Here is a 115,343-nt window from a genome sequence, read left to right as displayed (position 1 = left end):
TGGTGCACGACACCCGCGCTTATCTGCAAAGGGTGCCTGATTTAACCCAACAGACCAATGACGAACTCACCGAGATCATGATGGCGCAGGATTTTCAGGATCTCACCGGCCAGGTGCTGAACAGCCTGATGCAGGTGATCGATACCGTGGAGCGCGAGCTGATAAGCGTGTTAGTCGAGAACATGGGCGATCGTGATGCGCCTGAGGATCCGAGCGAAGTGCAGTTGAAGAACGGGCCGCAAGTCGATCCCCACGCTCAGGGGATCGCCGCTTCACAAGAGCAGGTGGATGATCTGCTGGACTCGCTGGGTTTCTGATGCGTCATGGCTGAAGAGAGCGACAACGAGAAGACCGAGGATCCCACACCCGAACGCATTAAAAAGTCACGGGAAGAGGGACAGGTTCCGCGATCGCGCGAACTGACCACGCTGGCCATGCTGCTGGTGGGTTGGGGATTGATGGCGATCGGTGGCAGTCAGCTGGCGCGAAAGCTGCAGCAGTTGATGCACAACGGACTGGCGTTTGATCGCCTGCTGGTGCGCGATCCGCAGCATATGCTGGATCAGGCCGCATCCTTACTGGGGATCGCTATGCTGGCGCTGTTGCCGCTGGTCGGCGGGTTGTATCTCACCGCGCTGACGGCGCCGGCAATCATCGGTGGCCTCAACCTCAGCGGCAAGGCGATCAAGTTCAATCCCAAAAAGCTCAACCCGCTGTCGGGCCTCAAACGTCTGTTCTCTTCACAGATGCTGTCCGAGATGGTGAAAGCGATCCTTAAAGTCTTACTGGCGGCGACCGGCGGCGGTCTGTTCCTGATGCTGAATAAAAGCCAGTTGGTCGCGTTGATGTTTGAACCCCTCAACATGGCGCTTAACGATATCAGTCAGTTACTGATGCTGTGCATGCTGATCATCATCCTGTCGCTGATCCCGATGGTGATTTTCGATGTGGTGTATCAGCTGTGGAGCAACTGGAAAAAGCTGCGTATGAGCCGTCAGGACGTGAAAGATGAGTTCAAAAAACAGGAAGGCGATCCGCTGCTGAAAGGCCGTATTCGCCAGTTGCAGCGCCAGATGGCGCAGCAACGACAAATGGCTGCCGTGCCTGACGCCGATGTGGTGGTGAATAACCCAACGCACTACTCGGTGGCGCTCAAATATCAGGAAGGCAGCATGGGCGCGCCGGTGGTGGTGGCGAAAGGCAGCGGCCTGATTGCCCTGCGCATCCGCGAACTCGCCGCTGAGAACCGCATCCCGATGCTGGATGCTCCACCACTGGCACGCGCCTTGTATCGCCATTGCGAGACCGGCGCCCCCGTGCCAACCGAACTGTATAACGCCGTGGCGGAAGTGCTGGCGTGGGTTTACGGCCTGCGCCGCTGGCGCAAAGGCTACGGCAACCCACCGTCACGCCCGATGAATTTGCCGGTCCCGGAAAAACTGGATTTTGCCCAAGAGAGTGAGAGTGATGGCTAATATCGCCACAAAATTACGTTTGCCGACGCTGAAAGAGACACAGTGGCAGGTGCTGGCCGGGCCGGTGTTGATCATGACCATCCTCGCGATGATGATCCTGCCGCTGCCGACCTTCGTGCTGGATCTGCTGTTTACCTTCAATATCGTACTGTCGATCATGATCCTGCTGGTGGCGATGTTTACGCAGAAGACGCTGGAGTTCTCGGCGTTTCCCACCGTGCTGCTGTTCTCCACCCTGCTGCGCCTGGCGCTGAATGTCGCCTCGACGCGCGTGATTCTGATGCAAGGCCACACCGGCTCAGATGCGGCGGGCCAGGTGGTGGAAGCCTTTGGTCATTTCCTGGTGGGCGGCAATTTCGCCATTGGCATTATCGTTTTTATCATATTGATTATTATTAACTTTATGGTGATTACCAAAGGCGCCGGACGTATCGCTGAAGTCGGCGCGCGTTTCACACTGGATGGCATGCCCGGCAAACAGATGGCGATCGACGCCGATCTCAACGCCGGTTTGATCGGCGAAGACGAAGCCAAGCGCCGTCGCAAAGAGGTGACGCAGGAAGCGGACTTTTACGGCTCAATGGACGGTGCCAGTAAATTTGTGCGCGGCGATGCGATTGCCGGACTGATGATCATGGCGATCAACATCATCGGTGGCCTGATCATCGGCATAATGCAGCATGACATGACCATGGGCGTGGCGGGTGAGACTTATACGCTGTTGACCATTGGCGATGGCCTGGTGGCACAGATTCCAGGGCTGGTGATCTCCACCGCAGCGGGCGTGGTCGTCACGCGCGTGGTCAACGATCAGGATGTGGGCGAGCAGATGGTGGGCCAGCTATTTACCTCTCCGCGCGTGCTGACGCTGGCCGCCGTGGTGATTGGCTTGCTCGGGTTGATTCCCGGCATGCCGAACATCGTTTTCCTGCTGTTTACCGCCCTGTTGCTCGGATTAGCCTGGTGGCTGCGCGGCCGCGCCCTGCAGCAACCGGCAGCCGGTGCTTCGCCCGTGACGCGGGCAGAGAGCGAGGCTGCGCAGGTCAACGAAGCGAGCTGGGCTGATGTTCAGCTGGAAGATGAGCTTGGACTGGAAGTCGGTTATCGCCTGATCCCGATGGTCGATCATGAGCAGCAAGGCCAGTTGCTGACGCGCGTGCGCGGTATCCGCAAAAAATTCGCCCAGCAGATGGGCTTCTTACCCCCTGCAGTGCATATCCGTGACAACCTTGATTTGCCGCCAACTCGCTATCGCATTTTGCTCAAAGGCGTTGAGATCGGCCACGGCGAGATCCAGCCCGACCGCTGGATGGCGATCGATCCCGGCTGCGCCGAAGGTGAGATTCCCGGCACGCCGTGCATCGAGCCCACCTTTGGCCTGCCCGCGTTGTGGATCGACGAGGTGCAGCGCGAACTGGCGCAAACGCTGGGCTATACCGTGGTCGACCCGAGTTCCGTGGTCGCCACCCATCTTAATCATCTGATCTCGACCCATACCGAAGAGCTATTTGGCCGTCAGGAAGCGCAGCAGTTGCTGGACCAGCTCAGCAAACATGCTCCGAAACTGGTGGAGGATCTGATCCCCGCCGTCATCAGCCTGACCTTGCTGCACAAGGTGTTGCAGAACCTGTTGGCAGAGCGCGTGCCGATCCGCGATATGCGCACTATTATCGACACGCTGGCGGAGTTTGCTACGGCCAGCAGCGATGCCGATGAACTTACTGCCCGCGTGCGAGCACGTCTGGCGCGCGCCATTACACAGCAGTGGTTCCCCGGCGAGGAGGACATTCAGGTCATTGGGCTGGATGTGTCACTGGAGCAGCTGCTGGTACAGGCCACGCAAAGCGGCAGCGCCATTGAGCCGGGCATTGCCGAGAGCCTGATGAAACAGACCGAACAAGCGCTGATGCATCAGGAAGGATTAGGTGCGCCGCCGGTGCTGCTGGTGAATCCGGCGCTGCGCCTGATGCTGTCGCGCTATCTGCGCCGCATGTTCCCGCAGATGGCGGTGCTCTCAAGCCAGGAGATCAGCAGCCAGCGCAACGTGCGGATGACGTGGCTGATTGGGGGGAAAAGCTGATGCGGAGTTGGATGTGGGTTGGGCTGCTATTATTCTCGCCGCTGGCGCTGGCTGCGGAAGGATCATGGAGCAGCCAGAGCTTTGGCGGCGTGATCACTCATGGTAAGCAAGTGTTTAAAAGCCGTCCGGTACAACCCGCCGTACTGCTTCCTGCGGGCGCGATGGCCAGGCATCTGGCATGGCGTATAACTGTCGATGGGCCCGTACCAATGGGGTTCCAGGTGCAGCTCTGCGGTGGCGGTCGCTGCGTGAGGCTGCCGGGATTGCGTGGAGAGATGGCCCTGCCGCTTGGCTTCCCGGCTGGCGGACCGTTGTGGTTTGAGTATTTTTCAGCGGTGCGCGGCACGATAGCGCCAGCGGTAACGGTGTTGAGTAATCAGGTGACGGTGGGGTATTGGGTGCGGTGAAATCGATGCTAACTATCTGAGTAAAATAATTTAAATCATCTGAGATATTACTGTTTAAGGCTCATACCTTCCATATGAATCAACAATATAAGAAACATTGAGTTATATGTTTTCGTTACAGGATTATTGAAGATTTTTTCGTTTAGAGGGAGTGTGTATTAGTGAATTTCAGACACAAAAAAAGCCGCTCGTAAGCGACTTAATTTTGCATCAATCGATGGTGCCGAAGGTCGGACTCGAACCGACATGTATCTCTACGGTTGATTTTGAATCAACTGCGTCTACCGATTTCGCCACTTCGGCACTGAAGAGGATGCGGAAAACGTTGGCGATTATACCGTTACGCGCGGAGTGCGCAACACTAATCGACAGCGCTTTGCGCTAAGCGTTGAAAAAACCAGCACTTCGCCGCTTATCAGGCGCAAACCCGGCAGCACGAGTGCCCTTTCGGCGCTTTCCTGTTCAGATTCCAGAACATTCCCAAACTCCCGCCACTTCGGAACTTTCCGTGCTTACACCTCTCTTAACCAAAACTGACAGCGTCAGATGTATAAAACTAAGAGGTTGAGATGAACAAAGCACCACAACGCATCATTTTGGGATTGGGTATCGCGGCAGCACTGACAGCAGGAAGTGCATCGGCAGCGAGTTGGCAGGATCAGTTGAGCAGCGCGGCATCGCAGCTGTCTCAGCAAAACAGCGGCTCTACCACCTCCAGCAGCACGCAGAACGGCAGTCTGTCGCTCTCTTCGCTGAGCGGTTTACTGAATGGCGGTGACAAAGCCGTTAGCTCTAACAGCATGACTAATGCCGCAGGCGTGATGTCCTACTGCGTGCAGCACAACGTAGTGGATAACAATGTGTCCTCGGTGAAGGATCAAGTGCTGAGCAAGCTCGGCCTGAGCAGCCCTGCCGCCCAAGAGCAGAAAACCGATTATCAGCAGGGCCTGCAAGGTTTGCTGAATACCGGCAACGGTCAGCAGCTGAATTTGCAGAGTCTGAGCAACTCGCCAATGGGTGAGAAAGTGAAGACCAAAGCCTGTGACGTGGTGCTGAAACAAGGCAAAAAATACATCGGCATGTAATTCCCGCCCTACTTCGGGTTGCAGGTGCGTTGGCGGCTTTCGTTCCCCCGCATCGCTTACTGAGTAAGTGCATCGGGCGTCTCTCGATAGCCGCCGTTCTGCATCCGGAATGATAGTGGGTGAAGTAACCATGAATAAGACGCGAGCTGTCCCTCGCGTCTTATTTACTATTGATGGGGAGCGCAATAAATTGCGCCGCTAGGGCCATTAATCCATCAGCTCATCAACCCGTTAGTTTCTTCTACCACCCTGCCCAGCACATCCACCGCCTGCTCAAACGATCGAATATTGGTGTAACCGATCACCAGCCCGTAGCGTTTTTGGGTTTGTGTATACCAGCCAGAAAGCGGTAACACCCGCAGCTGATGACGCTGCCAAATCTCCGCCAGTGCCACATCCTGAATACCTCGCCGCAGGAAGGCCACGATATGCATGCCACCATCAGTGAGTTCAAAGTCAAACAGCTGCGGGAAACAGTGCTGTAGCGCATCCAGCATCATGCGGCGGCGCTGCTGGTAGAGAATCCGCATCTTCTTGATATGGCGATAGAAGTGTCCATCACTGAGGAATTGCGCGAGGATTTTCTGCGGTAGCAACGGCAAACCGGTTTCGAGGATTTCACCCAGCTCGCGGAAGCGTTCAATGGTCTGCTGCGGCATCACCAGATAACCCACGCGCATCGCGGGCATCATGGTTTTGCTGAAAGTGCCGGTATAGATCACCCGATCGTGCACATCCAGGCTTTTTAGCGCCGGGATCACTTTGCGCGTGTAGTGAAACTCGCCATCGTAATCATCCTCAATGATCCAGCTGCTATTCTGCTGCGCCCACTCCAGCAATTGATGCTTGCGGGGTAATGATAACGTCACCGCAAGCGGGCTCTGATGGGTTGGCGTGACGACCGCGAAGCGTGCGTCTGAGTGATAACGCAGGAGGAAATCCACGTCGAGACCTTCACGATCCACCGGTACATAGTGCAGATTCGGTGCGATGCGCTTTAACAGTTTCTGCCCAAAGAAATAGCCCGGATCTTCAAACAGCACTTTGTCGTGAGGATGGGCCAGCACGGCCAGGATGAGGCGCAGGTTGGCGCGATAACCGGTGGTGATAAAAATCTGCTCCGGCTGGCAGTTGAGCCCGCGCGAAATATTGAGATAGCTGGCAATCGCCTCACGCAATGGCTGGTAGCCCATGATGGCGGGCATGATCATTTCATCGGGCCGCAACGTTCGCGCCGCCTTTCCGGAGATCAGCAGCCACTTCTTGTGCGGGAACTCATCCAGTGCCGGAATACCCAGCCGCAGCTCGCCTTTACTTTCAATCACCGGATGTTCCAGCTGCGTGGAAGGTGGCGCAGTGGAGATAACAGCAGCTCCACCAAGATTGAGCGCAGGGTTCACGCGTGTTCCCTTCGCGCCCTGGCTGACAAAGTATCCCTCTCCAATGAGGATCTCATAGGCGGCCTCCACGGTTTTACGCGCAACCTGTAGCTCACTGGCTAACACGCGGATCGCGGGCACCCGGTCGCCCGGCTTTAAGCGCCCTTCCAGGATCTGCTGGCGATAGCGAGCATAAATTTCTTTGTAACCCATCTGTCTTCCTTCATCACGATGAGGTGCACATGAATGCGTCCCTGAAGAATGAGCGCACGACACAGCAGCATAAACATGTCCTACCTATTTTCTCCTATATTGACCCTTCTTCCTTCGACATAGAAGTTTAAGATGTCCCCATCAACCCGACAACCGCTTGCAGGCTGCTATGAAGATTGTTCACTACCAAACGCCCACCGAGTTGGCCTGCTGCTATGCATTGATGCGCGAACTGCGTTTCAAACTGAAGGATGAAGCTGCGTTTGTGGCGCAGGCACAGCGTCAGCAATTACAGGGCTATCAGCTAGCGGGTATCGAACAGGGTGGTAAACCGGTGGCGCTGGCAGGCTATCGACTGCTGGAAAACTTTATTCATGGCCGTTTTTGCTACATCGATGATTTGGTGACCTGCACCAGCACTCGCAGCCAGGGTTTGGGAGCCGCGCTACTGCACGGTCTGGCGCAGCAAGCACGGGAACAAGGCTGTGGCCGCATCGTGCTCGACACCGCGCTGAGCAATCAACGGGCACAACAATTTTATCAACGCGTCGGTTACCACGCGTTGGGACTGCATTTTTATCGCGATCTCGCTGAGGGAGAAAATTCATGAAACTGCTGCATATTCAGGTCAGCCCGGATCTGGCCGGTTCGGCCTCACGTAACGCCTCGGCGCGTTTGGTGGAGAAGCTTCGCGCCCAGCATAGCGATCTCGAAGAGACAGTACTGGATCTGGCGCAGCACCCGTTGCCACACCTGGATGCCTCCACCATTGGCGCGTTCTTTACCCGCCCGGAGGATCGTAACGATGCACAGCGTGCTGCCATTCAGACTTCCGAAAAAATGGTGGATCAGCTGTTCGCCTGCGACACCCTGGTTATCTCGTCGCCGATGTGGAACCTCGGTTTGCCGTCGGTGCTGAAAGCCTGGTTCGACCATATCACCCGCGCCGGACGCACCTTCGCCTTTACCCCGGAAGGCACCAAAGTCGGTCTGGTGAGCGGCAAGAAGGTGTACAGCGTGGTCGCCAGCGGCAGCGTGTTTGCCCACGGCCCGTTTGTGCAGGATGACCAGTTCACGCCTTACATCCGCGTGGCACTGGAATACATCGGCATCACCGATGTGGAATTTATCCGCGTGGACGGTACGCACGATCCCGTCAGCCGCGACACCGCATTACCCCAGGCTCTGCAAGCTATTGACCGCTTATTTTGAATGAGGAAAATATCATGACTTCACGCGTTAACCATTTTAAAACCGCGCCAGCACTGGCCAAATCCATGTCTGATTTCTCTAACACCGTGGCGAATACCGCGCTGGAGAAGTCACTGAAACACTTGATCGATATCCGTGCTTCGCAGCTCAATCACTGTGCCTTCTGCTTCGATATGCATGTGAAGCAGGCGAAAATTGATGGCGAGCGTGAACTGCGTCTGCATCACGTTTCTATCTGGCGTGAATCTCCACTGTTCAGCGCTCGCGAGAAAGTCGCTTTTGCCCTGACCGAAGCGCTGACCCGCATTGGTGAACACGGCGTGGATGAAGCGCTGTACGGTGAAGTGCGTGAACATTTCTCTGAAGGCGAAATCAGTGAGCTGACTTTTAAGATTGCCGCCATCAACACCTGGAATCGCCTGATGATTTTGTCACAGATGGCACCGGGTGCGCTCGACAGCGCTTACGGGCTGGATCGTGCTGATTTGCGTTAATTTTTATCGCCAGTAGCCTGTGCTGCTGGCGTTGTCATGTTCATCTGCGCTGCCTGACGCTATAGTGAGATTTTGCACCACACAGGACAGCGCGCATGAAAGGCATCAATATTGCGATTTACTTCGATCCCGACCTGATTCACATCAGCGTTCACCAGCAGGATGACAGCTATCTCAGCCACCACTTCAGCTACGATGACAGCGTCATTGAAGAGATCTATCAGTGGCTGGAGCAGTTTACGCCTAATCGCACCCACATTTGCCTGATTGAGCACGATACTGCCGACATCCTCGCCGATGAGCTGGTCGATAACGGCTATCACGTCCATCAGGTGACGCAGCACGATCTCCTGAACTGGTTTGCCAGCGAGCCTCCTGCAGAACCCGATGGTTCGCCAGTGCGTGCCCTGCTGCGCTATCTTGAAAACGAAAACCCGTCTGAATATCAGTCTCGCACCCCACAGATCGAAGCCTTAATGGATATGCTGGATGAGTTGGACGATCTGGAAGGCGTGGATGAAGTCGAAGATGAAGACAACCTGCCGGATGACGTACTGCGTATGATGAAGCAGAAGAAAATCACCGCCAACCAAGCCGCAGAGCGTTTGCTGCCCGACGTCAATGAACGCATTCGCGAACACCTGATAAGCTACCCTGAGCTGATGACGCCCGAGCTGCTGGAAGATTTCTTCCCGGAGTTGCTGGAAGCGTTAGAAACGCCAAAACATTGATGCATTTTGCAAACGCGCGCTAAATCGTGCCGCGACGCGCCTCTACGGTGTGTCGCGATGCCATTGGAACTCGGGGAAAACCATGCTGGAACTGTTTAAAGCCATCGGGCTGGGATTGGTGGTGCTGTTGCCGCTGGCTAACCCGCTGACCACGGTGGCGCTGTTTCTCGGTCTTGCGGGAGACATGAATTTCCAGGAACGCAATCGCCAGGCCATGCAGGCTTCGATCTACGTGTTCCTGATTATGATGGTGGCGTGGTACGCCGGGAATGCGGTGCTGCACACCTTCGGCATCTCGATCCCTGGCCTGCGTATGGCAGGGGGATTGATCGTCGCCTTTATCGGTTTTCGCATGCTGTTTCCGGCGAAACCCGTCGGTCACTCCGTTGAAGCCCGGCATAAACAGGATGAAATCGACGCCACCGATGCGAATCGTGAATCGGTAAATATCGCCTTCGTGCCGCTGGCGATGCCCAGTACGGCAGGCCCGGGCACTATTGCGATGATCATCAGTTCGGCTTCCACCGTAAAAGCGGGTGTCGATTTTCCTAACTGGGTGGTGAACGTGGCGCCGGTGCTGACCTTCTTGTCGGTCGCTGTGATTTTGTGGATTTCGCTGCGCAGTTCGGGCGCCATCATGAAGCTGGTCGGTAAAGGCGGGATTGAGGCAATTTCGCGGTTGATGGGCTTTTTGCTGGTGTGTATGGGCGTACAGTTTTTGATTAACGGCGTGTTAGAAGTGGTACGGACTTTCCATTGAAGAGGGTGCGGCCCGAAGGCCGCACCCGATTTACTCTGCTTTCAACGTCTTGCGCACATCCGCAACCTGATCTTTGGTCACGGCTGGGGCATTGTTACTCCAGCCCTGACGGATAAAGGTCGCCAGCTGCGCCACTTCATCATCCGTCAAACGCTTGCCAAAGCCCGGCATCGCGAGGGTTGACGGCGCCTTCTCGGTCGATGGCTGCTGCGCACCGGCGAGAATGGTGTGGATCAAGCCGGTAGGATCGTTGGCATTCACAATCGTGGCCTGATCCAGCTCCGGGAAGATACCTGGCGCGCCTTTACCGGTCACGAAGTGACAGGCACCGCAGTTATCGATGTACAGACGCTCACCTTCCGTCAGGTTTTTCGCTGCGGTCAGTTTGGCTTCCGTCGCCTGCTGCTTCTGCACGTTGTACGCCTGCAGCGGTGGATTGCCGCCGATAAATTTCAGGTACGAGGCAATGGCTTTCAGATCGGCATCCGTCATGTGCGAGCTGGAGTGCTCAATCACTGACTTCATCTCACCGCCTACCGCCGCTTTATCGTTACGACCGGTTTGCAGGTAATCGACGATCTCCTGCTCACTCCAGCGCGGTAAGCCACGCAGCGACGGCACATCCCAGTTGTTCAGGCTACCACCGGCGAGGAACTTGTCGTCACCGCTGTCGAGCGCTTTCTCGTTCATGCCGAGACCGCGTGGCGTATGGCACGAGCCACAGTGACCGAGGCTTTCCACGATGTAAGCACCGCGATTCACTTCTTCAGATGCGCCGCCAATCGGCTGGAACGGCTTATCAGAAGTGAATGCCCAGTTCCAGAAGCGCATGCCCCAGCGCTGGCTGAACGGGAAGCTGAGTTTGGTCTCTTCCGGCTGCTCACTGCTTGGCTTCACGCCCTTCATGAAGTAGACATACAGCGCATGCATGTCTTCATCACTGATTTTGGCGTAATCCGGATATGGCATGGCCGGGTAAAGGCGTGAACCATCCGGCAGCACACCTTTGCGCACCGCATCAGAGAACTGCTGCTCGCTGTAGTTGCCGATGCCGTGCTCTTTGTCCGGCGTGATGTTGGTGGAGAAGATGGTGCCGAGATTCGACTCAATCGCCAGACCACCCGCATAATCCGCTTTGCCCGACACGGTATGGCACGCCATACAGTCGCCAAGACGAGACAGATATTCCCCCTGCTTGATCAGCGCGGCTTCATCTTCCGCATGAGCCTGTACCGCAAAGCTTCCCAGCAGCACGGCGTTAGCGATTAACAATGATTTTAATTTCATGTGCTTATGCCTGTACCAATGGACCTGGGTTTTTCAGATAGTGTTCTTTGATCGCCTGCGCCGCCATCAGGGTAATCGCACCGATGGTATCGGTCGGGTTCGCCTGGAAGTTTTGCGGGAAGGCGTTACCGCCCGGTACAAACACGTTATGCACATCCCAGCTCTGCAGGTACTTGTTCAGCGCAGAAGTTCTTGGGTTATCGCCCATCACCGCGCCGCCCACGTTGTGCGTGGAGACGTATTTAGTGAGGTCGAAATCCGCACCCATCGGCAGGAAGCTCATGCTCATGCTGTCTGGGTTCAGCTCTTTGGCGATATCGCCAACGATGCCTTTCAGATGCTGTTGCAGCTTAAGTTCGTTCTCTTTCCAGTTGAACGTCATACGCAGCAGCGGCTGACCGCGATGGTCGGTGTAGTGCGGATCCAGATCCAGATAGATATCGCGATACGACTGGCAAGTTGTCGTGATGCTGATCTTCATGGAATGGTTGTACCACTCTTCCAGACCCTCTTTGTAACCCATGCCCCAGGCTGGCGTGCCTTTTGGCAGTGCAGCAGCCATTGGCGTACCGGTGGCTTGCGAGCTGTGGATCTTCGCGCCGCCGAGGAAGCCGAGGCCTGGGCCATCGAAGTTGCCTGGTGAGATGTCGTTGAACATCTGGCCGGTGGCGCCTGCGGTGGCGTAGGAGTTGAAGTTCTTATCTTTGAAGAACAGGGTTGCGCCGCCGTTGGACAGGAACGCATAGTTACGACCTACCACACCTTCTTCAGTGATCGGGTTGTACGGTTTGCCGATACCGGACAGCAGCATCAGACGCACGTTGTACAGCTGGAAGCTGGACAGCACGACGATTTTGGCTGGCTGGAACACTTCATTGCCATCTGCATCGAAGTAGAGAACGCCCTTCGCGGTTTTACCATCGTCGTGCAGCACCACTTTGTACACTTCCGCATGCACTTCGTAGGAGAAGTTCGGCAGACGCTTCAGTGCATCCATCACGGCAGTTTGCGGTGAGGCTTTGGAGTAGTTCAGGCACGGGTATTTCGAGCAGTAACCGCAATAGTTACACGGCGCGATCTGGTTGCCGTACGGGTTTTTCCACGCGCGAGATACGCACGCAGATGGGTTCGGGAACGGGTGATAACCCAGCTTGGTGGCAGCTTCTTTGAACATCACGTTGTTCAGCGTGTCTTCCAGCGCTGGTAGCGGATAGGGTTCAGAACGTGGGCCTTCGAACGGATCGCCGCCTTCCAGAATCTGACCGCGCAGGTTGCCGGTGTTACCCGACTGACCGCAAATCAGCTCAAACTTGTAGTAATACGGCTCGATCTCTTCCCACGTGAAGGGGAAATCCATCACGCGCATATCATCCTGCAGCACGCCCGGCTTGTAGGCCTGATCGACGTAAGTTTTCAGTTTGATATCAGTTGGGGTTGGACGAATCAGTACCGCCGTCCAGTGCATACCTGCGCCGCCGACACCGGTACCCGGTGCGAAAGCGCCCCATTTACGGGTTGGCAGTGCGGTCTGGCTCATGTTGTAACGCACGGTCACCGCCACTTCTTTCGGCGTAGCGAACACTTTGTTGCGCACGTTATAGGCGTATTCATCAGCCGGTTTCGGGTAAGCAAAATCCGGGTAGTCACGCTCGCCGCCGCGCTCTAACGCGCGCACTTCCAGCCCGGCCAATGCCAGTTCGATACTCATCAACGAGCCGGCCCAGCCGAGGCCGCAAACGACGACGTCGACTTCTTTCTTTGTAATCTGTGCCATGTTAATCCTGTCTCACATACCAAATACGGGGGTGTCGGCTTATGCGCGCTCACCTAAGAGGCTGACCGGTCCCAGCGGGTACGGCACGTTGTGCTGCTTCACCCATTCGGTGAAGCTGGCGCGTGCGCCTGGGAAACCAATCGCAATCCAGGCTTTCATGCCCTTATTGCCGCCGTACATCGGATCGGCGAGGTAGCCGTGTTTGGTATCTGCCAGTAACTGACCAAAGAACTGCGAGGCTTTCAGGTTCGGTTCACCCATTGCCGGGAAATCGATACCGTCATTTTTGTTGACCTTGGTCAGCACCGCGTCTTTCTCTTCCAACGTCAGTTCATGGAAGGATTTTTTGTAGGTGCTCTGCGTCCACTGTTCCACCAGCTTGATGCCCGTGCGATACAGCTCTTGCGGGGTGTAAGGGATCTGATAACCCATGGTGGCTGGCGCGTGCACGTCGAACGGACCCTGCATGTAAATTTCGCCGCCGAACTCAGGGCTATGGAGTTGCTGATCGATAAAGATCGGCACGTTAGTTTCCAGTGCACCCGGCGCTTTGCCCTTACCACCGGCCGGAATCAGACGATCGGTCGCGGCCAAAATAAACTGCCACTCCTGAGCGCTGAAAAAGATCGGTTTGTAATCGGCGAGTTCCGGTGCTGCCATTTCCGCAGCTTGCGCCGCAGTTAATCCCTTAAATACCAGGTCGCTTAATGGCAAAGCCAATAACGACCCAAGCAAAAACTTACGTCTGGTGGTCGGTTTATTTAGAAGCATGGCGCGACGACTCTCACTTGCTAAGAAAGATAATTATTTTTGTTAATGGCTTTATAAATCGGTAAATAACCTGGCAATCTTAGGGATATAGATATTTCTGAATGTAAGAATCAATGTTCGGATGTGTTTTGATGAGAAACCATCATGATGTTGAATTTAGGTTAATGGCAGGTAAAGGGCTTTCGGAGGGTGAATTGGACTTTTAACCGTACAATTGCTGTGTTTCTAGCAAGTCTGGATGGGCAAATGACCAAAATTGATCGCGCAAGGAAATAATTGCTCAATTCAATCGATAAAAATAAATCATACTTCCATACAAGAGAATTATTCTCATTAATAACATCTTATTTACTTAATTGACCAGTACATGAACGATCTATTTCCTGGAAATGACAGGCGGCGCACAAAATAAGTGAAATAATCGCCGAATGTTATCATTTGTTAATTTCCGGCACAGCTCAGAACAAACCGGCATTTTGCCTGAGCGGCAGCAGCGATAGAGTCAATTTATCTATCACTCAGGAAAACAATAAATGCGTGCATTGATTTTGTTGGTCACTTTATGGAGTAGTGCATTCGCCGTGCAGGCTGCGACGCCGAAAGACACGCTGGTGGTTGCCGTACCGCTGGATGGCATTATCAGCTTCGACCCCGCAGAAAGCTTCGAAACGGTCAGCAACAGCGTACAGCGCAACATCTACCAGACGCTGGTGCAAGCCGACCGCGATACGCCACAGAAACTGGCACCGCTGCTGGCGACATCCTGGCAAAGTGGCAGTACGCCGCACAGCCTGGTATTTAACCTTAAACCAGGTGCCCGCTTCTCCAGCGGCAATGCGGTGACGCCGCAGGATGTGATTTTCTCACTGTCGCGTGCTGTGCAGTTGAACAAAGCACCCTCTTTTATTCTCGCCGAGTTTGGCTGGACCAACGAGAACATCGCCAGCCAATTTAAAGTGCTGAATGATCATCAGCTGGAGATTCAATGGCCCGCGCAGATAGGTCAGGATTTGGCGCTGCGCCTGCTTACCGCACCGGTAGCCTCGGTGGTGGACAGCAAAACCGTGCAACAGCATGCGGTGAATAACGATCTCGGCAATGGCTGGCTGCACACCAACACCGCAGGCAGCGGCGCGTTTACGATTCAGCAGTATGTGCCACAGCAGGCGCTGGTGCTGAGCGCCAACCCGCAAGCTAATCCGCAGCCACACCTAAAGCGTATTTTGCTGAAAGGCGTCGCCGATGCGGGTGCGCGTCGCCTGCTGATTCAGCAAGGCGATGTCGATGTCGCTTATCAACTCGGCCCCGATCAAATCGATGCGCTAAAGAGCAATAAGAACCTGCACATTGCGGCGTTCCCTTCGAGCCTGGTGTATTACCTGGGCTTCAATACGCAGAACAAAGCGCAGCCCGCATTGGGTAATCCGGCCCTATGGGAAGCGGCGCGCTGGTTGGTGGATTACCAGTCCATCTCACATGATTTGCTGAAAGGTCAGTACCGCATTCATCAAAGCTTCCTGCCGCAGGGCTTTGATGGCGCGCTGGAGGACCAACCGTTCCATTATGATGTGGCAAAAGCCAAAGCGATTTTAGCCAAGGGCGGGATTAAACCGGGCAGCAAGTTTGCGCTGACGGTGATCAATCAGCCGCCGTACATTGATGTTGCCCAGGCGCTGCAGGCCAGCTTTGCCAAAGCGGACGTGCAGATTGAGTTGCAGCCGGTGGCGGAATCCGAGCTGTGGAGCAAGATGCGCGGCCGCGATTTCCAGTCGATCTTTATCTACTGGGGCGCGGATTACGTTGACCCGAATACCAATGCCAGCGCCTTTGCTTACAACGTGCCGGGCGGCTCGAAAACATTGGCGTGGCGTGTCGGCTGGGAGATTCCGGAACTCAGCGCCAAAACACGTGCCGCAGCAGGCGAAAGTGATGCCGCCAAACGCCGTGCGCTTTACACCGACCTGCAAAACACCGTGCAGCAGAACTCTCCGTTTGTGGTGATGCTGCAGGGCGCGCAGCAGGTGGCGGTGCGGAACAACGTCAATCATGTGCAGCAAGGGATTGGCGTGAGCTTGCTGTTCTTTGATGTGGTGCAGAAGCAATAGATCCTGTTGATGGGGGGATGGCTTCCCCCATCAACACTTTCAGTACAATCTTCATCCTTCCCCTCGCATCGCTTGCTATTCTTTCTGGCATAACCTGTTGCCTGCGAGTGAAAAAATATGACCACCCCGTTGCTGATTGCTCAAACGCCTGACATCCAGTTATCCCTGCTTTCCAATATGGCGAACCGCCACGGCTTAATCACTGGTGCCACCGGCACCGGTAAAACCGTGACGCTGCAAAAAATCGCCGAGTCCTTCTCCAATATCGGCGTGCCGGTGTTTATGGCCGACGTCAAAGGCGATCTCACTGGCGTGGCGACCGCCGGTGAAGGCTCGGAAAAGTTACTGGCGCGGTTGGAAAAGATTGGCGTGACCGACTGGCAGGCACAGAAAAATCCGGTGATGGTGTGGGATATTTTTGCCGAGAAAGGCCATCCGGTGCGTGCCACCGTTTCCGACCTTGGCCCGCTGTTGCTGGCGCGCTTGCTCAACCTTAATGAGGTGCAATCGGGCGTGCTGCAAATCATCTTCCGCATCGCAGACGATCAAGGGCTGTTGCTGCTGGATTTCAAAGATCTGCGCGCCATGACGCAATACATCGGCGATAACGCTAAATCTTTCCAGACGCAGTACGGCAACATCAACAGCGCCTCGGTGGGGGCGATTCAGCGCGGTTTGCTGGCGCTGGAACAGCAAGGCGCTGAACACTTCTTCGGCGAGCCGATGCTGGATATCCGTGACTGGATGCGTTGTGACAACGAAGGCAAAGGTTTCATCAACATCCTTTCCGCCGAGAAGCTGTATCAAATGCCGAAACTCTATGCCACCAGCTTGCTATGGCTGCTGGCGGAGCTGTACGAGCAGTTGCCCGAAGCGGGCGACCTCGATAAACCGAAAATGGTGTTCTTCTTTGATGAGGCACATCTGCTGTTTACCGATGCGCCGCCGGTGCTGCTGGAGAAAGTGGAGCAGGTGATCCGTCTGATTCGATCCAAAGGCATCGGCGTCTATTTCGTCACGCAGAATCCGTCGGATATCCCTGATAACGTGCTCGGTCAGCTAGGCAATCGCGTGCAACACGCCCTGCGCGCCTTCACGCCGAAAGATCAAAAAGCGGTGAAAAGCGCCGCTGAAACCATGCGCGCCAATCCGGCATTCAATACCGTGGAGGCCATTCAGGCGCTGGGTACTGGCGAGGCGCTGATTTCGTTCCTCGATGAAAAAGGCAGCCCGTCGATGGTGCAGCGCGCCATGGTGATTGCGCCCGGCTCGCGCATGGGGCCAATAACGCAGGATGAGCGCAACGGCCTGATCAATAACTCACCGCTGTACGGAAAATACGACACCGAAGTGGATCGCGAATCCGCGTTTGAGATCCTGCAAAAAGGGGTGCAAGCCGCGCCGCAGCAGGCCGATGCGCCGGAAGCCAAAGGCAATAATGTCGAAGTTGATGATGGCATTCTCGGCGGGTTGAAAGACATTCTGTTTGGCACCACCGGACCGCGCGGCGGCAAGCGCGATGGCGTGGTGCAGAGCGTGGCAAAAAGCGCGGCGCGCCAGGTCACCAACCAAATCATTCGTGGCGTGCTGGGAAGTTTGATGGGCGGCCGTCGTCGATAACACACTGAAAATATTTATCTTCCTCCGCGGCGCTATGTATGGCGCGGGCATTAGCAACGCTGCAGTGACACCTGCGCGCCGCGACATTAATGACGCTGATTGAATAGGTGCAATGATTCGCACCGCCGCCCTAAGGTGTGGTCTGCTAAGATCGTTATATGGATAAATATCAACAACTCAAACGGAGCAAGCGTCTGGCGCTCGCATTGCTGCTGGTTGCCGCAGCGACTTTTGTCGTGACGCTGTTTCTGCCACCCAATTTTTGGGTGCTTGGTCTCAAGGCCATTGCTGAAGCGGCGATGGTCGGTGCGCTGGCCGACTGGTTTGCGGTGGTCGCGCTGTTTCGTCGCGTGCCGGTGCCGTTCATCTCGCGGCACACGGCGATTATTCCGCGCAATAAGGATCGCATCGGGGAGAATCTTGGCCGCTTTGTGCAGGAGAAATTTCTCGATTCCGATTCGTTGCTGGCGCTGATTCGCCGCCACGATCCCTCGCAGATGCTGGCGCACTGGCTCAACACGCCGGGCAACGCCGATCGCATTGGTCGCCATCTGTTGCAGGTGATGCGCGGCTTCCTTGATCTTACGGATGATGAACGCATCCAGCGCTTCCTGCGCCGGGCCGTGCATCGTGCATTGGATAAGGTCGATCTCACCCAATCCAGCGCGTTGTTACTGGATAGCCTGACCAAAAACAATCGTCATCAGGAACTGCTGGATGCGGCAGTGCAACAGTTGCTGCGTCTGCTGCACAAGCCTGGCACGCGTGAGTTCATCGCAATTCAGATTGTGCGCTGGCTGAAGCGTGAGCATCCGATTAAAGCCAAAATACTACCCACCGAATGGCTGGGCGAGCACAGTGCTGACCTGGTGGCCAATGCAGTGGACTCGATTCTCGATGAAGTGGCGATCAATCAGGGGCACGAGCTGCGTCTGGGATTTGACCGCGCAGTTCAGCGGTTAATTGAGAAGCTAAAAACCGACCCCGTAATGGCCGAACGTGCCGAGGTGATCAAAAACTGGCTGAAAGAGGATGAGTCGCTGAATCGCTATATCGGCGAGCTATGGCAGGATCTGCGTAGCTGGCTGAAGGCCGATCTTAACAGTGAAGATTCTCGCGTGCAGGAGCGCGTGCGTCTTGCCGCGCTATGGTTCGGTGAAACGCTGGCAGCAGATGAAGCGCTGCGTATCTCGATGAATCAACACCTGGAAGATGCCGCCCGCAGCATTGCACCAGAGTTCGCCGAATTCCTGACGCGCCACATCAGCGATACCGTGAAGAGCTGGGATGCGCGGGAGATGTCGCAACAGATTGAGTTGAACATTGGCCGCGATCTGCAGTTTATCCGCATTAACGGGACGTTGGTGGGTGGCACCATTGGGTTGGTATTGTACTTGTTGTCGCAGCTGCCGGCTCTGATTCATACTCTGAAGTAATAAAAAAGCCGCCATCGTGATGGCGGCTTCTGTGAGTTTTGGTGATAGCAGCAGGCTATCCCTGAACCATCAACTGCGCTTCATCAGCAGGTACAAGCTGATGGCAAAGAACGCGGCGCTCGGCAATAGCGCCCCCAGAATCGGCGGGATGCCATACACCAGACTCAGCGGACCGAAGATCTGATCCAGCACGTAGAACAGGAAGCCGAAGCTGATCCCCGTGACCACACGCACGCCCATCGACACGCTACGCAGCGGACCAAAGATAAACGACAACGCCATCAGCATCATCACCGCCACGGAAAGCGGCTGGAAGATTTTACCCCACATGTTCAGCAGATAACGCCCTGACACCTGGCCACTCTGCTTAAGGTATTTGCTGTAGTTGTACAGACCGCTAATGGACAGCGCATCCGGATCCAGCGCCACCACGCCAAGCTTGTCAGGCGTCAGGTTGGTTTTCCACTCCCCGCCCAGACTTTGCGAACCGGTAATCTGTTTCGCATCACTCAGGTTGGACTCATCTACCTGCGACAGCTGCCACAACTTTTTGTCCTTGTTCCAGGTCGCACTGGCGGCATAACGCACGCTGAGCAGACGACGCTGGTCGGTGAAGGTGTAAATGCTGACGCCATCAATCTCATTGTCGCCTTTGATGCGTTCGATGTAGATAAAGTCATGGCCGTCTTTCGCCCACAGCCCATTCTGCGTCGACATCAGCGAGCCGCCGTACAGCTGCTGCGCACGGTAGTTACGCGCCATCTGCTCGCCCTGCGGTGCCACAAATTCGCCGATAGCCATGGTCAACAGCACCAGCGGAATCGCGGTTTTCATCACCGCCAGCGCCACCTGCATACGGGTAAAACCCGATGCCTGCATCACCACCAGCTCGCTGCGCTGCGCTAGCGTTCCTAAGCCCAACAATGCACCCAAGAGTGCGGCCATCGGGAAGAAGATCTCAATATCTTTCGGTACGCTGAGCAGCGTGTAGTAACCGGCGTCGAGCGCGGTGTAAGCGCCCTGCCCGGTTTTACGTAGCTGATCGACAAATTTGATGATGCCCGATAGCGACACCAGCATGAACAACGTCAGCATGATGGTGTTGAAAATGGTTTTACCGATATAGCGGTCAAGGACCTTAAACATCAGAGCGATCCTCCACGGCTAAAGCGACCACGAATGCGTCGCATCGGTACCGTATCCCACAGGTTTAACATCACTGCCAGCGCCAGATAAGCCAGGTTCACGACCCACATCCAGATCGCGGGATCGAACTTGCCTTTCGCTGCGTTAGAACGTAACGAACTCTGCAGCAGGAAGAAGATCAGATACAGCAGCATCGCAGGCAGCATTGACAGCACACGCCCCTGACGAGGGTTGACCACGCTGAGTGGCACCACCATCAACGCCATCACCAGCACCGCAAACACCAGCGTTAGACGCCAGTGGAACTCGGCCTGGAACTGCGGCGTTTTGTGTTGGTACAGCGTGCTAATGCTCGCCTGATCGGCATCATTCGGATCGAGCGTGGCTTCTTTATAGCCCACCAGCGCCTGGTAGTTGGTGAAGTCGGTGATGCGGAAATCGCGCAGCATCGCAGTGCCCTCGAAGCGCGTGCCTTTATCCAGCGTCACCACTTGTGAGCCGTCTTTGCGCTGCTCCATATGACCGCTGTCAGCCAGCACCACGGATGGGCGCGCATTACCTTTTGGACGCAGCTGCGCCAGGAACACGTTACCAAACGTGTTGCCTTTGACGTTCTCGACAAACAGCACGGTATTACCGTCGCTGGAGGTCTGAAACTGGCCCGCTGCCAGCGCCGCTGCGCCAGGGTTGGCTTTGGCATTTTGTGTGACTTCATCCTGGTAACGCGATGACCATGGCCCTAACCAAAGGACGTTGACCGCTGCGACCGCTGAAGTCAGCAGCATCAGGATCATCGCGGCCTTGACCAGCACGCTTTTCCCCAAGCCGCAGGCATGCATCACCGTGATCTCACTTTCGGTGTACAGCCGCCCAAGAGTCATTAAAATCGCCAGAAACAAGCTTAGGGGCAGGATAAGTTGTGCCATTTCAGGCACGCCAAGTCCTAACAATGTCAGAACCAGATTTGTTGGGATCTCGCCATCCACCGCTGCACCCAAAATCCTGACTAACTTCTGGCAAAAGAAGATCAGTAGCAGGATGAACAGGATAGCCAGCTGGCTTTTGAGCGTTTCCCGAACCAGATATCTAATGATGATCACGCTTAGTACGCCTGTGATAACTTGTCTTTTTGCAGGAAAATCGCTAGTTTCAACGCTTATCAGCCATTTTTCTTCATCAATGGCCGTCATCGTAGCTAAAATAGTATGACGAACGCGTTAGGGTGGTGAAAAAACAACACATTGCCACCACATCTCATTATGACCGTCGGCGTTAAATTGTCATGGCGCCGCTAAAAATAATGGGTTACGAACGCGCTACATTCTAACGACAGCTAAGGCCGTTGTCTTTAAGATTCAGGAGAGTGCATGGAGTTCAGTGTAAAAAGCGGTAGCCCGGAAAAACAGCGTAGCGCCTGCATTGTTGTAGGCGTTTTCGAACCGCGCCGTTTGTCACCCATTGCTGAACAGCTGGATAAAATCAGCGACGGCTACATCAGCGCCCTGCTGCGTCGCGGTGAACTGGAAGGCAAAGTCGGTCAGACATTGCTGCTGCACCATGTGCCTAACATCCTGTCTGAACGTATCCTGTTGATCGGCTGCGGTAAAGAGCGCGAGCTGGATGAGCGCCAGTACAAACAGGTGATTCAGAAGACTATCAATACGTTGAACGACACCGGTTCGATGGAAGCGGTGTGCTTCCTGACCGAACTGCATGTTAAAGGGCGCAACACCTACTGGAAAGTCCGCCAGGCGGTTGAAACCTCAAAAGAAGCGCTCTACAACTTCGATCAGCTGAAAAGCAATAAAGTTGAACCGCGCCGTCCACTGCGCAAGCTGGTGTTCAACGTGCCAACCCGTCGTGAACTCACCAGCGGTGAACGTGCGATTCAGCATGGTTTGGCGGTGGCAGCGGGCGTCAGAGCCGCCAAAGACCTCAGCAATATGCCGCCAAATATTTGTAACGCCGCGTATTTGGCGTCGCAGGCGCGTCAGTTGGCGGATGCTTACAGCAAAAATGTCACCACGCGTGTCATCGGCGAACAGCAGATGAAAGAGCTGGGCATGAACGCGTATCTGGCGGTCGGGGCGGGCTCACACAACGAATCGCTGATGTCGGTAATTGAGTACAAAGGCAGCACCGATCCTGAAGCGCGTCCAATTGTGCTGGTGGGTAAAGGCCTGACCTTCGATTCCGGTGGTATCTCGATCAAACCTGCCGATTCGATGGATGAAATGAAGTACGACATGTGCGGCGCGGCGTCCGTGTACGGCGTGATGCGTATGGTGGCGGAACTCAATCTGCCGCTGAACGTCGTCGGCGTACTGGTGGGTTGTGAGAACATGCCGGATGGTCGTTCGATGCGTCCAGGCGATGTGCTGACCACCATGTCAGGCCAGACTGTTGAAGTGCTGAATACCGATGCGGAAGGCCGTCTGGTGCTGTGCGACGCGCTGACTTACGTGGAGCGCTTCGAGCCTGAAGTGGTGATTGACGTCGCGACCCTGACCGGTGCCTGCGTGATTGCACTGGGCCATCACGTCAGCGGTTTGATGTCGAACCATAATCCGCTGGCGCACGAGCTGATCAGCGCCTCAGAACAAGCAGGTGACCGCGCGTGGCGTCTGCCGATGGCAGATGAGTATCAGGAGCAGCTGGAATCCAATTTTGCTGATATGGCAAACATTGGCGGCCGTCCCGGCGGTGCCATCACTGCAGCCTGTTTCCTGGCGCGTTTTGCGCGTAAGTTTAACTGGGCGCACCTGGACATCGCAGGTACCGCATGGCGTTCTGGCAAGGCCAAAGGCGCCACCGGCCGCCCGGTTCCGCTGCTGTCGCAGTTCCTGTTGAACCGCGCAGGATTGAACGGCGACGATTAAAGCCGAGCAAAAAATACACACAAATAATTCGAGGTGCAGGAAGGCGGCAAACGAGAGAGTCCCGATGAGCTTACTCAAGTAAGTGATTCGGGTGAACGAGAGCAGCCAACGCATCTGCAGCTCGAAGTATGAAGTGTATAGACGTATGAACTCATGGGGCGCAAAATGCGCCCCACTGTCATTAATGGAAATAAGCTTGCCATGAAAAACGCCACTTTCTATGTGATGGAGTCGGAAAGCGCCAGCGACGGCCTGAGCGCCATCGAAGCACTGGTGTGCGATCTGGCCGAAACACGCTGGCGTGACGGCAAACGCATTCTGATTGCCTGCGAGAATGAAGACCAAGCTAATCGTCTGGATGAAGCGCTCTGGCAGCGTCCCGCCAACGCCTTTGTGCCGCACAATCTGGCCGGTGAAGGCCCGCGATACGGCGCCCCGGTGGAATTAGCCTGGCCACAGCGTCGCGGCAGTTCCCCGCGTGACCTGCTGATTAGCCTGCTGCCACAGTTCGCAGATTTTGCTACTGGTTTCCATGAAGTGATAGACTTCGTACCTTACGAAGAATCCCTAAAACAACTGGCGCGCGACCGCTATAAAGCCTATCGCAGCGTTGGTTTCCAATTGAATACGGCGACGCCACCTCCGCCGCAAACGACAGTGTAGAAATGGAAAAGACATATAACCCGCAAGATATCGAGCAGCCGCTCTACGAGCACTGGGAACAGCAGGGCTACTTTAAACCGAATGGCGACACCAGCCAGGAAAGCTTTTGCATCATGATCCCGCCGCCGAACGTCACCGGCAGCTTGCATATGGGTCACGCTTTCCAGCAGACCATCATGGATACCATGATTCGTTACCAGCGTATGCAGGGTAAAAACACCCTGTGGCAGGCAGGTACTGACCATGCCGGTATCGCGACGCAGATGGTGGTTGAGCGCAAGATCGCCGCTGAAGAGGGCAAAACTCGCCAGGATTACGGCCGTGATGCTTTCATCGACAAAATCTGGCAGTGGAAAGCAGAGTCTGGCGGCACTATTACCCGTCAGATGCGTCGTCTTGGCAACTCCGTGGATTGGGAGCGCGAACGCTTCACCATGGATGAAGGCCTGTCGAATGCGGTGCGTGAAGTCTTCGTGCGCCTGTATAAAGAGAATCTGATTTACCGTGGCAAACGCCTGGTGAACTGGGATCCAAAACTGCGTACCGCTATCTCCGACCTGGAAGTGGAAAACCGCGAGAGCAAAGGCTCAATGTGGCATATCCGCTACCCGCTGGCGGATGGCGTGAAAACCGCAGAAGGCAAAGATTATCTGGTGGTCGCCACCACTCGTCCGGAAACCCTGCTGGGCGATACCGGCGTGGCGGTGAACCCGGAAGATCCGCGCTATAAAGATCTGATCGGTAAAGAACTGATCCTGCCGCTGGTGAACCGTCGCATTCCGATCGTTGGCGATGACCATGCGGACATGGAAAAAGGCACCGGCTGCGTGAAGATCACCCCAGCGCATGACTTCAACGACTATGAAGTCGGTCGTCGTCACAAGCTGCCAATGATCAACATCCTGACCTTTGATGGCGATATCCGCGAGCGTGCGGAAGTGTTCGACACCAACGGTGAAGTCAGCGACGAATGTGCCGATGAGATCCCAGCGCAGTTCCAGAAAATGGAGCGTTTCGCGGCGCGTAAAGCCATGGTGGCTGCGGTTGATGAACTCGGCCTGCTGGATGAAATCAAACCACACGATCTGACCGTGCCTTACGGCGACCGTGGCGGCGTGGTGATCGAGCCAATGCTGACCGACCAATGGTATGTGCGCACGGCTCCACTGGCGAAAGTTGCGGTAGAAGCGGTCGAAAACGGCGACATCCAGTTTGTGCCAAAACAGTATGAAAACATGTACTTCTCATGGATGCGTGACATTCAGGATTGGTGCATCTCGCGTCAGCTGTGGTGGGGACATCGCATCCCGGCCTGGTATGACAACGACGGCAACGTCTATGTCGGCCGTACTGAAGCCGAAGTGCGTCAGGAAAATAACCTGGCTGACGTTGTGGTACTGCGCCAGGACGACGACGTGCTGGATACCTGGTTCTCATCAGGTCTGTGGACCTTCTCGACCCTTGGCTGGCCAGAGAATACCGAAGCACTGCGTACCTTCCACCCAACCAGCGTGCTGGTGAGTGGCTTCGACATCATTTTCTTCTGGATTGCGCGCATGATCATGCTGACCATGCACTTCATCAAAGATGAAGACGGCAAGCCACAGGTGCCGTTCAAAACCGTGTATATGACCGGTTTGATTCGTGATGAAGAAGGCCAGAAGATGTCCAAGTCGAAAGGCAACGTCATCGATCCACTGGATATGATCGACGGCATTTCGCTGGAAGACCTGCTGGAAAAACGCACCGGTAACATGATGCAGCCGCAGCTGGCTGAGAAGATCCGCAAGCGTACCGAGAAGCAGTTCCCGGACGGCATTGTGGCTTCCGGCACCGATGCCCTGCGCTTTACCCTGGCGGCACTGGCCTCAACTGGCCGTGACATCAACTGGGACATGAAGCGTCTCGAAGGCTATCGCAACTTCTGTAACAAGCTGTGGAACGCCAGCCGTTTCGTGCTGATGAACACCGAAGAGCATGATTGCGGGCAGAACGGCGGCGAACTGAAGTTGTCACTGGCGGATCGCTGGATTCTGACCGAATTCAACAGCACCGTGAAAGCCTATCGTGAAGCGCTGGACAGCTATCGCTTTGATATCGCTGCCAACATCCTGTACGACTTCACCTGGAACCAGTTCTGTGACTGGTATCTGGAGCTGACCAAGCCAGTCATGAGCAACGGCAGCGAAGCGGAACTGCGCGGCACGCGTAATACGCTGGTTACCGTGCTGGAAGCGGTCTTACGCCTGGCGCACCCAATCATTCCTTACATCACCGAAACCATCTGGCAGCGTGTGAAAGGTCTGAAGAATATCGATCACGACACCATCATGCTGCAGCCGTTCCCGCAGTTTGATGCGGCGAAAGAAGATGTGGAAGCCAAAGCGGACATTGAGTGGATCAAGCAGGCGATCGTGGCAGTGCGTAACATCCGTGCTGAAATGAACATCGCACCGGGTAAACCGCTGGATGTGCTGCTGCGTGACTGCTCGCCAACCGCGCAGCGTCGTGTCGATGAGAACCGTAGCTTCCTGTCACGTCTTGCGCGTCTGGAAAGCCTGACCATTCTGCCTGCGGGCGAGAAAGGTCCGGTCTCGGTCACCAAGATCGTCGAAGGCGCTGAGTTGCTGATCCCAATGGCGGATCTGGTCAACAAAGAAGCCGAGCTGGAGCGTCTGGCGAAAGAGCTGACCAAGCTGGATGTCGAGATTGAGAAGATCCAGGTCAAACTGGCGAACGAAGGCTTTGTTGCACGTGCACCGGAAGCGGTGGTGGCGAAAGAGCGCGAGCGCATCGTTGAGCTGGAACAATCAAAAGCAAAACTGATTGAACAGCAGGGCGTGATTGCGGCATTGTAAGCGCATCAGTCCAATTGCTAAATCATAGCCGGGCACTGCCCGGCTTTTTTACACCGGAAGAAAATGATGACCACCGCTACGCCACTGAATTTACAGGTGCGCCCGATTGTTGCGGCCGATAATCCGCTGATTGCGCAAGTGATCCGAGATGTCTCCGCAGAGTTTGGCCTGACCGCCGACAAAGGCTACACCGTGTCCGATCCTAATCTGGATCGCCTGTTCGAGTTGTACAGCGAAGCGAACAGCGCTTACTGGATCGTCGAGCATGAGGGACGTGTTGTGGGCGGCGGCGGCGTGGCACCTTTGGCGTGTAGCGCACCGGACATCTGCGAATTGCAGAAGATGTACTTCCTGCCCCAAGTGCGCGGTTTAGGGCTGGCGCGTGCGCTGGCGTTGCGGGCGATGGAGTATGCGCGTCAGCAGGGTTTCCGTCGCTGCTATCTGGAAACCACCGGCACGCTAACCCGCGCGATTAAGCTGTATGAATCACTGGGATTTGAGCTGATTGATAACGCGATGGGTTGTACCGGGCACGGCGATTGTGAAGTGCGGATGCTGAAGATGTTGTGATGTAAAAGCGGTGCGCAGATTTGCGCACCCAACTTAGTAAGCAGGCACACCGCTATGGAAACGCAGCTCACCATCCGGCTCGCTGATTAAGCGCGCTTCCGCTGCACCAAAGGCCTGTACGCGCGGTGCAATATCCTTCGCAGAAATTTGTTCCGCCAGCTTCAGGTAGTCCTGATAGTGGCGCGCTTCAGAACGCAGCAGCGAAATATAGAACTTCTGCAGCTGTTCATCCAGATACGGCGCCAGGCTGGCAAAACGCTCGCAGGATCGCGCTTCGATATAGGCTCCGCAAATCAGCTTATCCACCAGCGCTTCAGGTTCAAACGTACGGATTTCACGAATCAGCCCTTTGGCATAGCGGCTGGCAGTGATTTTGCGATACGGCAAACCCCGCGACTGCATGATTTCCCACACCTGATAAAAATGATGCAGCTCTTCTTTGATCAGCAGAATCATCATCTCGACCAAATCATCCGCCCACGGCAGTTCGTTACGCACAATGATGCTCTTGGTCAGATTTTTATGTGCGTTAATGAAGTTGCTGTCTGGCTCTTCGCGGTAGATGAAATCTTCGTACGGCTTGAGCCACGCCAGAATGGCATCGCCACTGGGTTTATCGGCTACATACTTACGAATGATAAACACCGCGGTTTGTGCCGCTTTTAACTCGCACACCATGTGATCGGTCAACAACAGCGTCAGGTTTTCCGGCTTGCGCGCTTCGTCAATCCACGCTTGTGGCGTGCGGCAGTGCAGGAAGTCATAAATGGGTTCTAACAGAGGAGCGTAATTCATCGGCGTTCTTTATCTGGCGGGGAAGTGGTTCTGGGCGGCGAGCGCCGCCCGTTTAAGACTTAGTGACGCACACCGTCGTCTTCTTCGTCGTCGATGAAATCACCATCGTCGTCTTCATCTTCCGCGTCCGGGTCTTCGAAGTAAGTGCCCCAGCCGTCGTAATCGACATTGAACTTACCGGCCAGATTCACCAGTTGCTCAACTTGTGCATCAATCAGCTCTGGCTTCAATGCGCCTTCGCTCAGGATATCCACACACATCACCGTGCCACCCTCTTCCAGCTCCAGCTCTTCTGGCTCGCTCACCTCAAAGCCCAGTTTGAAAGCCTCAACCGCGACTTTCTCCAGTGAGTCGAAGTTGTTGCAAGAGAGGTGATGCTCGATAGTGTAAAGCGCATCCGGATCGCTGCCGTCTTCCAGCAACTCTTCAATGATCAGGCGGGTTTCTTCGCGCTGTTCTTCCAGCAATGCTTCATATGCCATGTGCGTGTCCTCAAAATGTTCGACGTGAATGCAATTATTTTCCCACACTGCCTCGCGCGCCACTACACAAAACGGAAAGTTTCTTAACGCCGGGGTTGAAAATGCATATTCATACGGTTAGATTGAATTTTAATTCATTATTAGTCCCCATCTGGAGCGCTGTATGAGTCAGCTGTATTCGAGACACTTCCTGAGATTGCTGGATTTCACCCCCGCTGAAATCGCCGACCTGCTAAGTCTGGCAGGTGAATTAAAACACGCTAAGAAAAATGCTACCGAAACGCAGTACCTGAAAGGCAAGAATATCGCGCTCATCTTCGAAAAAGACTCGACCCGTACCCGATGCTCTTTCGAAGTTGCCGCATATGATCAGGGCGCTAACGTGACTTATCTCGGCCCAAGCGGCAGCCAAATCGGCCATAAAGAGTCGATGAAAGACACCGCGCGCGTATTAGGCCGCATGTATGATGGCATTCAGTATCGTGGCTTCGGCCAGGAATTGGTGGAAACGCTGGCGGGATTTGCCGGTGTGCCGGTGTGGAACGGATTGACCACGGAATTCCACCCGACGCAGTTGCTGGCAGATTTGCTCACCATGCAAGAACATCTGCCAGGTAAACCATTGAGCGATATGACGTTGGTATATGTGGGTGACGCACGTAACAACATGGGCAACAGCATGTTGGAAGCGGCAGCTCTGGTAGGGCTGGACCTGCGCCTGGTGGCACCGAAGGGTTGCTGGCCGGAAGAGCAGTTGGTTGAACAGTGTCGCGTTGCAGCACAGAAAACCGGTGGCAAAATCACCCTGACCGAAGAGATTGCCGAGGGCGTACAAGGTGCGGATTTCATCTACACTGATGTGTGGGTGTCGATGGGTGAAGCGAAATCGGTATGGGAAGAGCGTATCGCCCTGCTGCGTCCGTATCAGGTAAACAGCGCGATGCTGGCGCTGACCGGCAATCCACAGGTGAAATTCCTGCATTGCCTGCCCGCCTTCCATGATGATCAAACCACGCTGGGCCGTCAGATGGCTGAACAGTATGGTCTGAAAGACGGCATGGAAGTGAGTAACGAGGTGTTTGAATCGGCGCACAGCATCGTGTTCGATCAGGCCGAAAACCGCATGCATACCATCAAAGCGGTGATGGTCGCCACGCTGGGTAACCCATAAAGCAAACGTTTACCTTGCGGCGATTTCTGCTTGATGCAAATCAGTGAATGCGTATAATGCGCCACAATTTGCCGGAGGAAACATGCAACAGCGCAGCGTACAATTTGCCGCTCTACCCCGCCTGACCACAGGCGATGCCGCTGTTTCTTTCCGTCAACCATTGATCGTAAAAAAAGCCCCTTAAGCAGGGGCTTTTTTTTGTCCGCAATCCGGCAGCGCAGAGGAGAACGCTATGGCCAACCCGCTATATCGCAAGCACATTATTTCCATTAACGATCTCAACCGCGAAGAGCTGGAGCTGGTGTTACACACCGCTGCCCAGTTGAAGGCTCATCCCCAGCCGGAACTGCTGAAGCACAACGTGATCGCCAGCTGCTTCTTTGAAGCCTCGACGCGCACCCGCCTGTCGTTTGAAACCGCCATGCATCGTTTGGGTGCTTCAGTGGTGGGCTTTGCCGACGGCAGCAATACCTCGCTGGGTAAGAAAGGCGAAACGCTGGCCGACACCATTTCGGTGATCAGCACTTATGTCGATGCGATTGTGATGCGTCATCCGCAGGAAGGCGCCGCGCGCCTGGCGACTGAATTCTCCAGCGGCATTCCAATTCTCAATGCCGGTGACGGTGCCAACCAGCACCCGACGCAAACCCTGCTGGATCTGTTCACCATCCGTGAAACCCAGAGCCGCCTCGACAACCTGAATGTGGCGATGGTCGGTGACCTGAAATATGGCCGCACCGTGCACTCGCTGACCCAGGCGCTGGCGAAATTCACCGGCAACCGTTTCTACTTTATCGCGCCGGATGCGCTGGCGATGCCGGCCTACATCACCGATATGCTGGATGAGCAGAACATTGTCTGGACGCGCCACGACACCATCGAAGAAGTGATGCCGGAACTCGACATCCTGTATATGACCCGTGTGCAGAAAGAGCGTCTCGATCCGTCTGAGTACGCCAACGTCAAAGCACAGTTCATCCTGCGCGCGGCCGATTTAGCCGGCGCACGCGACAACATGAAAGTGCTGCATCCGTTGCCGCGTATTGATGAGATCACCACTGACGTCGATAGCACGCCGCACGCCTGGTATTTCCAGCAGGCGGGCAACGGCATCTTCGCCCGCCAGGCTCTGCTGGCACTGGTACTGAATAGCGAACTGGCCCTGTAAGGAGAAACCGATGACTCACGATAATAAATTGCAGGTTGAAGCCATCAAGCGTGGCACGGTAATCGACCATATTCCTGCGCAGGTCGGTTTTAAATTACTGTCGCTGTTTCGCCTGACCGAGACCGACCAGCGCATCACCATTGGACTGAATCTGCCTTCAGGTGAGATGGGGCGCAAGGATTTGATTAAGATCGAGAATACCTTCCTGACCGATGATCAGATTAACCAGCTGGCGGTGTATGCGCCTCACGCCACGGTTAACCGTATTGATGAATACGAAGTAGTAGCGAAAATCGCTCCGACCTTACCGGACCGTGTCGAACGCGTGCTGACCTGCCCGAACAGCAACTGCATTAGCCGCAGTGAGCCAGTATTCAGCAGCTTCGCGGTGAAACAGCGTGACGATGATGTGCACCTGAAGTGCAAATATTGCGAGAAAGAGTTCGCGCGCCACGTAGTGCTCGGTCACTGGTAATCGTGCTTATCGTCCCTATAATGGGGCGAACCAATACGCGGCTGACAAAGGTCGGCTGCGCACTTTTAAGGAGAAACAATGTCTCGCGAAATCAGCACAGAAAAAGCACCCGCAGCAATTGGCCCTTATGTGCAGGGCGTGGATCTCGGCAGCATGATCATCACTTCAGGCCAGATCCCTGTTGATCCGGCGACCGGTGCCGTGGCAGATGATGTGTCTGCGCAGGCGCGTCAGTCACTGGAGAACGTGAAGGCGATCGTGGAAGCCGCTGGCCTGAAAGTGGGCGACATTGTGAAAACCACCGTGTTCGTGAAAGATCTCAATGACTTCGCCACCGTTAACGCCACTTACGAAGCCTTCTTCACCGAGCACGATGCCAGCTTCCCAGCACGTTCTTGTGTGGAAGTGGCGCGTCTGCCAAAAGACGTGAAGATCGAGATTGAGGCCATTGCCGTACGTCGTTAAGTAAAGGCAATGCGCAATAAATTGCGCCGCTACAAATTTGTACTCAACTGTGGCGGCGCGATGAGTGTGTTAGAACATCACCTTAGCGACATCAATGCATGGCGTGCTCTTCACCCCCGTAGCGACGTAATTCCATGGTGTGCCATCCCCTCGTAGCGGCGTAATTGATCGCGCATCCGTTTATTTAGACGACCTCAGCAGCTTCTCCAGCGGCCTGACCAGCGCCAGCACGGTTTCATCCTGCACCTCGGCAGCGGCATCCAGTTTGGCATGCATCTCGGCCACTTCGCTGGCACCGTACGCCTGATTACGCTGCATCGCATTGACCAAATCGATGCCCATGCGGCTCAGTTGCGCCACCTGCTGAACCTGCTGCTGCAGCGGCTTGAGCTGATAGCTGCTCAGAATCAGCGGCATCACCGCGTCACTGTTGTTCTGCCAGCGCTGTAACTGCTGACGAATAACGTTGGCCGCCATGCGATCCTCGCGGTTGGCGATCAGTGCATCGACTTGTTTATCCAGTAACCGCACCGGTTCGCTTTCGGCAGGCAGTACATCCGCCAGACGATTGAGCGGCTCGAAATAGTCATAGTGCCCTGCCTGGAATTTCAGGTGCTGACGCGTGTAATACTGCGCCGGTTCCAGCACCTCCGCCAGCACGCGCAGCGGCGTGATATCGCTGGTGTTGGCCAGTCGCATCATCTGCACCTCCGCCTGCTGATGCTGCTGTAATCCCACCGACACCGTGCCCCAGCGATCCACCGCGTTTAAGCGTTGGTACATGTTGTCGCTGTCGGTGACATCCTTCGCCGACCACAGACGCTCAGCCACCACAAAGGCACGCGGCCATAAACGCGTATCAATTACCCGGCTGTTGACGTTTTCCGCCCACAGCGCTGCTTCACCGCCAATCAGGTTGTTTTGCATTTGCTCAGGCGTTGGCACTGAAGGCTGAATACCGGTCGGCACCTGTGCCAGCTTGCTGCCCTCAGCGGGATAGCGCACATTGCCCACCAGCATATAACCGGTCAGTTTGTCCTGCGTCAGAGTGACCATTGGCTGAAACGGCCCCATCCAGGTATCCACGCTAAAGGTCAGCTGCGTGGGCGACAGCCAGCGAATATCACTCACCATACGCCGCGCTTTGCCGCTGAAATCAATATAGCCACGCCAGCCGTTTTTAGCTTCCACCAGAGTGAAACTGCCTTTGACCGGGCTGCCCTTCAAACGCGGCATGGTGAACTGCCAGCTCTGCGCTTGCTCGTCGGCTTGAATCTGATCCTGACCCTGGAGTCCCTGCGGCCAGGGCTCGTTGCGGTAGTGGTAGGCTGCGGTTTGCGGTTGATCGAGATAGAAACCGGTTGAGAGAATGCCACGGAAATCGTGCTTCGCCACCTCACCTAACGCATCCTGCCCCTGCCAGGACTGGATCAAAATGCTGTTCGGCAGGTCCGGATGGTAAACCTCATCCCAGCCAATCATCCGGCGCTGATGCGCTTCCAGGATCTTCTCCACTCGCTGATTGAACCACGCCTGTAATGCGTGCGTGTCCTTCAGGCCATGGTCGCGCATAAACTGCTGAATCTTCGGCGAGTCGTTCCATTGGGTCGGATCCACTTCATCGCCGCCGATATGGATATAAGGATCGGGGAAGATCGCCGTAACCTCGCCCATTAGCGTATCGATGAAGGTGAAGACCGCTTCGTTGCTGGGATCGAGCAGCGGTTTAAACACGCCCCAGCCGCGTTCCATCTGGTACGGGCCCGGCGCGCTGAGCAGTTCTGGCATCGCCACCGCGATCGCCGAGGCGTGCCCCGGCACATCAATTTCCGGCACCACGCGCACGCCGCGCTGGGTGGCATAACGCACCACATCACGCATCTGTTGCTGCGTGTAGTAAAGACCGTCGCTGGCCTTCTCCTGCAACTGCGGATAGTGGCTGGAGGCAAATCTCCAGCCCTGATCATCGGTCAGATGCCAGTGGAATACGTTCATTCGCGCTGCGGCGATACCGTCAATCTGCCGCTTCACCGTTTCAATCGGCAGGAAGTGGCGTGCCGAATCGATCAGCACCCCGCGCCACGGGAAGCGTGGTTTATCGTCAATGATGACGTAGGGGATCTGCGTTCCCGTCTCATTATTCTGAATCAACTGCAGCAGTGTCTCCATGCCGCGCATCGCACCGAAACGCGTGTTGGCTTTTAGCGTCACGCCGCCGCTGTTGACCTCAAGATGATAGCTCTCATCGCTGTCCGGTTGTGGCAAGGGATCCACTGCCTGGGCAATTTGTACCTGAATGGTGGCCTGATCGCTCGGCGCACTGGCGGGCAGCAGCGGCCAACCGGTTTGACGTGAAATGCGCGCACGCCAGCGCGCTTCAGCCCCCTCCAGATGATCGCCCGTAATATGCAGCGTGAATTGCGGTGTCAGCGTCAATGCGCCGCCGCTGGCAGGCTGCACCACTTTTTGCGGCCAGGGCATTAAAGGCAGATCAGAGGCGGGGGAGGCAACAGCGGAAAAAGTCAGGGATAAACAACAGGCGAGCAGCGTTCGTTGCAGAGGCATGTAAGGCATCCTTGTAATTAAATGACGGGCCAAAAATAGGCAAAAAAAAAATCATTAAACCTGCTTCGCATCGCAAATCAAGTTGTAAAAGTTCGAAGTTTGGTCTGCTTAAAACTTTTGAAGTTTAGTCCGCTTTACCATTGTGCGGCTTTCAATCTTCGTTATGTCTTCTTTGCGGCAGGTCAAAAACAACGCAATTAATTTCAGCCAAAACACCACATATTGCGATTACACTCTGCACAAATATCTACATATAGTTTCACGGAGAGAAAATGGCGGCGGTGGTGATTAAGCGAGACGGCTGTAAAGTGCCGTTTGAAGCGCAGCGTATTGCGCTAGCGGTTCAGGCGGCGGCGCAAGCTGCTCAGATTGATGATGCGAGTTGGTGCACACAAGTCGCAGAGCAAGTGAGCCAGCGATTGTCCGATCGCATTGAGGTCGATATCCGTGACATTCAGTGCGCAGTGGAAGAGACGCTGATGGCCGGACGCTGGCCGCAGCTAGCGCGCGCGTATATCGAATATCGCCATGACCGTGATTTAGCCCGTGAACAGCGTGGCAAACTGCATCACGCCATTCGCGGCCTGGTTGAACAAACCAATGCCGCGCTGCTCAACGAAAACGCCAACAAAGACAGCAAAGTGATCCCCACCCAGCGCGATTTGCTGGCAGGCATCGTTGCCAAACATTATGCCCAGCAGCAGCTGCTGCCGCGTGATGTGGTTCTGGCGCATGAGCGCGGCGAGATTCATTACCACGACCTCGACTATTCGCCATTTTTCCCGATGTTTAACTGCATGTTGATCGATCTTCAGGGCATGTTGAACAATGGCTTCAAGATGGGCAACGCCGAAATCGAGCCGCCAAAATCCATTGCCACCGCGACGGCGGTGACAGCACAAATTATTGCGCAGGTCGCCAGCCATATTTACGGTGGTACCACCATCAACCGCATTGATGAAGTGCTGGCGCCGTTTGTGACGCTTAGTCTGGAGAAACATCGCGCCGTGGCACAGCAGTGGCAGATCCCGGATGCGGAAGCCTATGCGCGCGTGCGCACCGAGAAAGAGTGTTATGACGCATTCCAGTCTCTCGAATATGAGGTCAACACGCTGCACACTGCCAACGGGCAGACGCCGTTTGTCACCTTTGGCTTTGGTCTCGGCACCGATTGGGCCGCGCGCCTGATTCAGCAGTCGATTCTGCGTAATCGCATCGCAGGGTTGGGGAAAAACCATAAAACTGCGGTGTTCCCGAAACTGGTGTTTGCCATCCGCGAAGGGGTGAATCGTCGTCCCGGTGATTTTAACTACGACATCAAACAGCTGGCGCTGGAGTGTGCCAGCAAGCGCATGTATCCCGACATTCTCAATTACGACAAGGTGGTGGAAGTCACCGGTTCGTTCAAAACCCCGATGGGCTGCCGCAGCTTCCTCGGCGTGTATGAGGAAAACGGTAAGCAGATTCACGAAGGGCGAAACAATATTGGGGTCATAAGCCTGAACCTGCCGCGCATTGCACTGGAAGCCAAAGGCAATGAAGCTCATTTCTGGCTGCTGCTGGATGAACGGCTTGAACTGGCTAAACGGGCATTGATGACGCGCATCGCCCGGCTGGAGAAAACCAAAGCACGCGTAGCGCCGATTCTCTACATGGAGGGCGCGTGTGGCGTACGTTTGAACGCTGATGACGAAGTCGGCGCGATTTTCCGCAACGGCCGTGCTTCGATCTCGCTCGGCTACATCGGCCTGCATGAAACGCTGAACGCGCTGAGCGGCAATGAAGTCCATCCGTATGATGCGCAGCACCTGCGGGAAAAAGGTGTGGCGATTGTGCAGCGACTGCGTGCTGCTGTGGATGCGTGGAAAGACGAGACCGGCTACGGTTTTAGCCTGTACAGCACGCCAAGCGAGAATCTCTGCGATCGCTTCTGTCGTCTCGATGCCGCCGAATTTGGTGTGGTGCCGGGCGTCACCGACAAAGGCTACTACACCAACAGCTTCCATCTCGACGTCGAAAAGAAAGTAAATCCCTACGACAAGATCGACTTTGAAGCGCCCTACCCGGCCATTGCCAATGGCGGCTTCATCTGTTACGGCGAATACCCCAATATTCAACACAACCTCAAGGCGCTGGAGGATGTGTGGGATTACAGCTATCACCGCGTGCCCTATTACGGCACCAATACGCCCATCGATGAGTGCTACGAATGCGGCTTTACGGGTGAATTCAGTTGCACCAGCAAAGGCTTTACCTGTCCGTGCTGTGGTAACCACGAGCCGGCACGGGTTTCCGTCACGCGCCGTGTTTGTGGCTATCTGGGCAGCCCCGATGCGCGCCCCTTTAATGCCGGCAAGCAGGAAGAAGTACAGCGTCGCGTTAAACATCTGGATACCGGACAGTTAGGATGATGCGTATTCATCGCTATTACGCCGTCGATATCGTCAACGGGCCGGGCACGCGCTGCACGCTGTTTGTTGCCGGGTGCGAGCATCAGTGTCGCGGCTGCTACAACCAAAGTACCTGGCGCCTCGATTCCGGTGATCCCTTCACGCTGGAGATGGAAGAGCAGCTGATTGCCGATCTCAAGGATCAGCGCATTCCGCGCCAGGGGTTGTCGCTCAGCGGCGGCGATCCCCTGCATCCGCACAATGTGCCGCACATCCGTCGTCTGGTGAAACGCGTGCGGCGTGAATGCCCGGACAAAGATATCTGGCTGTGGACCGGCTATGAGATGGCGGAACTGAGCGCGGCACAGCGTGAAGTGGTGGATGAAATTGATGTGCTGATCGACGGGCGGTTTGTGGAAGCGGAGAAAGATGCGCGGCTGCTATGGCGCGGCAGCCGCAATCAGAAGATCTGGTATTTACGTCAGCCACAGGGCGATCGTACCGAGGATCATACCGCTCAGCACCACGCCAATCAGCGCGATCCACAGCGCGCGCGCCGGGAAGGCACGGTGCAGCATCAGTAGCGATGGCACACTCACGGCGGGTAAGGTTACCAGCAGCGCCAGCGCAGGCGCGATCCCCATGCCCGCCAGCATCATGGTCTGTACAATGGGAATTTCTGCAGCGGTGGGAATGACAAACAAACAGCCCGCTATCGCCATCAGCATCACCCAAAACAGCGTGTTGCCCACTGCGCCATCGGCATGCGGGAACAGCCAGACTCGCGCAGCACCCAATAACAGCACGGCAACGATATACAGCGGGATGGTGTTCCAGAACAGCCGCCACATCACGCGCAGCCAGCGAGTCAGAAACGGCTGCTCGCTGTCGGCAGCCATCACCATGGGCGCGGCAATGGTTTGTTCTGGCACGCTACGCTGCACCAGCGATGCAATGCCTGGCACCATGATCACGCCCGCCACCAGCCGAATCGCCGCGAAGTGCCAACCCAGCACAAATCCCATAAAGATTAGCGTGGCGGGATTTAATAGCGGATTGGCCAGCCAAAAGGCCATCGCCGCCCCGCTGGATACCTGCGACTGACGCAAACCCGCCGCCACCGGCGCGGCACAACAGGTGCACATCATCCCCGGCAAGCCTAAACCGGTGCCGATCAGCGTCGATCCAAACCGCGAGTTGCCCATCAGGCGCAGCAGCCAGTTGCGTGGGATCAGCACCTGTACCAGCGATCCCAAAATCACACCCAGCACTGCGGCTTTCCAGACGGCGAGGAAGTAAACCATCGCGTAATCCAGCGCCGCGCGCCACGGTGAATCCGCGGCATTCGCCAAAATGGATATGCCGATTGAATGGGTTTCAGCCGCTGTGAAGGCTTTGCCGTAATAGGGCTGCCATTTGACGTACCACAGGCCAATGACGACGACGGCGAGGAACAGCAAGGGTTTCCACCATGCGAAGCGCGCCGCTGGTGCAGAAGATGCAAGTTGGGTCATAGCAGATTCCGTATTCTACAGAATAACGTATGCCGCACCGGGAGGCGCGGCGGTTAATCCATAGTGTTATTCAGGTTATTGGAATCTGCTACGCAAAGTTAGCGTAAGTTTGATCGGGCGCGGAAAATTAACTTTCGCCGGTTTTATCGCGCTGCCAAAGGATTTTTTTGCCGAAGCCCAGCGCGTTGTCAGTCATCTTCAGCTCATCCAACATAATCTCCCACAAGGGTGCCTGAACCTTGCGGGCAATCGGATAACGTTTCTGGTAGGCATGGCGCGCCTGCACTTCACGCTCTCTAGTAAGCTGCTGAATACGGCCACTGTACTGCACGCCTTTGATTAGCAACACGGTTTTCGGCTGGCCGTTAACCGTCCCCGCCACGCGCGGATTAGCTTGCATAAGGGTGCCGTGTCGCGTATCGGGTTCGGTCATCAACCAAAACGCCATTCGTGTTTCATCCAGCACGTAAAAGCAGTTGGCACACCACAGATCGTCGCCATGACTGGCGCACAATGACAGGGCACGCTGTTTTTTAAGAAAACGAATAAGATGAGAATGGTCAGACACAATGCAACTCCATGTGGCAGATAGCGAGGCTAGCCTAAGCGCGCTACACTGCCCAACAGCCATTGAACAGGAAAAGTCATATGCAACAGGGCTGGCAGCTCTATATGCTGCAAACCGCCGCCGGGATGCTTTATACAGGCATTACCACAGATGTTCATCGCCGCCTGCAGCAGCATCAATCCGGGAAAGGTGCGCGCGCATTGCGTGGCAAGGGTCCGCTGACGCTGGTGTTTAACTGTGATGCCGGCGATCGCGCAGCCGCTTCGCGCCTGGAATATCAGGTGAAGCAGCTCAGTCGCACGCAAAAGCTGCTGCTGGTATCGCAGCAGCCTTCATGCCTGAATGCGTGGTTTAATCGAAACGATTAAAAGGTTCGGAGAAAGCGATTAATCCTTCTGCGCCCGTAAATGCATCATCCGCTAATTTATACACCTGAAATGCCGCTTCACTGCCCAGCCAGCGACAGTGCAAGCCGTGACGTGCCGCCGGTTCGAAGCCCAACGGGTTGTAGAATTCGGGATCGCCCAAGACCACCACGGCGCTGTAGCTGAACTCGTTCAGGGAATCGAGCCCTTCATACACCAGCTGTTTGGCAATGCCCTGCTTGCGCACCGATTCATCCACCGCCAGTGGCGCCAGCGCCACCCAATTGCGGTCTTCACCTTGTAAGGTCACCGGGCTAAAGGCGGCATAACCTAATACCTGCCCTTCATCATCCGTGGCCACTACACCTAGCGTTAATAAACCATCTTCACGCAGCTGCTGCACCAGTTCAGCCTCGGCGGAGGTCGCAAAACTACGCTTCAATAAGCTGTCGATGCCCGCCGCATCCACACCAATTTCAGTACGAATCAACATGAGATCCCCGCGCGCGCCTCAGCGGCCTCCGCGTCCTGTTTCATTCCTGCCTCAACAAAGGCAGCCAGCTGCTGCAACCCCGTGCGCAAAGACGTGGGCATGGCCTCCAGTTCAATGGCATCCATCAAATTCTTCACCTCCAAACCCAGCTCCGTGTCGCCCTCAATCACCAGACGGCGTTGGAAGAACAACATATCGGGGTCTGCTTTGCGTGCTGCCACCAGCAACAAGTCGTTGGCTTCACCGCGGAACCAGACATCTGCCTCGGCGTCGCGTGAAACGGTCAGGCGTCCATTCTGCAAGGTGGTGATCCAGCGCAGATTCACATCTGCAATCTCAATCCCAAGAAAGCGCCCTTCCAGAAAGTCTAACTCACCTTCAGACAAAGCATGACGAAATTGCCAGTTTAAGAGTTGTTGCAAAACCACTTTTTTTACAGGGAATGGGGTGAATGAAATAGGTAAGGCAAGGAATTCTGGGCCTTTTTTCACCATCAGGCCGCGTAAGCGCGAAAACATCATCAACAATCCCTTCAGAAAATTTTACCTATATTGCCACATCCAGACGCCCTCGCCTCCACTGAGATCAAGGAAATTGCGGAAGAATTGATTAAATAATCTTCACTCTGCATGCTGACTGACGCTTTCACTGCCTTAAATCAACATTCACGCCTGTCGCCTTCCCTACACTTTAACGCTTCGGAATTCGGGGGAGGAAATGTATGGAACTGCTGTGTCCAGCGGGGAATTTACCTGCGCTGAAATCGGCGGTGGAGCATGGCGCCGATGCAGTGTATGTCGGTTTGAAAGATGACACCAATGCCCGCCACTTTGCTGGCCTTAATTTTACTGACAAGAAGCTGGCAGAAGCGGCGCGCTTCCTGCACCAGCATCGCCGCAAGCTGCATGTGGCCATCAATACCTTTGCCCATCCTGATGGGATGAATCGCTGGCAAACGGCCATTGATGTGGCGGCGCAGAACGGCGCAGATGCCTTGATTCTCGCCGATATCGCTACGCTGGAGTATGCCGCGCAGCGTTATCCGCAGGTGGAACGCCACCTTTCCGTGCAAGCTTCGGCGACAAATTTGCAGGCCATCCACTTTTACCATCGCCATTTCGATCTCAGCCGCGTGGTGTTGCCGCGCGTATTGTCGATGCATCAGGTTAAACAGCTGGCGCGTGAAACACCGGTGCCGCTGGAAGTCTTTGCCTTTGGCAGCCTGTGCATTATGGCGGAAGGCCGTTGCTATCTCTCCTCCTGGCTGACGGGGGAATCACCCAACAGTGCGGGTGCCTGCTCGCCGGCAAAATTCGTGCGCTGGCAGCAAACGCCGCTGGGGATGGAATCACGCCTGAATGAAGTGCTGATTGATCGTTACAGCGCCGATGAGAGCGCCGGTTATCCCACGCTGTGTAAAGGGCGCTATGAAGTGGATGACCAGCGCTATCACGTGCTGGAAGAACCCACCAGCCTGAATACCTTATCGCTGTTGCCGGAGTTGCTTCGCGCCAATATCGCTTCGGTAAAAATTGAAGGCCGCCAGCGCAGTCCGGCTTATGTGGCGCAAGTAGCAAAAGTGTGGCGCCAGGCGATTGATCGCTGCATGGCCTCGCCCGAGCAATTCGCGGTGCAGGAACCCTGGATGCGCGCGTTGGGCGAACTTTCTGAAGGTAGCCAGACCACGCTCGGTGCCTATCACCGCAGCTGGCAGTGAGGAGATGCTATGAAATATGCCATCGGGCCGGTGCTGTGGTACTGGCCAACGGAAACGCTGGAACGCTTTTATCAGCAGGCTGCCGTCAGCTCTGCTGACATCATCTACCTCGGCGAAGCGGTATGCAGTAAACGTCGTGCAACCTCATTCCAGCAATGGATGGAATTAGCACGCCACCTGGCACAACACCGTAAACAGGTCGTGCTCAGCACGCTGGCGCTGTTGCAGTCGCCTTCGGAAGTCAAAGAGCTGCGGCGCTATGTGGAGAACGGTGAGTTTTTGCTGGAAGCCAACGACATCGGCACCGTTAACATGGCAGCCGAACGTAAGCTGCCGTTTGTCGCCGGGCCTACGCTTAACGTCTACAACGCGCAAACGCTACAGTTGCTGCTCAAAGAGGGTATGACGCGCTGGTGTTTACCGGTCGAGATGTCGCGCGACTGGCTGATTCAACTGTTGCAGCAGTGCGATGCCGCAGGCCTGCGCGACAAGTTCGAAGTGGAGGTATTGGGCTATGGCCATCTGCCGCTGGCGCTGTCGGCACGCTGCTTTACCGCCCGTTCCGAAAATCGCGCCAAAGATGACTGTCAAACTTGCTGTATTCACTATCCCACTGGTCGCCGCGTGCTGTCACAGGAGGGCCAACAGGTGTTTGTGTTGAATGGCATCCAGACCATGAGCGGCTACTGTTATAACCTTGGTAACGATTTGGCCGGCATGCATAACTGGATCGACATCGTACGCCTCTCGCCGCAGGATGAAACCACGCTAACAGAGGTTGCTCGCTTCCGTGCGAACGAAGCCGGTGAAGCGCCGCTGATGATGGCGCGCGGCAGTGAATGCAATGGTTACTGGCGTCGTTTAGCGGGTATGGCGCTTGAAGGCGGACGGTAAAGGCACATTCCGGCTATATTCCTGCTGTTAATAGCAGTTTTAATATGGGTAATGATGCGTAATACTGACTGGCGCAGGTCTGATAACACCTGCGCCATCATTATCTGGAGTGCCCATGTCTGAGAAAAAAAACGTTCGCCTGTCCGTGCTGGATCTTGCACCTATCCCGCAAGGTTCTGCTGCGCGCGAAGCTTTCCACAATTCGCTGGCGCTGGCGCGTCAATCTGAAGCCCTTGGTTTCCATCGTTACTGGCTCGCTGAGCACCACAACATGACCGGTATCGCCAGTGCGGCAACCTCCGTGTTGATTGGCTATCTGGCCGCGAATACCGAAACTCTGCGCCTCGGATCTGGCGGTATTATGCTGCCCAACCACGCACCGCTGGTGATCGCTGAACAGTTTGGTACGCTCGAATCCTTATACCCTGGCCGTATTGATTTAGGGCTGGGCCGTGCGCCAGGTTCTGACCAGCGCACCATGCTCGCACTGCGCCGCCATCTCTCCAGCGCCCAGGCGGACAGCTTCCCGGAAGATGTAGCAGAACTGATTCGTTGGTTTGATGCCGAAGAGGGTGAACATCCTCCGGTACAACCGGTACCGGGTTTAGGCTTAAAAATTCCAGTCTGGTTATTGGGTTCCAGCCTCTACAGCGCACAACTGGCTGCACAGCTCGGCTTGCCGTTCGCCTTTGCTTCCCACTTTGCACCGGACCTGTTGTTCCAGGCTTTGCATCTCTATCGTGAGAAATTCAAGCCTTCTGCGCGTCTGGCGAAACCTTATGCCATGGTGTGCGTCAACGTGGTCGCGGCGGATAGCGAGCGCGATGCGCGCTTCCTGTTTACCTCGATGCAGCAGCAGTTTATTAATCTGCGCCGGGGCAAACCGGGCCCGCTGCCAGCTCCTGTCGAAAACATGGATAACCTCTGGTCACCATCAGAGCAGTACGGTGTACAGCAGGCGTTGAGCATGTCGATTGTCGGTGACAGCGATAAAGTGCGTCAGGGGCTGGCTGCGCTGATGCGCGAAACGCAGGCCGATGAAATCATGGTTAATGGCCAGATTTTCGACCCGCAAGCCCGTCTGCGTTCCTTCGCACTGGCGATGGAAGCGGCACGCTCGCTGTAACGTTTACTGCTGTGGGGTCAATCCTTCTGGCCCCACAGCCACCATACGCACATCACGAGCCGGCGATTGCCCGTAAAAACGGCTGTATTCACGGCTAAACTGCGAAGCGCTCTGGTACCCCACGCGATACCCTGCGGTTCCCGCATCTAACTTATCAATCAACATCAAACGCCGCGCTTCGTTAAGACGTAACTGCTTTTGATACTGCATTGGTGTCATGGCCGTGACCGATTTGAAGTGATGGTGCAGCGACGAAATACTCATGCCCACGCTACTGGCCAGTTGATCCATCTTGAGCGGCTGATGAAAGTTTTCACGTAGCCAGCGTGCCGCGCGCGCCACTTTGTTGCCCGGCCGCTCCGTCAACGCCATGTTGAGGATGCGGGGTCCTTCCGGCCCGGTAAGGAGTCGATAGAAAATCTCTTGCTCAATTAACGGTGCCAGCGCCGGAATATCCTGAGGCTGATCCAACAGCTCAATCAGGCGGATCACGGCATCGACTAACGGCGGGGCCACTTTGTGCACAGTGATACCACGTTCGTTGGTCACCGCTGCGCCGATCTGCTGCAACGGGAAATGTTCGAGGTAGTGCATCAGGCGCGTTTCGTTGATGGTGATCCCCACGCCCAGATTCGGTTTTTCCTCCGTGGCCTGTACCACGCAGGATTGCACCGGCATATCCAGCGTCACCAGTAGCAGATCGCCCGGCCCGTAATGCATCACGTCTTCACCCATGCGCAATGCCTTTTGCCCTTGCGCCACCAGTGCAAAGCTGGCCCAGGTCGCAATATGCGACAGGCTCGTGGGTTTGGAGCTTCGGCCAAATGAGAGAAAATCGATTGGGCTGAAGTGACGGCCATCTTCCGGGGTATGACGCGCAATCATCGCCACCAACTGCTGCCACTGTTCCTGATGAATCATGCGTTGCGCACTCCGCGATGAGAAATCACTGTGTATCTATTCTCGCTTTTCCCCGATGCGGCGCCTAGTCCTTGAGCCACACTTTTGCAGGATCGTGCAAAAAGCTTGCAGGATTGCGCTACCGCAAAATTGTATGGACAGCGCATGCTTACCCTTCCCCGAATTCTCAGGTGGAGAGACACAATGAAAGCACTTGAAGGCAAAATTGCGCTGGTAACGGGCGCGTCGAAAGGCATTGGCGCCGCCATTGCTATGACTTTCGCGGCGGCCGGTGCTCGGGTCGTGGTTAACTATCGACAGGATGAAGCGGGCGCGGCAGATGTGGTCACTGACATCTGCGAGCTGGGCAGCGACGCCATCGCCGTTCAGGCCGATATCTCACGCGAGGCCGATGTGCAGCGTCTGTTCGCTCGCAGCATCGAGCAGTTTGGCGCACCGGATATTGTGGTCAATAATGCTGGCATCTTCCATCACGGTGACTTTGCCGAGCTCAGCCTTAGCGAAATGCAGCAGCAACTCAATGTGAACCTGTTAGGTACAGTGTTAGTGTGCCAGCAGGCGGCAAAACACTTCCCTGCGCGGGGTGGATCGATCATTAACCTGAGTGCGCTTCACAGTAAGCAGAGCACGCCTGGCTCAGTGCTGTGGGCCGCGACCAAAGGCGCAATCGATTCCTTAACGCAAGGTCTGGCGCGTGAGCTTGGGCCGCGTAATATCCGCGTTAATGCGTTAGCACCGGGCATTATCCTGACTGAAGGCTTGCTGGCCGCGAAGAAGATGAATCCAGATGTTAAGGCGAAACTGATCGCCGCGACGCCGCTAGGCCGATTTGGTCTGCCAGAAGATGTGGCACAGGTTGCCCTGTTTCTGGCATCAGAAGAGTCAGCCTACGTGAGTGGAGAGCGGGTGTTGATTGCCGGCGGCGTGTAACGTTTAATTTACGAGCATAAAAAAAGGGACGCCGCGGCGTCCCTTTTTACTATTTAGCGTTTTATCGCTTACGCGTCACGACGACGTGGTGCAGAAGCACCTTCTGGACGTGGGCCACGACCGCCTTCACGGTTGAAGCGTCCGCCTTCACGGCCACCTTCACGACGTTCAGAGAAGCGACGTGGTGCACCTTCGCCACGCGGAGCGCCATTACCACGACGCTCACCATCACGACCGCCTGGACGACGTTCACTACGCTCGAACGCAGGAGCATCACCCATCAACTGCATGTTCATCGGCTTGTTCAGGATGCGCGTGCGAGTGAAGTGCTGCAGAACTTCGCCCGGCATACCTTTAGGCAGCTCGATGGTTGAGTGCGTACCAAACAGCTTGATGTTACCGATGTAACGGCTGCTGATGTCGCCTTCGTTAGCAATCGCGCCCACGATATGGCGAACTTCAACACCATCATCACGGCCCACTTCAATGCGGTACAGCTGCATTTCGCCAACGTCACGACGTTCGCGACGTGGAGCGCCATCACGGTCACCGCGGCTTTCGCGTGGACCACGTGAGTCACGTGAATCGCGACGATCATCGCGGTCGCGGAACTCACGACGTGGTGGGCGTGGTGCTTCTGGTGGCAGAATCAGTGGACGTTCGCCCTGTGCCATTTTCAGCAGTGCTGCGGCCAGTGTTTCGAGATCCAGATCTTCGCCCGGCTGCATTTTGCTCAGCAGTGCACGGTACATATCCAGATCGCTGCTTTCCAGCTGCAGCTGTACTTTGGCGGCGAATTTAGCCAGACGGCGCTCGCTCAGCAGTTCTGCATTTGGCAGTTCAACTTCTGGAATAGTCAACTTCATGGTGCGTTCGATGTTACGCAGCAGACGACGCTCGCGGTTCTCAACGAACAGCAGCGCACGGCCCGCACGACCCGCACGACCGGTACGACCGATACGGTGAACGTAAGACTCAGCATCCATTGGGATGTCATAGTTAACAACCAGGCTGATACGCTCAACGTCCAGACCACGTGCTGCAACGTCGGTCGCGATCAGGATATCCAGACGACCATCTTTCAGGCGCTCCAGTGTCTGCTCACGCAGAGCCTGGTTCATGTCACCGTTCAGTGCTGCGCTGTTATAGCCGCTGCGCTCCAGCGCTTCAGCCACTTCCAGCGTTGCGTTTTTGGTACGCACGAAGATAATGGCAGCATCAAAGTCTTCCGCTTCCAGGAAACGCACCAGCGCGTCAGTTTTACGGCCATAAGCGGTCCAGTAAGACTGAGAAATGTCAGGACGCGTGGTCAGGCTTGACTGAATGCGCACTTCCTGTGGATCTTTCATGAAGCGTTTGGTGATACGACGAATCGCTTCTGGCATGGTCGCTGAGAACAGCGCGGTCTGATGACCGTCTGGGATCTGCGCCATGATGGTTTCAACGTCTTCGATGAAGCCCATACGCAGCATTTCATCAGCTTCGTCCAGCACCAGGCCGCGCAGGTTAGACAGATCTAACGTGCCGCGTTTCAGGTGATCCAGCAGACGACCAGGCGTACCTACGACAACCTGTGGTCCCTGGCGCAGTGCGCGCAGCTGAACGTCATAGCGCTGGCCGCCGTACAGGGCAACCACGTTCACGCCACGCATGTGTTTAGAGAATTCCGTCATGGCTTCAGCAACCTGAACAGCCAGTTCACGGGTTGGAGCCAGCACCAGGATCTGTGGTGCGCGGACGGATGGATCAATGTTGTTCAGTAACGGCAGGGAGAATGCCGCTGTTTTACCACTCCCGGTCTGCGCCATACCCAGCACATCACGGCCCGCCAGCAGGTGAGGAATACACTCAGCCTGGATTGGGGATGGCTTTTCGTAGCCCATACCGTTCAGTGATTCGAGGATGTCAGCGTTCAGGCCAAGGTCAGAAAAAGTGGTTTGAATATCAGTCATGTAGTACACGTGCCTCTTAGATTGCGGCGGCCAGTCTACATAACTCGTCGTGAAAATTTTCAGTCATTTTCATCAAAAAGTGTGAACCGGCTCAAATTAGAAGTTTTGACGAACAGAAAAGCCCTCACCTCGAAGATGATGACTTTACAAGTATTCAGGCAATAAAAGTTCGTCAGCTATTGCTGGTCAGATTCTGATAAATCGTCTTGTGTCTGGCCGAGTTGCGCCAGTTCCAACAATGCGTATCGGTGCTCAACAAAGTTGTTAACATTGTTAGCGACCGCCAGTTTGAACAACGCTTTCGCGTCGTCCTTCTCCCCCAGACTTAGGTAGTACTTACCTAAATAGAAGTTGGTTTCACTGAGATGTTCAGCGAGCGAGGTGTTATCCGTTGCGTCCGCCTTGAGACGTTCCATCAGCGTTTTTTCACTGATGTCGCCAAGGTAGAACTCGACAATATTCCATCCCCATTGGTCCCGGACCGCTTTGTCATGTCGCTGTCTCAGCGTGACTTTGGCCTTGTCGGCATCCATATCGCTTTCAACGAGATAGAGCCAAAGGCTGCGGAAAGGATCGTTAGGATCGTCTTGATAAAACGCCAGCAGATCATCTTGCGCTAACTTGTATCGACCGCCGTAATAGAGGGCGATACCACGGTTTAAATGCGCATAATTGTAAGTTGGATCAAGCTCAAGTACAGAATCAAACGCTTCATAGGCAGCATCAAAATTGCCTGCCTGCGTTAAGTATATACCGAGGTAGTTAAACACCTCAGGCATATCCGGTCTTATAGACAGCGCTTGCGAGAAATCGTTCCGCGCTAATGCCCTCAAACCCAAACTATCATACAACACTCCGCGCTCATATAATAGCTGTGCGCGTTCATCATCGGTCAGGGCACGACTGGCAAGAATTTGTTCCATTCGCGCCAGGATCACCTCTTGCTGCAGTGTGGGCTGCAAAGGTACTGCCAAAACTTCGTTCTTACGCCAATTGGAGTTGCTGCATCCTGCCAGCGTGATAGCTGTCGCAACAAAACACCAGCGCAAAAAAGGCTTCATTTCCCACTCCCGAATACAAACATTGGGATAACCATCCTGTCATCCGCCTGCTGTGCACAAGGATTCCCGCCCTCGCGATGATCCAAATACCTCTCCCCAAATTGCAGGGAGAGGCCAATCAGTAAACGCTTACTCGGCGTCAGATGCATTCGTTGCAGCAGGGGTTTCTTCCGCTGGTTTCTGCTCTGTCGCTTCTTTGATGCTCAGGCGTACGCGGCCCTGACGGTCCACTTCCATCACTTTCACTGGAACTTCCTGACCCATCTGCAGATAGTCGGTCACTTTCTCAACACGCTTATCAGCGATCTGAGAGATATGGACCAGACCTTCTTTACCGCCGCCGATTGCCACGAAGGCACCGAAATCAACGATACGCGTCACTTTACCAGAGTAGATACGACCCACTTCGATTTCAGCGGTGATCTCTTCGATACGACGAATCGCTTCCTTCGCTTTGTTGCCGTCGGTTGCTGCGATTTTCACGGTGCCATCATCTTCGATTTCGATGGTGGTGCCGGTTTCTTCGGTCAGCGCACGGATAACAGAACCGCCTTTACCGATAACATCTTTGATCTTGTCAGAGCTGATCTTGATGGTATAGATACGTGGTGCGAACTCAGAGATTTCCTGACGTGGGGTGCTGATGGCCTGCTCCATCACGCTCAGGATGTGCAGACGCGCGCCCTTAGCCTGATTCAGTGCAACCTGCATGATCTCACGGGTGATACCTTCAATTTTGATATCCATCTGCAGTGCAGTGATACCGTCGCGGCTACCCGCTACTTTGAAGTCCATATCGCCGAGGTGATCTTCATCGCCCAGGATGTCAGACAGAACCACGAAGTTTTCGTCTTCTTTAACCAGACCCATCGCAATACCGGCTACGGCTGCTTTGATCGGTACGCCTGCGTCCATCAGTGCCAGAGAAGCACCACACACAGAAGCCATTGAAGAAGAACCGTTAGATTCGGTGATTTCTGACACCACACGGACGGTGTACGGGAACTCTTCCTGCTTCGGCATCACTGCCAGCACGCCACGCTTCGCCAGACGGCCGTGACCAATTTCACGACGCTTCGGTGAGCCAACCATGCCGGTTTCGCCCACTGAGTATGGAGGGAAGTTATAGTGGAACAGGAAGCTATCAGTACGCTCGCCCATCAGCTCATCCAGGTTCTGCGCATCACGGGCGGTACCCAGTGTTGCGGTAACCAGTGCCTGCGTTTCACCACGGGTGAACAGAGAAGAACCGTGAGTACGTGGCAGCACGCCAGTACGTACATCCAGACCACGGATCATATCTTTTTCGCGGCCATCGATACGTGGCTCACCACGGATGATACGGCTACGCACGACGCTCTTCTCGAGATCGTGAACGATGTCAGCGATTTCGCCAGCATCCAGCGTTTCGTCTTCAGCCTGAAGGGCAGCGATAGTCGCGTCTTTAACTGCGCCAACCTGAGTGTAACGCTCTTGCTTATCAGTGATGCGGTAAGCATCAGCAATACCGGCTTCTGCCAGTGCAGCAACACGTGCAATCAGTGCATCGTTCGCTGGCTCTGGCTGCCAGTCCCAACGTGGTTTGCCTGCTTCAGCAACCAGTGCGTTGATGTTTTCGATAACAACCTGCTGCTGATCGTGGCCGAACACCACCGCGCCCAGCATCTGGTCTTCTGTCAGTACTTCTGCTTCAGATTCAACCATCAGAACCGCGTTCTGCGTACCTGCAACCACCAGGTCCAGACGTGAAGTTTTGATTTCATCAGCGGTTGGGTTCAAAACGTACTGGTCATTGATATAACCCACACGTGCTGCACCGATTGGGCCGTTGAATGGCAGGCCTGACAGCGCCAGCGCGGCAGATGCGCCGATCATCGCAACAATGTCCGGGTTAACCTGTGGGTTAACAGACACAACGGTCGCAATCACCTGCACTTCGTTGATGAAACCTTCCGGGAACAGTGGACGCACTGGACGGTCAATCAGACGAGAAATCAGGGTTTCGCCTTCGCTTGGACGGCCTTCACGACGGAAGAAGCTACCCGGGATACGACCAGCAGCGTAAGTACGCTCCTGATAGTTAACCGTCAGCGGGAAGAAATCCTGACCTGGTTTGGTTTTTTTCTGGCCAACAACAGTCACGAATACCGCGGTGTCGTCCATGCTCGCCATAACTGCTGCAGTGGCCTGGCGCGCCATCATGCCGGTTTCCAGCGTGACGGTATGCTGACCATATTGGAATTTGCGTACGATCGGGTTCAGCAAAATTTAAGTCCTTAAATTCGAGGGGCTGAGCACTTTTGAGCTCGCCGGGGTTTACCGATCTTTAGTTGCATCCTCGCGACTAATGACAATCTTCAACCGCTCATGCGGTAAAGCCTCTCATTAGCCGCGCGAAACGCTGCAAGCAAAGATCACTCTCAGCAACAATACATGAGTTTGGTACGGAATGCTGCGGATTGCTCGAAAAAAGGGGCCATAAAGGCCCCCTTTTCGCGAAACTCGCACAAATCTGATCGTCAGATGCGCTTTTCTGCATAGTGCATGTGCTACATCGTTGATCAGATTCTTCAGACTTAGCGACGCAGACCCAGGGTTTCGATCAGGCTGGTGTAACGTGCAACGTCTTTACGCTTCAGGTAGTCCAGCAGCTTACGACGCTGAGATACCATGCGCAGCAGACCGCGACGGCTGTGGTGGTCTTTTTTGTGCTCAGAGAAGTGACCCTGCAGGTGGTTAATCTGAGCAGTCAGCAGAGCAACCTGAACTTCAGTTGAACCGCTGTCGTTAGCACCACGACCGAATTTAGCAACGATCTCTGCTTTAGCTTCTACGCTTAGAGACATAATAAACTCCGAAATAATAAATGAATGGTTGGGTGCCGATCTCTAATTCAGCAGCCCGCTTTACTTTAAAAGCCGCGCTATTCTACTCTTCGCCTGATTGCAACGCAAATGCGCCGTTAGCTCAAACGTGAATGTGTTGATTAGGCGGGAAACTCGACCACCAGGCGACGCGGCGCCACGCGTCCATCCTCAGCGATTTCTGCCATGCCGATAAATTTATGTTCTTCACCTTCGGTAACACGCACCAATCCCTGTTCAGGCGCATTCGCCACCTGCACCGGCATCCCCTGTTTGAAATAAGCGGCGACAGAGGGCAGCAAATTGACGATGGGGAACTCCTCCGCAGGGCTATCCATTGGCAGCAGCAGTGCATCCAGTGCACGGTAGTCTGGCGTTTCTGCTGCGTTGGCTTCAGCCGCCATCGCCTGCAACTGCTCAAAGGTGATCATGCGATCAATCGGATACTTTGCCACCTGCAAACGACGCAACATAATCACATGTGCGCCGCAGCCGAGCTTCTCGCCGAGGTCATCGATGATGGTGCGAATATAAGTGCCTTTGGAAACGTGAATTTCCAGCTCCAGCTCATCCCCTTCCCAGCGAATAAACTGCAGTTCAAACACGGTGATCGGTCGTGCTTCACGCGGTACGGTAATGCCTTCACGCGCGTATTCATACAGCTTGCGGCCCTGGTACTTCAACGCAGAGAACATGGTGGGTACTTGTAAGGTGTCACCACGGAAGCTCTCCAGCGCCGCATCAAGCTGGGCTTGATTGAAGGTCACCAGGCGCGTTTCGACGATATTGCCATCAGCGTCTGAGGTATCGGTACGCTCGCCGAGGCGGGCAATAACGCGATAGCGTTTATCGGAATCGAGCAGGAACTGCGAGAACTTCGTCGCTTCACCGAGGCAGATCGGCAGCATGCCTGTTGCCAGGGGATCAAGCGCACCCGTGTGACCCGCTTTGTTAGCATGGAACAGACGCTTCACTTTCTGCAGCACATCGTTCGAGGATGCGCCCTGATGCTTATCCAGCAAAAACACACCGTGGACGTCGCGACCGCGACGACGAGGACGACTCATTAGTCCTCCTTGTCATCTTCCGCCGGGCTTTCGCCACGACGCTCAACGTCACTTTTGATCACGTTGCTGACCAGGTTAGACATGCGCATCCCTTCGATCAGCGAGTTGTCATAGAAGAAGGTCAGTTCAGGTACGATACGCAGACGCATCGCTTTCCCCACCAGAATACGGATATAACCTGAGGCTTCTTTCAGCGCCTTCAGACCATTTTTTACCGCATCTTCATCCTGGTCATTCAAAAAGGTCACGAAGACTTTGGCATACGCCAGGTCGCGCGACACTTCTACGCCGGATACCGTTACCATCATGCCGAGGCGCGGGTCTTTAATTTCACGTTGCAGGATAATTGCGATTTCTTTCTGCAGTTCCTGAGATACGCGCTGTGGGCGGCCAAATTCTTTTGCCATTTTTTCTTTCTCCCAAATAATTCGGGAGGCCAGAGGCCTCCCAAATTGCAACACATCAAGTGATGATCAATCGATGGTGCGTTTAATTTCAATCACTTCAAAGACTTCGATCATGTCACCAACGCGAACGTCGTTGTAGTTCTTCACGCCGATACCACACTCCATGCCGTTACGCACTTCGTTGACATCGTCTTTAAAGCGACGCAGAGATTCCAGCTCGCCTTCGTAAATCACCACGTTGTCGCGCAGTACGCGAATCGGGTTGTGACGTTTGATGTTGCCTTCGGTGACCATACAGCCAGCAATGGCGCCAAATTTCGGTGACTTGAACACGTCACGCACTTCGGCCAGACCAATGATCTGCTGTTTGAATTCCGGTGCCAGCATGCCGCTCATGGCTGCTTTTACTTCGTCAATCAGATTATAGATAACGGAGTAGTAGCGCAGGTCCACGTTTTCAGCGTCAATCACGCGACGCGCAGAAGCGTCAGCACGGACGTTAAAGCCGAGAATGATGGCGTTGGAAGCCGCTGCCAGGGTCGCGTCGGTTTCGGTGATACCACCCACGCCCGAACCGATAATCTTCACCTTCACTTCGTCGGTGGAGAGTTTCAGCAGCGAGTCGGAGATCGCTTCCACCGAACCCTGTACGTCGGACTTCAGCACGATGTTCAGCTCGGACACTTCGCCTTCGGTCATGTTGGCGAACATGTTCTCCAACTTCGACTTCTGCTGACGCGCCAGTTTCACTTCGCGGAATTTGCCCTGACGATACAGTGCAACTTCACGTGCTTTCTTCTCATCACGCACAACAGTCGCTTCATCACCCGCTGCTGGCACACCAGACAGACCGAGGATTTCCACTGGAATGGATGGACCCGCTTCCAGCACTTCACGACCCAGTTCGTCACGCATCGCACGGACACGGCCGTATTCGAAGCCGCACAGTACGATATCGCCTTTGTTCAGCGTACCTTCACGCACCAGCACGGTCGCAACCGGGCCACGACCTTTGTCGAGGAAGGATTCGATGACCACGCCGCTCGCCATACCTTCACGAATGGCGGTCAGTTCCAGAACTTCAGCCTGCAGCAGAATCGCATTCAGCAGGTCATCAATACCGGTACCCGCTTTCGCAGAGACGTTAACGAACATGTTTTCACCGCCCCACTCTTCCGGAATGATTCCGTACTGGGTCAGTTCATTCTTCACGCGATCCGGGTCTGCTTCTGGCTTATCAATCTTGTTCACTGCAACCACAACCGGCACTTTGGCCGCTTTGGCGTGCTGGATGGCTTCGATAGTCTGTGGCATCACGCCGTCATCGGCAGCAACCACCAGAATTACGATATCCGTTGCCTGCGCACCACGTGCACGCATCGCGGTAAACGCGGCGTGGCCCGGGGTATCCAGGAAGGTTACCATACCGTTGTCAGTTTCAACGTGGTAAGCACCGATATGCTGTGTAATACCGCCAGCCTCGCCTGAAGCGACTTTGGTTGAGCGGATATAGTCCAGCAGCGAGGTTTTACCATGGTCAACGTGACCCATGATAGTGACCACCGGAGCGCGTGACTCCTGCGCTGCATCGGTATCACGATCGTCCATCACCGCTTCTTCCAGTTCGTTCTCGCGGCGCAGGATCACTTTGTGACCCATTTCTTCCGCAACCAACTGGGCTGTTTCCTGGTCGATGACTTGGTTAATGGTCGCCATTGCGCCCATTTTCATCATCGCTTTGATAACCAGTGAGCCTTTCACCGCCATTTTGTTTGCCAGCTCGGCAACAGTAATGGTTTCGCCGATGATCACATCACGGTTAACAGCCTGAACGGGTTTGTTGAAGCCCTGCTGCAGTGCGCTTGGCTTACGGTTTTTACCACCTTTACCACCACGGAACTGCGCACGCGCTTCTTCGCGATCAGTTTTCGCTTCAGAATGCTTGTTGCCTTTTTTGGCTGGGCGCGCTGCTTTGGTGGTACGCGCACGTCCACGTCCGCCTTCAACTTCGCGGTCGTTTTCGTCTTCAGCCTGACGGGCATGAGTGGAAGTGGTGACATGGTAGTCGCCTTTGTCTTCTTCCTCTGGTTTTTCCCATTCAGCTGATTTCTCTTCAGCCAGGCGGCGGGCTTCTTCTGCCACACGGCGAGCGTCTTCTTCCAGCTTACGGCGTGCTTCTTCCTCCGCTTTGCGTTTCAGATCAGCCGCTTCGGCTTCACGACGCGCCTTATCAGACTGCGCAGCCTTGGTTACTTCATCGGTAGGTTGATTAGTCACTTTCTCATTTTCCGCTGCTTCACGCTTGGCCTTTTCAGCGGCTTCGCGCTTGGCTTTATCTTCGGCTTCACGTTGCGCTTTTTGTTCAGCTTCGCGACGGGCTTGTTCTTCTGCCTCGCGACGCGCCTGCTCTTCCGCTTCACGCTGCGCCTCGGCTTCAGCTTCTGCCTGAGCTTGCTCAGACTCAGCATCACCTTTCACGTATGTGCGTTTTTTGCGGACTTCGATTTGCACCGACTTACTTTTACCCCCGGTGACGGGAATATTCAAGGTGCTGCGCGTTTTGCGCTGTAATGTCAGTTTACTTGAACCGGTCTGACCGTGCTCACGATTCAAATGGGACAGTAAGGTTTCTTTCTCTTGCTGGGACACCGCATCGTTTTCAGACTTGCGGATCCCTGCGTCAGCAAATTGCTGTACCAGGCGATCGACCGGAGTCTGAATTTCGGCGGCCAGCGATTTTACGGTTACATCTGTCATGCTGTTCCTTCCTGTTATTACGCGTCATCGCCGAACCAGCAGATATTACGTGCAGCCATAATCAGCGCACCGGCCTTCTCATCATCCAGCCCTTCAATATCTGTCAGATCGTCAACACCTTGCTCAGCGAGATCTTCCAGCGTGCAAACGCCTTTGGACGCCAGGCGATACGCCAGCGCACGATCCAGGCCCTCAAGATTCAGAAGATCCTCAGCGGGCTCCTGATTACCAAGGCTCTCTTCTTTCGCTAATGCCAGGGTGGTCAACGCATTTTTTGCTCGTTCACGCAGGGCTTCAATGGTCTCTTCGTCGAGGCCGTCGATTTCCAGCAACTCGTTGATTGGCACATAAGCCAATTCTTCCAGCGAAGAGAAGCCCTCTTCCACCAGTACGGTGGCGAACTCTTCGTCGATGTCGAGATGTTTAGTGAACATATCGATCGCTGCGTGGGCTTCAGCCTGATGCTTAGCCTGCAGATCATCGACGGTCATCACGTTCAGTTCCCAACCACTCAGTTGGGAAGCCAGACGCACGTTTTGGCCGTTACGGCCGATCGCCTGAGCCAGATTGCCGGCTTCAACAGCGATATCCATGGTGTGATTGTCTTCATCCACCACAATTGACGCCACATCGGCTGGCGCCATGGCGTTAATGACGAATTGTGCCGGGTTATCGTCCCACAGCACGATATCAATACGCTCGCCACCCAGCTCGCTTGATACAGCCTGGACACGCGCACCGCGCATACCCACACAAGCACCGACCGGATCAATACGTTTATCGTTGGTTTTCACCGCGATTTTAGCGCGTGAACCTGGATCGCGCGCTGCCGCTTTGATCTCGATAACTTCTTCACCGATTTCTGGCACCTCAATGCGGAACAGTTCGATCAGCATTTCTGGCTTAGAACGGGTGACAAACAGCTGTGCACCACGCGCTTCCGGACGAACAGCGTACAACACGCCGCGAATACGGTCGCCTGGGCGGAAGTTTTCACGTGGCAGCATATCTTCGCGTCCGATCACGGCTTCAGCATTGCTGCCCAGATCGAGTGAGATGCTGTCGCGGTTTACTTTCTTCACCACGCCGGTGATGATTTCACCTTCGTGTTGACGGAACTGATCAACCACCATCGCGCGCTCAGCCTCACGGACTTTCTGCACGATAACCTGTTTAGCGGTTTGGGTGGTGATACGGTCGAAGGTGACAGATTCGATCTGATCTTCAACGTATTCGCCCAGATTGAACGCTTCGTCTTCAAAGCGGGCCGCATCCAGCGTAATTTCACGAGTCGGCTGTGTTACTTCTTCCACAATCTGCCAGCGACGGAAAGTATCGAAATCACCGCTGCGACGGTCAATGCTGACGCGCACTTCGATCTCTTGCTCATACTTCTTTTTAGTCGCAGTGGCCAAAGCGCTCTCAAGCGCTTCGAAGATTTTCTCACGTGGCAGGGCTTTTTCGTTAGAAACGGCTTCTACTACAGCTAAGATCTCTTTGTTCATCCTGGTTAGCCTCAATCCGGACTTTTAAAAGTGGGGGACCAGGTTCGCTTTCTGAATATTACTCAGCGCGAACACCTCATCGTTACCCTCAACGGTTACCGTGATCATCTCACCTTCCACGGATTTGATGATCCCCTGCCATTTACGGCGGTTCTGTACGGCCATACGCAGTGTCAGGCTCACCTCATCACCGGCGAAACGTGCATAGTGTTCAGCAGTGAAAAGAGGACGCTCGAGACCTGGCGAGGAGACTTCAAGGTTGTAAGCCACCGTAATGGGATCTTCCACATCCATTACCGCGCTGACCTGGTGGCTAACATCGGCACAATCATCAACATTGATACCATTCTCACTATCAATATAGATGCGCAAAGTCGATGTGCGACCGCGAACGAATTCGATACCGACCAATTCGTAGCCAAGCGCTTCTACTGGAGCGGTGATCAAATCAGTCAATTTTTGCTCTAATGTGGACAAGCCCACCCCCAAGACATAAAAAAAGGGCCTATAGCCCAGTATTGCGATTCCTGATAACAAAAAACCCCGAAAATTCGGGGCTTTTTATCACTGGACCCTGTACGCCGCAGAGCGGCATCGGCACACAATCCAAAAGAATTTTTTTCAAAAAAACACTGAGGATGCGTCCGTCGATGCATACAGTATATTTGAAAAAGAACTCTAAGGGAAAGTGGTTGCGGGGGCCGGATTTGAACCGACGACCTTCGGGTTATGAGCCCGACGAGCTACCAGGCTGCTCCACCCCGCGTCCGAAAACGTGGCGAATAATACGCCGACCTTGCTAAAAAAGCAAGTTTTACTGAGATTTGGTACCGAGGACGGGACTTGAACCCGTAAGCCCTTTCGAGCACTACCACCTCAAGGTAGCGTGTCTACCAATTTCACCACCTCGGTACTGCACTGACTGCGACGTTATGTTGCCGCTAAAGCATTGACGATGTTACTGCGGGATATCATTGCCCGGGGTTGCCGGTTTAGCTGGCTGAGTCTGCTGTTCAGACTGAGCTGGCGCAGTGAGGTTTTCCCACTCGCTTCCTTTAGAAGACTTATTCGTGTTCAGATTGCCCAGAATCAAGCTGATGATGAAGAACAGGGTCGCCAGTACTGCAGTCATACGTGTCATGAAATTACCAGACCCGTTTGAACCGAACAGTGTACCAGAGGCGCCTGCACCGAATGAGGCTCCCATATCAGCGCCTTTGCCTTGCTGAAGCATGATCAGACCCACGAGGCCAATCGCAACAATAAGGAAAACAACTAACAGAGCTTCGTACATAATCAACCTGTTTCCTTGCGCGTTATCCGCACAGTTAAAGCTTCACCAATATTGACGGGGAGTATCGTCATCACCCATCAGAAGCGGGTGTGAATACTAACCAATGGGACATACCTCTGCAAGCGCAATTTTCACGAACCTTATTGATTGCGGAAAAAAGCGCCAGGATGGTGATTTAACAGGCGGAAAGTCGAAATCTCGCCGCCTGTTAACACGCTTAGACCGCTTTCACCGCATCAGCAATTTTATGCGCCAGCTCGGTGACTAACGCTTCATCTTCACCCTCGACCATCACGCGAATCAGCGGCTCAGTGCCCGATTTACGCAACAGCACACGACCGCGCCCTGCTAGCGTTTTCTCCACTTCAGCGCTGACAGCCTTAACGCTCTCGGATTCAAGGGGATCATGACTGCCGCTGAAGCGCACATTCACCAGAATCTGCGGCAGCATTTTCATGCCACTGCACAAATCATGCAGACTCATGTGATTACGCACGATAGCAGTAAGTACTTGCAAACTTGCCACGATACCGTCGCCAGTGCTGATTTTATCCAACAGAATGACATGCCCGGAGTTTTCAGCCCCCATGCGCCAGCCCTTCTCCTGCATTTTTTCCAGCACGTAGCGGTCACCCACTTTGGCACGTGTGAAAGGAATACCCAGCTGTTTCAACGCCAGTTCCAGCCCCATATTACTCATCAACGTACCCACCACCCCGCCGCGCAGTTGCCCCTGACGTAAGGCTTCACGTGCAATGATGTAGAGAATCTGGTCACCATCGACCTTCATGCCCAGATGATCCACCATCATGATGCGGTCACCATCGCCATCGTAAGCAAGGCCCAAATCGGCCTTCTCTTCCAGCACGCGCTGCTGCAGCATGCGGAGATCGGTTGCGCCGCACTCTTTGTTGATGTTCATGCCATCGGGCTGCACGCCAATCGCAATCACTTTGGCACCTAATTCACGCAGCACATTAGGCGCAATGTGATAGGTCGCACCGTTGGCGCAATCCACTACGATTTTCAGACCGTTAAGACTTAACTCGCTCGGGAATGTGCCTTTACAGAACTCGATATAACGACCAGCAGCATCAACGATACGGCTGGCGCGCCCCAACTCAGCGGACTCAACGCAGGTCAGTGGCTTCTCTAACTCAAGCTCGATGGCCTCTTCCACTTCATCCGGCAATTTAGTGCCTTCTGCAGAGAAGAATTTGATGCCGTTATCGTCGAAGGGGTTATGCGATGCAGAGATCACGATACCGGCTTCTGCACGGAAGGTACGCGTCAGATAGGCAATCGCGGGGGTTGGCATAGGCCCGGTAAAGGCCGCCGACAAACCAGCAGCAGCCAGGCCCGCTTCCAGCGCCGATTCCAGCATGTAGCCAGAAATACGCGTATCTTTACCAATTAATACCTTACGTGATCCAGAGCGCGCCAGAACCTTACCCGCAGCAAAACCCAGCTTTAGGACAAAATCAGGGGTAATCGGTGCTTCACCGACCTTGCCACGAATACCATCTGTACCGAAATATTTACGATTACTCATGCTTTATCCTTTTGCTCTCCGTGTCGCTTCAACAATACGCATCGCTTCGACAGTCTCTTTCACATCATGCACGCGAATAATTTGTGCGCCCTGCATAGCGGCAATCACCGCACAGCTCAGGCTGCCGGTCAAACGCTGCGTCGGACCGACATTTAACAGCTGGCCAATCATCGATTTGCGCGACATTCCGACCAATAGTGGTAAGCCAAAATGGTGGAAATGGCTGAGTTCAGCCAGCAGTTGATAATTGTGGTTGAGATTCTTACCGAAACCGAAGCCAGGGTCGAGCAACAGATTCTCTTTTTTAATGCCTGCCGCTTCGCAACGTGCAATCTGTGCCTGGAAGTAAGCGTCCACTTCACCCACGATATTCTGATATTCAGGTGCTTGCTGCATAGTGCGCGGTTCGCCCTGCATGTGCATCAGGCATACCGGCAGACCGGTCTCCGCTGCCGCTGCCAATGCACCCGGTTCTGACAGTGAACGAATATCATTAATGATGTGAGCACCCACTCGCGCCGATTCACGGATCACCTCTGGCTTTGAAGTATCAACAGAAATCCACACTTCAAAACGCTGGGCGATAGCTTCAACCACCGGAATCACGCGTGCTAACTCTTCATCTACGCTGACTTCATCGGCTCCTGGCCGCGTAGATTCCCCGCCGACATCGATGATGGTTGCGCCCGCATTCACCATCTCATTGGTATGGGTCAGCGCATCCACCAATGTGTTGTGTGTTCCGCCATCAGAGAAGGAGTCCGGCGTGACATTCAAAATACCCATCACATGGGGAAACGACAGATCGAGATGGGAATCACGGGCGAACAACTTCATGGCGGGAATCTCCTTGGGAATCACGGTATCACTGAATGTAAAAAACCCCGGACCGGCCGGGGTTTTTGCTGAGGTTTGTGGCCTCTTACTTGTCGAGCTGTTCTGACATGGTGTTGCCAGGATTTGGCGTACGCGGTTCATCAACCGGACGTGGCGCCTTTGGCGTCCCATTGTTGTCCGATGAACTGCTGCTGCCTGAATCATCCCAACCTGCTGGTGGGCGAACTTCACGACGAGCCATTAAGTCATCAATCTGTGGCGCATCAATGGTTTCATACTTCATCAGCGCGTCTTTCATCGCGTGAAGGATGTCCATGTTCTCACCCAGCAGAACACGAGCACGCTGGTAGTTGCTGTCGATCAGGTGTTTAACTTCCTGGTCGATGATGCGTGCTGTTTCATCTGACATGTGTTTCGCCTTAGCCACAGAGCGGCCGAGGAACACTTCGCCTTCTTCTTCAGCATACAGCAACGGACCTAACTTCTCGTTGAAGCCCCACTGCGTCACCATGTTGCGCGCCAGGTTAGTGGCGACTTTAATGTCGTTAGATGCACCGGTAGAAACGTGTTCTGCGCCGTAGATGATCTCTTCCGCCAGACGACCGCCATACAGCGTTGAGATCTGGCTTTCAAGTTTCTGGCGGCTGGCGCTAATCGCGTCACCTTCTGGCAAGAAGAAGGTCACACCCAGCGCACGTCCACGCGGGATAATTGTCACTTTATGCACCGGATCGTGTTCCGGTACCAGACGACCAATAATCGCATGGCCCGCTTCGTGGTAAGCGGTGGATTCTTTCTGCGCTTCCGTCATCACCATGGAGCGACGTTCTGCACCCATCATGATTTTGTCTTTCGCTTTCTCGAACTCAACCATCGAGACCACACGCTTGTTGCCACGTGCAGCAAACAGTGCCGCTTCGTTGACAAGGTTAGCGAGGTCAGCACCCGAGAAGCCCGGCGTACCACGTGCGATGATCGCTGCATCGATGTCAGTGGCCAGCGGCACACGACGCATATGCACTTTCAGAATCTGTTCACGACCGCGGACATCTGGCAGACCGACCACAACCTGTCGGTCAAAACGACCTGGGCGCAGCAGCGCGGGGTCAAGTACGTCTGGACGGTTAGTTGCGGCGATAACGATGATGCCTTCATTACCTTCGAAGCCATCCATCTCAACCAGCATCTGGTTCAGCGTCTGCTCACGTTCATCATGACCACCGCCTAAACCGGCGCCACGTTGACGGCCTACAGCATCGATTTCATCGATAAAGATGATGCACGGCGCGGCTTTCTTCGCCTGCTCGAACATGTCGCGCACACGAGATGCACCGACACCCACGAACATTTCAACAAAGTCAGAACCGGAGATAGTGAAGAACGGCACTTTTGCTTCGCCAGCAATCGCTTTAGCCAGCAAGGTTTTACCGGTACCCGGAGGGCCGACCATCAGGACGCCTTTCGGGATCTTACCACCCAGTTTCTGGAAGCGACTTGGCTCGCGCAGATATTCAACCAGTTCACCCACTTCTTCTTTCGCTTCATCGCAACCTGCGACATCAGCAAACGTGGTCTTAATCTGGTCTTCGGTCAGCATGCGGGCTTTACTCTTGCCAAAGGACATCGCGCCTTTGCCACCGCCGCCCTGCATCTGCCGCATAAAGAAGATCCAAACGCCAATCAACAGCAGCATTGGGAACCAGGAGATGAAGATGGAAGCCAGCAGGCTTGGCTCTTCTGGTGGTTCGCCAATCACTTTGACGTTTTTGGTCAAGAGGTTATCAAGCAACTTTGGATCGTTGACAGGAATGTAAGTCGTATATTTATTACTGTCTTTTTTGACAACGTTAATCTCACGCCCGTTAATACGTGCCTCGCGGACCTGATCCTGGTTCACTTCCGACAGGAAGGTTGAATAATCAACCCTACGGCCATTCGACTCGCTGGGCCCAAAGCTCTGGAAGACAGACATCAGCACGACCGCGATGACTAACCAGAGAATCAGGTTTTTCGCCATGTCACTCAAGGGATTAACCTCATATTACAACGGTGTTAACAGACAGCGTAGGGTACTATATATCCTTCAGACCTGGAATCGCGGCGCTGATGATTTTACTGCTTTTCACTGAAACTCAGAATTACACATCAGAGTAAACGCAGTTCGCCTTGCTTTGATTCCGGTACCGAGAGCTATAGTTTGCGCCCTGTCGCCACAATGTACACTTCACGCGAACGTAAACGAGAAGCGTCTGGCTTACGAATTTTCACTTTCGTAAATAGGGAGCGAATTTCCCGCAGGTATTCCTCGAAGCCATCTCCCTGAAACACTTTCACTACAAAACTGCCGCCAGGCGCCAGGATATCCCGACACATTTCCAGCGCCAACTCTACCAAATACATCGATCGTGGAATATCAACCGCAGGTGTACCACTCATGTTCGGCGCCATGTCAGACATAACAACTTGCACCTTTTGATCACCTACTCGCTCCAGCAATGCGTTCAGCACTGCCTCTTCACGAAAGTCGCCCTGTAAAAAATCGACACCGACGATCGGGTCCATGGGAAGCAAGTCACAGGCAATAATACGACCGTTAGATCCAATCTGTTGTACCGCATATTGCGACCAACCGCCGGGCGCAGCACCCAGATCTACCACTGTCATGCCGGGTTTGAAAAGCTTGTCACCCTGCTGAATTTCGTCCAGTTTAAACCAGGCGCGCGAACGCAACCCCTTTTTCTGTGCCTGCAACACATATTTATCGCTAAAGTGTTCCTGTAGCCAGCGACTGGAACTGGCCGAACGCTTTTTACCCGTCATAATTTTTCCAATTAAATCTTCATCGTAGCGATAAATCAGTACGCAATGAGTCGCGTTGATTTGGCGATATACCCGAGATGGCGGTAGAATGAACCGTTTTCAATCCCTGAGTAAGTAAAAAATACGATGAATCTGAGTACCAAACAAAAACAGCACCTGAAAGGCCTTGCCCATCCACTGAAGCCCGTTGTTATGCTGGGCGGTAATGGCTTGACCGAAGGCGTGCTCGCCGAAATCGAACTGGCGCTCGAGCATCACGAATTGATCAAGGTGAAAATTGCCTCTGAAGATCGTGAAACCAAGCAGCTGATCGTTGACGCTATCGTACGTGAAACAAAAGCTTGTAACGTACAGGTCATCGGCAACACGCTGGTGCTGTATCGCCCTGCAAAAGAGCGCAAAGTTACTCTGCCACGTTAATTAAGCCGTAAAGGCTGCCATGACGGGCAGAGAAAGTGCCATGCTCCTGCATGGGATAAAAGGCCGCTATGCGGCCTTTTTCCTTTCTTTACAATATGCGGCTACACATTTCAAAGCGTAGCAATATCTTAAAGGTATTCCACCTTTAACACTTCATATTCCACATCGCCGCCCGGTGTCTTCACAATCGCAACGTCGTCTGCTTCTTTTCCAATCAAACCACGCGCCATCGGCGAGTTCACTGAAATCAGGTTTTGTTTGAAGTCAGCTTCATCATCACCCACGATGCGGTAAGTGAATTCTTCGTCCGTATCCACATTCAAAATGGTCACGGTAGCACCAAAAATCACGCGGCCGGTTTTCGGCATCGTCGTGATATCAATCACCTGAGCGTTGGAGAGTTTGGCTTCAATCTCCTGAATACGTCCTTCGCAAAAACCCTGTTCTTCACGGGCAGCGTGGTATTCGGCATTTTCTTTTAGATCGCCATGCTCACGGGCTTCGGCAATAGAGGCGATGATGCGCGGACGCTTCACGGTTTTCAGTTCGTTCAGCTCTTCACGCAGGCTCTCAGCGCCTTTCAACGTCATCGGAATCTGATTCATTTTGGCTCCTCGTCATCTATCCTGGTTAACGGCGTCATCCTGACCGGTGACAGCAGAAAACAGCTTCTGCGGCGCGTTACCTCTTTTCACAAGCAAAAGAAGCCTGACCCGGAAAGCTTTCCGGGTCAGGTTCGGTTTTGCATTTTGATACGTATTTTACCCCAGAGTTCCCTGTGGGTCATCGTTTACTTTGCACCGCCTCGGGACGTAGTATTGACGCCTTCACCCGTCAGTTACCGCGAGATTATGCGATTTTCACGACTTGTTACCGGATTAACCTGTGCGTTTATGCTGCAGGCACAAGCAGCCCCCGTTGAAGAATACATGCAGTATTTGCCAGACGGCGCAAACCTGGCGCTGATGGTACAAAAAGTGGGCGCATCAACCCCGATAATCGACTATCACGGCAAACAGATGGCATTGCCGGCCAGTACCATGAAGGTGATTACCGCGCTGGCGGCCCTGCTGGAACTCGGTCCGGACTTCCGTTTTCAAACCACGATGGAAACCAAGGGTGCAGTCAGCGATGGCACGCTCAATGGCGACTTAGTGGCGCGCTTTGGTGGCGATCCGACACTGAGCCGTCAGGATCTGCGCAACATGGTGGCGGCCCTGAAAAAGCAGGGCATTACGCATATCAAAGGCAATCTGGTGATCGACACGTCCGTGTTCGCCAGCCACGATATGGCACCCGGCTGGCCGTGGAATGACCTGACGCAGTGCTTCAGCGCCCCACCTGGGGCGGCCATTGTCGACAAAAACTGCTTCTCAGTCTCGCTCTATAGCGCCACCACGCCGGGCGAAAACGCCTTTGTGCGCATTGCGTCCTATTATCCGGCACATATGTTCAGTCAGGTGCGTACCATTGGCCGCAACAGTGGTGATGGGCAATATTGCGAACTGGATGTGGTGCCAGGCGAACTGAACCGCTACACGCTGACCGGCTGCATGCGCCAACGCACCGAACCCTTGCCGCTGGCGTTTGCGGTGCAAGATGGTGCCGCCTGGGCGGGCGAAATCCTCAAGGCCGAACTACGTGCCGCGGATATCGATTACAGCGGCCATTTAGTGCGTCAGACGCAGGTTACCTCACCGGGAACCGTGCTCGCGTCGACGCAATCCGCGCCGCTGCACAATCTGCTGCACACCATGCTGAAGAAATCGGACAACATGATTGCGGATACGGTGTTCCGCACCATCGGCCATCACTATTTCAACGTACCCGGCACGTTCCGCGCCGGTTCCGATGCGGTACGCCGCATACTGCGTGAAAAAGCAGGCGTCGATCTCGGCAACAGCATTCAGGTCGATGGTTCAGGCTTGTCGCGTCACGATTTGATTGCGCCAGATACCATGATGCAGGTACTGCAATACATCGCGAAAAACGACTCAACGCTGAACTATATTTCGATGCTGCCGTTGGCGGGTTATGACGGCACGTTGCAATATCGTGGTGGCCTGCATGAAGCCGGACTGGATGGCAAAGTCTCGGCAAAAACCGGTTCGCTGCAGGGCGTTTATAATCTGGCTGGATTTATTACCACTTCTAGCGGTGCACGTGTCGCCTTTGTGCAGTATCTTTCTGGTTATGCGGTGCCGCCTGAAGATCAGAAAACGCGGCGCATTCCTCTGGTACGCTTTGAAAGCCGCCTCTACTCGGATATCAACAAAAACAACTAATGAAATTGCTGATCGTTGAAGATGACGCGCTGTTGCAATCGGGCCTGGCTCAGGCCCTTAGCGCACAAGGATATGCTGTTGACTGCGCGAGTACTGCTGCAGAGAGTAATGCTTTCTTACGCAGTGGGCAGTACAGCCTGATCGTTCTGGATCTGGGTTTACCGGATCGCGATGGTGCCACGTTGCTGCGTCAGTGGCGGCGCGATGGCATCAACGTACCGGTGTTGATCCTGACGGCGCGTGATGCACTGGAGGATCGCGTGGATGGCCTGGATGCCGGTGCCGACGATTATCTGGTCAAACCTTTCGCGCTGGTTGAACTGCAGGCACGCGTGCGTGCACTGATTCGTCGTTTTCAGGGCCACAGCGATAATTTGCTGCAACAAGGTGATCTCACCCTCAATCTCAGTTCGCAGCAGGTTTTGCTGGAAGAGCGTCCACTGGAAATTACCCCAAAAGAGTTCGCACTGCTGACGCGCCTGTTAATGCGTGTCGGTCAGAACGTCCATCGCGAAACGCTGCAGCAGGATCTCTATAGCTGGAATGACGATCCCGGATCTAACACCTTAGAAGTTCATATCCACAATCTGCGCCGTAAGCTCGGAAAAGATCGTATCAAAACCGTGCGTGGCGTGGGCTACCGCCTGGAAGTGCGCGAATGAATAGCATGCGTCAGCGGTTACTGATTATGCTGGCGCTGATTCTCCTCACCTGCCAGGTGATGAGCGCCATCTGGTTATGGCATGAGAGTCGCGAACAGATCAGTTTCCTGGTCAACGAAACGCTGTCTGCTCAGGCGCGTAACGACCGCGTCGAGAATGAGATCCGTGAAGCCATCGCTTCACTGCTGTTGCCTTCACTGGTGATGATCGCTCTGACGCTGCTGCTGTCATTCTGGGCGATTAACTGGATCATTCGTCCATTACGATCCCTGCAGGATAGCCTCGCCCATCGCTCCGCCGATAATCTCACCCCGCTGCCGGTTTATTCAGAAATGGATGAAATCGTTGCCGTGACCACCTCCATTAATCAGCTATTTTCGCGGCTCGACCACACGCTACAACAGGAACGCCTCTTCACCGCCGATGCCGCGCATGAATTGCGTACCCCTTTGGCCGGTTTACGTCTGCACCTTGAACTGCTGCACCAGCAGAACGTGCCGCAGAGTGAGATGCTGATTGAACGTATCGACCAGTTGATGCACACCGTGGAGCAACTACTGATGCTGTCGCGAGCCGGCCAGGCGCTGGCAGGCGGTCACTATCAGCAGTTGCTGTGGCAAAAAGACATCATGCAGCCGCTGCAGCCGGAAATGGCCGAACTTTATGCACAGCGACAGCAAACACTGCACTGGCCGCACGGCAAAGATATTCCGCAACAGGGTGAAGCCGTGTTGCTGCGCCTGATGCTGCGTAATCTGCTGGAAAACGCCTCACGCTACAGCCCGGAAGGCAGTGAAGTGAAGGTGAATATGCAGCAGGACAAGCAGCAGGTGATTATCGAGGTGTGGGATCAGGGGCCGGGCATTGAGGCCGATGCGGCAGAAGAACTGACGCAAGCCTTCCGCCGTCGCGATCAGCGTTACGGTGGCAGCGGATTAGGTCTGAACATTGTGCTGCGCATTGTACAGATGCACCGTGGCAGGCTGGAGCTGGTCAACCGTAAAGATAGCAGCGGGCTGATTGCCCGCTGCTATTTACCGCATCAACTGCTTTAGAAGTGAGTGTTGAGGCTGATGTAGTAAGTACGGCCTGATTCGTTATAAGTATTGGCACCCGCACCGTACAGGTAGGCGCCTGTTGTGGCGTTACCGGTGGTTTGCGCATTACCTTCGCGGAAGTGACGCTTATCAAACAGGTTGTCGATACCCAGGGTGACGCTGGCGTACTTATTCACATCATAAGTCCCGCTCAGGCCAATGATAGAGTAAGGACTCACTTTTTCGGCCGCGCTTCCCGTCACCGGTTGACCTTTGTAGTCATACTTTTTCGGTGTTTGCGTGCCGTACCAGGTCAGGGTGGTTTGCAGCGACAGATCCTGCGTTGCCTGCCAGCTCAGCGTCGAGTTCAGAGTGTATTCCGGGATGATCGACAGACGATCGCCGGTTTCCTTGTTCTTACTCTGCAGCATGTAGGTGAAGTTGTTGTTCCAGCTCACGCTATCCGAGAACGGCACATTCACCGTACCTTCCAGCCCTTCCACCACCGCTTTCGGTACGTTTTCCCACTTGTAGATATCCGTGGTGCCGTTTGAGGCTTTACCGACGGCTGCGTAACCCGCTTCAATCTTGTTGCGGTAATCGTTACGGAACCAGGTCAGACCCGCCTGATAGCCTTCGTGTTTCCACTCCAGTCCAATCTCTTTGTTGAAACTGTTTTCGGCTTTCAGGTCTGGGTTACCTTGCAGATAACAGGCACCGGTGCTGGCAGCACAGCCCTGACCGTTGCTGTACAGCAGGTAGTTCGGGTTAGTCTGGTACAGGCTTGGCGCTTTATAAGCCAGGCCCGCCCCCATCTTCAGTGTGAAGTCATCACCCAAACCTTGCGACAGGTTCAGAGACGGGCTCCAGTTGTTACCCACAATCGAGTGATGATCGAAACGCAGACTCGGCGTCAGCATGGTGCTGTCGGTCAGTTCCATGTTGTCTTCAGCGAACAGCGAGAAGATTTCCGCCTGCGAATACGGGCTACGACCGGTATTCGACACGCCAGGTACAGAGCCATAGTTAGCAGCCTGAGTGGTTGAAGAGGGATCCTTCATGCTCTGCTGGTTCCATTCGGCGCCCAGCGTTGCCGTCTGATTAATCAGCCACTCAAACGGAATGCTAACTTCGCTGTGCAGTAAAATATCGTCTAACTGAATGGTGTTGAAACCATCGTTAGAGAAGATACCTTCTGTACCGCCCGCCAGACCTTCATTGATACGAGTATTACGGGTTTTCTCATAGCGCGCATAGGTATTGGTGCTGACACCGTTATCCCAGGCACCGGTCCATTTCAACGAGATATTCTGGCGATACAGGCGGTTAGTTTCATCGCCATAGAGGCTTTTCACCAGCGCACTGGTGTTGGTGTTCTGCGTATCGCCTGCGTAAAGGTTGCCTTGACGGCTGTAACCCGCTTGCAACTCCAGGGTTTGCATCGGAGCAAATGCCCAGCTCAGTAACGCATTGATATCTTTATTGACCGAGCCTTCACGACCAGAAGGATAACTGCCCGCATACGTACCGGTACGCGCTGCCGCATGGCCTTCGTTGATGTCATAAGCATCGGCCTGGGTTTTCGCTAAGCCACCGTACAAGCGGAAGTTGAAGTCATCACCCAGCGGCCCTTCGAGGCTGAAGTTAGTGCGTTTGGTCGCGCCTTCCGATTTGTGTTCCGGCGCATTGAAGTAGGTATTCCACGAACCGTGCCACTGCTGATCGGTATATTTCCTGGTGATAATGTTAACCACACCGCCTGCTGCGCCGTTACCGTAACGCACCGCGGCCGGGCCACGAATCACATCAATGCGTTCGATCATTTCTGGCGGCACCCAGTTGGTATCACCGCGCGTATCACGCTCACCACGCCAGCCCAGACGTACGGAGTTGCGGCTGGTGATTGGCATACCATCCACCATAATCAGGGTGTTTTCCGGGCCCATGCCGCGAATATCGATCTGGCGATTGTTACCGCGCTGGCCACTGGTGGAGTTACCGGTCAGGTTAACGCCCGGCATGGTGCGAATAATTTCAGAGACATCACGTGCAGGCGGATGCTTTTTAATTTCATCTGATGTGATGGTGGAAACGCCGGGTGCCTGCAGGTTTTGCTGCTGGGCGGTCACCATCAACGTGCCGCCGTTCATCGATTCGGCGTCGGTAGTGGATTGGCTGCTGGTCGTCTTGCTGGAAGTGTCTGCTGCCCAGGCGCTGCCTGAGAGCAGTGAGGCGCTCAGCCCCAGTTCAATCAAAATAGCTAATGATAATCGTGAGTAACGCGTCATTGTTTTTCATTCCTGGATGGCCAGTAAAATGCCGTTGGATTCTTAACTGGCGAGCCGGTGAGAATATCCCTGTCCTTATCGCGCCCAGTTCCAGACCTGGCAGTGCCATCCGTTGCGTAACCTTCCAGGAAGGAAAGAGTCAGGCGGAACGAGCGTGCTCTTTTGAGCGGAAACACCCTATTGCAAATGCAAATAGTTATCAATAGTATTAATTATTAATCTTATGTAAATCTTTCCCTACACAGTGACTGGCAGCCCCTATGACCTGGCGAAATGATGTAACCGGTAGCGAAGCCTGGTGGCAGGAGCAACAAACTCAGGGTATTCCGCGAATTGACCCTCAGCAGGATGGCACCTGCCTGGTGACCTTCTTCTGGCGCGATCCCCAAGGCAGCGAAAAAACGTCAGCGACTCAGCGTGTATGGATCAACATCACTGGCGTGACCGATCACCACCAGAAACGTCCACCGCAGTCATTGGTGCGCGTAACGGGTACCGATGTGTGGTACTGGCAAACTGCGCTGCCATCAAACTGGCGCGGCAGCTACTGCCTGATGCCCGATGAGCAGGCAACCGACTTTAGCGGTGAAGCGGACATGTATGCCTTGCGAAACTGGTGGCGTGACAAATTCCCCACGGCGAAGGCCGATCCCCTGAATACACTGCGCGGCTGGGCCGGTGGGCGTGGCATGGGCGTTTCGCCGCTGCATCTCCCGCAGGCCCCTGACCAGAAAATCTGGCAAGCCGTGGATGATGGCAGCGCATCGGCTGTTTCTTTGCAACAATATCAGTGGGATAGCGCGTTACTAAGTAACAGTCGCAAAGTGTGGATTTATGCCACCGGCGAATCCGATAACGCGCAACGTCCACTGGCCATTCTGCTGGATGGGCAGTTCTGGGCGAATCAAATGCCGATTGCCGGGCCATTGCAGCAACTTACTGACGCAGGGAAACTTCCCCCTGCCGTTTATCTGTTAATTGACATCATCGATCGTGAACACCGTAGTCGTGAACTGCCCTGTAATCCGCAGTTCTGGCAAGCCGTGCAGCAGGAGTTACTGCCGCAGGTGGCGCAATGGGCACCCTATCGCCAACAGGCAGATAGCACGCTGGTGGCTGGACAAAGTTTCGGCGGGCTGGCATCGGTGTTTGCCGCGCTGCATTTCCCGGAGACGTTTGGCAATGCACTAAGCCTCTCCGGATCATTCTGGTGGCCCGAACGTGGCAACCCATACGGCTGGCTGTTGCAGGCGCTGGATAGCGGCCTGGCACCGAAACAGCCGCTGCGTTTCTGGCTGGAGGCAGGTAAACGTGAAGGCCTGATTCTGCAAGCCAATCAACAATTAGAACAAAAACTTACCGCTGCCGGCTATCAGGTAAATTACCTGCCGGTGGAGGGCGGCCATGACGCACTATGCTGGCGCGGTGGTCTGCTCGACGGTCTGCAAGCCCTGTGGCGCAATCCGACTTAACTTCATCACGCAGGACGCAAACCGGAGCACAGATGTCTGAATCTCTGATGAACAAAACCATGACCGACCAACACACCTTGCCCTTAGTGGCAGCCCAGCCCGGCATCTGGATTGCCGACCAGCTGACCCAGCACCACAATGCATATGCAGTAGCGCACTTTGTCGAATTGTCCGGCGCCATCGACACAGACCTGCTCGCGCAGGCCATCGTGGCTGGCATGCAGGAAGCCGATACGCTGAATATGGCGTTTGCCGAAGTCGAGGGCGAAGCACTGCAGTGGCTGCAACCGCAGACGTTCAGTGCGCCAAAAATCGTGGATTTGCGCGCTGAACCCGATGCGGCCACCAAAGCCCGCGCGTTAATGCGTGAAGACATGAACGGTGATCTACGCGTACTGAGCGCTGCACCTTTATGGCATCACACGCTGTATCGCATTGGCGATCAGCACTGGTTCTGGTATCAGCGTTATCACCACTTAGTGGTGGATGGTTTCAGCTTTACCGCCATCACTCGCCGTATTGCTAACCTTTACACTGCCGCCGTGCAGCAGCAAGAGGCCGAGCCAACCCCGTTCATCCCGTTTAGCGAAGTCGTCGAAGAGTACCAGCGTTATCAGGAATCCTCTTCATTCACGCGCGATGGTGATTTCTGGCGCGAGAAAGGCGCAGCGCTGCCCTCACCGGCTTCGCTATCACCGCTGCCGCTGGCTGGACAAAGCGCGACCACCGATCTGCTGCGCCACAGCGTGACGCTCGATCGCAGCACCTTCCAAACCCTGGTGAATCAGCATCCACAATCCAGCGCTGCTGACCTGGCCTTTGCGCTGGTGGCGCTGTGGCTGGCGCGACTCAGCGGACAAAATGATTTCGCCGCTGGATTCATCTTTATGCGCCGCATCGGATCCGCCGCGCTGTGTGCCACCGGTCCGGTGATCAACGTGCTGCCGATGGCCGTGCATTACGATCCCACCCAGCCGCTGAGTACGCTGGCTGCCCAACTGGCTGGTGAAGTGAAGAAAATGCGCCGCCACCAGCGTTATGACGCGGAACAGGTGCAGCGCGATCTTGGACGTTTGGGCGATGGTGACCCGCTGTACGGTCCGGTGATCAACCTGAAGATGTTTGACTATCAACTCGATTTTGCTGGCGTTGAAGGCATAACCCATCAGCTGGCATCAGGCCCGGTGCGCGATCTGGAAATCGCTATCTACATTAGCGAACAGGGTGAACTAACGCTGGAGTTGCTGGCGAATGCGGAGCGCTATAGCGAATCGACGCTGATTCGCCACGCCAGCCGTTTTGCTTTGCTGCTGGATCAGCTGGCGGAGCAACCACAGCGTGCGTTGGGTGAACTGGATCTGCTAACCACAGAAGAGCACGTACAAATTGCCGGTATCAATCAGACCGCGCACCCTGTTCCTGCAGAAACGCTGGCCTCACTGTTGGCGCAACAGGCCGCGCGTACGCCTGATGCCCCGGCGCTGGCTGATGCGACGCACCAGTTAAGCTACCGTGAGATGCAGCAGCAGTTGTATGCTCTGGCAGCGGATCTTAGTGCAGCGGGCGTCCAGCGCGGCGATATCGTCGCAGTGGCATTGCCGCGTTCAGTGCAGCTCTCACTGGCACTGCAGGCGATTGTGTCGCTCGGCGCGGCCTATCTGCCGCTCGATACCGGCTACCCCGACGAACGTTTGCAGCTAATGCTGGAAGATGCCGCCCCCAAAACGCTGATCACCTCAGTGGAATTGAGCGCCCGCTTTAGCGCTATCGATTCTGTTAAGCAGCTGCACTTTGATGCGCTCTATACCGCGCCAGACGCGCCACCACCTGCCAGCGCGCCGACACCACAGGATGGCGCTTACATCATCTACACCTCAGGATCTACCGGGCGTCCGAAAGGCGTATTGGTCGGTCATGAAGCGATCGTCAACCGCCTGTTGTGGATGCAGGATCGCTATCCGCTGCAAGCCGACGATGTGGTATTGCAGAAAACCCCAAGCAGTTTCGATGTATCCGTATGGGAATTCTTCTGGCCGCTGCTGGTAGGCGCGCAACTGGTGATGGCACCGCCGGAAGCGCACCGCGATCCGGAAGCCCTTCAGCAGTTGTTTGCGCGTTACAAAGTGACTACCACGCACTTTGTCCCTTCGATGCTGGCCGCCTTTGTCGCGGCGCTGGACAGTGCGCCAGCGATTGCCTGCTGTGGCAGCTTACGTAACGTCTTCTGTAGCGGTGAAGCGCTGCCGACCGATCTGTCGCGTGAATGGGAAAAACTGACGCAGGTGCCGCTGCACAATCTTTACGGCCCGACCGAAGCGGCGGTAGATGTCAGCTGGTATCCGGCGTTTGGCGAAGCGTTGGCAGCCGTTGAAGGGGCCAGCGTGCCGATTGGTTTCCCGGTGTGGAATACCGGACTTCGCATTCTTGATGCGCGTATGCAGCCGGTGCCGCCTGGTGTGGCGGGCGATCTTTACTTAACCGGCGTACAGCTGGCACACGGCTATCTTGGCCGCCCGGATCTGACCGCCAGCCGCTTTATCGCCGATCCTTTTGCCGCTGGCGAACGCATGTACCTAACCGGTGACGTGGCGCGCTGGCTGGATAACGGCGCGGTGGAATACCTCGGACGCAGCGACGATCAGCTGAAGATCCGAGGCCAGCGTATCGAACTCAACGAAATCGATCATGTGATGAGCGCACAGCCCGGTATTGAGCAGGCAGTCACGCACGCGGTGGTACTCGGCGGTGCCGCTGCACAAGGCGGTGACGCGCGTCAGCTGGTGGGTTACGTCGTCGCAGAGCACGTTGTCGATGGCGACGCGCTGCGTGATGCACTGGCGCAACGGCTGCCTGCACATATGGTGCCGGTGGCGATTGTGCAACTGGATGCCTTCCCGCTGAGCAGCAATGGTAAATTGGATCGCAAAGCCTTACCGCTGCCAAAAAATGCAGCTGACAGCGTGGGCCGTGAACCGCATCCCGGTCTGGAAACCCAATTGGCGCAGGCTTTCTGCCAGTTGCTGGCGCGTGACACCATCAGCGCCCTGGATGATTTCTTCGCCCTCGGTGGACACTCACTGCTGGCAATGCGCTTAGCTGCCCAACTGCGCCGCGAACTGCAACAGCCGGTTTCGGTGGGGCAGATTATGGTGGCTTCAACGGTGGAAAAACTCGCCCGGTTGCTGAGCGATACTCAATCGCATCAGCAGGCAGGTTTTGAAGCCGTTCTGCCGCTGCGTCAGGGCAACGGTCCGACACTGTTCTGCTTCCATCCGGCGTCGGGTTTTGCCTGGCAGTTCAGTATTCTGCAGCGCTATCTCGATCAGCGCTGGTCGCTGGTGGGGATTCAGTCGCCGAATCCCCAGAGCCCGCTGAACCAAAGCGCGCATCTCGACGAGGTGTGTGATGCGCATCTGCAAACCTTACGGAACGTGCAGCCGCACGGACCGTACTTCTTCCTCGGTTATTCGCTGGGCGGCACGCTGGCGCAAGGTATTGCGGCACGACTGGAAGCGGCAGGTGAAGAGGTAGCCTTCCTCGGCCTGCTCGATACCTGGCCGCCGGAAACGCAGAACTGGGATGAAAAGCGTGGCGAGAATGTGCTGGATCCGGCGGTGCTGGAAGAGGTGAATCGCGAGCGCGAGCAGTTTATCGCTGCCCAGCGCCATCAGGCGGGCGAAGAGATGCGCGCGATGTTCGATACCATCGAAGCCAACTACGCCAGTTCGGTGCGTCTGTTGGCCACCGCGCGCAGTGCGCGTTTCAACGGTCGCGCCACACTGTTCCTCGCCGAGCAGACGCAGCAGCCCGGTCAGGATGCGCGTCGCGCCTGGGCACCGTATGTCGGTGAGTTAGAGGTTTGGCCGATGGATTGTGCACACGTGGAGATTATTTCCCCGCAGATGTTTAAGCAGATTGGCCCGCTGTTGCAGCGGATATTAGGCTAGCGTCAGCCGATTTCCGGGAGGTCGAAAGGCCTCCCGGCGATAAACTTCTCTGCCTTTTACAGGGCGTTGAGATCAAGCCTCACTGCAATCAACCTGCCTGCCCTGTGCAGGGCGCTGCGTTAAGACCTCCCGACACGATGCTCCACTGTGGTGTGCCGGTCACAGCATTTAGATTCCCGCGATGACAGGCTTTGTGCAGCCAGACCGCTTACTTTCCTCTTCCCAGCGGCACGATCATTGGCGTGTGCGCCACCGGATCTTCCACAATCACGCAGCGCAAACCGTACACCTGTTCAATCAACGCGGGTGTTACGATCTCTGCGGGCTTGCCTTCGGCCAAAATCTTGCCGTGACGCATGGCGATCAAATGGGTGGCATAACGGCAGGCGTGATTAAGATCGTGCAACACCACCACCAGCGTGCGGCCATGCTGCTGATTCAACTCCTGCATCAGTTCCAGCAGTTCAATCTGATGGGTGATATCCAGCCAGGTAGTTGGCTCATCCAGCAACAGCAGCGGGGTTTGCTGCGCCAGCACCATGGCAATCCATACGCGCTGACGCTGCCCGCCGGACAAGGTATCCACTGGCTGCTGCGCCAAATCCGCCACGCCGGTTGCCCGCATCGCGCTTTGCACCGCCTCTTCATCTTCACTGCGCCAGCGGCCAAACAGCGCTTGATGCGGGTAACGCCCACGTGCCACCAGTTCGGTAACGCTGATGCCAGCCGGTGCGTTGGAACTCTGCGGCAGCAGCCCAAGTCGACGCGCCACCTCTTTGGTCGGATAACGCGCTATCGCCTCACCATCCAGATACACCTCGCCTTTCAGCGGAGTATTAAGGCGGCTCAGGGTGCGCAGCAAAGTGGATTTACCGCAGGCGTTGGGGCCGATAATCACTGTCAGCTCACCTTCCGGGATCGCCACCGATAGGTTTTCTGCCACCACTTTCTTGTCGTAGCCGAGCGTCAGGCCTTCGCCATACAGCCGTGAAGGGATATCGATCATTGGCGTCGCGCCTCCCGCACCAGTAACGCAATCAGATAAAGTCCACCGAGGCTGACGGTAATCACGCCAACCGGTAATTGATAAGGCAAGAACAAATGCTGCGCAGCAAAATCAGCCGCAATCAGCAACAGTGCGCCACACAGCGCCGCCAGCAGCAGCGCGCCTTTCTCGCCGCCGCCGAGTCGACGCGCGATTTGTGGTGCCAGCAGCGCAATAAAGGAGATCGGCCCCACCAGCGCAGTGGACGCCGCCGTCAACACTACGCCAATCAGCATCAGCAGCAGCCGACTGCGCTCCACCGGCACGCCGAGCGCACTGGCGGTATCATCGCCCATCTCCAGCAAACGCATCCGTCGTGTTAGCAACGCCATCAGCAGCAGCGACAGCAGCAACACGCCAATCACCGGCGGCGTTTTCGCCCAGGTGATGCCGTTAAGTGAACCGGCACTCCACAATCCGGCACTGAGCGCGGACTCTAGCGAAGCACTGATAATCAGCCAGGCATTCAGTGCCATCAGCAAGGCGCGCACACTGATACCGACAATAATCAGGCGGAAGGTTTCTACCCCGTTGCGCCAGGCAAACAGATACACCAATGCCGCCGTGCCGATACCGCCAACCAACGCTGCACCGGTCATGGCGGCGATGCCCTGATTGAACAGCACCAGCGCCACCAGCACGCCGCTATAGGCACCGGTATTGAAACCGAGAATATCCGGGCTGCCGAGCGGGTTGCGCAGCAGTGACTGGAAAATCGCGCCGCTGACGCCCAGTGCCGCGCCAATCAGCAGCGCCATTAGCACACGCGGCAGTCGCCACTCTAAAACGATCAGCTTGACGTTGCTGGCACCGTGTCCCGCCAGCACTTGCCAGAATTGCTCAGCACCAATCGGCAATGCGCCTCGCGTCATCGCCAGATACGCCAGCAGTGCGCATCCGAGCAACAACCACGTGGTATGTAATCTAACCCTACGCGTCATAACGCACCTCGCCCGAGTTTACGGCGCACCAGCACAATCAACACCGGTGCACCCAACATCGCCGTGACGATGGAGACGCGCAGTTCGCCCGCCACCAGCAGTCGTCCCAGAATATCCGCTGCCAGCAACAGAATCGGGGTAATGATCGCCGTGGCGGGCAGCATCCAGCGGTGATCGTTGCCGACCATCCAGCGTGCAAAATGCGGCGTCATCAGTCCGATAAAAGCAATCGGCCCCACTGCCGCTGTCGCCGCACCACACAACAACGCAATCGCCACTAAACCAAGCAGTTGCGTGCGCACCACCCGCGTGCCCAGCGCGGTCGCCATATCGCCGCCCATGCTTAAACTGTTCAACGCCTGCGACAAATAGAGTGCCACTCCGCTGCCGATTAGCACGGCCGGGAACAGCGTACGCAATACAGTGAAATTGCGGATATCCAGCGAGCCGCTGTGCCAGAAACGCAGATGATCGTAAATATCGGGATTGAGCAGTGACAGACCAGACGTTAGGCCATCCAGCACCGCGCCCAGCGCTACGCCGGCTAACGTCAGGCGTACCGGATTGACTCGCCCGCCGCCAATCGCCCCCGTCATCGCTACCAGCAATGACGCCAGGAGTGCACCGGCAAACGCGAAGCCGAGCCAGTCGAGGGGAGAATCCGCGCCAAACAGCGCAATGCCGATCACCACCGCAAATCCGGCGCCCGCATTGACACCGAGAATGCCCGGATCGGCCAGCGGATTGCGCGTCAGGCTTTGCATCAGTGCGCCTGCTAACCCAAGGGCGACACCCGCCAGCAATCCGGCCAGAGTGCGCGGCAGGCGTGCATCACGCACAATCACGCACTCAGCGTTGTTACAGCCTGAGGTAAGAGAATGATAAACATCGGAAATGGGTATCGATTTTGCCCCCAGCATCAAGCTGAGCGCGATGAGGAGCAAGAGCAGAATCCCTGAGCCTGCTAATGCACGGATCTGGCGCATCGTTCTAAACCTTCACTGTTCAACGTCGTCGCATGCGCAACGCAATTTGATAATGGTTATCGTTATTACTCGCGTTTGCCTATGTTACCATGACTCGCCTCGCGGACGATGAGGAAAATTGGTGCAAAAAGGCGAACAAATGAACAAATCTTCCCACTTTATCGATCTCTCCCTGCTGAAAACCCATGCGGCATTTCGCGCAGTATTTATTGCCCGATTCATCTCGATTGTCGCATTAGGCATGCTCGCCGTGGCGGTGCCGGTGCAGATTCAGCAGATGACGCACTCCCCGCTTTTGGTGGGATTGGCCGTCACCCTCGCCGCATCCGGTATGTTTATTGGTCTGCTAACCGGCGGGGTGTTAGCCGATCGCTACGAGCGTAAGAAACTGATTTTGCTTGCCCGATCCACCTGCGGCTTGGGCTTTATCGCGCTGGCGATTAACGCTGCGCTGCCGCAGCCTTCACTGATTGCGGTGTATCTGCTGGGATTCTGGGATGGCTTCTTTGGCGCGATTGGCGTCACGGCGCTGCTGGCGGCCACACCGGCGCTGGTGGGGCGCGAAAACATTATGCAGGCCGGCGCCATCACCATGCTGACGGTGCGTTTTGGCTCCATCCTCTCGCCAGCCATTGCCGGACTGGTCATTGCGCACGGCGGTGTAATGTGGAACTACGGCTTAACCGCGTTTGGCACACTGATTACCGTACTGACGCTGCTGAAATTACCGCAACTCCCGCCACCGCCTCAGCCGCGCGAACATCCGCTGAAGTCGCTGGCCGCCGGGGTGCAGTTCCTGTTTGCCAGCCCGATTGTCGGTATGGTGGCGCTGATCGGTGCTCTGGTCACTCTGGCCAGCGCAATTCGCGTGCTCTACCCCGCTCTCGCACCACATTGGTCAGTGAGTACTAACCAGCTTGGCATGCTCTACGCAGCCGTGCCGCTGGGTGCCGCCATCGGCGCGTTCACCAGCGGTAAACTGAAACATGCAGCCCGACCGGGACAGCTGGTGCTGGGCAGTGCGGTGGCCGGATTTATCGCGCTGGGATTATTCAGTCTGATGCCCAATCTGCCGCTGGCGCTGCTGTGTCTGGTGGCGTTTGGTTATTTCAGTGCCATCAACAGTCTGGTGCAGTACGCGATGATTCAACTGCTGACGCCAGACCATCTGCTGGGCCGCATTAACGGCTTGTGGACCGCGCAAAATGTCACCGGAGATGCGATCGGTGCGGCGATGATTGGGGCCATGGGATCGTGGTTATTGCCGCCACAGGCTGCCGCCACGTTTGGTTTTGCGGCAGCGCTGTTGGGGATTGTAATGTGGTGTGTAATGGGCCGTTTACGTCGTTATGCGCCGCCAGCCCCTGAGCTGGCGGAGCAGGCATCATGATTTAACGAACAGTTTCTCCAGACGCGCCAGCAGATTGCTGGCGCTGTAGTAATCCAGACGGAACGAATCGACGCCAAGCGGGAATACCTGCTTATCCTTAACCGCCGCGTTTTGCGCGAGGAACGGATTGCCGATCACTGACTGTGTGGTTTTGTCATCAGCCGCAAACAGCAGGAAGGTTTTGCCCGTCAAACCGCTTCCCACATTCTCACCCGACAGCTGAATGATGTCTTTACGCTGGCCCATGCTGTGGCCTTGCTGCACGCTGGCGGGTGGAACGGCGAGGGTAAAGCCAAGTTGCTCCAGCAGTTTGCCCTGCGCTGACTCCGTGGTCCACACGTTGACGGCACGCCCATCGCCGTTCCACACCAAGGCAGACACGGGCTGCGGCGGTAAGGTGATGGCTTTTTTCAACGCTGCTTCACGATCGTCAAAAGCCTTCACCCGCTGTGCAGCCTGCGCTTCGTGACCGGTTGCCTGGCCTAGCAGCGTCACCACATCCTGCCAGCTCTTGTCGTCGTAATTCACCACCAGCGTCGGTGCGATGGCGGAAAGCTGGCTGGCGAGTTTAATCGCAGAATCATTACCTGTGGCGCTCACCAGAATCAGGTCTGGTGCTTCTGCGGCCACCGCTTCGGCACTCGGCTCGCCAATATAGAGACGTTTTACATGGCGCTGTTTTGCCACCTCACCCCATTGACGGAAAAAACCCTGATCGTCGGCCAGACGGCTGTTCGGAGCGGTCGCACCGGAGGCCACCACCGGTGCATCAATTGCCAGCAATGATCCAGTTAAGGTGACGCTGGTTGAAACAATACGCTGCGGAGCTTTGTTTAAGGTAATTGAACCCTTTGCCCCCTGCACCGTGCGCGGCCATCCCTGTTCTGCCTGTGCGAGCCCTGTGAAAGTCTGGAAAATAAACAACAGGGCTGTCAGTCCCAATAAACCGCATTTATTCATAAGTTTTGGTCCACCTTTTAGCTTATTGCACGGCTCGACGTCACCTTCCGATTACGCCTAATCATGCGGGAAATCCCGCGAATGGATTGACTCTTTTGTCCAATCGACGTAGGTTACAGGCCCATAATAAAAATGATAATCATTCTTAATAATCTTATCATTTATAGGTGAAAATTATGGTGGAATCATCCATGTTTGAAAATGCCTTATTAGAGGATTTTTCTGCGTTATGTCGTGGGTTCCTCTTTACCTCGCCGTGGCGAAGCCTCGCGACTCAAGGCTGCTATACCACGATAACCACCTCTGTGGCAGACGCTGCATCATTGCAGGGTGATTTTCAACTTCAGCTGCATCAACATTTTGCGGCGGCAAAACAACAAGGCATTGAGAATCCGATCCTGGTGGGTGCGATTCCGTTTGACGTGAGTCAGCCTGCGGCCCTGTTTATTCCTGAAACGTATCAAACTTTTCATCGTGCCGACCTACAGAATGCGCTGCCTGCGGCTGCCAGTGAGCTGCCGCAGGTACGTCGTCGCGTGGCGGTGCCGGATCACGATGTCTTTACCCAAATGGTGGCCGATGCGGTGACAGCAACGCAACGCGGTGACCTCGATAAAGTGGTGCTGTCGCGCCTGATGGATATTGTCACCGAACAGCCAGTGGATACCGCGGCACTGATGCAACGCGTCATTGCGCAGAATCCGAATAGCTATCACTTCCATCTGCCGCTGCCACAAGGCGGTGCACTGGTGGGGGCCAGCCCGGAGCTGATGCTGCGTAAGCAGGGCCGCGATTTTAGCTCATGCCCGCTGGCGGGCTCAGCACGTCGTGATCACCACGATAGCCAACAGGATCAGGCAGCGGGCAATACGCTGATGGACTCCAGCAAAGATCGTCATGAACACCAGTTGGTCACAGATGCGATGCGCGATACGCTGCAACCGCGCAGTCGCCTGCTGTCCGTGCCGACGGTACCGTCATTGATCACCACCGCGACCTTATGGCACCTCGCGACGCAAATCGATGGTGAGGTACAGGATAATCGTGAGAACGCCTTGTCGCTGGCCTGCCTGCTTCATCCGACCCCCGCATTAAGCGGCTTCCCACACCAGCGTGCTCAGCAGCTGATTCAGCAATTAGAGCCTTTTGATCGTCAGCTGTTTGGCGGCATTGTGGGATGGTGTGACAGTGAAGGCAACGGCGAATGGGTGGTGACAATTCGTTGTGGCACCGTGCACGGTGCACGCGTGCGACTGTTTGCGGGCGCAGGCATCGTTGCCGATTCCCAACCTGAATCAGAATGGCGCGAAACCGGCGTGAAGCTGGATACCATGTTGCGCGCTTTTGGACTGCAATAAAGGAAAGAGCATGAGCATTCCCTATACCCGCTGGCCTGAAGATTTGGCTGCGCGCTATCGCGAAAAAGGCTATTGGCTCGATGTGCCAATGACCGATATCCTGGCGCGTCATCAAGAGAATGATGCAATCGCGGTCATCGACGGCGATCGTCAAATCAGCTATCGCGAGCTGAATCAGCTAACCGATAACCTCGCGGCAGCCCTGCAGCGCCGTGGCCTGCAACAGGGTGATACTGCGTTAGTGCAGCTAGGTAACGTGGCGGAGTTTTACGTCACGGTCTTTGCGCTGTTTAAACTGGGCGTAGCATCCGTCTTCGCGCTGTATAGCCATCAGCGCACCGAGCTGACCGCCTATGCCGCGCAGATTGAGCCTAAACTGCTAATTGCCGATCGCAGTCACGCGCTGTTTGGCGATGACACCTTTATTGGTGCGCTTTGTGCCGCTCAACCGTCACTGCAGCAGATCATCCTGCGTAATGACGGTGATAAAGAAAACACTCTCGAAGCTTTGATGGCGGAAGCGGCGGGCGATTACCAGCCAACGCCAACTGCTGCCGATGAAGTGGCGTTTTTCCAGCTCTCCGGTGGCAGCACCGGTACGCCGAAGCTGATTCCTCGCACGCACAACGACTACTACTACAGTATTCGCGCCAGCGATGAGATCTGCGAAGTCACGGCTGACACGCGTTATCTGATCGCCCTGCCCGCACCGCATAACTTCGCTATGAGCTCACCGGGTTCACTTGGTGTGTTTTATGCCGGGGGCCAGGTGATTCTTGCCGCTGACCCAAGCGCCACGCTCTGCTTCCCGCTGATTGAGAAGCACCAGGTCACCGATACCGGTCTGGTACCACCCGCAGTGAGCCTGTGGCTGCAGGCGATTCAGGAATGGGGTAGCAACAAGCAGCTGGCTACGCTGCAGCGCATTCAGGTCGGCGGCGCGAAGCTCGGCGAAACCCTGGCGGCACGTATCCAGAGCGAAATTGGCTGCCAATTACAGCAGGTGTTTGGCATGGCCGAAGGTCTGGTGAACTACACCCGCTTTGGCGATGACGAGAAAATCGTGCTGACCACTCAGGGCCGACCGATTTCTGAAGATGACGAAGTCTGGGTGGCGGATGAACACGGTAATGCGCTGCCGCACGGCACGGTGGGTCGTCTGATGACACGCGGTCCGTACACCTTCCGTGGCTACTACAAAAGCCCGGAACACAATGCCGCCAGCTTTGATGCTAACGGCTTTTACTGCTCCGGCGATCTAATTGAGATCAACCCGCAGGGTTACATCACCGTGCAGGGCCGCGAGAAGGATCAGATCAACCGTGGCGGCGAGAAGATCGCCGCAGAAGAGATCGAGAATTTGCTGCAGCGCCATCCGGATGTGATTCATGCCGCGCTGGTGTCGATGACTGATGAACTGATGGGTGAAAAAAGCTGCGCCTTTATTGTTGCCAGCCAGCCGATCAAAGCGGTGGCGCTGCGCCGTCATCTGCGCGATCTCGGTGTCGCCGAGTTTAAATTACCCGATCGTATTACCTGCGTAGATGCCCTGCCACTGACCCCGGTTGGCAAGGTGGATAAAAAACGTTTACGCCAACAGCTTGCTGACCAACAAGCGCAAGCCTGAACCTATTCCGGAGATTGTAATGGCTATTCCAAAACTGAATTCTTACGCGCTGCCTGCCGCCACTGAACTGCCGACCAACAAGGTGAAATGGACCGTTGAGCCACAGCGTGCTGCCCTGCTGATCCATGATATGCAGGCTTATTTCCTGAATTTCTGGGGCGAGAACAGTCCGCTGATCGATCAGGTTGTGGAGAACATTGCCCGCCTGCGCGCCTATTGCAAAGCGCAAGGTATTCCGGTGTTCTACACCGCGCAGCCCAACGAGCAGAGCGATGCCGATCGCGCACTGCTCAACGACATGTGGGGACCAGGCCTGAATAAGCATCCGGATCAACAGAAGATCGTAGATACACTGGCGCCAGATCAGGACGATCAGGTGTTAACCAAATGGCGTTACAGCGCCTTTGTCCGCTCGCCGCTGGAATCGATCCTGCAGGAGATGGGCCGCGATCAGCTGATCATTACCGGCGTTTACGCCCACATCGGCTGCCTGACCACTGCCACTGACGCCTTTATGCGTAACATCCAGCCGTTTATGGTGGCGGATGCGCTGGCCGACTTCAGCCGTGAAGAGCACATGATGGCACTGACCTACACCGCTGGCCGCAGCGGCAAAGTGGTGATGACCGCCGATCTGATGCCGCTGCCGCTGAGCAAAGACGATCTGCGTGCGCTGATTCTGCCGCTGCTGGAAGATGACGATGTGCCAGAAGATGATGAAAACCTGATCGACTACGGCCTGGATTCCGTACGCGTGATGGCGCTGGCGGCGCGCTGGCGCCAGGTGCACAACGACATCGATTTCGTTAGCCTGGCAAAAAATCCGAGCATTGATGGCTGGTGGGCACTACTGTCACGGACGCCTGCCAAATGAGTGCCTCTTTCGACTTTAACGGAAAAATCGTCTGGGTAACTGGCGCGGGTAAAGGCATTGGTTACCACACGGCGCTGGCATTCCATCAGGCCGGCGCACAGGTGATCGGCTTCGATCTGCGTTTTGAGCAGCCCGACTACCCGTTTGCCACTCAGGTTCTGGATGTAGCGAATGCGGCGGAGGTGAAAGCCGTGTGCCAGCGTCTGCTGGCTGAGCAGCCTCGTCTGGATGTGCTGGTCAACGGCGCCGGGATCCTGCGCGTCGGCAGTACCGAAGCACTCGCATTCGAAGACTGGCAGGCGTGTCTGGCGGTGAACGCCGGTGGCGCCTTCAATATGTTCCAGCAAACGCTGCCGGTATTCCGCCAGCAGCGCGCGGGGGCGATTGTTACCATCGCTTCTAACGCGGCTCACGCGCCACGTCTCGGCATGTCCGCTTATGGCGCTTCCAAAGCCGCACTACGTAGCCTGTGCCTCACCGTCGGTCTGGAAATGGCACCGTTTGGCGTGCGCTGCAACATCGTTTCACCGGGTTCAACCGATACCGATATGCAACGTAGCCTGTGGCATTCGCCGGAAGCAGAGCAGGAGATGATCAACGGCTTCCCGGATCAGTACAAGTTGGGGATCCCACTGCGTAAGATCGCGAAACCGCAAGAGATCGTGAACAACGTTCTGTTCCTGGCCTCAGATCTTGCCAGCCACGTGGTGCTGCAGGATATTGTGGTCGACGGTGGCGCAACGCTGGGATCCTGATATGGCAATCTGGAAACGATCGGTTGATCTGGCAACCTTAAATACCCTGGGGGATAACTCGCTGGTGTCGCACGTCGGCATCGTGTTCACGGTGATTGGCGACGATTACCTTGAGGCAACTATGCCAGTGGATACCCGCACGCAGCAGCCGTTTGGCCTGCTGCACGGCGGTGCGTCAGTGGTGCTGGCGGAATCGATGGGATCGATTGCCGGTTATCTGAGTGTGGAAGAGGGAAAAAGTGTGGTGGGGATTGAGGTCAGTGCCAGCCACCATCGCGCGGTGAGCAGCGGTGAAGTGCGCGGCATCTGCCGTCCTTTGCACCTTGGCGCACGCAACCAGAGCTGGGAAATTGAGATTCGCAATGGACGCGATCAACTGTGCTGCACATCGCGATTGACGGTGGCGGTGCTGGGGTAATTTTCCGCGACGGCCCTCACCTCCTTATTCCAGGGGGAAGATTCATCGCGCCGGATTGCTGCACACGATGCCCTTTCATCGGGAGGTGAAAATGGCACTCAGCAGCCATAAAAAAAGCGGCCAATTGGCCGCTTTCTGTTTTGCGATTAACGCTGGTAAATGATTTCGACGCCTTCGTCGTCTTCCTCGTCCCAGTCGTCATCCCAATCGTCGTCTTCTTCCACTTCCTGAGCGGTTTCCATGGCTTCGCGGTGATAATCATCCCACATGAAGGCCACTTTCTCCGGCTCTTTCGCTTCTTCTTCCGCTTCTTTCGGGTTCTCGATGATGAAGGTCATCACGTCCCAGCAGAGATCTTTCACGCCGTCATGGCTGGCCGCAGAAATCAGGTAGTATTTGTCTTCCCAGCCCAAAGCTTCCACAACCGCTTTAGCGCGGCTTTCCGCTTCTTCACGGTCCAGCAGGTCACATTTGTTAAACACCAGCCAGCGTGGCTTCTGGAACAGCTTCTCGCTATATTTTTCCAGCTCACCCAGGATGATGCGGGCGTTTTCGACCGGATCGGATTCATCGATCGGCGCAAGGTCGATCAGGTGCAACAGTACACGGCAACGCTCAAGGTGCTTCAGGAAGCGAATCCCCAGACCGGCACCATCCGCTGCGCCTTCAATCAGGCCCGGGATATCGGCGACGACGAAGCTCTTTTCGTTGTCCATGCGCACTACACCAAGGCTTGGCACCAAAGTAGTAAACGGATAATCCGCCACTTTTGGTTTAGCCGCAGACACGGAGCGAATAAAGGTCGATTTACCGGCATTCGGCAGACCAAGCATACCGACATCAGCCAGCAGCATCAGCTCCAGCTGCAGGTCACGCTTCTCGCCCGGCGTACCCATGGTCTTCTGACGTGGGGAACGGTTAACCGAGGATTTAAAACGCGTATTACCCAAGCCGTGCCAGCCGCCTTTCGCGACCATCAGCTTCTGCTCGTGGCGCGTCATGTCACCCAGCGTTTCGCCAGTACCCTGGTCAATCACGCGGGTACCGACAGGCACCTTGATAATGATGTCTTTGCCGCGTTTACCGGTGCAATCACGGCTCTGGCCATTTTGACCACGTTCGGCGCGGAAAGATTTCTCGAAGCGATAGTCGATCAGGGTATTCAGGTTTTCATCCGCCAGCAGGTAAACATCACCGCCGTCACCGCCGTCGCCGCCGTCCGGGCCACCGCGTGGAATGTATTTTTCGCGGCGGAAGCTGACGCAACCATTACCGCCATCGCCTGCAACCGCAAGGATCGTCGCTTCATCTACAAACTTCATTTTATTTCTCCGTCACGCTATCGTTCGCGGCGACTAAAGCACAGCAAACGGGTCCGCCAGGGTCTTCTGCGCTGACCGGCGGCGGATAATACAAGACTGGCAAAGCCAGGAGTACATAAATTGTACAGCAAACTGCGCGTTTTGGTCAGAGGGAATCCCGCAACCTGCGGCAGAATGTAAAAAGCCCCGCAAAGCTGCGGGGCCTTCAATTCGTGTGTTCAGACGTTAACCGTCTGCGTCACAACAACCTTACTCAGCAACGATGCTGATGTACTTACGGTTGTTAGGACCTTTAACTTCGAATTGTACTTTACCGTCTGCGGTAGCAAACAGGGTGTGGTCACGACCACAACCTACATTGGTACCTGCGTGGAATTTGGTGCCACGCTGACGAACGATGATGCTACCTGCCAGAACAGATTCACCACCGAAACGCTTAACACCCAGACGTTTTGCATTGGAGTCGCGACCGTTACGAGTCGAGCCACCAGCCTTTTTATGTGCCATTTGTCAGATCTCCTCTTACGCGCCGATCACAGTGATTTTCACATCAGTGAACCACTGACGGTGACCAGCTTGCTTACGGTAGTGTTTACGACGACGAAACTTAACAATCTTAACTTTCTCGCCACGACCGTGAGCAACAACTTCTGCCTTGATCACACCGCCTGATACCAGTGGCGCGCCGATTTGCACGTCTTCGCCATTTGCAATCATCAGAACCTGGTCGAACTCAATGGTTTCGCCGGTTGCGATGTCCAGCTTTTCCAAGCGAACGGTCTGACCTTCGCTTACTCGGTGTTGTTTACCACCACTTTGGAAAACCGCGTACATATAAAACTCCGCTTCTGCGCATGCCTTTCTATTCATCAGGCGGCGCGATAAATATTCACAATAGGGCGCGAATTCTACGCAAATCTCCAGCAGAAGACAAGTGCACTTTGCACTCTCTTGCAGAAAAAAAGCGCAGGACGAATGCAAACGTTTCTCAGCCCGATTTTTCAAGTACAATCAGTAACAGATTACCTGAACTCACGCTGGGTAAAAGCGCTTACCATGCAAAATACGAGTCAAAGCTGAACAGACGAATGAACTTAGAACAGATTAATGAATTAACCGCGCAGGACATGGCGGCCGTCAACCAGACCATCCTCGACCAGCTGAATTCAGATGTCTCACTGATTAATCAGTTGGGTTACTACATCATCAGCGGCGGAGGCAAACGTATCCGGCCCATGATCGCGGTGCTCTCGGCACGTGCGCTGAACTACCAGGGATCGCTACATGTCACCAATGCGGCGCTGATCGAATTTATCCACACGGCGACTCTGCTGCACGATGATGTGGTGGATGAATCCGATATGCGCCGTGGCAAAGCCACTGCCAATGCCGCGTTCGGTAATGCTGCCAGTGTGCTGGTGGGGGACTTCATCTACACCCGCGCGTTTCAGATGATGACCAGCATGGGATCCTTAAAGATCCTCGCGCTGATGTCTGAAGCAGTGAACGTGATTGCGGAAGGTGAAGTGCTGCAGCTGATGAACTGCAACGATCCCGATATCACGGAAGAGAGCTACATGCGCGTCATCTACAGTAAGACCGCGCGCCTGTTTGAAGCGGCTTCTCAAGCCTCCGCGATTCTGGCTGAAGCCACGCCGGCGCAGGAAAAAGCGCTGCAGGATTATGGTCGCTATCTGGGTACCGCTTTCCAGTTAATTGACGATTTGCTGGATTACAGTGCGGATGGCGAAACCCTGGGTAAAAATACCGGTGATGACCTGAGCGAAGGCAAGCCGACACTGCCGCTGCTCCATGCCATGCACAACGGTACACCAGAGCAAGCTCAGATGATCCGCAAAGCAATCGAAGAAGGCAACGGTCGCCATCTGCTGGAACCGGTACTGGATGCCATGCAACAAACTGGCTCGCTGGAATGGACGCGCAAACGCGCTGAAGAAGAGGCGGATAAAGCCATTGCTGCTCTGCAGGCCCTGCCAGAAACGCCGTGGCGTAGTGCACTCGAAGCATTGGCCCACATGTCAGTGCAGCGTGATTTCTGATTGCTATTACGGGGCGGCATAGCCCCGTTTTCTTTCCTGCCTCACCCGTATTCTCCCCCTGCTTTACTTCCCAGCGCTTCACCTGACTGCCCATTACATTCCTTGCATCGCTTTTGCGAAAGAGAGCTCAGTTTAATGCGAGGCCAAAACAATTACTGGAAGCTTATGGAAATTATTTGCTATAAGGTTTTTGTTTTTTCCTAATATCTCTGTATTGGATACGCCCGTTGCGGCAGAGACAACGCAATAACATGGACAAGGAGCAGGACGTTATGAAAGCAAGGAAACAGGATTGGCATCCCGCAGATGTGATTGCAGCACTGCGTAAAAAAGGCACATCAATGGCTGAATTGTCACGCAATTCGGGGCTGAACTCGTCCACACTCTCCAACGCACTTTCCCGCCCCTGGCCCAAAGGAGAGTGGTTGATCGCTGACGCGATCGGTGTACATCCCGCCGAGATCTGGCCAACTCGCTATTATGATCCCATTACATCGCGCTTGCTGGATCGCAAAAAACGTATTCGATCCCCCAGGGTTCGGCAGGAGACCTGAGATCCAGGACATAAAAAAACCAGCCACGTTATCGTGACTGGTTATCATCAAACGTTGAGTCAGCGTTATTCGCCGCTGACGCGCTCGATATTGGCACCCATGGCCTTCAGTTTATCTTCGATGTGCTCATAGCCACGGTCGATATGATAAATACGGTCCACAATGGTGGTGCCTTCCGCGATGCAACCGGCCAGTACCAGGCTCGCAGAGGCGCGCAGGTCGGTTGCCATCACTTGTGCACCTGACAGCGTCTCAACACCGTGGCAAATCGCAGTGTTGCTTTCGATTTCCGCGTGACCGCCCATACGAATCAGCTCAGGGATGTGCATGAAACGGTTTTCGAAGATGGTTTCGGTGATCACGCCTGTGCCTTCCGCCACCATGTTCAGCAAGGTGAACTGTGCCTGCATGTCGGTTGGGAAACCTGGGTGTGGTGCAGTACGGACGTTAACCGCCTTAGGGCGCTTACCGTGCATATCGAGGCTGATCCAGTCTTCACCGGTTTCAATCTCGGCACCCGCATCACGCAGTTTTGCGAGTACAGCATCCAGCGTATCGGGCTGGGCTTTATGGCACACCACTTTACCGCGGGAAATCGCAGCAGCGACAAGGAAGGTACCGGTTTCGATACGATCCGGCAGAACGCGATACACACCGCCACCCAGACGTTCTACGCCTTCGATGGTAATTTTATCTGTGCCTGCACCGCTGATTTTTGCGCCCAGCGTGTTGAGGAAATTTGCCGTATCGACAATTTCCGGCTCACGCGCGGCGTTTTCAATAATGGTCGTGCCAGTGGCAAGCGTTGCCGCACTCATGATGGTCACGGTCGCGCCAACGCTGACTTTGTCCATGACGATATGCGCGCCTTTCAGGCGGCCATTAACGGAAGCTTTGACGTAACCTTCTTCCAGTTTAATTTCCGCACCCAGTTGCTCAAGGCCAGTGATGTGCAGATCAACCGGACGTGCACCAATAGCACAGCCGCCTGGCAATGAAACCTGACCCTGACCAAAACGCGCCACCAGCGGACCCAGTGCCCAAATCGAGGCACGCATGGTTTTCACCAGATCATACGGTGCGCTGAAGACATTAACTTCGCGAGCATCAACGTGAACCGAACCATTACGCTCAACGCGCGCACCCAGCAAATTTAGCAGCTTCATGGTGGTATCGATATCACGCAGCTTCGGCACGTTCTGAATCTCTACCGGCTCTTCTGCCAGCAGCGCAGCAAACAGAATTGGCAGCGCAGCATTCTTCGCCCCGGAAATGGTCACTTCACCACTTAAACGGGTGGGGCCTTGCACACGAAATTTGTCCATTAACGGCTCTCAATTATCTATCAACAAAACAACCTGTGAGGCGCTTAGAAACCGTTGAGTTTACGGTCGCGCGCCCACTCGGTTGGGGTATAAGTTTTGATGGAAACCGCATGAATACGGTTATCCGCAATGTATTCCATCAGCGGCGCATAAACAGCCTGCTGTTTTTTCACACGACTCAGTTCACCGAACATCTCACCCACCGCGATCACCTGAAAATGACTGCCGTCGTTGCTGAGAACATGTACTTCATCTAATGGCAGCGCCTGCATCAGCACGGCCTGAACTTCGCTATTTTCCATCGCTCTTTGCTTCACTTAATAATAATAAGGCGGATATCTTAGAGGAAAGCGCCTGACTCTTAAATACGCAAAAGCCCCTGAATAAATCAGGGGCTTTTGGCGATGACTACGTTATCAGGCGATTTTTTCCGCAGAAACAATAATCTGCTGCAGGTTATACAGCGCAATTAATGACTGGAGTTTGTCGTTGATACCGGTGAAAAGTGGCGTGCTACCTTGTGCCCGCGCGATCTCGCGCAGGTGGACTAACAAAGCCAGTCCCGCTGAATCCACGCGCTCCAGCGCCGCGACATCAATGGTCGCGATATCCACCATAGCGGTTTCACGTTCATGCCACAATGACAGCAGGGTATCGCGATCCAACATGCCGCTTAAAGATAGCGTGCTGGCATTGCGCTGCCAGCGTAACGGTTCGCTCATGCTTACTGTTTATCCAGAGTGATAGGCTGCGCTGCGTAAGTTTTCAACTGCGCGGTCAGACCATCAATGCCCTTAGTACGCAGCAAATCACTCCACTCATTTTGTTTGGTCGTGATCATGCTGATGCCTTCAGCCACCATATCATAGGCCTGCCAGTTGCCGGTCTGGCTGTTCTTGCGCCATTGGAAATCAAGGCGCACAGGCGGACGGCCGTTCGGATCCAAAATAGTCACGCGAATCGCCACGATGTTAGCATCGCCAATCGGCTGCGATTGCTGAATCTGGTAGGTTTGGCCGTGGTACAACGCCAGCGCCTGGCCATAAGCCTGAGCCAGATAATCGCCAAATGCCGCAAAGTAAGCGTCACGCTGTGCCGGAGTAGCCTCACGATAATAGCGGCCCAGCACCAGCGCACCCGCGTACTTGATCTGTACATACGGCAGCAACTCCTGACGCACCACCTCACGCAGATAGTTAGGATCCTGCTTGATTTTAGGTTGCTCGTTTTTCAAGCGGGTGAAGGTCTTCGCCGCCGCTTCATTCATTAATTTATAAGGATCGCTCTGATCCGCTGCATTGGCCGCCAGCGGCACAATCGCCAGCATGGCAATCATCAGGAAACGTTTGAACATCGTGTTTTACCTCTCTATTCCGTTGTAGCAGGTGCTGCCGGAGCAGGCGCACTCTCGGTGCCCTGCTTTTGATTATCGTTTTTGTTATCGCCGCTCTTGTAGAGGAACTGGCCGATCAAATCTTCCAGCACCATCGCGGATTTGGTGTCACGCAACGTGCCGCCATCTTTCAGCATTGCCGAACCCAGTTCTGGATCGTCAAAGCCTAAATTCAGTGCGAGGAACTGTTCACCCAGCAGACCTTGCGTGCGAATGGCCAGCGAGCTGGTGTCCGGGATTTTGTCAGCATACTGATCGCTGATGTCCATGGTGACACGCGGTGACAGCGTTTTATCATCCAGCGAAATATCCGTTACTCGACCAATCACCACACCACCAATTTTCACCGGTGAGCTGACTTTTAGGCCGCCAATATTATCGAAAGTGGCATACAGCTTCCATGTCGGTTCGGTGCCAAGTGACTTGAGATCGGCCACGCGCAGGCTGAGGAATAACAGTGCCAACAGTGCTGCCAGCATGAAGACGCCAACCCAGATTTCGTTTTTCTTGCTTTGCATTGCATCAATTCCCAAACATCAGTGCTGTCAGCACAAAGTCCAAACCGAGTACCGCCAGTGAAGCATGCACTACGGTACGCGTTGTCGCCCGACTAATCCCTTCCGAGGTCGGGATGGCATCATAGCCATTGAACAGCGCAATCCAGGTTACCGTCACGGCAAAGACTGCGCTTTTAATGATGCAGTTGATGACATCGGTGCGAAAATCCACGGCATTTTGCATCGCTGACCAGAAGAAGCCCGGATCGATGCCTTTCCAGCCCACGCCCACCAACGCCCCACCGGCAATACCGACTGCCGTAAAGATCAAGGCTAGCAGCGGCATGCTGATAAACCCTGCCCAGAAGCGCGGCGAAACCACGCGACGCAGCGGATCAACGGCCATCATTTCCATGCTGGAGAGCTGTTCGGTGGCTTTCATCAAACCAATTTCTGCCGTCAGGGCTGAACCCGCGCGTCCTGCAAACAGCAATGCCGTGACCACGGGACCCAGTTCGCGCAGCAGCGATAAGGCCACCAGCATGCCGAGACTGGTTTCAGCGCTGTAGGTCGTCAGCACCAGATAACCCTGCAGGCCCAGCACCATACCAATGAATAAACCCGAGACCACAATGATCAGCAGCGACAGCACACCCACGCTGTACAGCTGTTTTACCAGCAGTGGCGCGTGGCGGCGGAAAGCGGGTTTACCCACCAGCGCATGAAACAGCATCAGGCCTGCACGGCCAAACGCCGCGCAAGTATTAATTCCCTGACGTCCAAGTGACGCCAGCGCCTTTAGCAACATCAGTTTACGTTCTCCCTGCACGAGTCAGATCGCTGAGGTAATCCCCGGCAGCGAAGCGGAATGGCACTGGACCGTCCGCATGACCCTCAATAAACTGGCGCACGCGCGGATCGGGATTTTCCCGCAACTCCGGCGCACTGCCCTGGGCAATAATCTTTTGACCGGCAACAATATAGGCATGGTCAGCAATGCTCAAGACCTCTGGCACATCGTGTGAAACCACAATGCAGGTCACACCTAACGAGTGGTTCAATTCATCGATCAATTTCACCAGCACGCCCATGGTAATCGGATCCTGGCCGACAAAGGGCTCATCGAACATGATCAGGTCCGGCTCCAGCGCAATCGCGCGCGCCAGTGCGGCACGGCGCGCCATGCCACCAGAAAGCTCGGCCGGCATCAGTTTAGCTGCACCGCGCAGGCCGACTGCTTCCAGCTTCATCATCACCGTGCTGTGCAGCAATTCCGGCGGTAATTGTGTGTGCTCACGCAACGGCCAGGCAACGTTATCAAAGACGTTAAGATCGGTAAAAAGTGCACCCGACTGGAACAACATGCTCATTTTTTTTCGCACTTCATACAATTTAGTGCGGGAAAGCGCTGGGATATTCTGGTCACGGAACCAAATTTCCCCTTTATCCGGTTGCAACTGACCACCAATCAGGCGCAGCAGCGTGGTTTTTCCAATCCCGGATGGCCCCATAATAGCAGTCACTTTACCCGCTGGCACGGTAAGCGAAATGTCATCAAAGATGACGCGGTCTCCGCGAGTGAAGCTGACGCCACGAACCTCAACCAGATTCGTTTTTTGCTGGATCATCGTTACCTCTTTATGCGGATCGGGCGTAATCAAAGTCGTGGATGGTAGCCTGGTAGACCACAATGCACGATAGTTTTACAGAAACTTACCCGTCAGGTGTGGCGAAAACGGCCTTAAAATTTACTTTTGCCTCTCAGACAGTCAAAATCAGCGCCTGTTTCCGCGCGCGCAATGTATTTACCTGTCGGACAAGGTTTGCCGACACACCTATCCATCAAGGATTTTTCATGTTCGTAGCCACTGCCCTGCTGTTTATTGGATTGATTTTACTGGCTTACGGTGCTGACCGTCTGGTTTTCAGTGCCGCGATCCTGTGTCGATCCTTCGGCATTCCTCCGCTGATCATCGGTATGACAGTGGTAAGCATTGGCACATCGTTACCCGAACTGATCGTTTCTTTTTCTGCGGCGCAGCATGGGCAAATGGATTTAGCTGTAGGGACGGCGCTGGGCTCAAACATTACCAATATTCTGCTGATCCTCGGCGGTGCCGCACTTTTGCATCCATTGACAGTGCACTCCAATCTGATTCGGCGCGAACTCCCCCTGATGCTGCTGGTCTCACTGCTGAGTGGCATCATGTTGTTTGATAATCACCTTAGTCGACTTGATGGCATCGCGCTGCTGCTGATTGCTTTAGGTTATCTGCTGATCGCCATTCGCATCGCCCGCCGCGCAGAGCGGGATAACAACGATACGTTAACGCGCGAACAATTGGCTGAACTGCCGCGCGATGAAGCTGGCAATACCGTGGCCTTTCTGTGGCTGGCGGTGGCGCTGATTATTCTGCCGATGTCAACGCGGATGGTGATCGATAATGCCACCGTGTTTGCCGACTATTTTGGTGTCAGCGAGCTGGTCATGGGTCTGACGTTGATTGCCGTCGGCACCAGCCTGCCTGAACTGGCTACCGTATTGGCGGGTGCATTGAAAGGTGAAGACGATATCGCTATCGGTAACCTGATTGGCGCTAATATCTTTAATCTGGCCATTGTGCTGGGCCTGCCCGCGCTGGTGCACCCCGGCAGCGTTGATGCACACGCTTTCGCACGAGATTACTGGGTGATGCTAGGTGTCAGCGTGCTGTTCGCCCTACTTTGCCTGTTACGCAAACGCCGGATTGGCCGCGTAGCGGGCTCTCTTTTGTTATCGGGATTTATTGCGTGGGTTCTGTGGCTGTGGCTCAGCCCTGCGCTCATCACAAGTTATTAAGGACGGACTGACCATGTCACATCAGCAACCGGTTTTTGATTACCAACAGGCAGGTAAAGCGGTACTGCGCATCGAACGCGAAGGGCTGGAGCAGCTCGATCAGTATATTAATGCCGACTTTAGCCGCGCCTGCGAAATGATCATTGCCTGCCGTGGAAAAGTGGTGGTGATGGGCATGGGCAAATCCGGTCATATTGGTGCAAAAATGGCAGCGACTTTTGCCAGTACCGGTACGTCTTCATTCTTTGTTCATCCTGGCGAAGCGAGCCATGGTGACCTCGGCATGGTGACAGCAAACGACGTGGTGATCGCTATCTCTAATAGTGGCGAATCGAACGAAATTCTGGCCCTCATCCCGGTCCTCAAGCGACAGAAAGTGCCGTTGATTTGCCTCACCAGCCGTCCGGAGAGTGCCATGGGGCGTGCCGCTGACGTGCATTTATGCGTGAAGGTTCCACAGGAAGCGTGCCCGCTTGGTCTGGCACCGACCTCCAGTACTACCGCCACGCTGGTGATGGGCGATGCGCTGGCGGTTGCCCTGCTGGAAGCACGTGGCTTTACTCAGGAAGACTTCGCGCTCTCACATCCCGGTGGCGCACTGGGCCGCAAACTGCTGCTACACGTCAGCGATATTATGCACAGTGGTGACGAGATCCCACACGTCAGCCGCGATGCGTCGCTGCGGGATGCGTTGCTGGAAATTACGCGCAAAAACCTCGGCCTGACGGTGATTGTTGACGACCTGATGAAAATCGAAGGCATTTTCACTGATGGCGACTTACGCCGCATCTTCGATATGGGTATCGATTTCCAGTCAGCCAGCATTCAGGATGTGATGACGCGCGGCGGGATTCGCGTGCGCCCGAATATGCTGGCTGTCGACGCACTGAATCTGATGCAAAACAAAAACATCACTGCGGTGCTGGTCGCCGATGACGATCGTCTGCTCGGTGTGGTACATATGCATGACATGCTGCGCGCTGGCGTAGTTTGAACAGGAACAAATAATGAGTGTTGAAACCACGATGATCGATACCTGCTATGGCCCGGTGAGTGCCGATGTAATGGCTCGGGCGGCGCAGATTCGCCTGCTTATTTGCGATGTCGACGGTGTGATGTCTGACGGCGTGATTTACATGGGCAACAACGGCGAAGAATTGAAAGCCTTTAACGTCCGTGATGGCTATGGTATTCGCTGCCTGCTGACCTCTGATATCGAAGTGGCTATTATTACTGGCCGCAAAGCGAAGCTGCTGGAAGATCGTTGCCAGACGCTCGGCATTACGCATCTTTATCAGGGACAATCAGATAAGCTTTTGGCGTGGCGTGAACTCCTGGATAAACTGTCATTATCTGCTGAACAAGTGGCTTACATCGGCGATGATTTGATCGACTGGCCTGTGATGGCGGAGGCCGGTTTGAGTGTGGCCGTCGCCGATGCCCACCCCGTGTTATTACCTCGTGCACACTACGTCACCCGTATTGCCGGTGGCCGTGGTGCGGTACGTGAACTCTGCGATCTGATTTTGATGGCGCAGAACAAATTTGAGGATGCCAAAGGGCAATCAGTATGAGTAAGAGCAGGCGTTGGATAACGCTGATTTTGGCCTTGATCGCCCTGGTGCTGATCGGCTGGAATCTCACCAACCAGGACGATAGCGAAGCGCCGGTGGCGACCAATAGCCAGGAGCCAACCTATACCAGCGAGAAGTCCCATTCTGTGGTGTACAACCCCACGGGCGCGCTGGCGTACAAACTGATCTCGGATAAAGTGACTTACTTTGCGGCAGATGAGGTGAGCTGGTTCGATAATCCGGTTGCAACCACGTATGATGAAAATAAAGTGCCCACCTGGACTATACGTGCCGATAAGGCAAAGCTGACCAAAGATCGTATGCTGTATCTATATGGTCACGTCGAAGTGAATACCCTGACCCAGGATTCTCAACTTGAGCGCATTATTACCGATACGGCTCAGGTTAATCTGGTCACCCAGGATGTGACATCTGACGATCAAGTCACCCTATTTGGCCGCAGTTTTAATTCCACTGGCATGAAGATGCGCGGCAATTTACGAACCAAGAATGCCCAGCTGCTTGAAAAGGTCAAAACTTCCTATGAAATCCAAAATGAACAAAAACAGCCTTAAGTTGTTGTTGGTAAGCGCCTTACTGGCGACCAGCCTGCCCGCGCTGGCCCTGACGGGAGACTCTGACAAACCCGTTAATATTGATTCGGTGAATCAGGCGCTGGATCTGCAAGGCAACGTGGCGACCTTTACCGGCAATGTCATTGTGACCCAGGGTTCAATCAAAATCACCGCTGACAAAGTGGTGGTCACACGTCCAGGTGGCGACAGTAAAAAAACTATCGTGGATGCCTACGGCGCTCCCGCCACTTTCTACCAGATGCAGGATAACGGCAAACCCGTGCAGGGCCACGCCTCAAAACTGCATTATGAGCTGGCGAACGATTTCGTTGAACTGACGGGCAATGCCTTCATTCAGCAGCTGGACAGCAACATCAAAGGCGATCGCATCACTTACCTGGTGAAAGAGCAGAAAATGCAGGCCTTTAGCCAGGGCGAAAGCAAACGCGTCACCACCGTACTGGTGCCGTCGCAGTTGCAGGACAAAAACGGCTCGTCCACGAGCCCTAAAAAGAGTAACTGATCGCTATGGCCACATTAGTCGCTGAAAACCTGGCGAAAGCCTATAAAGGCCGCCGCGTGGTGGAAGATGTCAGCCTGCAGGTAAAATCTGGCGAGATTGTCGGCCTGCTGGGTCCAAACGGTGCCGGCAAGACCACCACATTCTATATGGTTGTCGGGATTGTGCCGCGTGATGCAGGCCGCATCGTGATCGATGACGAAGATATCAGTATTCTGCCGCTGCATGCGCGAGCGCGCCGGGGCATTGGCTATCTGCCGCAGGAAGCGTCAATCTTCCGCCGTCTAAGCGTGTTCGACAATCTGATGGCGGTGTTGCAAATCCGCGATGATTTAACGGAAGAGCAGCGTCAGGATCGTGCCAATGAGTTGATGGAAGAGTTCCACATTGAGCATCTGCGTGACAGCATGGGGCAGGCGCTTTCCGGTGGTGAACGCCGCCGTGTTGAAATCGCTCGCGCTCTGGCAGCCAACCCCAAATTTATCCTGCTGGATGAACCATTTGCCGGTGTTGACCCGATCTCAGTCATCGATATCAAAAAAATCATCGAACACCTACGCGATAGCGGCCTTGGCGTGTTGATCACCGATCACAACGTGCGTGAAACGCTTGCGGTGTGCGAACGTGCTTACATCGTGAGCCAGGGACATCTGATCGCGCATGGCACGCCGGATGAAATTCTTGCAGATGAGCAGGTTAAACGGGTTTATTTGGGCGAAGAGTTCAGACTCTGATAAGGTGTCGTTATTCACGACATTTGCTTAGGAAATTCAAGCAGAATTATGAAGCAAGGTTTGCAACTCAGGCTCAGCCAACAGCTGGCGATGACCCCACAGTTGCAGCAGGCCATTCGTCTGCTGCAACTCTCTACGCTTGAACTCCAGCAGGAACTGCAACTGGCGCTGGAAAGCAATCCGCTGCTTGAGCAAACCGATCTGCATGAAGAAGTCGATTCACGTGAGCATCAGGAGAGCGACTCGTTAGACACACGTGAAGCCCTCGAACAGAAAGAGATGCCCGAGGAGCTTCCACTCGACGCCACCTGGGATGAAATCTACACCGCGGGAACGCCTTCTGGCACGGGTACCGATTACCAGGATGATGAGCTGCCGGTTTATCAAGGTGAAACCACCCAGTCACTGCAGGACTACCTGATGTGGCAAGTGGAGCTCACGCCGTTTACGGATACCGACCGCGCGATTGCCACTTCAATTGTCGACGCCATTGATGACACGGGCTATCTCACCGTTTCCGTCCAGGACATCTGCGACAGCATTGGTGATGAAGAGCTGACGCTAGAAGAGGTTGAAGCGGTGCTGAAGCGTGTTCAGCGCTTTGATCCTGTCGGTGTCGGTGCACGTGATCTACGTGACTGCTTGCTGGTGCAACTTTCACAATACGCTGCCGATGCGCCAATGCTGGCAGAAGCGCGGTTGATCGTCAGTGAACATCTGGATCTGCTGGCCAACCACGATTTTCGCAGCCTGATGCGTGTAACACGCCTCAAGGAAGAAGTGCTGAAAGACGCGATGCTGCTGATTCAGTCACTCGATCCCCGTCCCGGCCAATCGATCAACACCAGCGAACCCGAGTATGTGATTCCTGATGTACTGGTGCGTAAAACCAGTAAGCGCTGGACCGTTGAATTGAATTCAGACAGCTTGCCGCGCCTGAAGATCAATCAACATTACGCCGCGATGGGCGGTTCCGCACGTAACGACAGCGACAGCCAATTCATTCGCAGTAATTTGCAGGAAGCCAAATGGCTGATTAAAAGCCTCGAAAGCCGCAACGACACACTGCTCAAAGTGACGCGCTGTATTGTCGAGCAGCAGCAGGCGTTCTTTGAACAGGGCGAGGAATACATGCGGCCGATGGTGCTGGCAGATATCGCCCAGGCCGTGGACATGCATGAATCCACCATTTCCCGTGTGACCACGCAAAAGTACCTGCACAGCCCGCGTGGCATCTTTGAATTAAAATATTTTTTCTCCAGCCATGTGAATACCGAAGGCGGTGGCGAAGCCTCTTCCACGGCGATCCGTGCCCTGGTGAAGAAATTGATCTCCGCGGAAAACCCCGCAAAACCCTTGAGCGACAGCAAACTCACCTCCATGTTATCCGATCAGGGCATCATGGTGGCGCGACGTACGGTTGCTAAATATCGCGAGTCTTTATCTATACCGCCATCAAACCAGCGTAAGCAGTTGGTTTGACCGAACGAAGAAGGAAGACCTATGCAGCTAAACCTGACCGGACTGAATGTTGAAATCACTGAACCGCTGCGCGAATTTGTAAATAGCAAATTTGCCAAACTGGAACACTACTTTGATCGTATCAATCAGGTTTATATTGTTCTGAAAGTGGAGAAGGTGACGCAGATTGCGGAAGCAACACTGCACGTCAACGGTGGAGAGCTGCACGCCACAGGTGAAGCGGAAGACATGTACGCGGCCATCGACGGGTTAATCGACAAGCTTTCCCGTCAGCTGACCAAACACAAAGACAAACTGAAAAAACACTAACCTTCATGCTTGCAGAGTGCTGACCGATTCGGCACTCAGAGCGCAAATGGGGCGGGTTAACCGCCCCGTTTTGTCATCTGCGCAAGCGCCAACGGGAGACTCGCCATTGTGTTATGAATGGCGTTAACCTTGCGGCTATGTGAACTCGCAAGTGAAACGATGATGAACAACGATCTGACACTGGAATTGAGCTCGGTCCTCTCACTGGACTGTACCCGTAGCGGCGTACACTGCCAGAGTAAAAAACGCGCGCTGGAAATTATCAGCGAGCTGGCAGCGAAGCAGCTCAATCTGCCGCACCAGACACTATTTGAAGCCATTCTGACTCGCGAACGTATGGGCAGTACTGGCATTGGCAACGGTATCGCCATTCCGCATGGCAAGCTGGAGGAGGATACGCTGCGCGCCGTTGGCGTATTTATCAGCCTCGACCAACCGATCGCCTTTGACGCCGTGGACAATCAGCCGGTTGATCTGCTGTTTGCTCTGCTGGTGCCTGCAGACCAGTGCAAAACCCATTTGCATACGCTGTCGCTGGTCGCTAAACGTCTGGCAGACAAAACCGTCTGCCGCCGTTTGCGTGCGGCACAGAGTGATGAAGAACTCTATGCCATTATCACAGAAGCTCAGGAAGAACACTCTTAAGCGACAGACACATTTACCGGCCTATTCGTCGGTTTAAAACGGGAGAAATGTGATGGTGCTGATGATCGTTAGCGGTCGGTCAGGCTCAGGAAAATCGGTCGCACTGCGTGCCCTGGAAGACATGGGATTTTACTGTGTCGATAATCTACCCGTGGTGCTGCTACCGGAATTAGCGAACACCCTAACAGAGCGCAATATTTCGGCGGCCGTCAGCATTGATGTGCGCAACATGCCTGAATCGCCGGAGGTGTTTGAAACGGCGCTCAACAATCTGCCGGATTCGTTTTCACCACAGTTACTGTTCCTGGACGCCGATCGCAACACGCTGATACGGCGTTACAGCGATACTCGCCGCATCCATCCGCTCTCCAGTAAAAACCTGTCACTGGAAAGCGCGATTGATGAAGAGAGTGATCTGCTGGAGCCTTTGCGTTCGCGGGCAGACCTGATCATCGATACGTCCGAAATGTCGGTCCATGAGTTGGCTGAAATGCTGCGTACGCGCCTGTCAGGCAAACGTGAGCGTGAGCTGACCATGGTGTTTGAGTCCTTCGGCTTCAAACACGGCATTCCCATTGATGCCGATTACGTCTTCGATGTGCGTTTCCTGCCAAACCCGCACTGGGATCCCAAGCTGCGTCCGATGACCGGGCTTGATCGTCCTGTTGCGGCTTTCCTCGACCGCCACACTGAAGTACATAACTTCATTTACCAGACGCGCAGCTATCTGGAGCTGTGGTTGCCGATGCTGGAAACCAACAACCGCAGCTATCTAACGGTCGCGATTGGCTGTACCGGGGGGAAACACCGTTCGGTTTACATCGCCGAACAGCTGGCAGATTACTTCCGTTCACGCGGCAAAAATGTGCAGTCTCGTCATCGCACTCTGGAAAAACGTAAATCATGACCGTGAAGCAAGTCGTTGAGATTCGCAATAAGCTGGGCATGCATGCGCGCCCGGCAATGAAACTGTTCGAGTTGGTGCAGAGTTTTGACGCAGAGGTACTACTGCGCAATGAAGCCGGTACGGAAGCCGAAGCCAGCAGCGTGATTGCGCTGTTGATGCTCGACTCCGCGAAAGGCGGCCATATCGAGATTGAAGCCAGCGGTCCGCAGGAAGTCGAGGCGCTGGCTGCGGTGATTGAGCTGTTCGAAGCCGGGTTTGACGAAGATTAATTGCTGTTAATGCAATTTGTAACGCGCGAGGAAACCTTCCCCACCTAACTGACGCATCTGGCGTATTATCCACTGCTGGCGCATTCGTATATACCCGGAAGGTGCATCAGCGCGGAAGCGAATCGGGTTTGGTAGTACCGCCGCCAGCAGCGCCGCTTCAGAAATCGTCAGACGACTGGCTGGTTTGTGGAAGTAGCGCTGTGAAGCCTCTTCCACACCAAACACGCCGTTGCCAAACTCCGCAATATTCAAATATACCGTCAGAATGCGGCGTTTGGTCCACACGGTTTCGAGTCCAACGGTTAAACCGGCTTCCAGCCCTTTTCGCACCCAGCTGCGGCCATCCCATAAGAACAGGTTTTTTGCGGTCTGCTGCGACAGCGTTGAGGCACCACGCATCTGTTCTGAGCCATCGTTATCCAATACTTTTTGTATCGCATCGACATCAAAGCCCCAGTGCTCCGGAAATTTTTGATCTTCAGAAGCGATCACGGCCAGCGCCATCCACGGAGAAATCTCATCCATGCTGACCCAATCGGAGTGCGCCACATAGTCGAACCGACCACTGAACCAGGCGCCCAGTTGACGCTCCACCATCACCGCAGAAAACGGCACTGGTAAAAAGGCAAAGATCACGATGCCTGCCAGCCAAATTCCCAACCACGCAAGCAGCACTTTAGCAATCAGCACTTTAAGGCGTTGCCCCATTTTCCCTTTACTCTTACTCATGCAATTTTCTCTTACCTGTTCCCTGCATTAATCAATCACCCCGGTCACAATTTTGATTACCTGTAATCCTGGGCAAAACTTTACCGCTTATCCCGTGAAAGTTAGAGATGAAGTTATTACCTGCGTCATCATCGTTCCTCTATTAGAGCCAATCACATCAAGCACTTCCATTATGAGGGAATCGGTTCCATGGTGAAAAACCCAGCAAAACCCTTACAATCGGATACTTCATACAAAGTGATAAAGATCACGTTTAAACTTTCACAATACTTAACAATAAAATTTCAAAGCGTTTGAATAAGCGCACTGATGAGCGCAGCCGTTTCAATAAACGTGGCTGAAATCGCGTCAACATCATCATGATTAGCCCTGACAATGGTAAAGGATTTAGCCTTCCGTTTGGTTTACATTGCACCGCAAAAGCTTAAACTGGAACTTTCAGCAGAGGGTTTCCAAAACGTTTTGGATAACCCACCAGAACTACCTTATTTGTTACCTAATATCAGCATGTTAAGTTCAATCAACTCTGATTTTTCGACTGATTAGGAATTTCAGTGCAGCTGTCAGGCTTTTCCTGCTTCAGGCTGAAGGAAATTCAGGCAAAAAGCAGAACAATTGGTCAAAAATAGTGCAATACGGCAAAGAAATTAATTCCTTGCTTGACTGTGTCAGCAAATTAATGTTTTCTGTATTTAATCGCTGCTCAACTTCACACAATTTAATGAATCTTGTCACAAGCGTTGGCGAATTTGTTAAGGTGATTTCGAAGCGTTAACCAATACCATACTGTTGCTGATCTATTCGACTTCTAACGATAGCAGCAGTACCCATTTCCCTGGTGTTGGCGCAGTATTCGCGCACCCCAGTTTCGACTGGGGTCATTTTTTTCTGGCGTCCGAAGATTTTTCCCTTTCAGCTACCCACTCGCGTAACACGTTAACGTCATGCAGCCACTCATGTTTTAATTCGTCGATCCACTCCTGCACGTTGTCCCACCATGCTGGCAGTTCCGGTGACTGTATCTGTTTCGCCAGTTTCTGCAGATGCAACAGTCCTACTGAGCCCGCAGCACCCTTAATTTTATGCCCTTCTTCCGCAATCCCTTTTTGATCGCGCGCCATCATGTTGGAATCCAGCACGTCGAGATAGCCCGGCATCATCTGTTCAAACATCGTCAGGCTTTGTGTAATCAATCCTGGGCCGACCAATTCGATATACTGTTCCAGCATCTCCACATCGAGCAGCATGCGCGAGTGTACGTCTGAGGACGTCTGAATCTCTTCTTCCGGTTCGCCCTGGTAATCCCAGAACTTTTTAATCATCGCCGTTAAGGCCGGCACCGCCAGCGGTTTACTCAGCACATCATCCATACCGGCGTCGAGATACTCTTTTTTATCTTTCAGCACGTTGGCGGTCAGTGCCACCAGCGGCGGCAGCGCCATGCCAGCATGGCGTTGGTGAATAGCGCGCGACACATCCAGTCCGGTCATATCCGGCAGTTGAATATCCAGCAACACCAGATCAAATTCCTGCGGATCAAACATCGCCAGCGCTTCAGTGCCGGTCATCGCCACTTCCACACTGCATCCCAGTTTCTCCAGTACCGAGCGCGCCACAATGACGTTCAGTTCAATATCTTCAACCAGTAATACGTGCAGCGCCGGCAGTGGCATGCTGTCGTCGAGATCTTCGTCTTCCACCTCATCGGCCACACGAGGTGCATTTATCTCGACCACAAAGCATGAGCCCTGCCCCGGCGCACTACTCACGCTAATATCGCCGCCCATCGCCTGTGCCAGACGCCGAGAAACCGCCAAACCAATACCGGTACCGGTGGCGGGTTTTCCGCCGTGCTGATCTTTTACCTGGTAATACATGGCGAAGATCTTGTCCTGCTCTTCCTGCGGAATTCCCATGCCAGAATCCTGCACTTCAAAGCGCAGCGTTTCGTCCTGGTGATAGGCGACCCGCACCACAATCTCACCCTGCTGGGTGAATTTCACCGCGTTACCGATCAGGTTCCATAAAATTTGACGCAGGCGCGTGCCGTCAGCAGAGATGATGTGCGGCAATGGCAGCTCTGGCGCCATCACGAACTTTAGTCCTTTCGGCTGCGCCAGTAACCCGGAGAGGTTTTCCAGATCGGCCAGGAAACCGGTGAAGTCGAGTGGCTGATTATCCAGCTGCACTTTGCGGCGCTCAATTTTGTCCACTTCAATCACGTCATTAAAGATGTTGCCAAGCGTGATGGCCGAGACATGGATGGTTTTCAGGTACTTCAGTTGTTCCTGATTGAGATCGGTGTCCAGCAGAATGCGGCTCAAGCCGACAATGCCATTCAGCGGCGTACGCAGTTCATGGCTGATGGTTGAAATAAAGGTGGTCTTCTCACGGCTGGCATTCTCCAGCGCGTCCTGATAACGCTTACGCTCAGTAATATCGCGACCAAAGCCCATCAGGCCGCTGCGTTTACCGACGCGATCGTAATACGGCACTTTGCGGATTTCGAAGCAGGCTTTGCGCCCATCAGGATATTGCAGCCACTGTTCGTACGTCAGGGAGACGTTATGGCGGAATACCTTTTCATCCGTCTCCAGCACCTTGGAGGCGGCATCTTCATCGTAAATGTCGCGCGGCGTCAGGCCAATCAGTTGCTTCTCGCTCATGCCGGTTAGCAACTCCATCGCACGGTTACAGCCCGAGAACTGCTTGTCGATGTTGCGATAGAATACCAAGTCCGGTGAGGCATCGAGGAAGGAGCGTAAGAAAGAGGATTGCTGTTCCAGCTCGATTTGCGCCTGTTCACGACGCGCCATCTCTTCGCGCAGTTTATCCATCACCTGCTCGCGGGCCTGCTCCGCTTTGATACGATCGTTAATTTCCTGATTCAGCTGAGCGATGGTCTCTTTCATTTGCTGATTAAGTTCAAGATCGCGTGTGCGCATCTCTTCCAGCTTATCGACCAGCTTTGTCAGGCGCTGGCGAGACTCTTCCAGCTGATCAACCACCACCGAGAGAAAATAGACGGCCCAGGGCGTGATTAAGAGACCAAAGAACACCGATCGCACCACATCGATACTCTCAACATGGCCACGCAGTACCATGGTGACCGCCATCTGCACCACCATCGCCAGCACCACCAGTGCTGAAGCTAACAGTAGTGAGAAACGCACCAGCCCAAGCTTGACCATCAAATCAACGTAGTACTGCGCTAAAAGACGAATCTGTTTCATCACGAGCTCCCTGAACGAAATCTGGCTCATGATAGCGTAATTATCGCGGCACTGCGCCGACTCAGCGTGTCATTGCCTGCTGACTTTGCCTCATTATGGTGCATCGCAGCGCCTTTTCGCCGATGTTCGCGTCGTTATGCGTAAAGCGCTTGACTAAATCTGCCAACTGAATAATCTGGAGGGCCGCGCTTTTGCGACCCTTTTGTCACATCCCGTGCTATTCCGCCTCCCGGCAGCCATTTCATCTGATGGTTGCGTCTTGTTATTGCATATTCATTCAACTTTAGCGCCATTTTACTCACAATCAGCTTGATTAATTTTACTAATGACAGCCCTATTTTGATTCAAATATGACGCCATAAGAAAAACAGATACATGCTGTGCGTGAAACCGCCCCAACAGAATTTTATGCTGATGGAATGCAGTTATTCAGCATTGATTAGATATCTGAGGCGTACCTCACAGTGAGACGGCTCACACTTCATAGGGGAATCAGAATCGTCAGATTGACAGTTATTTACGTAATAAATTGTTCATAATCATAGTGTTAATTGGTAAAACAGCCGATTAACCGCAACAAAGCTGGCTATTTGACCTGAGTTCGCTTTCCCGATAAGTTGGAATTCCGCTGGATGCTTTCCAGTCGGGACTGTGTCTCGGCATATCTATGCAGCAAGAAACTCCCTCTGGATGCAAGTTATCTCCCGTAAGAGACCGGAAGTAAGAGCAGCTCATCAAGGACGAGACCATACTCTCTTGAGAGCCTTTGCTCGGTATTGCGACGTCCGCGTTTAAGCGGCGAAAACGAATTTGATACAGCACGCAGCGGTGCTCTGTGCTTGAAATAATGCAGGTAATGTCAAAAGCAGTTTAAGGAGACCCTCAATGTCCACTCAAAAACCTCATCCCTATGGTTTGTATGATCCCTCAGCCGGTAGTGATAGCTGTGGTGTTGGGTTTATTACCCGTAAGGACGGCGAGCAGACCCATGAGATCCTGCAGATGGCCCATAGCGCACTGTGCACGGTACCGCACCGTGGCGGCATGTCTGCTGAGGGCGTGGGCGATGGCGCAGGTGTCAACGTCGACCTTTCTCTGAACTTCTTCCGTAAAGTCACCGGCCAACCGCTGGAAGCCGGTCGCTTTGGCGTCGGTAACTTCTTCGTGCCAAAAGATGCCGAGCTTCGCGCGAACGCTGAGCGTCTGGTGGAAGAAACCCTCGCTGCCCATAACTTCCCTGTGCTGATGAAGCGTGATATGCCGCTGGACGGCAGCGTGACGCGTCCAGCCGCTCTGCAATTCCAGCTGCCGATTGTGCAGTGGATCTTTGCGGCTCCGCAGGAAGTCACCGAACAACTCGAGTTCGAGCGCCACATCTATCGTGCGCTGCTGGACATCGAAGCGCGTGCCTTTACTGAAAGCGAATTCGGCGGTCTCTATCCGCTGTCGCTCTCTTCACGCACTCAGGTATTTAAAGCACGCCTGAACTCTAATGAAGTGATTCCGTACTTCAAAGATTTGACCGATGCCGATCATCAGGTGCGCGGGCTGTTCTTCCATACCCGCTTCTCGACCAACACCGATCCGCACACCACCATGGCACAGCCGTTCCGTCTGATGGCGCACAATGGTGAATTGAACACCGACCGTAAGAACCGTATCGCTGAAGCGGCGCTGATGCTGGCGCGCGGTAAGAAAATCGTGCGTCCGAAAGGCCAGTCCGACAGCTCGCGTCTGGACCAAAGCATTCATAGCCGTTTGATGGAAGATAACCTCGACCTGATCAACGCCGTCGTCTCAATGATGCCACCAGCGTGGGAAAACGACACCTCACTGTCAAATGAAGTGCGCGCCATGCTGGAGTACTTCTCTCTGTATGAAGAGAAGAACGATGGCCCGGCAGCGTTGATCTTCGGTAATGGCGAAGTGATCGGGGCACGCCTTGACCGCCTGGGTCTGCGCCCATTGCGTTCTGTCGAAACCGCTGAATACATCGGTGCGATGTCAGAAGCGGGTCAGATTGCCTTCCCACCGGAAAGCGTACTGCGTCGTGGCCGTATCGAAGCGGGCGGCATGCTCTATTACGATCACAAAGAAAAACGCTCTTACACCACGGTGGAAGCGCTGGAAAAACTGGCAGCAGAGAAAGATTACCTTTCACTGCTGAGCGCGGCTCGCGTGGACCTGCACGATCTGCCGGAGATTCAGGCAGAGCAGCTGGGCTCACCGCTTCGCTATCGTGGCGACCTCAAAACCTATCAGCGTTTTGTGGCGTACTACTACAACCAGGAAAGCTTCAAATTCATGATGGACCCGATGCTGCAAACCGGCGCTGAGAAGATCTCGGCGATGGGTTACGGCAACGCCATCAATGGCCTGTCCGACCACGAAGGCGGCATGGCGCACTACTTCTCACAACGCTTTGCTCAGGTCACCAACCCGCCGCTGGATTCTATCCGCGAAGCGGACGGCATGACGCTGCGCGTGGCACTGGGTGCAAAACCGCACCTTGGCCGCAGCAAAGGTCAGCAGGTTATTGTGCCAACGCCGATCCTGACACACCTTGATATGCTGCGTCTGCGCGAGCAAACCGTCGCACCTTATGCGCGTTTCGAGATGCTGTATGAGCCGGTCATCGGCAAAGATATCGTCAGCCGTGCCGCCAACGCCAAAGCGCTGGAAAACGCCATTGATAATCTTGCACAGCAGGTCGTGGATTTCGCACGCCAGCAGGGCGGCATTGCGGTAATCACCGACCGCCACATCTCTTCAACTCACGCGGCGATTCCTATGCTGCTGATGGTCTCTGCCATCAACCAGCGTTTGGTGCAGGAAGGTCTGCGTCTGGATGTTTCTCTGGTGGTAGAAAGCGGCCAGAGTATCTCCTCTCACCACATTGCAGCCACTTTAGGCTTTGGTGCGTCAGCGGTTTACCCGCTGGGCGTACAGATGCGCGCGGAAGAGAAATATGGCGAAGGCGAAGAAGGTAACAAAGCCTTCAAACGCTATGCCAAAGCCGCCGAAAAAGCCTTGATGAAGACCATGGGTAAAGTGGGTCTCTGTACCGTTGAGAGCTACAGCTGTGGTGAATTCTTTGAACCTAACTTCCTGAATACCGACGATCCGGTTCTGAAGAAGTACTTTCCGAATATCAAAACCCCTGTGGGTGGCGCGGGCTTCCCGGCTATCGCTCAGATGGCGGTTGACTGGCATCAGAGTGCGCTGAAAATCCAGGGCGAGGCAGAAGTGCCACTGCTCGGCTTGTTCAAAGAGCGTGCGGAAGGTGCAGGTCACTCTTACGGCACCATCGCCGTGCGTACCTTTATTGATATGACGGAACAGCCGATTCGCTTCGCGGACAAAGCACGCGAAGAGGACAATTTCATCCGTCTGATGACGCTGGCCAAACTGGACAATGCCTTCAGCATTAAAGCTGACGCATTCAAAGACAGTAGCTTCGAACGCATCCCGAACGAGGTCATTGACTCACTGGCGATCACGCCGGATTACCGTCAATTCTCTAGCCTGATGCACGCCGAGCGTAAACGTCGTCCTGCTGCGCTGCGTGACATCCTCGCGCTGCCGTGTGATTTGACCCACGTTGATAGCGAAGCGGAGTTTGGTCGTAAACTCGGCCGTTACTCACTGGTCAACAACGGTTTTGCTACCCGTGGATTGAAGTGTGAAGCGGTGGAAGGCAGCCTGAACCAGTTCGAGCTGCGCCTGATTGATTCCATCGCGGGCCTGAAGCCAGAAGATGAACGTCTGGAAGCGCTGGCACGTGCACTGAAAACCCGCTTTAGCGACGACATCGAAAGCAGCAGCGTGGCCGGCGGTGTATTGCACATCACCGCTTACGGTAAAGCGGCAGATTATCTGTCACTGATCTTTACCGCATTGCCTTCGCTGCCACTCGAAGAGATCCAGCCGGCACACGAAATTACCCGTACTTTCGCCTCAGGTGCGATGAGCCACGGTGCGTTGGTGGCACCTGCACATGAAGCGGTAGCGCACGGCACTAACATGGTCGGCGGCATGAGTAACTGTGGTGAAGGTGGCGAGCACTATTCCCGTCACGGCACCATCCGCGCGTCACGCATTAAGCAGCTGGCGTCAGGCCGATTCGGCGTGTGGGCGGCTTATCTGGCCGATCCGATGCTGGAAGAGCTGGAGATCAAAATCGGTCAGGGCGCGAAACCAGGTGAAGGCGGACAGCTGCCTGCACCGAAAGTGACCGTGGAGATCGCCGCCGCGCGTGGCGGTACGCCGGGTGTTGAGTTGGTTTCACCCCCACCGCACCACGATACCTACTCCATCGAGGATTTGGCGCAGCTGATCCACGACTGTAAGGCAGCGCGCGTGCGCGTTATCGTAAAACTGGTGTCTTCAGAAGGCATCGGTACTATCGCAGTGGGCGTGGCAAAAGCTGGCGCAGACGTCATTAACGTGGCAGGTAACACCGGTGGTACCGGTGCTGCCTCGGTCACCAGCCTGAAATACACCGGACGCGTTGCCGAAATCGGTATCGCGGAAGTGCATCAGGCGCTGTGCGCGAATGGCCTGCGTGACAAAGTGCAGCTGCGTTGCTCCGGTGCACAACAAACCGGTAGCGATGTGATCAAATCTGCCCTGCTCGGTGGCGACAGCTTCGAGTTCGGCACCACTGCGCTGATGATGCTGAAATGCGTAATGGCGAAAAACTGTAACGTTAAATGCCCGGCCGGTTTAACCACCAACGCCGAAGCCTTTGATGGCGATCCGCGTCAACTGGCACAGTACTTCGTTAACGTAGCGCAAGAAGTGCGTGAATTCCTCGCACGCCTCGGCCTGCGTTCACTGCGCGAAGCACGTGGCCGTTCTGACCTGCTGCACCTGATGGATCATCCACTGGAAGTCGGCAAGCTGGATCTGCGTGCGATGTTGACCGTGGTGCCAGAGCAGAAAATCGCGAAGCCGGTCTATCTGGAAAAAGATTTTGAGCTGGATGATGGCTGGGTTGAAGAGCTGAAAACACAGCTGATCGACCAGGCGAGCCGCGATATCGCGCTCGGCGCAGGCATTACCCTGAACAACCGTAACAAGAGTGTTGGCGGCCAGTTGGCCATCGACATCGAGCGCATGCTCAACCACGAACTGTCTGCTGAACAACGTGCTGCACTGCCAGCGGTGTTCAAAGACGATCGCGGCCGTCATTATCTGGCACCGCGCACGGTGAATATCCACACCAGCGGTTCTGCCGGTCAGTCATTCGGTGCCTTCTGCAACGATGGTATGCAGATGAAGCACTACGGCACCTGTAACGATGGCGTAGGTAAAGGTCAGTGCGGTGGCGAGCTGGTGGTGATGTCACCGGGTGGCGGCGCTCAAGACAGCGACGGCAACGTGCTGATCGGTAACTTCGCGCTGTTTGGTGCGACCGGTGGCCGTTTGTTCGTACAAGGCCAGGCGGGCGACCGTTTCGCGGTTCGTAACTCCGGTGCAACCGCAGTCGTCGAAGGTGTCGGCGATTTCTGCTGCGAATACATGACCAATGGCGCAATTCTGAACCTCGGCACCTTTGGTAAAGGTTTCGGCAACGGCATGAGCGGTGGCTTTGCTTACCAGTACGATCCATACGGCGCACTGGCAGGACACGCAGCGGGTGATTCCGTGCTTTTCGGTTCAATCGCTGACGAAGATGAATTGGCGCAGGTTCACAAGCAAGCCGTGCTGACCATGCTGAACTGGCATCTGGAAGCCACCAACTCGCCGCGCGCAGCCTGGCTGCTGGAGAATTGGGAAACCGAGTGCCACCACTTTGTCTACGTGATGCCGCGTTCACTGCTGCTGTATCAAGATGGTGGCGAGATCCTAAAAGCGAAATCACGTAAGGATCTGCTGGAAGAGCTGTCAACCTCACTGGCTGCACATCAGGTTGCCAAATTCAAAGCTGCCTGGCGCACGGGTAAAACCATTGCGGATGGCGCCGTACCGGCTTACGGTGCGACCGATACGGCAGAAATGTTCGTGTTGCTCAACAACTACACCGTGCTGAGCTTCGCGCAGCAGCTGGCGCTGGGCAAACTGCCGAAAGGCACGCCTGTTGAAGATGCTGCGGTTGAGAAAGCGGTTCGTAACCTGCTGATGACCGAAGATTTTGCGCTAGTGAGCAAACTGCAACGCCATGCACGCTCAGCCATTGAGAGCTACAGCGATGACGAACTGGCGAGTCTGATTGCAGCAAAACGTATGTCCGATTACAAAGCAGCATTAACGCAACGCAACATTCGCTCCATGGACAGCCTGGCGACTTATGGCTGGATAATTTATCAGGATGCCCGCAACCGTGAGGTGCTTGGCCATCTGCCTGATTTCGAAGAGCTGTTTGCACGCGCCGCGCTGCCAGAAATCGCCGCTGCTGTCGGGAAACTTTCCTGATAGCAGCACCAATGAATGTGTGTATATTGACTGAACATCACGAGACGGGTTTGAGTACAGATATCCATGAAGATTCCTTACATTCCTGAAGATGCGCCGTTTAACGGCGAACAGAAATACTGGCTGGCGGGTTTTCTCGCCGGTCTCCACTCTCGTCTGTTGGTATTAGAAGATAAGCAGACGGCACCTGCGGCCGGTGGCGCCACCAATACTCAGCTGCACATTCTGTTCGGTTCACAGACCGGCAATGCTGAAGCGCTGGCGCAAACTGCCGCAAAAGCCGCGCGTGCCAAAGGACTGGTGCCGGTGGTTCAGGCATTGGGCGAAGTGGACCTGGATGTGTTCGCCACCATGCGCCATGTGCTGATTGTCACCTCCACCTACGGTGAAGGCGAAATGCCGGACAACGCACAGCTGTTCTGGCAGGCACTTTCTGCCAGCACCGCACCACGCCTGGAGCAGATGCATTTTGCTATCCTGGCGATTGGTGATACCGGCTACGATGGCTTCTGTCAGGCCGGTAAATTCTTCGATATGCGTCTGGAACAGCTGGGTGCAAAACGTGTCTTTGACCGCATCGATTGCGATATCGACTTCGAAGAGCCGTCGAGTGCATGGATTGGCGATGCAATGCCACAATTTGCCGCCAGTGCGGGCAGCAGTGGCACGGTATTAGAGAGCGCGCCAGAAGCGCCTGTCATTCCAGGTAGCAACAAACAGAACCCTTACGCGGCTGCATTGGCGACCAACAAGCGTCTCTCAGGCGAATCATCGGCGAAAGATATTCGCCACTTTGAATTCGACCTCACCGACAGCGGCCTGAAATATGAAGCCGGTGATGCGTTGGGTGTCATCCCAGTGAACGATGCTGAGCTGGTTAGCCTGCTGTTAAGCGAATTGAAAGCGGATTACGAAACGCCAGTACCTGGCTTTGACCGTAACCTCGGCGACCTGCTGACCTATCAGTTCGAAATCTCTGAGCCATCGCGCAAGCTGATTGAGTGGGTAGGTCAGCACACTGCCAACCAGGAACTGCTGCACGTATTGCAGCACGACGATAAAGACACTCTGGCTAACTGGCTGTGGGGCAAAGACACACTGGATCTGCTGCAGCTTGAGCTGAAGCGCACTCTGTCTGTACCAGAGTTCGTGGCGATGCTGCGTCCGTTGCAGCACCGTGCGTACTCCATCTCTTCCAGCTCCAAAACGCATCCGAATCAGGTGCACCTGACGATTGCTTCCGTGCGCTATCACAGCGGTGGCCGTGAGCGTAAAGGCGTATGTTCAACCTACCTGGCTGAGCGCGTGCGCCGTGGCGAGAAGCCAGCGATCTTTATTTCGCCAAACAAAGCGTTCCGCGTGCCGGCTAACGGCAATGCTCCGCTGATTATGGTTGGCCCTGGCACCGGTATTGCCCCGTTCCGTGCCTTCCTGCAGGAACGCCAGTCAACCGGCGCTGAAGGTAAGAACTGGCTGTTTTTCGGCGATCAGCATCAGGAACACGACTACATTTATGAAGATGAGCTTAATGGCTGGCAGCAAAGCGGTCTGTTAACACATCTCGACCTGGCATTCTCACGCGATCAGGAAGAGAAGATCTACGTGCAGAATCGTATGCTTGAAAAAGGCGCTGAGCTGTATGCCTGGCTGCAGGATGGCGCGTACTTCTATGTTTGTGGCGATGCTTCGCGCATGGCGAAAGATGTGGATGCAGCGCTGTATGAAGTGGTGCGCCAGTTTGGTGGACTCTCTAGCGAACGTGCAGCGGCTTACATTGACCAGTTGAAGAAAGATAAGCGCTATCTGCGTGACGTCTACTAAGACCCATAAAAAGGAAGCTGATGAGCTTCCTTTTTAACATCTGCTGTCGCGGCACGATGAATCGCACCATGTAAACGCGGTTCAGATGCGCGATCAATCGCGCCGTTATTGAGAAATGCATCCATAAAAAAACGGGCCAATTGGCCTAATGCCAGTCAGTTAAGCCTGACTGGCATTTTTTCTTCTGGCTGTCGGATATTTATAGGGTCTCTCTTTCACCACCCTTGGGAACGAGCGCTCCCGTCGTCCCGGTAGTCTGACCATCTCTGCTATCGAACTTACGTCCTTTACCAGTTCCGGGATACGCCCAGGCGATGCGCCTTCAAGTGTCCAGAGCAGTTTCATCACCCACGCTGTCGATTCCCTGAAGCTGAGCTGGTTAGGCCAGTATCCCTTCAGCGTTGAGGCCATTCTTATCATCTGATATCTCACCAGATTGTAGGCCAGCAGCACGCCCCACAGCTCCTGCCTTATCATCTCCGGCTTCCTGCTGCGAAGCGTGAGCCTGCTGTCCTGGAGACCCTGCTTTATTTCACGATATCCCAGCTCTATCTCCCAGCGATGACTGTAGAG

General features: G+C 54.7%; 102 protein-coding genes, 3 tRNA genes and 1 pseudogene (1 of these 106 running past the window's edge). 55 read left to right on the top strand and 51 right to left on the bottom strand.

Going from position 1 to position 115,343, the window contains the following annotated elements; all coding sequences use genetic code 11:
* The 4 genes in view from cheZ to CRO33_RS11575 are tightly spaced (at most 6 nt apart) and all read left to right on the top strand, a layout consistent with a single transcriptional unit that may run on beyond the window.
* Window positions 1–317, top strand: partial view of a protein phosphatase CheZ gene (cheZ, locus tag CRO33_RS11590; RefSeq protein ID WP_034826394.1) — the end only. Its footprint begins 322 nt before the window's first position; 317 of the gene's 639 nt are visible here — the last part of the coding sequence; its start codon lies beyond the left edge, outside the window; its stop codon occupies window positions 315–317.
* Between the two features lie 6 nt (window positions 318–323).
* Window positions 324–1,475, top strand: a complete 1,152-nt coding sequence (gene flhB, locus CRO33_RS11585; protein ID WP_097118234.1) for a flagellar biosynthesis protein FlhB — start codon at window positions 324–326, stop codon at window positions 1,473–1,475.
* Complete coding sequence (gene flhA, locus CRO33_RS11580; protein WP_097118233.1) at window positions 1,468–3,555, top strand: flagellar biosynthesis protein FlhA; 2,088 nt, start codon at window positions 1,468–1,470, stop codon at window positions 3,553–3,555. Before flhB ends, flhA begins: the two co-directional genes overlap by 8 nt.
* On the top strand, window positions 3,555–3,962 hold the full coding sequence (locus CRO33_RS11575) for a flagellar protein FlhE (RefSeq protein ID WP_097118232.1): 408 nt from the start codon (window positions 3,555–3,557) through the stop codon (window positions 3,960–3,962). The genes flhA and CRO33_RS11575 overlap by 1 nt, the downstream gene beginning before the upstream one ends.
* A 218-nt stretch (window positions 3,963–4,180) precedes the next feature.
* Here the strand turns inward: CRO33_RS11575 and CRO33_RS11570 are convergent.
* Window positions 4,181–4,265, bottom strand: a tRNA-Leu gene (locus CRO33_RS11570).
* Window positions 4,266–4,531: 266 nt separating this feature from the next.
* Between CRO33_RS11570 and CRO33_RS11565 the strand changes: the two genes are divergently transcribed.
* Window positions 4,532–5,047: a DUF2501 domain-containing protein gene (locus CRO33_RS11565; RefSeq protein ID WP_097118231.1), complete on the top strand. Its 516-nt coding sequence runs from the start codon at window positions 4,532–4,534 to the stop codon at window positions 5,045–5,047.
* Window positions 5,048–5,262: 215 nt separating this feature from the next.
* Here CRO33_RS11565 and pdxR read toward each other — a convergent pair whose 3' ends face one another.
* Window positions 5,263–6,639 carry a MocR-like pyridoxine biosynthesis transcription factor PdxR gene (gene pdxR, locus CRO33_RS11560; protein WP_097118230.1) on the bottom strand — a complete coding sequence of 459 codons (1,377 nt, stop codon included), beginning with the start codon at window positions 6,637–6,639 and terminating at the stop codon, window positions 5,263–5,265.
* A gap of 169 nt (window positions 6,640–6,808) precedes the next feature.
* Here pdxR and CRO33_RS11555 point away from each other — a divergent pair, with 169 nt between their 5' ends.
* The 5 genes from CRO33_RS11555 (at window position 6,809) to CRO33_RS11535 (ending at window position 9,836) form a co-directional block, all read left to right on the top strand.
* Window positions 6,809–7,249: a GNAT family N-acetyltransferase gene (locus tag CRO33_RS11555; RefSeq protein WP_097118229.1), complete on the top strand. Its 441-nt coding sequence runs from the start codon at window positions 6,809–6,811 to the stop codon at window positions 7,247–7,249.
* On the top strand, window positions 7,246–7,851 hold the full coding sequence (locus CRO33_RS11550) for an FMN-dependent NADH-azoreductase (RefSeq protein ID WP_097118228.1): 606 nt from the start codon (window positions 7,246–7,248) through the stop codon (window positions 7,849–7,851). The genes CRO33_RS11555 and CRO33_RS11550 overlap by 4 nt, the downstream gene beginning before the upstream one ends.
* Window positions 7,852–7,865: 14 nt before the next feature.
* On the top strand, window positions 7,866–8,345 hold the full coding sequence (locus CRO33_RS11545) for a carboxymuconolactone decarboxylase family protein (protein WP_097118227.1): 480 nt from the start codon (window positions 7,866–7,868) through the stop codon (window positions 8,343–8,345).
* A 95-nt stretch (window positions 8,346–8,440) separates the two neighbouring features.
* Complete coding sequence (locus tag CRO33_RS11540; RefSeq protein ID WP_097118226.1) at window positions 8,441–9,076, top strand: hypothetical protein; 636 nt, start codon at window positions 8,441–8,443, stop codon at window positions 9,074–9,076.
* An 82-nt stretch (window positions 9,077–9,158) separates the two neighbouring features.
* Window positions 9,159–9,836 (top strand): MarC family NAAT transporter, encoded by a 678-nt coding sequence (locus CRO33_RS11535; RefSeq protein ID WP_034826427.1) that lies wholly within the window; start codon window positions 9,159–9,161, stop codon window positions 9,834–9,836.
* Between the two features lie 30 nt (window positions 9,837–9,866).
* Here the strand turns inward: CRO33_RS11535 and CRO33_RS11530 are convergent, their stop codons facing one another.
* From CRO33_RS11530 to CRO33_RS11520, 3 genes are read right to left on the bottom strand one after another with little or no spacing between them, the layout of a single operon-like run.
* The gene (locus CRO33_RS11530; RefSeq protein ID WP_058959422.1) at window positions 9,867–11,123 is read right to left on the bottom strand and encodes a c-type cytochrome; all 1,257 of its coding nucleotides are present in this window, start codon (window positions 11,121–11,123) and stop codon (window positions 9,867–9,869) included.
* A 4-nt stretch (window positions 11,124–11,127) separates the two neighbouring features.
* Complete coding sequence (locus CRO33_RS11525; RefSeq protein WP_034826431.1) at window positions 11,128–12,897, bottom strand: GMC family oxidoreductase; 1,770 nt, start codon at window positions 12,895–12,897, stop codon at window positions 11,128–11,130.
* A gap of 39 nt (window positions 12,898–12,936) precedes the next feature.
* Window positions 12,937–13,668, bottom strand: coding sequence for a gluconate 2-dehydrogenase subunit 3 family protein (locus tag CRO33_RS11520; protein WP_038649342.1), 732 nt, complete (start codon window positions 13,666–13,668; stop codon window positions 12,937–12,939).
* Window positions 13,669–14,201: 533 nt separating this feature from the next.
* Here CRO33_RS11520 and CRO33_RS11515 point away from each other — a divergent pair.
* From CRO33_RS11515 to CRO33_RS11505, 3 genes are all read left to right on the top strand, one after another.
* On the top strand, window positions 14,202–15,773 hold the full coding sequence (locus CRO33_RS11515; protein ID WP_097118225.1) for an ABC transporter substrate-binding protein: 1,572 nt from the start codon (window positions 14,202–14,204) through the stop codon (window positions 15,771–15,773).
* Between the two features lie 117 nt (window positions 15,774–15,890).
* Window positions 15,891–17,393, top strand: a complete 1,503-nt coding sequence (locus CRO33_RS11510; RefSeq protein WP_097118224.1) for a helicase HerA-like C-terminal domain-containing protein — start codon at window positions 15,891–15,893, stop codon at window positions 17,391–17,393.
* A 158-nt stretch (window positions 17,394–17,551) separates the two neighbouring features.
* Entirely contained in the window at window positions 17,552–18,829 is a 1,278-nt protein-coding gene (locus CRO33_RS11505; protein WP_097118223.1) for a DUF445 domain-containing protein, read from the top strand.
* A gap of 69 nt (window positions 18,830–18,898) precedes the next feature.
* On the opposite strand, the gene lptG is transcribed toward CRO33_RS11505, so the two are convergent.
* Both lptG and lptF read right to left on the bottom strand, forming a co-directional pair.
* Window positions 18,899–19,975: an LPS export ABC transporter permease LptG gene (gene lptG / locus CRO33_RS11500; RefSeq protein WP_034826451.1), complete on the bottom strand. Its 1,077-nt coding sequence runs from the start codon at window positions 19,973–19,975 to the stop codon at window positions 18,899–18,901.
* A complete protein-coding gene (lptF, locus tag CRO33_RS11495) occupies window positions 19,975–21,075 on the bottom strand; it encodes an LPS export ABC transporter permease LptF (RefSeq protein ID WP_097118222.1) in 1,101 nt (366 codons plus the stop codon). The genes lptG and lptF overlap by 1 nt, the downstream gene beginning before the upstream one ends.
* A 267-nt stretch (window positions 21,076–21,342) precedes the next feature.
* Here lptF and pepA point away from each other — a divergent pair, with 267 nt between their 5' ends.
* The 4 genes from pepA to CRO33_RS11475 all read left to right on the top strand — a co-directional run bounded on the left by pepA (window position 21,343) and on the right by CRO33_RS11475 (window position 26,945).
* Window positions 21,343–22,854, top strand: coding sequence for a leucyl aminopeptidase (pepA, locus tag CRO33_RS11490; protein ID WP_034826455.1), 1,512 nt, complete (start codon window positions 21,343–21,345; stop codon window positions 22,852–22,854).
* A gap of 201 nt (window positions 22,855–23,055) precedes the next feature.
* Window positions 23,056–23,517 (top strand): DNA polymerase III subunit chi, encoded by a 462-nt coding sequence (locus tag CRO33_RS11485; protein ID WP_097118221.1) that lies wholly within the window; start codon window positions 23,056–23,058, stop codon window positions 23,515–23,517.
* Between the two features lie 2 nt (window positions 23,518–23,519).
* Window positions 23,520–26,375, top strand: coding sequence for a valine--tRNA ligase (locus CRO33_RS11480; RefSeq protein WP_097118220.1), 2,856 nt, complete (start codon window positions 23,520–23,522; stop codon window positions 26,373–26,375).
* 63 nt (window positions 26,376–26,438) lie between these two features.
* A complete protein-coding gene (locus CRO33_RS11475; protein WP_374754031.1) occupies window positions 26,439–26,945 on the top strand; it encodes a GNAT family N-acetyltransferase in 507 nt (168 codons plus the stop codon).
* A gap of 33 nt (window positions 26,946–26,978) precedes the next feature.
* On the opposite strand, the gene miaE is transcribed toward CRO33_RS11475, so the two are convergent.
* Window positions 26,979–27,740 carry a tRNA isopentenyl-2-thiomethyl-A-37 hydroxylase MiaE gene (gene miaE / locus CRO33_RS11470; RefSeq protein ID WP_058959433.1) on the bottom strand — a complete coding sequence of 254 codons (762 nt, stop codon included), beginning with the start codon at window positions 27,738–27,740 and terminating at the stop codon, window positions 26,979–26,981.
* A gap of 59 nt (window positions 27,741–27,799) precedes the next feature.
* Window positions 27,800–28,222 (bottom strand): ribonuclease E inhibitor RraB, encoded by a 423-nt coding sequence (gene rraB / locus CRO33_RS11465; protein WP_034826466.1) that lies wholly within the window; start codon window positions 28,220–28,222, stop codon window positions 27,800–27,802.
* 163 nt (window positions 28,223–28,385) lie between these two features.
* Between rraB and argF the strand changes: the two genes are divergently transcribed.
* The 4 genes from argF (at window position 28,386) to ridA (ending at window position 31,501) form a co-directional block, all read left to right on the top strand.
* Window positions 28,386–29,393 carry an ornithine carbamoyltransferase gene (gene argF, locus CRO33_RS11460; RefSeq protein ID WP_097118219.1) on the top strand — a complete coding sequence of 336 codons (1,008 nt, stop codon included), beginning with the start codon at window positions 28,386–28,388 and terminating at the stop codon, window positions 29,391–29,393.
* Window positions 29,394–29,625: 232 nt separating this feature from the next.
* On the top strand, window positions 29,626–30,561 hold the full coding sequence (pyrB, locus tag CRO33_RS11455; RefSeq protein ID WP_034826472.1) for an aspartate carbamoyltransferase: 936 nt from the start codon (window positions 29,626–29,628) through the stop codon (window positions 30,559–30,561).
* Between the two features lie 10 nt (window positions 30,562–30,571).
* On the top strand, window positions 30,572–31,036 hold the full coding sequence (gene pyrI / locus CRO33_RS11450) for an aspartate carbamoyltransferase regulatory subunit (protein ID WP_034826475.1): 465 nt from the start codon (window positions 30,572–30,574) through the stop codon (window positions 31,034–31,036).
* Between the two features lie 78 nt (window positions 31,037–31,114).
* On the top strand, window positions 31,115–31,501 hold the full coding sequence (gene ridA / locus CRO33_RS11445; protein ID WP_084934256.1) for a 2-iminobutanoate/2-iminopropanoate deaminase: 387 nt from the start codon (window positions 31,115–31,117) through the stop codon (window positions 31,499–31,501).
* Window positions 31,502–31,681: 180 nt separating this feature from the next.
* Here ridA and CRO33_RS11440 read toward each other — a convergent pair whose 3' ends face one another.
* Complete coding sequence (locus tag CRO33_RS11440) at window positions 31,682–34,066, bottom strand: beta-N-acetylhexosaminidase (RefSeq protein WP_097118218.1); 2,385 nt, start codon at window positions 34,064–34,066, stop codon at window positions 31,682–31,684.
* A gap of 272 nt (window positions 34,067–34,338) precedes the next feature.
* Here CRO33_RS11440 and nrdD point away from each other — a divergent pair, with 272 nt between their 5' ends.
* Together nrdD and nrdG are read left to right on the top strand one after the other, a co-directional pair.
* On the top strand, window positions 34,339–36,477 hold the full coding sequence (gene nrdD, locus CRO33_RS11435; protein ID WP_097118217.1) for an anaerobic ribonucleoside-triphosphate reductase: 2,139 nt from the start codon (window positions 34,339–34,341) through the stop codon (window positions 36,475–36,477).
* Window positions 36,474–36,938: pseudogene (gene nrdG / locus CRO33_RS11430) on the top strand (anaerobic ribonucleoside-triphosphate reductase-activating protein); the annotation flags it as partial. The gene nrdD and the pseudogene nrdG, both read left to right, overlap by 4 nt.
* Here nrdG and CRO33_RS11425 read toward each other — a convergent pair.
* Both CRO33_RS11425 and CRO33_RS11420 read right to left on the bottom strand, forming a co-directional pair.
* The gene (locus CRO33_RS11425) at window positions 36,933–37,970 is read right to left on the bottom strand and encodes a permease (RefSeq protein ID WP_097118215.1); all 1,038 of its coding nucleotides are present in this window, start codon (window positions 37,968–37,970) and stop codon (window positions 36,933–36,935) included. The pseudogene nrdG and the gene CRO33_RS11425 overlap by 6 nt on opposite strands.
* 127 nt (window positions 37,971–38,097) lie before the next feature.
* Window positions 38,098–38,538, bottom strand: coding sequence for a YhbP family protein (locus CRO33_RS11420; RefSeq protein WP_097118214.1), 441 nt, complete (start codon window positions 38,536–38,538; stop codon window positions 38,098–38,100).
* An 80-nt stretch (window positions 38,539–38,618) separates the two neighbouring features.
* On the opposite strand from CRO33_RS11420, the gene CRO33_RS11415 reads away from it, so the two are divergent.
* On the top strand, window positions 38,619–38,906 hold the full coding sequence (locus CRO33_RS11415) for a GIY-YIG nuclease family protein (RefSeq protein ID WP_034826490.1): 288 nt from the start codon (window positions 38,619–38,621) through the stop codon (window positions 38,904–38,906).
* On the opposite strand, the gene CRO33_RS11410 is transcribed toward CRO33_RS11415, so the two are convergent.
* On the bottom strand, window positions 38,890–39,396 hold the full coding sequence (locus tag CRO33_RS11410) for a GNAT family N-acetyltransferase (protein ID WP_034826492.1): 507 nt from the start codon (window positions 39,394–39,396) through the stop codon (window positions 38,890–38,892). The genes CRO33_RS11415 and CRO33_RS11410 overlap by 17 nt on opposite strands.
* Entirely contained in the window at window positions 39,390–39,914 is a 525-nt protein-coding gene (ubiT, locus tag CRO33_RS11405) for a ubiquinone anaerobic biosynthesis accessory factor UbiT (protein ID WP_058959461.1), read from the bottom strand. Before ubiT ends, CRO33_RS11410 begins: the two co-directional genes overlap by 7 nt.
* A 203-nt stretch (window positions 39,915–40,117) precedes the next feature.
* Here ubiT and ubiU point away from each other — a divergent pair, with 203 nt between their 5' ends.
* From ubiU to CRO33_RS11390, 3 genes are all read left to right on the top strand, one after another.
* Entirely contained in the window at window positions 40,118–41,113 is a 996-nt protein-coding gene (ubiU, locus tag CRO33_RS11400) for a ubiquinone anaerobic biosynthesis protein UbiU (RefSeq protein ID WP_097118213.1), read from the top strand.
* Window positions 41,114–41,122: 9 nt separating this feature from the next.
* Window positions 41,123–42,007 (top strand): U32 family peptidase, encoded by an 885-nt coding sequence (locus CRO33_RS11395; protein ID WP_097118212.1) that lies wholly within the window; start codon window positions 41,123–41,125, stop codon window positions 42,005–42,007.
* A 115-nt stretch (window positions 42,008–42,122) separates the two neighbouring features.
* Complete coding sequence (locus tag CRO33_RS11390) at window positions 42,123–43,133, top strand: luciferase-like monooxygenase (protein WP_034826498.1); 1,011 nt, start codon at window positions 42,123–42,125, stop codon at window positions 43,131–43,133.
* 3 nt (window positions 43,134–43,136) lie between these two features.
* Here the strand turns inward: CRO33_RS11390 and CRO33_RS11385 are convergent, their stop codons facing one another.
* Window positions 43,137–44,054, bottom strand: a complete 918-nt coding sequence (locus tag CRO33_RS11385) for an AraC family transcriptional regulator (RefSeq protein ID WP_097118211.1) — start codon at window positions 44,052–44,054, stop codon at window positions 43,137–43,139.
* A gap of 183 nt (window positions 44,055–44,237) precedes the next feature.
* Between CRO33_RS11385 and CRO33_RS11380 the strand changes: the two genes are divergently transcribed.
* On the top strand, window positions 44,238–44,984 hold the full coding sequence (locus CRO33_RS11380; protein ID WP_097118210.1) for an SDR family NAD(P)-dependent oxidoreductase: 747 nt from the start codon (window positions 44,238–44,240) through the stop codon (window positions 44,982–44,984).
* A 68-nt stretch (window positions 44,985–45,052) separates the two neighbouring features.
* On the opposite strand, the gene CRO33_RS11375 is transcribed toward CRO33_RS11380, so the two are convergent.
* The 17 genes from CRO33_RS11375 to rlmE all read right to left on the bottom strand — a co-directional run bounded on the left by CRO33_RS11375 (window position 45,053) and on the right by rlmE (window position 63,100).
* A complete protein-coding gene (locus CRO33_RS11375) occupies window positions 45,053–46,936 on the bottom strand; it encodes a DEAD/DEAH family ATP-dependent RNA helicase (RefSeq protein WP_097118209.1) in 1,884 nt (627 codons plus the stop codon).
* A gap of 16 nt (window positions 46,937–46,952) precedes the next feature.
* Window positions 46,953–47,009, bottom strand: coding sequence for a protein YrbN (gene yrbN / locus CRO33_RS24960; RefSeq protein WP_100229640.1), 57 nt, complete (start codon window positions 47,007–47,009; stop codon window positions 46,953–46,955).
* A gap of 103 nt (window positions 47,010–47,112) precedes the next feature.
* Entirely contained in the window at window positions 47,113–47,997 is an 885-nt protein-coding gene (gene nlpI, locus CRO33_RS11370) for a lipoprotein NlpI (protein WP_008104288.1), read from the bottom strand.
* 129 nt (window positions 47,998–48,126) lie between these two features.
* Window positions 48,127–50,262 carry a polyribonucleotide nucleotidyltransferase gene (gene pnp, locus CRO33_RS11365; protein WP_097118208.1) on the bottom strand — a complete coding sequence of 712 codons (2,136 nt, stop codon included), beginning with the start codon at window positions 50,260–50,262 and terminating at the stop codon, window positions 48,127–48,129.
* A gap of 311 nt (window positions 50,263–50,573) precedes the next feature.
* On the bottom strand, window positions 50,574–50,843 hold the full coding sequence (gene rpsO, locus CRO33_RS11360; RefSeq protein ID WP_034826514.1) for a 30S ribosomal protein S15: 270 nt from the start codon (window positions 50,841–50,843) through the stop codon (window positions 50,574–50,576).
* Window positions 50,844–50,983: 140 nt separating this feature from the next.
* A complete protein-coding gene (gene truB, locus CRO33_RS11355; RefSeq protein ID WP_097118207.1) occupies window positions 50,984–51,928 on the bottom strand; it encodes a tRNA pseudouridine(55) synthase TruB in 945 nt (314 codons plus the stop codon).
* Window positions 51,928–52,335, bottom strand: a complete 408-nt coding sequence (gene rbfA / locus CRO33_RS11350) for a 30S ribosome-binding factor RbfA (RefSeq protein ID WP_034826517.1) — start codon at window positions 52,333–52,335, stop codon at window positions 51,928–51,930. The genes truB and rbfA overlap by 1 nt, the downstream gene beginning before the upstream one ends.
* A gap of 66 nt (window positions 52,336–52,401) precedes the next feature.
* Window positions 52,402–55,092 carry a translation initiation factor IF-2 gene (infB, locus tag CRO33_RS11345; RefSeq protein WP_034826524.1) on the bottom strand — a complete coding sequence of 897 codons (2,691 nt, stop codon included), beginning with the start codon at window positions 55,090–55,092 and terminating at the stop codon, window positions 52,402–52,404.
* Window positions 55,093–55,109: 17 nt separating this feature from the next.
* A complete protein-coding gene (gene nusA, locus CRO33_RS11340) occupies window positions 55,110–56,597 on the bottom strand; it encodes a transcription termination factor NusA (RefSeq protein ID WP_034826526.1) in 1,488 nt (495 codons plus the stop codon).
* A 24-nt stretch (window positions 56,598–56,621) separates the two neighbouring features.
* Window positions 56,622–57,074, bottom strand: coding sequence for a ribosome maturation factor RimP (rimP, locus tag CRO33_RS11335; protein WP_034826528.1), 453 nt, complete (start codon window positions 57,072–57,074; stop codon window positions 56,622–56,624).
* A gap of 212 nt (window positions 57,075–57,286) precedes the next feature.
* Window positions 57,287–57,363 (bottom strand) — tRNA-Met (locus tag CRO33_RS11330).
* A 59-nt stretch (window positions 57,364–57,422) separates the two neighbouring features.
* A tRNA-Leu gene (locus CRO33_RS11325) sits at window positions 57,423–57,509 on the bottom strand.
* A 46-nt stretch (window positions 57,510–57,555) separates the two neighbouring features.
* Window positions 57,556–57,891 carry a preprotein translocase subunit SecG gene (gene secG, locus CRO33_RS11320; RefSeq protein WP_034826531.1) on the bottom strand — a complete coding sequence of 112 codons (336 nt, stop codon included), beginning with the start codon at window positions 57,889–57,891 and terminating at the stop codon, window positions 57,556–57,558.
* 217 nt (window positions 57,892–58,108) lie between these two features.
* A complete protein-coding gene (glmM, locus tag CRO33_RS11315) occupies window positions 58,109–59,443 on the bottom strand; it encodes a phosphoglucosamine mutase (RefSeq protein WP_034826534.1) in 1,335 nt (444 codons plus the stop codon).
* A 3-nt stretch (window positions 59,444–59,446) separates the two neighbouring features.
* The gene (gene folP, locus CRO33_RS11310) at window positions 59,447–60,280 is read right to left on the bottom strand and encodes a dihydropteroate synthase (protein ID WP_097118206.1); all 834 of its coding nucleotides are present in this window, start codon (window positions 60,278–60,280) and stop codon (window positions 59,447–59,449) included.
* A gap of 85 nt (window positions 60,281–60,365) precedes the next feature.
* Window positions 60,366–62,297 (bottom strand): ATP-dependent zinc metalloprotease FtsH, encoded by a 1,932-nt coding sequence (ftsH, locus tag CRO33_RS11305; protein WP_034826538.1) that lies wholly within the window; start codon window positions 62,295–62,297, stop codon window positions 60,366–60,368.
* Between the two features lie 173 nt (window positions 62,298–62,470).
* On the bottom strand, window positions 62,471–63,100 hold the full coding sequence (rlmE, locus tag CRO33_RS11300) for a 23S rRNA (uridine(2552)-2'-O)-methyltransferase RlmE (RefSeq protein WP_034826540.1): 630 nt from the start codon (window positions 63,098–63,100) through the stop codon (window positions 62,471–62,473).
* A 126-nt stretch (window positions 63,101–63,226) separates the two neighbouring features.
* Between rlmE and yhbY the strand changes: the two genes are divergently transcribed.
* Window positions 63,227–63,520, top strand: a complete 294-nt coding sequence (gene yhbY / locus CRO33_RS11295; RefSeq protein WP_097118205.1) for a ribosome assembly RNA-binding protein YhbY — start codon at window positions 63,227–63,229, stop codon at window positions 63,518–63,520.
* Window positions 63,521–63,648: 128 nt separating this feature from the next.
* Here yhbY and greA read toward each other — a convergent pair whose 3' ends face one another.
* Window positions 63,649–64,125: a transcription elongation factor GreA gene (gene greA / locus CRO33_RS11290; protein ID WP_034826545.1), complete on the bottom strand. Its 477-nt coding sequence runs from the start codon at window positions 64,123–64,125 to the stop codon at window positions 63,649–63,651.
* A 246-nt stretch (window positions 64,126–64,371) separates the two neighbouring features.
* On the opposite strand from greA, the gene dacB reads away from it, so the two are divergent.
* Genes dacB through pmrB form a run of 3 tightly spaced genes read left to right on the top strand, consistent with a single transcriptional unit; the run spans window position 64,372 to window position 67,522 of the window.
* Window positions 64,372–65,805 carry a serine-type D-Ala-D-Ala carboxypeptidase gene (dacB, locus tag CRO33_RS11285; RefSeq protein WP_097118400.1) on the top strand — a complete coding sequence of 478 codons (1,434 nt, stop codon included), beginning with the start codon at window positions 64,372–64,374 and terminating at the stop codon, window positions 65,803–65,805.
* Window positions 65,805–66,467 (top strand): two-component system response regulator PmrA, encoded by a 663-nt coding sequence (gene pmrA / locus CRO33_RS11280; protein ID WP_034826547.1) that lies wholly within the window; start codon window positions 65,805–65,807, stop codon window positions 66,465–66,467. The genes dacB and pmrA overlap by 1 nt, the downstream gene beginning before the upstream one ends.
* Entirely contained in the window at window positions 66,464–67,522 is a 1,059-nt protein-coding gene (gene pmrB / locus CRO33_RS11275) for a two-component system sensor histidine kinase PmrB (protein WP_097118204.1), read from the top strand. Before pmrA ends, pmrB begins: the two co-directional genes overlap by 4 nt.
* Here the strand turns inward: pmrB and CRO33_RS11270 are convergent.
* Window positions 67,519–69,792, bottom strand: a complete 2,274-nt coding sequence (locus CRO33_RS11270) for a TonB-dependent siderophore receptor (protein ID WP_097118203.1) — start codon at window positions 69,790–69,792, stop codon at window positions 67,519–67,521. The two genes, pmrB and CRO33_RS11270, sit on opposite strands and share 4 nt — an antisense overlap.
* Before the next feature lie 260 nt (window positions 69,793–70,052).
* Here CRO33_RS11270 and fes point away from each other — a divergent pair, with 260 nt between their 5' ends.
* Window positions 70,053–71,264 carry an enterochelin esterase gene (gene fes, locus CRO33_RS11265; protein ID WP_097118202.1) on the top strand — a complete coding sequence of 404 codons (1,212 nt, stop codon included), beginning with the start codon at window positions 70,053–70,055 and terminating at the stop codon, window positions 71,262–71,264.
* Between the two features lie 32 nt (window positions 71,265–71,296).
* Entirely contained in the window at window positions 71,297–75,211 is a 3,915-nt protein-coding gene (locus CRO33_RS11260; RefSeq protein WP_097118201.1) for an enterobactin synthase subunit F, read from the top strand.
* 208 nt (window positions 75,212–75,419) lie between these two features.
* Here CRO33_RS11260 and CRO33_RS11255 read toward each other — a convergent pair whose 3' ends face one another.
* From CRO33_RS11255 to fepD, 3 genes are read right to left on the bottom strand one after another with little or no spacing between them, the layout of a single operon-like run.
* Window positions 75,420–76,217 (bottom strand): ATP-binding cassette domain-containing protein, encoded by a 798-nt coding sequence (locus tag CRO33_RS11255; protein WP_058959455.1) that lies wholly within the window; start codon window positions 76,215–76,217, stop codon window positions 75,420–75,422.
* On the bottom strand, window positions 76,214–77,197 hold the full coding sequence (gene fepG / locus CRO33_RS11250) for an iron-enterobactin ABC transporter permease (RefSeq protein ID WP_097118200.1): 984 nt from the start codon (window positions 77,195–77,197) through the stop codon (window positions 76,214–76,216). The genes CRO33_RS11255 and fepG overlap by 4 nt, the downstream gene beginning before the upstream one ends.
* The gene (fepD, locus tag CRO33_RS11245) at window positions 77,194–78,183 is read right to left on the bottom strand and encodes a Fe(3+)-siderophore ABC transporter permease (RefSeq protein ID WP_097118199.1); all 990 of its coding nucleotides are present in this window, start codon (window positions 78,181–78,183) and stop codon (window positions 77,194–77,196) included. Before fepD ends, fepG begins: the two co-directional genes overlap by 4 nt.
* Before the next feature lie 139 nt (window positions 78,184–78,322).
* Here fepD and entS point away from each other — a divergent pair, with 139 nt between their 5' ends.
* The gene (gene entS / locus CRO33_RS11240) at window positions 78,323–79,573 is read left to right on the top strand and encodes an enterobactin transporter EntS (protein ID WP_097118399.1); all 1,251 of its coding nucleotides are present in this window, start codon (window positions 78,323–78,325) and stop codon (window positions 79,571–79,573) included.
* On the opposite strand, the gene fepB is transcribed toward entS, so the two are convergent.
* Complete coding sequence (gene fepB / locus CRO33_RS11235; RefSeq protein WP_097118198.1) at window positions 79,568–80,533, bottom strand: Fe2+-enterobactin ABC transporter substrate-binding protein; 966 nt, start codon at window positions 80,531–80,533, stop codon at window positions 79,568–79,570. The genes entS and fepB overlap by 6 nt on opposite strands.
* 176 nt (window positions 80,534–80,709) lie before the next feature.
* On the opposite strand from fepB, the gene CRO33_RS11230 reads away from it, so the two are divergent.
* From CRO33_RS11230 to CRO33_RS11210, 5 genes are read left to right on the top strand one after another with little or no spacing between them, the layout of a single operon-like run.
* Window positions 80,710–81,891, top strand: coding sequence for an isochorismate synthase (locus CRO33_RS11230; protein ID WP_097118197.1), 1,182 nt, complete (start codon window positions 80,710–80,712; stop codon window positions 81,889–81,891).
* Between the two features lie 10 nt (window positions 81,892–81,901).
* A complete protein-coding gene (locus CRO33_RS11225; protein ID WP_097118196.1) occupies window positions 81,902–83,518 on the top strand; it encodes a (2,3-dihydroxybenzoyl)adenylate synthase in 1,617 nt (538 codons plus the stop codon).
* A 19-nt stretch (window positions 83,519–83,537) separates the two neighbouring features.
* Window positions 83,538–84,392, top strand: coding sequence for an isochorismatase family protein (locus CRO33_RS11220; RefSeq protein WP_097118195.1), 855 nt, complete (start codon window positions 83,538–83,540; stop codon window positions 84,390–84,392).
* Window positions 84,389–85,147, top strand: coding sequence for a 2,3-dihydro-2,3-dihydroxybenzoate dehydrogenase (gene dhbA / locus CRO33_RS11215; protein WP_097118194.1), 759 nt, complete (start codon window positions 84,389–84,391; stop codon window positions 85,145–85,147). Before CRO33_RS11220 ends, dhbA begins: the two co-directional genes overlap by 4 nt.
* A 1-nt stretch (window position 85,148) precedes the next feature.
* Window positions 85,149–85,565 (top strand): hotdog fold thioesterase, encoded by a 417-nt coding sequence (locus CRO33_RS11210; protein ID WP_058962126.1) that lies wholly within the window; start codon window positions 85,149–85,151, stop codon window positions 85,563–85,565.
* 146 nt (window positions 85,566–85,711) lie between these two features.
* Here the strand turns inward: CRO33_RS11210 and cgtA are convergent, their stop codons facing one another.
* The 3 genes from cgtA to rplU all read right to left on the bottom strand — a co-directional run bounded on the left by cgtA (window position 85,712) and on the right by rplU (window position 87,721).
* Window positions 85,712–86,887 (bottom strand): Obg family GTPase CgtA, encoded by a 1,176-nt coding sequence (gene cgtA, locus CRO33_RS11205; protein WP_034826592.1) that lies wholly within the window; start codon window positions 86,885–86,887, stop codon window positions 85,712–85,714.
* A gap of 249 nt (window positions 86,888–87,136) precedes the next feature.
* Window positions 87,137–87,394, bottom strand: coding sequence for a 50S ribosomal protein L27 (gene rpmA, locus CRO33_RS11200; RefSeq protein ID WP_003851093.1), 258 nt, complete (start codon window positions 87,392–87,394; stop codon window positions 87,137–87,139).
* A gap of 15 nt (window positions 87,395–87,409) precedes the next feature.
* Window positions 87,410–87,721 carry a 50S ribosomal protein L21 gene (gene rplU / locus CRO33_RS11195; protein ID WP_034826596.1) on the bottom strand — a complete coding sequence of 104 codons (312 nt, stop codon included), beginning with the start codon at window positions 87,719–87,721 and terminating at the stop codon, window positions 87,410–87,412.
* Between the two features lie 254 nt (window positions 87,722–87,975).
* On the opposite strand from rplU, the gene ispB reads away from it, so the two are divergent.
* Window positions 87,976–88,947 (top strand): octaprenyl diphosphate synthase, encoded by a 972-nt coding sequence (gene ispB / locus CRO33_RS11190; protein ID WP_038649473.1) that lies wholly within the window; start codon window positions 87,976–87,978, stop codon window positions 88,945–88,947.
* 272 nt (window positions 88,948–89,219) lie between these two features.
* On the top strand, window positions 89,220–89,501 hold the full coding sequence (locus CRO33_RS11185; protein ID WP_097118193.1) for a helix-turn-helix domain-containing protein: 282 nt from the start codon (window positions 89,220–89,222) through the stop codon (window positions 89,499–89,501).
* Between the two features lie 65 nt (window positions 89,502–89,566).
* Here the strand turns inward: CRO33_RS11185 and murA are convergent, their stop codons facing one another.
* The 7 genes from murA to mlaF form a co-directional block, all read right to left on the bottom strand.
* Complete coding sequence (murA, locus tag CRO33_RS11180) at window positions 89,567–90,826, bottom strand: UDP-N-acetylglucosamine 1-carboxyvinyltransferase (RefSeq protein ID WP_058962128.1); 1,260 nt, start codon at window positions 90,824–90,826, stop codon at window positions 89,567–89,569.
* Between the two features lie 44 nt (window positions 90,827–90,870).
* Window positions 90,871–91,128, bottom strand: a complete 258-nt coding sequence (gene ibaG, locus CRO33_RS11175) for a BolA family iron metabolism protein IbaG (protein ID WP_034826599.1) — start codon at window positions 91,126–91,128, stop codon at window positions 90,871–90,873.
* 114 nt (window positions 91,129–91,242) lie between these two features.
* Window positions 91,243–91,548, bottom strand: coding sequence for a lipid asymmetry maintenance protein MlaB (gene mlaB, locus CRO33_RS11170; RefSeq protein ID WP_034826600.1), 306 nt, complete (start codon window positions 91,546–91,548; stop codon window positions 91,243–91,245).
* A gap of 2 nt (window positions 91,549–91,550) precedes the next feature.
* Window positions 91,551–92,180 carry a phospholipid-binding protein MlaC gene (gene mlaC, locus CRO33_RS11165; protein WP_097118192.1) on the bottom strand — a complete coding sequence of 210 codons (630 nt, stop codon included), beginning with the start codon at window positions 92,178–92,180 and terminating at the stop codon, window positions 91,551–91,553.
* Window positions 92,181–92,194: 14 nt separating this feature from the next.
* A complete protein-coding gene (mlaD, locus tag CRO33_RS11160; protein ID WP_034826604.1) occupies window positions 92,195–92,737 on the bottom strand; it encodes an outer membrane lipid asymmetry maintenance protein MlaD in 543 nt (180 codons plus the stop codon).
* A 4-nt stretch (window positions 92,738–92,741) separates the two neighbouring features.
* Complete coding sequence (gene mlaE, locus CRO33_RS11155; protein WP_034826606.1) at window positions 92,742–93,524, bottom strand: lipid asymmetry maintenance ABC transporter permease subunit MlaE; 783 nt, start codon at window positions 93,522–93,524, stop codon at window positions 92,742–92,744.
* A gap of 4 nt (window positions 93,525–93,528) precedes the next feature.
* Window positions 93,529–94,344 (bottom strand): phospholipid ABC transporter ATP-binding protein MlaF, encoded by an 816-nt coding sequence (mlaF, locus tag CRO33_RS11150; protein WP_034826608.1) that lies wholly within the window; start codon window positions 94,342–94,344, stop codon window positions 93,529–93,531.
* A gap of 227 nt (window positions 94,345–94,571) precedes the next feature.
* On the opposite strand from mlaF, the gene CRO33_RS11145 reads away from it, so the two are divergent.
* The 11 genes from CRO33_RS11145 (at window position 94,572) to npr (ending at window position 102,570) form a co-directional block, all read left to right on the top strand.
* Window positions 94,572–95,555, top strand: a complete 984-nt coding sequence (locus tag CRO33_RS11145; RefSeq protein WP_034826610.1) for a calcium/sodium antiporter — start codon at window positions 94,572–94,574, stop codon at window positions 95,553–95,555.
* A 13-nt stretch (window positions 95,556–95,568) separates the two neighbouring features.
* Window positions 95,569–96,549 (top strand): arabinose-5-phosphate isomerase KdsD, encoded by a 981-nt coding sequence (gene kdsD, locus CRO33_RS11140; protein WP_034826612.1) that lies wholly within the window; start codon window positions 95,569–95,571, stop codon window positions 96,547–96,549.
* Between the two features lie 13 nt (window positions 96,550–96,562).
* Window positions 96,563–97,129 carry a 3-deoxy-manno-octulosonate-8-phosphatase KdsC gene (gene kdsC / locus CRO33_RS11135; RefSeq protein ID WP_097118191.1) on the top strand — a complete coding sequence of 189 codons (567 nt, stop codon included), beginning with the start codon at window positions 96,563–96,565 and terminating at the stop codon, window positions 97,127–97,129.
* Window positions 97,126–97,704, top strand: coding sequence for an LPS export ABC transporter periplasmic protein LptC (gene lptC / locus CRO33_RS11130; protein WP_034826617.1), 579 nt, complete (start codon window positions 97,126–97,128; stop codon window positions 97,702–97,704). The genes kdsC and lptC overlap by 4 nt, the downstream gene beginning before the upstream one ends.
* A complete protein-coding gene (lptA, locus tag CRO33_RS11125) occupies window positions 97,673–98,227 on the top strand; it encodes a lipopolysaccharide ABC transporter substrate-binding protein LptA (RefSeq protein ID WP_034826619.1) in 555 nt (184 codons plus the stop codon). Before lptC ends, lptA begins: the two co-directional genes overlap by 32 nt.
* A gap of 5 nt (window positions 98,228–98,232) precedes the next feature.
* Window positions 98,233–98,958 (top strand): LPS export ABC transporter ATP-binding protein, encoded by a 726-nt coding sequence (gene lptB, locus CRO33_RS11120; protein WP_034826621.1) that lies wholly within the window; start codon window positions 98,233–98,235, stop codon window positions 98,956–98,958.
* Between the two features lie 48 nt (window positions 98,959–99,006).
* Window positions 99,007–100,440 (top strand): RNA polymerase factor sigma-54, encoded by a 1,434-nt coding sequence (rpoN, locus tag CRO33_RS11115; protein WP_034826625.1) that lies wholly within the window; start codon window positions 99,007–99,009, stop codon window positions 100,438–100,440.
* Between the two features lie 21 nt (window positions 100,441–100,461).
* A complete protein-coding gene (gene hpf / locus CRO33_RS11110; protein WP_034826627.1) occupies window positions 100,462–100,749 on the top strand; it encodes a ribosome hibernation promoting factor in 288 nt (95 codons plus the stop codon).
* Between the two features lie 162 nt (window positions 100,750–100,911).
* Window positions 100,912–101,394: a PTS IIA-like nitrogen regulatory protein PtsN gene (ptsN, locus tag CRO33_RS11105; protein WP_176505766.1), complete on the top strand. Its 483-nt coding sequence runs from the start codon at window positions 100,912–100,914 to the stop codon at window positions 101,392–101,394.
* A gap of 52 nt (window positions 101,395–101,446) precedes the next feature.
* On the top strand, window positions 101,447–102,301 hold the full coding sequence (rapZ, locus tag CRO33_RS11100; protein WP_038649498.1) for an RNase adapter RapZ: 855 nt from the start codon (window positions 101,447–101,449) through the stop codon (window positions 102,299–102,301).
* Window positions 102,298–102,570, top strand: a complete 273-nt coding sequence (gene npr / locus CRO33_RS11095) for a PTS phosphocarrier protein NPr (protein ID WP_034826632.1) — start codon at window positions 102,298–102,300, stop codon at window positions 102,568–102,570. Before rapZ ends, npr begins: the two co-directional genes overlap by 4 nt.
* A 6-nt stretch (window positions 102,571–102,576) precedes the next feature.
* Here the strand turns inward: npr and mtgA are convergent, their stop codons facing one another.
* Entirely contained in the window at window positions 102,577–103,299 is a 723-nt protein-coding gene (gene mtgA / locus CRO33_RS11090) for a monofunctional biosynthetic peptidoglycan transglycosylase (RefSeq protein WP_058962132.1), read from the bottom strand.
* Between the two features lie 878 nt (window positions 103,300–104,177).
* Entirely contained in the window at window positions 104,178–106,532 is a 2,355-nt protein-coding gene (arcB, locus tag CRO33_RS11085) for an aerobic respiration two-component sensor histidine kinase ArcB (protein ID WP_058962133.1), read from the bottom strand.
* An 885-nt stretch (window positions 106,533–107,417) separates the two neighbouring features.
* Between arcB and CRO33_RS11080 the strand changes: the two genes are divergently transcribed.
* Window positions 107,418–112,949 (top strand): glutamate synthase-related protein, encoded by a 5,532-nt coding sequence (locus tag CRO33_RS11080; protein ID WP_097118190.1) that lies wholly within the window; start codon window positions 107,418–107,420, stop codon window positions 112,947–112,949.
* A gap of 66 nt (window positions 112,950–113,015) precedes the next feature.
* A complete protein-coding gene (locus tag CRO33_RS11075; protein WP_045815870.1) occupies window positions 113,016–114,770 on the top strand; it encodes a sulfite reductase subunit alpha in 1,755 nt (584 codons plus the stop codon).
* A 159-nt stretch (window positions 114,771–114,929) separates the two neighbouring features.
* Here the strand turns inward: CRO33_RS11075 and CRO33_RS11070 are convergent.
* The coding region (locus tag CRO33_RS11070; protein ID WP_141399016.1) for a transposase at window positions 114,930–115,343 on the bottom strand (414 nt) is incomplete at its 5' end.

Origin of the sequence: Pantoea sp. GL120224-02, from assembly GCF_900215395.1 — a bacterium.
In the GTDB taxonomy this organism is placed as follows: Bacteria; Pseudomonadota; Gammaproteobacteria; order Enterobacterales; family Enterobacteriaceae; genus Pantoea; species Pantoea communis.
Note: the sequence above shows the minus strand (reverse complement) of the source record. Positions and strands in the feature narration are given on the sequence as shown.

What these genes read in the sequence shown, in the direction of transcription:
- flhB (WP_097118234.1), top strand. Translation starts at nt 324, where the DNA reads ATGGCTGAAGAGAGCGACAACGAGAAGACCGAGGATCCCACACCCGAA.
- flhA (WP_097118233.1), top strand. Translation starts at nt 1,468, where the DNA reads ATGGCTAATATCGCCACAAAATTACGTTTGCCGACGCTGAAAGAGACA.
- CRO33_RS11575 (WP_097118232.1), top strand. Translation starts at nt 3,555, where the DNA reads ATGCGGAGTTGGATGTGGGTTGGGCTGCTATTATTCTCGCCGCTGGCG.
- CRO33_RS11565 (WP_097118231.1), top strand. Translation starts at nt 4,532, where the DNA reads ATGAACAAAGCACCACAACGCATCATTTTGGGATTGGGTATCGCGGCA.
- pdxR (WP_097118230.1), bottom strand. Translation starts at nt 6,639, where the DNA reads ATGGGTTACAAAGAAATTTATGCTCGCTATCGCCAGCAGATCCTGGAA.
- CRO33_RS11555 (WP_097118229.1), top strand. Translation starts at nt 6,809, where the DNA reads ATGAAGATTGTTCACTACCAAACGCCCACCGAGTTGGCCTGCTGCTAT.
- CRO33_RS11550 (WP_097118228.1), top strand. Translation starts at nt 7,246, where the DNA reads ATGAAACTGCTGCATATTCAGGTCAGCCCGGATCTGGCCGGTTCGGCC.
- CRO33_RS11545 (WP_097118227.1), top strand. Translation starts at nt 7,866, where the DNA reads ATGACTTCACGCGTTAACCATTTTAAAACCGCGCCAGCACTGGCCAAA.
- CRO33_RS11540 (WP_097118226.1), top strand. Translation starts at nt 8,441, where the DNA reads ATGAAAGGCATCAATATTGCGATTTACTTCGATCCCGACCTGATTCAC.
- CRO33_RS11535 (WP_034826427.1), top strand. Translation starts at nt 9,159, where the DNA reads ATGCTGGAACTGTTTAAAGCCATCGGGCTGGGATTGGTGGTGCTGTTG.
- CRO33_RS11530 (WP_058959422.1), bottom strand. Translation starts at nt 11,123, where the DNA reads ATGAAATTAAAATCATTGTTAATCGCTAACGCCGTGCTGCTGGGAAGC.
- CRO33_RS11525 (WP_034826431.1), bottom strand. Translation starts at nt 12,897, where the DNA reads ATGGCACAGATTACAAAGAAAGAAGTCGACGTCGTCGTTTGCGGCCTC.
- CRO33_RS11520 (WP_038649342.1), bottom strand. Translation starts at nt 13,668, where the DNA reads ATGCTTCTAAATAAACCGACCACCAGACGTAAGTTTTTGCTTGGGTCG.
- CRO33_RS11515 (WP_097118225.1), top strand. Translation starts at nt 14,202, where the DNA reads ATGCGTGCATTGATTTTGTTGGTCACTTTATGGAGTAGTGCATTCGCC.
- CRO33_RS11510 (WP_097118224.1), top strand. Translation starts at nt 15,891, where the DNA reads ATGACCACCCCGTTGCTGATTGCTCAAACGCCTGACATCCAGTTATCC.
- CRO33_RS11505 (WP_097118223.1), top strand. Translation starts at nt 17,552, where the DNA reads ATGGATAAATATCAACAACTCAAACGGAGCAAGCGTCTGGCGCTCGCA.
- lptG (WP_034826451.1), bottom strand. Translation starts at nt 19,975, where the DNA reads ATGTTTAAGGTCCTTGACCGCTATATCGGTAAAACCATTTTCAACACC.
- pepA (WP_034826455.1), top strand. Translation starts at nt 21,343, where the DNA reads ATGGAGTTCAGTGTAAAAAGCGGTAGCCCGGAAAAACAGCGTAGCGCC.
- CRO33_RS11485 (WP_097118221.1), top strand. Translation starts at nt 23,056, where the DNA reads ATGAAAAACGCCACTTTCTATGTGATGGAGTCGGAAAGCGCCAGCGAC.
- CRO33_RS11480 (WP_097118220.1), top strand. Translation starts at nt 23,520, where the DNA reads ATGGAAAAGACATATAACCCGCAAGATATCGAGCAGCCGCTCTACGAG.
- CRO33_RS11475 (WP_374754031.1), top strand. Translation starts at nt 26,439, where the DNA reads ATGATGACCACCGCTACGCCACTGAATTTACAGGTGCGCCCGATTGTT.
- miaE (WP_058959433.1), bottom strand. Translation starts at nt 27,740, where the DNA reads ATGAATTACGCTCCTCTGTTAGAACCCATTTATGACTTCCTGCACTGC.
- rraB (WP_034826466.1), bottom strand. Translation starts at nt 28,222, where the DNA reads ATGGCATATGAAGCATTGCTGGAAGAACAGCGCGAAGAAACCCGCCTG.
- argF (WP_097118219.1), top strand. Translation starts at nt 28,386, where the DNA reads ATGAGTCAGCTGTATTCGAGACACTTCCTGAGATTGCTGGATTTCACC.
- pyrB (WP_034826472.1), top strand. Translation starts at nt 29,626, where the DNA reads ATGGCCAACCCGCTATATCGCAAGCACATTATTTCCATTAACGATCTC.
- pyrI (WP_034826475.1), top strand. Translation starts at nt 30,572, where the DNA reads ATGACTCACGATAATAAATTGCAGGTTGAAGCCATCAAGCGTGGCACG.
- ridA (WP_084934256.1), top strand. Translation starts at nt 31,115, where the DNA reads ATGTCTCGCGAAATCAGCACAGAAAAAGCACCCGCAGCAATTGGCCCT.
- CRO33_RS11440 (WP_097118218.1), bottom strand. Translation starts at nt 34,066, where the DNA reads ATGCCTCTGCAACGAACGCTGCTCGCCTGTTGTTTATCCCTGACTTTT.
- nrdD (WP_097118217.1), top strand. Translation starts at nt 34,339, where the DNA reads ATGGCGGCGGTGGTGATTAAGCGAGACGGCTGTAAAGTGCCGTTTGAA.
- CRO33_RS11425 (WP_097118215.1), bottom strand. Translation starts at nt 37,970, where the DNA reads ATGACCCAACTTGCATCTTCTGCACCAGCGGCGCGCTTCGCATGGTGG.
- CRO33_RS11415 (WP_034826490.1), top strand. Translation starts at nt 38,619, where the DNA reads ATGCAACAGGGCTGGCAGCTCTATATGCTGCAAACCGCCGCCGGGATG.
- CRO33_RS11410 (WP_034826492.1), bottom strand. Translation starts at nt 39,396, where the DNA reads ATGTTGATTCGTACTGAAATTGGTGTGGATGCGGCGGGCATCGACAGC.
- ubiT (WP_058959461.1), bottom strand. Translation starts at nt 39,914, where the DNA reads ATGTTTTCGCGCTTACGCGGCCTGATGGTGAAAAAAGGCCCAGAATTC.
- ubiU (WP_097118213.1), top strand. Translation starts at nt 40,118, where the DNA reads ATGGAACTGCTGTGTCCAGCGGGGAATTTACCTGCGCTGAAATCGGCG.
- CRO33_RS11395 (WP_097118212.1), top strand. Translation starts at nt 41,123, where the DNA reads ATGAAATATGCCATCGGGCCGGTGCTGTGGTACTGGCCAACGGAAACG.
- CRO33_RS11390 (WP_034826498.1), top strand. Translation starts at nt 42,123, where the DNA reads ATGTCTGAGAAAAAAAACGTTCGCCTGTCCGTGCTGGATCTTGCACCT.
- CRO33_RS11385 (WP_097118211.1), bottom strand. Translation starts at nt 44,054, where the DNA reads ATGATTCATCAGGAACAGTGGCAGCAGTTGGTGGCGATGATTGCGCGT.
- CRO33_RS11380 (WP_097118210.1), top strand. Translation starts at nt 44,238, where the DNA reads ATGAAAGCACTTGAAGGCAAAATTGCGCTGGTAACGGGCGCGTCGAAA.
- CRO33_RS11375 (WP_097118209.1), bottom strand. Translation starts at nt 46,936, where the DNA reads ATGACTGATATTCAAACCACTTTTTCTGACCTTGGCCTGAACGCTGAC.
- nlpI (WP_008104288.1), bottom strand. Translation starts at nt 47,997, where the DNA reads ATGAAGCCTTTTTTGCGCTGGTGTTTTGTTGCGACAGCTATCACGCTG.
- rpsO (WP_034826514.1), bottom strand. Translation starts at nt 50,843, where the DNA reads ATGTCTCTAAGCGTAGAAGCTAAAGCAGAGATCGTTGCTAAATTCGGT.
- truB (WP_097118207.1), bottom strand. Translation starts at nt 51,928, where the DNA reads ATGAGTCGTCCTCGTCGTCGCGGTCGCGACGTCCACGGTGTGTTTTTG.
- rbfA (WP_034826517.1), bottom strand. Translation starts at nt 52,335, where the DNA reads ATGGCAAAAGAATTTGGCCGCCCACAGCGCGTATCTCAGGAACTGCAG.
- infB (WP_034826524.1), bottom strand. Translation starts at nt 55,092, where the DNA reads ATGACAGATGTAACCGTAAAATCGCTGGCCGCCGAAATTCAGACTCCG.
- nusA (WP_034826526.1), bottom strand. Translation starts at nt 56,597, where the DNA reads ATGAACAAAGAGATCTTAGCTGTAGTAGAAGCCGTTTCTAACGAAAAA.
- secG (WP_034826531.1), bottom strand. Translation starts at nt 57,891, where the DNA reads ATGTACGAAGCTCTGTTAGTTGTTTTCCTTATTGTTGCGATTGGCCTC.
- glmM (WP_034826534.1), bottom strand. Translation starts at nt 59,443, where the DNA reads ATGAGTAATCGTAAATATTTCGGTACAGATGGTATTCGTGGCAAGGTC.
- folP (WP_097118206.1), bottom strand. Translation starts at nt 60,280, where the DNA reads ATGAAGTTGTTCGCCCGTGATTCCCATCTCGATCTGTCGTTTCCCCAT.
- ftsH (WP_034826538.1), bottom strand. Translation starts at nt 62,297, where the DNA reads ATGGCGAAAAACCTGATTCTCTGGTTAGTCATCGCGGTCGTGCTGATG.
- rlmE (WP_034826540.1), bottom strand. Translation starts at nt 63,100, where the DNA reads ATGACGGGTAAAAAGCGTTCGGCCAGTTCCAGTCGCTGGCTACAGGAA.
- yhbY (WP_097118205.1), top strand. Translation starts at nt 63,227, where the DNA reads ATGAATCTGAGTACCAAACAAAAACAGCACCTGAAAGGCCTTGCCCAT.
- greA (WP_034826545.1), bottom strand. Translation starts at nt 64,125, where the DNA reads ATGAATCAGATTCCGATGACGTTGAAAGGCGCTGAGAGCCTGCGTGAA.
- dacB (WP_097118400.1), top strand. Translation starts at nt 64,372, where the DNA reads ATGCGATTTTCACGACTTGTTACCGGATTAACCTGTGCGTTTATGCTG.
- pmrA (WP_034826547.1), top strand. Translation starts at nt 65,805, where the DNA reads ATGAAATTGCTGATCGTTGAAGATGACGCGCTGTTGCAATCGGGCCTG.
- pmrB (WP_097118204.1), top strand. Translation starts at nt 66,464, where the DNA reads ATGAATAGCATGCGTCAGCGGTTACTGATTATGCTGGCGCTGATTCTC.
- CRO33_RS11270 (WP_097118203.1), bottom strand. Translation starts at nt 69,792, where the DNA reads ATGACGCGTTACTCACGATTATCATTAGCTATTTTGATTGAACTGGGG.
- fes (WP_097118202.1), top strand. Translation starts at nt 70,053, where the DNA reads ATGACCTGGCGAAATGATGTAACCGGTAGCGAAGCCTGGTGGCAGGAG.
- CRO33_RS11260 (WP_097118201.1), top strand. Translation starts at nt 71,297, where the DNA reads ATGTCTGAATCTCTGATGAACAAAACCATGACCGACCAACACACCTTG.
- CRO33_RS11255 (WP_058959455.1), bottom strand. Translation starts at nt 76,217, where the DNA reads ATGATCGATATCCCTTCACGGCTGTATGGCGAAGGCCTGACGCTCGGC.
- fepG (WP_097118200.1), bottom strand. Translation starts at nt 77,197, where the DNA reads ATGACGCGTAGGGTTAGATTACATACCACGTGGTTGTTGCTCGGATGC.
- fepD (WP_097118199.1), bottom strand. Translation starts at nt 78,183, where the DNA reads ATGCGCCAGATCCGTGCATTAGCAGGCTCAGGGATTCTGCTCTTGCTC.
- entS (WP_097118399.1), top strand. Translation starts at nt 78,323, where the DNA reads ATGAACAAATCTTCCCACTTTATCGATCTCTCCCTGCTGAAAACCCAT.
- fepB (WP_097118198.1), bottom strand. Translation starts at nt 80,533, where the DNA reads ATGAATAAATGCGGTTTATTGGGACTGACAGCCCTGTTGTTTATTTTC.
- CRO33_RS11230 (WP_097118197.1), top strand. Translation starts at nt 80,710, where the DNA reads ATGGTGGAATCATCCATGTTTGAAAATGCCTTATTAGAGGATTTTTCT.
- CRO33_RS11225 (WP_097118196.1), top strand. Translation starts at nt 81,902, where the DNA reads ATGAGCATTCCCTATACCCGCTGGCCTGAAGATTTGGCTGCGCGCTAT.
- CRO33_RS11220 (WP_097118195.1), top strand. Translation starts at nt 83,538, where the DNA reads ATGGCTATTCCAAAACTGAATTCTTACGCGCTGCCTGCCGCCACTGAA.
- dhbA (WP_097118194.1), top strand. Translation starts at nt 84,389, where the DNA reads ATGAGTGCCTCTTTCGACTTTAACGGAAAAATCGTCTGGGTAACTGGC.
- CRO33_RS11210 (WP_058962126.1), top strand. Translation starts at nt 85,149, where the DNA reads ATGGCAATCTGGAAACGATCGGTTGATCTGGCAACCTTAAATACCCTG.
- cgtA (WP_034826592.1), bottom strand. Translation starts at nt 86,887, where the DNA reads ATGAAGTTTGTAGATGAAGCGACGATCCTTGCGGTTGCAGGCGATGGC.
- rpmA (WP_003851093.1), bottom strand. Translation starts at nt 87,394, where the DNA reads ATGGCACATAAAAAGGCTGGTGGCTCGACTCGTAACGGTCGCGACTCC.
- rplU (WP_034826596.1), bottom strand. Translation starts at nt 87,721, where the DNA reads ATGTACGCGGTTTTCCAAAGTGGTGGTAAACAACACCGAGTAAGCGAA.
- ispB (WP_038649473.1), top strand. Translation starts at nt 87,976, where the DNA reads ATGAACTTAGAACAGATTAATGAATTAACCGCGCAGGACATGGCGGCC.
- CRO33_RS11185 (WP_097118193.1), top strand. Translation starts at nt 89,220, where the DNA reads ATGAAAGCAAGGAAACAGGATTGGCATCCCGCAGATGTGATTGCAGCA.
- murA (WP_058962128.1), bottom strand. Translation starts at nt 90,826, where the DNA reads ATGGACAAATTTCGTGTGCAAGGCCCCACCCGTTTAAGTGGTGAAGTG.
- ibaG (WP_034826599.1), bottom strand. Translation starts at nt 91,128, where the DNA reads ATGGAAAATAGCGAAGTTCAGGCCGTGCTGATGCAGGCGCTGCCATTA.
- mlaB (WP_034826600.1), bottom strand. Translation starts at nt 91,548, where the DNA reads ATGAGCGAACCGTTACGCTGGCAGCGCAATGCCAGCACGCTATCTTTA.
- mlaC (WP_097118192.1), bottom strand. Translation starts at nt 92,180, where the DNA reads ATGTTCAAACGTTTCCTGATGATTGCCATGCTGGCGATTGTGCCGCTG.
- mlaD (WP_034826604.1), bottom strand. Translation starts at nt 92,737, where the DNA reads ATGCAAAGCAAGAAAAACGAAATCTGGGTTGGCGTCTTCATGCTGGCA.
- mlaE (WP_034826606.1), bottom strand. Translation starts at nt 93,524, where the DNA reads ATGTTGCTAAAGGCGCTGGCGTCACTTGGACGTCAGGGAATTAATACT.
- mlaF (WP_034826608.1), bottom strand. Translation starts at nt 94,344, where the DNA reads ATGATCCAGCAAAAAACGAATCTGGTTGAGGTTCGTGGCGTCAGCTTC.
- CRO33_RS11145 (WP_034826610.1), top strand. Translation starts at nt 94,572, where the DNA reads ATGTTCGTAGCCACTGCCCTGCTGTTTATTGGATTGATTTTACTGGCT.
- kdsD (WP_034826612.1), top strand. Translation starts at nt 95,569, where the DNA reads ATGTCACATCAGCAACCGGTTTTTGATTACCAACAGGCAGGTAAAGCG.
- kdsC (WP_097118191.1), top strand. Translation starts at nt 96,563, where the DNA reads ATGAGTGTTGAAACCACGATGATCGATACCTGCTATGGCCCGGTGAGT.
- lptC (WP_034826617.1), top strand. Translation starts at nt 97,126, where the DNA reads ATGAGTAAGAGCAGGCGTTGGATAACGCTGATTTTGGCCTTGATCGCC.
- lptA (WP_034826619.1), top strand. Translation starts at nt 97,673, where the DNA reads ATGAAATCCAAAATGAACAAAAACAGCCTTAAGTTGTTGTTGGTAAGC.
- lptB (WP_034826621.1), top strand. Translation starts at nt 98,233, where the DNA reads ATGGCCACATTAGTCGCTGAAAACCTGGCGAAAGCCTATAAAGGCCGC.
- rpoN (WP_034826625.1), top strand. Translation starts at nt 99,007, where the DNA reads ATGAAGCAAGGTTTGCAACTCAGGCTCAGCCAACAGCTGGCGATGACC.
- hpf (WP_034826627.1), top strand. Translation starts at nt 100,462, where the DNA reads ATGCAGCTAAACCTGACCGGACTGAATGTTGAAATCACTGAACCGCTG.
- ptsN (WP_176505766.1), top strand. Translation starts at nt 100,912, where the DNA reads ATGAACAACGATCTGACACTGGAATTGAGCTCGGTCCTCTCACTGGAC.
- rapZ (WP_038649498.1), top strand. Translation starts at nt 101,447, where the DNA reads ATGGTGCTGATGATCGTTAGCGGTCGGTCAGGCTCAGGAAAATCGGTC.
- npr (WP_034826632.1), top strand. Translation starts at nt 102,298, where the DNA reads ATGACCGTGAAGCAAGTCGTTGAGATTCGCAATAAGCTGGGCATGCAT.
- mtgA (WP_058962132.1), bottom strand. Translation starts at nt 103,299, where the DNA reads ATGAGTAAGAGTAAAGGGAAAATGGGGCAACGCCTTAAAGTGCTGATT.
- arcB (WP_058962133.1), bottom strand. Translation starts at nt 106,532, where the DNA reads ATGAAACAGATTCGTCTTTTAGCGCAGTACTACGTTGATTTGATGGTC.
- CRO33_RS11080 (WP_097118190.1), top strand. Translation starts at nt 107,418, where the DNA reads ATGTCCACTCAAAAACCTCATCCCTATGGTTTGTATGATCCCTCAGCC.
- CRO33_RS11075 (WP_045815870.1), top strand. Translation starts at nt 113,016, where the DNA reads ATGAAGATTCCTTACATTCCTGAAGATGCGCCGTTTAACGGCGAACAG.